The following is a 115,343-nucleotide window of genomic DNA, read 5'->3' as shown; positions in this document are numbered from 1 at the left end:
CGCTGTTTGTGGTTACAGATCCCCCGGTTAAGGCGCTTAGGAAGTTGATTCCGCCGGTTCAGCTCGGGGGTGTGGGGCTGGATGTCTCCGTGCTTGTTTTGTTTTTCGGTCTGCAGTTGCTGACCATGCTTCTTGGGGCATTTGTTCGCTAACACAGCGAAAGTGCAGCGACAGTACGGCGAAGATAGGGCGAAAAGTTCTTTGGAGGATTCTTCGTCCAAGAACCCGCTAGTAGTTCACTAGCGAGGCCGATATCAGTGCATCCTTAAAGTTATAAAACTAAGGGGGTGGATGCCGGGGGGAGAAGAATGAAACGGATATTCAGCAAGCTGTTGTGAATATCCGTTCGTGGGGCTAGGATTGGAGACATCTTCGCGGTAAGTGAGTGAGGCTGCGGAGATGTCGTGTGTAGTGACGGAAGCCGCTGCCGGTCGGGAATGTGGGTCTTGGCCGGTGGCGGTTTCCTTATTTCCTTCACCTGTTACATCGTCGGCGCGTTTCTAGCGTTACGTGTTCACACCGAATAGGTGAAGAAACTTTTGTATGGGGGTGAAACTAGGGGGTGATGTCCTGTCTGTGGTGTTAATGAGGTTGCAGTAAATTAATGTTGAGGCTGAGCTATACGGTGTTATGCCGCGCTACGCAGTTAATCTCGATCTAAAGTTGAGACTGAACCAGCTTATGCTGGTATGCTTTGTAACTGTTTCATAAACCATCAATAGTTCATTACTGTTGTGAACGCCTTCTAGCACTTTGAGGCAATCCGAAAGGGAAAGGGACAACCTATGCCACTCACTCCGGCTGATGTGCACAACGTAGCTTTTAGCAAGCCGCCGATCGGCAAGCGTGGTTACAACGAGGACGAGGTCGACCAGTTCCTGGATCTCGTGGAGGACACTCTTGCGGAACTGCAGGACGAAAACTCCGACCTCAAGCTGAAGGTCGAGCAGCTGGAGTCCGGTTCCGCTAATGGCGCTGGCGCCGGTGTAGCAGGCGCTGCTGGTGCTTCCCAGGTTGACGAGGCTGCACTGCGTCGCAAGATTGAGTCCGACCTGCGTGGCCAGTTCGAGTCCGAGTACTCCGCGAAGCTGGAGCAGGCTCGCAAGGACGCTCGCGCCGAGGTTCAGGCAGAGCAGGGCAAGGCTCAGCCGCAGGCCGCTTCCCAGGCAAACATCGCCGAGATCGAGAAGAAGATCAAGGCTGACTACGAGGCCAAGCTGAAGGCCGCTGAGGATCGCGCCGCTAAGGCAGAGAAGGCTGCTGAGGATGCCAAGAAGCAGGCTCCGGCTGCTTCCGGCGACGGCAAGTCCGGCGTCGCGACCGCCGAGACCCACATGCAGGCAGCCCGCGTGCTGTCCCTGGCACAGGAGACGGCAGACCGCCTGACCGGTGACGCGAAGGCAGAGTCCAACGCCATGCTGGAAGAGGCTCGCGCCACCGCGAAGAAGACCATCGACGACGCCGACAGCAGCTCCAAGAACACCCTGGCGGACGCACAGAAGCGCTCCGAGGCTCAGCTGGCGGATGCGAAGACCCGCTCCGAGAAGATGCTGGCAGACGCGGAGGAGAAGTCCAACGCACTGCTGGCAGACGCAAAGCAGAAGTCCGAGGTCATGATCTCCGACGCTACTGCTCAGTCCCAGGCACAGATCCGCTCCGCACAGGAGAAGGCAAACGCCCTGCAGGAGGACGCAGAGCGCAAGCACACCGAGATCATGAACACGGTCAAGAAGCAGCAGACCACCCTCGAGGCACGCATCGAGGAGCTGCGCACCTACGAGCGCGAGTACCGTACCCGCCTGAAGACCTTCCTGGAGTCTCAGCTGGAAGATCTGAACAGCCGCGGCACCGCCGCTCCGGCGGGCTCCATCGAGATCGAGGGCGAAGACAACTAATAGCACCAGCGCCTTAGTAACGGCCCACTACCGACCGCCAGGAGGAAACAGTAACGATGCTCGCTGCAGCAATCCTCCTGGCGGTTCTCGGCTTTGCGGCCCTAGTCGTTAGTCTCGCGGTCGGATCCACCATCTGGGCCTGGATCTGCGTGACCGTAGCCCTGATCGGCGTGGCATTGTTTGTCTACGATCTGATCCGCCATCGCAAGCGCTAAAGGTTCGCTAAGGGCTAAGGCTCTGATCCCGCACACGGCAGTGTAAGGTGGGAGCCGTAACTGAATATCCTTCAAAAGTACGCATTGATCCGGCCATCATCGGGGAGCGTTCCTGGAAGAACGGTGTCCGCACTCCACACGCGAAGGCTAGGGCGGGCACTTATTAGACCCAGGCGGAGTCGCGGCACGTTATCGCCGTAAGAGACGAAGAGGGCGTATCACGAATTACGCCAATCAGGGTGGTACCGCGCAAGGCGTTTCTAGCCGATGCGTCCCTGTTTTTTAGCGAGAACACCGCCGACAGCGAAACTGTGGGCGTCACTAAAAAGAGCGAAGAAACAGGTACCACACCATGAGCGAAGCAACCCCAGCAGGCGGCGCCTACCCGCGCGTCGATATGTCCAATGGCGGTTCGACCGCCTTCCCCGCACTCGAAGAGAACGTGCTGAAGTACTGGGAGAAGGACGGCACCTTCAACGAATCCGTTAACTCCCGCGAGGGCAACGAGGAATATGTCTTCTACGACGGTCCGCCCTTCGCCAACGGCCTGCCGCACTACGGCCACCTGCTGACGGGCTACGTCAAGGACATCGTCCCGCGCTACCAGACCATGCAGGGCAAGAAGGTTGCCCGCGTTTTCGGCTGGGACTGCCACGGCCTGCCCGCCGAGCTGGAGGCGGAGAAGCAGCTGGGCATCAAGGATCGCGCCGGCATCGAAGAGATGGGCATGCGCTCCTTCAACGAGTACTGCGCGACCTCGGTGCTGCGCTACACGGACGAGTGGAAGGAATACGTCACCCGCCAGGCGCGCTGGGTGGACTTCGACAACGGCTACAAGACGATGGACCCGGGCTTCATGGAGTCCGTCATGTGGGCCTTCAAGGCCCTCTACGACAAGAGCCTGATCTACCAGGGCTTCCGCGTTCTGCCGTACTCCTGGGCGGAGCACACGCCGCTGTCCAACCAGGAAACCCGCCTGGATGATTCCTACAAGATGCGCCAGGATCCGACCATCACGGTGACCTTCCCGATCACCGGCGCGACCGAGGACACTGCCTCTGTGAAGACCCTGGCTGAGCACCCGGAGCTCGCCGATGCCGCGTTTATCGGCTGGACGACCACCCCGTGGACCACGCCGGCGAACCTCGCCCTGGCGGTCCACCCCGAGGTGACCTACGCCGCGGTGCGGATTGGTGATGACGCCATCGGTGCCGACGGCGCAGAGGGCATGCATGGAAAGACCGTGGTGCTGGCCGACGACCTGCGCGGTGCATACGCCAAGGAGCTGGGGGAGAAGGCCGAGGTTCTGGGCACCTTCACGGGTGCTGAGCTGGAGGGCATGACCTACGAGCCGCTGTTCAAGTACTTCGCCGAGCGTGCGGGCGAGAAAACCGGCGCCGGCGAGGGTACCGAGGGCGGAGAGGGCAGGCAGTTCAAGGCGGGTGCTTTCCGCGTGCTGTGCGCCGACTACGTCAGCACCGCCGACGGTACGGGCGTGGTCCACCAGGCTCCGGCTTTCGGTGAGGACGATATGTTCACCTGTGAGGCAGCGGGCATTGACCTGGAGATCCCGGTGGACATGGACGGCAAGTTCACCTCCTTGGCGCCCGACTACCAGGGCCAGCTGGTCTTCGACGCGAACAAGGCAATCATTAAGGACCTGAAGGCCGCGGGCCGCGTGCTGCGACACCAGACGATCGAGCACTCTTACCCGCACTCCTGGCGCTCCGGCGAGCCGCTGATCTACATGGCCCTGCCGTCTTGGTTCGTGGCCGTGACCAAGTTCCGCGACCGCATGGTGGAGCTGAACCACGAGCAGATCGAGTGGATGCCCTCCCACATCCGCGACGGGCAGTTCGGCAAGTGGCTGGAAGGCGCCCGCGATTGGAACATCTCGCGCAACCGTTACTGGGGCGCGCCGATCCCGGTGTGGGTCTCTGACTCCGAGGATTACCCGCGCATGGATGTCTACGGCTCCCTGGAGGAGCTGGAGCGCGATTTCGGCCGCAAGCCGGCCTCTCTGCACCGCCCGGACATTGATGAGCTGACCCGCCCGAACCCGGATGATCCGACGGGCAAGTCCACCATGCGCCGCGTGCCGGAGGTGCTGGACTGCTGGTTCGAGTCGGGCTCCATGCCGTTTGCGCAGAAGCACTACCCGTTCGAGAACAAGGAGTGGTTCGATACCCACTCCCCGGCGGACTTCATCGTGGAGTACTCTGGCCAGACCCGTGGCTGGTTCTACACCATGCACGTTCTGTCCACCGCCCTGTTCGACCGCCCGGCCTTCAAAAAGGTCGTGGCCCACGGCATCGTGCTGGGCGATGACGGGCTGAAGATGAGTAAGTCCAAGGGCAATTACCCGAACGTCAACGAAGTCTTCGACCGCGACGGCTCCGACGCCATGCGGTGGTTCCTGATGAGCTCGCCGATCCTGCGCGGCGGCAACCTGATCGTCACCGAGCAGGGCATCCGCGAGGGCGTGCGCCAGGCGATGCTGCCCATGTGGAACGCCTACTCCTTCCTGCGCCTCTACGCCTCCCTGCCGGCGCAGTACGATACGTCCTCCACCAACGTGCTGGACCGCTACATCCTGGCGAAGTTGCGCGACACTGTGCAGGGGGTGACCGATGCGCTGAACAACACGGACATCGCCACTGCCTGCGACGAGATCCGCTGGTTCTGCGACGCGCTGACTAACTGGTACGTCCGCCGTTCCCGCGACCGCTTCTGGGCGGGCGACGCCGTCCACCCCGAGGCCTTCAACACCCTGTACACCGTGCTGGAGACCCTGTGCCGTGCGGCAGCTCCACTGCTGCCGATGACCACCGAGGTGATCTGGCGCGGCCTGACCGGTGAGCGCTCCGTGCACCTGGCGGACTTCCCGAAGGCCGAGGATCTACCCGCCGACGCGGAGCTGGTGGAGGCCATGGATGCCGTGCGCGCGGTCAGCTCCGCGACGAGCTCCCTGCGCAAGGCACACAAGCTGCGCAACCGCCTGCCGCTGCCGAAGCTGACCGTCGCGCTGCCGAACGCCAGCGCGCTGGAGGACTTCACGAAGATCATCGCCGACGAGGTGAACGTCAAGCAGGTCGAGCTGACCGAGGACGTCGCCCAGGTCGGCGGCTTCGAGGTCGTGGTGAATGCCCGCGCGGCCGGGCCACGTCTGGGCAAGGACGTCCAGCGCGTCATCAAGGCCGTGAAGTCCGGCAACTACACCGTCGACGACGCGGGCGTGGTCACCGCCGACGGCATCGACCTGCAGGATGGCGAGTTCACCCGCAAGCTCGTGGCCGCTGAGCCGGAGCACACGGCAGAGGTATCCGGCCAGGACGGCCTGGTGGTGCTGGACACCCAGACCACCCCGGAGCTGGAGGCCGAGGGCTGGGCCGCCGACCGCGTGCGCGGCCTGCAGGAGGCCCGCAAGGCCGCCGACCTGCAGATCACCGACCGGATCCACCTGACCCTTTCCGTGCCCGCGGACAAGGAAGAGTGGGCGCGCACCCACGCGGATGCCATCGCCAAGGAAGTGCTGGCCACAGATGTGAAGGTTGTCGTCGACGAGCAGCTCAGCCACGACGTCGCCGATGGCTGCTCGGCTGACATCGCGGTGGCGTCGGTGGCGTCCTAAAGAAAGACCCGCAGGGTACGCGCATGCGCTGGGTGGCTCACATCGATATGGATGCGTTCTTCGCCTCCGTCGAGCAGCTCACCCGACCGACCCTGCGCGATAGGCCGGTGCTGGTCGGTGGCTTGGGAGGCCGTGGGGTAGTAGCCGGTGCCTCCTACGAGGCTCGGGCTTTCGGGGCCCGCTCGGCGATGCCGATGGGGCAGGCCGTGCGCCTGTGCAACAACCGCGCCGTGGTGGTTAAACCACGCAAGGAGGTGTACGCGGCCGCCTCCCGCCGCATCTTCCAGGTCATCCGCTCCCACGCTGGCGTGGTGGAACAGCTATCCGTGGACGAGGGCTTCGCCGAGCCGCAGGGGTTGGATAGCGCCGCGGAAGCCCGCGACTGGGCCGAGAACCTGCAGGCTAGAGTCGAAGAGGAGACCGGCCTGCCCGCTTCCGTCGGCATGGCCGCGACCAAGCTGGACGCGAAGATGGCCAGCGACCTGGCTAAGCCCCACGGGGTGTTCGTAGTACCGCCCGAGGCGCGCATGGAGGTCTTCGCCGACCGGCCCGTTGGCGACGTGTGGGGGATCGGCAAGGTTGCACAAGGCAAGTTGCACACCATGGGGATCGACACGATCGGACAGTTCGTTGCCGCCGACACCACGGATGTGCGCGGCGCCCTGGGCTCGGTTGGGGTCGAGGTGCAGCGCATGGCCGCCGGCGACGACCCGCGGCCCGTCGCTCCCCGCGCGCCCGCCAAGCAAGTCAGCGCGGAAAGGACTTTGCAGGTGGACGCGCGCACCACCGCAGAGGCCATGCGCGTGCTGCACGAGACCGCGCTGGCCATGCACCGCCGCCTGTTGAAGGACGGCCGCGCCGCCCGCACTGTGACCGTCAAGACGCGCACCACCGACTTTCAGCTGCACACGAAGTCCGCCGGGTTGCCCGCGCCGACGGAGGACTTCGACAAGATCTTTGCCCTCGCCCAGCGCCTGATGCCACGCCCCGAGCAGGCCGGTGCCTTTCGCCTGGTCGGGGTGAGCGTGTCCGGGCTGGTGGCCGACCGCCAGGAGCTGCTGTTCCCCGAACTCGACGGCCCGCCGGTGCCCATCGTCGCCCCTGAAACCGATGCGGGGTTTAGTTCTTTGGTTGATGACGCCACCACGGCCCGCCCCGTGTGGCATGCCACCCAGGATGTATCGCACGTGGAGTTCGGGCACGGGTGGGTGCAGGGATCCGGCAACGGGGTGGTCAGCGTGCGTTTCGAGACCGCCGCGACCGGCCCGGGGAAGACCCGCACCTTCCGCATTGACGATGAAGACCTAAGCCCCGCCGACCCGCTGGACAGCCTGGCCTGGGACCTCGACGGGCTGGCGGAGGACTAGAAACTGAGAGGGGACTAGCGAGCGCGGGCGAGTTTGTAGAGCAATTCGATGCGCGCCTGGCTGGGACGCAGCGCCCCGCCGCTACGGAAGCCGGCGCGGGCCAGCTGGGCGCCGCCGCCCGTACCTCCGTAGACGAAGGAAATCCCGCCGGTTGGTACCCGGCTGCAGACCACCACCGGCAGCTCGGCGGTACGCTCCGCGCGCCAGGCCTCCAGCTCCTCGGCGACAGCTGTGGGAATGTTGCCGGAGCCCATGGCGGCCAGCACCAGGCCGTCCACGGCACCTACCTTGGCGCCAACCTTTGTGCCCTGCTCCCGCTTGTCCTGCTCTCGCAGCGCCCGAATAAGTTGCCCATCATCGCCCGCAAAGGTGCTGACGATGGGCACGTATAGCCCCGCTACCTGTAGCGGAGGTAGGGCAGTGCCATCCGTGATGGGGGACGCGCCATCGTGTTTCCCAGAGTCAATCAGTGCATTGCGGAAGGCCGTTTCGGCAGTGGTGTGAGCCTTGTAAGCCCCGCGGGCGGGCAGGATGGCATCCCCGAAAACGATGTGAACCCCCGCAGAAAGCTCCCCCGATGCAAGTGCGGCGAACGCGCGGGAAAGGTTGGCCGGGCCGTCCGGTGCGGCGTCATCACCCGGGCGCTGGGCGCCCGTAAACACAACAGGGCAGGGAAGATCCAAAGCGCATGCGGCGGCGAGTGCGGATTCCTCCATCGTGTCGGTTCCGTGCAGCACCACGACGCCGGCCGGGGCGGGGGAACAGAAGCGTGCGATGTGGGCGACGAGCTCGTCGATCTGGGGCAGGGTGATGGAGCTGGAGTCGATGCTCATGATGTCGTGCGGCAGGGCTTGGAAGCCCTGGGGAATACGAGCCTGGTTGACAATGTCTGCACAGGTCAGAGTGGGTACAAGGTCGCCTTCGGGGGAGTGGGTGCAACTGATGGTACCGCCGGTGCCGAGGACGGGGATCTGCAGGTAGTTCTGCGAGGGGCTGGAAGTCATGTGACCAATTTACGTGACGCCTAGGCGCGTTAATCGAAGGCGTTGATCGAGTCTCGGCGAATGGGATGAAGTTGTGCAGTAATTCTTGCATGATTATCATGCAAGTATTGTTGCACGATTGAAGGAGGTTGTATGTCCCCTCGCAAGTATCACCACCCAGAAACTGATGAAATCACCTTGGCCAGGGTGTTGGCCGCCCTGAGCGATCCCACGCGTCTCGAGATGATTCGACGTCTGGCTGACGGGCTCGAGCACGACAGTCTCGAGCTCGCGGACGACTTGCCTCGATCGACGCTTACGTACCACACCCGTATGTTGCGGGAGTCGGGCGTGACTTGGACCCGGAGCGAGGGGCGTGCATGTCTGATCCGGTTGCGGAGTGAAGACCTCGATCGCTTGTTCCCTGGAGTGCTTTCCGCTGTGGTGGCCAATACTGTCTCTACAGAGGTACAGGAATGATGGGACGGCTCTGGCCCTTCGTGGTGGGGAGTGTCGCGCTCGGGCTGGACGCATATGTTGTTGCTGGTCTCCTTCCCACTATCGCCTCATCGCTAGACGCACGCGAAGCTACTGTCGGCCTGGGCGTAGCAGCCTTCACCGGCTCATATGCGATAGCAGGGCCCTTGTTGGCTGGACGCGCAGGAAGGCGGTCACGGTGGAGCCTCATCGTGTCCTTGCTTATCTTCACTGTGGCAAACCTAGCCACGGCGTTTTCGCCGACTGTAGGGTTCTTCTTAGTCTCCCGAGTGGTGGCTGGCGCAGCAGCGGGTGTGTACTCGCCCTTGTCATCCGCGGTCGCGGCAGAGATTGCAGGGGAAGCACATCGTGGGCGTGCATTGGCACTGGTTCTTGCGGGTTTGGCAATCGGCACCGTATTTGGCGTCCCGACAGGTCTGGCGTTAGCACACCAATGGGGATGGCGAGCCGCCATGCTGCTGATCGCAGCTATCGGAGGCGCCGCGCTAGCGGGAATTGTCCTGCGCGGAGGCGAGCTGCCAGAGATCCCTGCTTCTGGTGCCCGGGAACGATTGCTCTCGATCGCGCGACCTAAAAATCTAGTTACGGTGACCGTAACTCTGCTGACTGGTGTTGCTTCTCTTGGGCTTTACACCTACATGACCGTGATTTTGTCCGCAGGAAGCTTGGCGTCTCACCAGACGCTTGCGATTTGGGTCTGGGGCATTGGGGGCGCGGTGGGAGCACTAGGTGTAGGCAGACTGTTAGACCGGCGTGCCCCGTTGCAACTGAGCATGGTCATACTCGGGGGTCTCACTCTTGCGCTGCTCGGCATGACACAAGACCAAACCGCGTGGATCATGGTTGCTAGCTTGTTCGTATGGGGAATGTGCGGGTGGGCCTCGCTCGCACCTCAGCAACACATCCTGCTTCAAGCGAACCCGGCCGACGGGGCTACAGCCGTGGCTGCGAATGCTTCCGCCAATTACTTGGGCTCCGCACTAGGGGCAATCTTCGGGGCTTTACTGGTTTCGGTAAATGCGACGCCAACTCTTCTCTGTATTTCCGCGGCCGGGATAGCAGTGCTGGCGTTGCTCAGTCAGTTTGCCCGGCAGCGTATGAGCTCCACGGAATAGTCGTGTATGCCAACGCATAGGTGAGGCTGCTTCTGTAATGTCCATCCCTGGTCGGCGGCTCGTGCCTTTTGGTGCAAATCACACGAATAACATCTGCAACAGTATGGCTTGTATAGTCGGAAACTGGTTCCCCAAATTTTTTTTTGGAACGTGTACTCCATGTGCACAGCTGTCTCCGGCAGTGTGCCACCGAGCACTATTTTCCTACTCGGTTATTTGCACACGATCATTAGCATTACACCGTCCAATCTTCGAAGGAGCATTCTCGTGCGTTCTACCCAGCGCCACTCTCGTAGCACCAAGATCCTTACTCGCGCAACGGCGGTATCCGCCGTGTTGGCTGCCGGGCTGACCCTTTCCGCCTGCGGCAACGACGACGATTCCTCCGACAGCACCTCCTCTTCCTCTGCCACCACCTCCGCTGAATCCTCTGAAGCGGCTGAGAACGAAACCCCGACTGCGGAGGAGCTGTCGGGCGTGCTGAACCGCGCCGTAGACCCGGAAGTTCCGACCGAGGAGAAGGTGGACACGGTCGTGAACGGCGACCAGGCCCCGGAGCTTTTTGACGCCCTGACGAAGTCCCGCACCGAGTCCGGCGCGACCCTCGAAGTCGTCGACCCCGTACTGCCCAGCCTGACCCCCGGCAACGTCAACGCAACCGTGAACCTGACCGTGCCCGACCAGGAACCGCACGTGGTCAGCGACGTGGAATTCGTCAGCGAGGACGGCAAGTGGAAGCTGGACCAGGGCTGGGCCTGCACCCTGGTGGAAAACGTCTTGCCGGATCAGGTACCGCCGATGTGCAAGGACCTCTAGGCCGCCTGCCTTTTCAGGGGGGGAGTTAGTTTTCAGGGCTCCACTTCGACTTCGAGGTGGAGGTTTGCACCACGCGGACCGGGGAATCATCCTGCCCGTAGGTGACCTTCGTCTCCACGTTGATGTGGCCCCGGGTGGGCAGAACCTTGTTTAGATCCAGCGCGATCTGCCCGCTGGACTCGGTTTCGACGTCCAGCACCTTCAGATCGGTCTGTGCCAACGTGGCCACTGCAGGACTACGGGAAACCTCCACCTTGAGCGAGACGGTCTGCCCCTCGCGTTCCAGCAGGGAATAAGTGACCTTCTGGGTCATCGAAATGTCGCCGTCCACGCGGTTGGAAACCGTCCACTTCGCGCCCACTCCCACGGGCTCGGTGGGGAAGATCAAAGGGAAGTCGTTCATCTGGTTCAGCGCGGATTCCACGCTGGCGCGGGCGGTCGCGCTGGCTTCATCGGGGGCGGTGTAGCTGCGGGAGGTCGCGCGCCCGTCGATTTCCTGTTCAGTGGTCATCTTGAAGCCCTTGGCCGTGGCGATGTCCTCGTTCCGCTCGTCGTTGGTGCCGGTTGGCTCGCCCACGGTCACATTGGTCTGGCGCCCCTTACCGTCAGTCGTGACCTCGGCGGACAAGGGCAGGTTCATGGTGACCTCGTCGTAGTCCAGCTCGTCAACATCCGGCTGCTCGTCTTCCTTCGCCGTCTCTGAGGCGTCGGTGGCCGACGCGGTGGCGTCATCATCCTTAGCGGCACCAACAGTGTGCTGAGCGAACCCTTGGGTGGCGTGGTACGTGACCTCCTGGCTGCCCTCCTGCGAGAACCAGGCGATCGGCTCCTGGGGAGAAGCCCCGCGGCTTACAAGCTCCACCTTGACGCCCGGCACGGCCACATCTGCCGGCTTAGCTTGCGGCTGCTCAGAGTCAGAGCATGCGACGGTCGTGAAGGCCATACCAATGGCGCTGCAAACAGCCAGCGCGGACTTACTAGAAATACCCACAAGTTCACAGCGTAACAGGCGGACATTAGACTGAATAAGCGTGACTTCAAAACGTGCATCTCTCGCCGCCTTGACCCTGATGTTCGGGATCATCGTCGTCGACCAGATCACTAAATGGGCGGTCGTCGAAAATCTAGAGGAGCAACGGGCCTACCCCGTCATCGGCGAGTTCTTCCGGCTTTATCTGGTGCGCAACCCCGGCGCGGCTTTTTCCATGGGGACGAACGTCACCATCATCTTCTCCGTATTCCAGCTAATCGCGTTCCTGGCCTGCATTGTTCTGGCTCTGCGCACGCGCTACATGGCCGGGGCGCTACCGATCGGCCTGATCGGCGGCGGTGCGGCGGGCAACCTGCTGGATCGCATGTTTCGCGAGCCCGGGGGCATGCACGGGCACGTTGTGGACTTTCTTTCTTTCGGTAGCTTCGCGATCTTTAATGTTGCGGACGCCGCCATCACCGTCGGTGTTGTCTGCTACCTGATCTACGCGTTCTTCATCGAGCCAGCGAATCACGTGCGTGAAGAACGGGAGGAGCGGGAAGAACAGGGGGACGCCGGTGAGGAACAGGAGGATGCCAGCGAGGAGGTGAGCCGATGACTCGCGAGAACCGAGTGATGCCCGTGCCGGACGGTCTGGCCGGCATGCGCGTGGATTCCGGCTTATCCAAGCTGCTGGGGCTCAGCCGTACCGCAGTGGCGGAGCTGGCTGCCGACGGCGACATCCTGCAAGACCAGGCGCCGGTGGGGAAGTCCGACCGCTTGGTGGCAGGCGCGTGGCTGGACGTGACGCTGCCCGCCCCGCCGCGGGATCTGGCTGCAGAACCCGCCCGGCACGTGGAGGGAATGGACATCCTCTACTCCGACGAGGATGTGATCGTGGTGGATAAGCCCGTCGGTGTGGCCGCGCACCCCACCGTCGGCTGGGAGGGCCCCACCGTGACCTCCGGCCTGGCTGCCGCGGGCTTCCGCATCTCCACTTCCGGCCCGCCGGAGCGCAAGGGCATCGTGCAGCGCCTGGACGTCGGCACCTCCGGGGTGATGATTGTCGCCGCCAGCGAGCGCGCCTACACCGTGCTGAAGAATGCCTTCCGCGACCGGGAGGTTTCCAAGACCTACCATGCGTTGGTTCAAGGCCACCCGGACCCGACCTCCGGAACGATTGACGCGCCGATCGGCCGCCACCCGTCCGCGGGCTGGCGCTTTAGCGTGCGCGAAGACGGCAAACATGCCATCACCCATTACGACACGCTGGAGGCGCACCGCCAAGCCAGTCTGCTGGAGGTGAAGCTGGAAACAGGCCGCACCCACCAGATCCGCGTGCACTTCTCTGCGCTGCATCACCCGCTGTGCGGCGACCCGATGTACGGCAGCGATCCGAAGCTCGCGGAGAAGCTGGGGCTCATCCGCCAGTGGCTGCACGCCGTGGAGCTGGGCTTTCCGCACCCTGATGGCTCCTGGAAGACCGTCCGCTCGCCGTACCCGGAGGATCTGCAGCTGGCCCTCGACAGGCTGCGGGATGCCAACGGTATAGCCACGCCGGGTTCCGGTGAAGGGACACACCCGTGAGCCAAGAACGGCAGTATCGGGGACGCAGCCCCCAGCAGTTGAAGGCGAACAAGAAGCGGCAGCGCCAGCTGGACTGGGAGGATACGCGCCGGCCCGCCTGGGTAGCCTGGCTTTCCGGACTGTGCCTCATTGCGATGGGACTGGGCGTCATAGCCATGAGCACCTCGGACCTGACCTCGAAACCGCCGAACATCAACGGCGACCAGCTCGGCCCCTTCGACGGCACCCCGGCGCAGTACCGGGAGCATGCACGCGAGCAGCTAGACCAGATGACCGGGGACGAACCTCGCTGGGCACTAGTTTCCCCCGACCCGGAACACCCGTGGGACTCTAAGGCGGTGATCGACCTGGTGCAGGGCCTGGATGCGCGCGTGAGTACCCTATACTTCGGAGCGACCGCGCAGGCTGTGCTGCCCGAGCCGGCGGTGGGCCGCACCCGCGCCGATGTCATCAATCAGGCAGTAGGACGGATGGCCCGCAGTGCGCAGACCGAGCCGGAGAAGCTCCGGATCGACGGGGTGCTGGTTCACGCCACGCCCGAGCAGCTCCGCGAACTCGCGCAGCGGGCATACGCCGTGGAGCCCGCGGACCCCGAGGCGGTCTATGGGCGTATTGGAATTCGACCGATGGGAGCTAGATAAGTGATCTGGGGCCTGCTGTCCTACCTGATGTGGGGGCTTTTCCCCGCATTCTTCCCCCTCCTGCAGCCGGCGACGCCAATGGAGATCCTGGCGCACCGCTTCGTGTGGACGCTGGTGTTCATGCTGTTGCTGCTCGCTGCAGTGCGCGGGTACAAGCAGCTGCGGGCGATCACGGCGCGCCAGTGGTGGATCGTCTCTGCCGCCGCGGTGCTGATCAGCGTGAACTGGGGGCTGTACATCTACGCGGTGAACAACAACCACGTCGCGGACGCTGCCCTCGGATACTTTGTAAACCCACTGGTCAGCGTGCTGCTGGGAGTGATCGTACTGGGGGAGAAGCTGCGCCGCCTGCAGCTGGTTTCCGTCGGCATTGCCACCATCGCCGTGGTCGTTCTGACAGTCGCACTCGGCTCGCCGCCGATCATCTCTTTGGGTCTGGCCTTTAGTTTCGGGTTCTACGGGCTAGTGAAAAAGCAGGTTCGTTTGACGCCCATTCAGTCCCTCACCGCCGAAACTCTTGTACTGGCGCCGGTAGGGCTGATTTACCTGGGGTTCCTGCAATCCCAGGGCACCAATACTTTTGTGCAGCTGGGTGCCGGCCACGCAGCACTGCTGATGCTGGCGGGCGTGGTGACCGCATTGCCGCTGCTGTGCTTCGCACGCGCCGCGCAGGAAATGTCGCTGACCAGTCTGGGAATGGTGCAGTACATCACGCCAGTGATTCAGATGCTGTGGGCGGTGTTCGTGAACAACGAGCACATCGAGCCCGCCCGCTGGGTTGGCTTCGTGCTGATCTGGATCGCGGTGATCGTCTTCATCGTCGACCTTGTGCGCAACCGCCCGCCGCGGGTGCGGCGGGTGAAAAAGCTGAGTTAGGCCAGCCCGAAAACGCGATCGATCATCGCGTTGCGCATCATGCCCTGCGGATCCACCTTCGCGCGGATCCCACATGCCCGCGCCAGATCCTCGTGCCGCTCCAGCAGATCCTCGTGGGTGAGGGTGTGCAGCTTGCCCCAGTGCGGGCGGCCACCGGAAGCGGCCTTGAAGATCGGCTCGATGTGACGGAACAGCGCCTGGTGGCTGTCCTTGTTGTAGCGGTGGATGGCGATGTAGCAGGACTCGCGGCCCTTAGCCGTGGATAGCGGCACGTCGTCCGCCGCCGTGGCACGGACCTCGATGGGGAAGAGCACCTGCTCGCCGCAAGTGTTCATGGTGTGCTGGACGTCCCGCAGGATCTCGCGGGCATCGGCCAGCGGCACCGAGTATTCCATCTCGTTGAAACGCACTCGACGGGCGCTGACGAACACGTCGTGAGCGACGTTGGAGTACTCCCGCTGCGCCAGCGTCTTCGCGCTCAGCTTGGCGAAAGGCCGGCATAAGGAGGGGAAGTGGTGCGCCAGATCGTTCATCACCCGGTATGCACCGTTGTTCAGCAGCTCGTCGTCCAGCACCTCCTTCCACCGCGGGATCGGGTTGGTGGGAGTGTTGCCCGCCAGGCGGGTGTTCGTCTTCACGTGGGCCACGTCGGTGCCGGGGAACCAGTAGAACTCCAGGTGATCCTTGCCGCGTACCCGCTCGGCGAAGTTCTCCACCACCTCGTCGTTCGGCTCTGCGCGCTCGACCGCGTGGAGGACGAAGGTATCCACCACGTCCATCTCCACCTCGGTGATGATGCCGTAGGCGCCCAGGGAAACGCGCGCGATGTCGTATAGCTCGCCGGCGATGCCGTCTGCGCCCGGATAGCACTCGTGCGCTTGGCCGTCCGGGGTGATGATGCGGAAGGCGCGCAGCATTCCGGCGAAGCCGGTGAAGCCCAGCCCTGTTCCGTGGGTGCTGGTGCCGATCGCGCCTGCCAGCGACTGCGGATCCACGTCGCCCTGGTTGGCCAGCGCCACGCCCAGGGGAGCCAGGATGCCCGGCACGTCCCGCAGCCGGGTGCCCGCGCGCAGGCGGGCGGTCATCTTATCCGGGTCGAAGCGGATGAGTCCGGCCAGGTTGTCCAGGCTCACTTGGATGCCCTCCGTGGCGGCCACGGAGGTGAAGGAGTGGCCAGCACCGATGGGCTTGACCCTCTCGCCGGAGGCAGCTGCCCGCTGAATGATCTGGATCAGCTCGGCCTCATCACGCGGTGCGACCTGTTTGCGCGGCTGGGCGGCGGAGACACCGGACCAGTTGACCCAGCGAGAGTTATAAGCGGGCTTGCGGGTTGTGGTGGTGCTCATCAGACAAAACTCTTTCCTTCGCCGCGGTAGGTGGGCCACTCCGCGATGATTTCGCCGGCCGAGACGACCAGCACGGTATCGATGTATTCAGTTGCTTCGCCGGCCTTCGCATGGCGCATCCAAACGTGGTCGCCGAGGCGGAGGTTGCGGGCGGCGGGGCCGGTCAGGGGAGTCTGTACCTCACCCGGGCCTTCCAGGGGTGCCATCTTCAGGTCGCGGGGCCAGTCGACGACCGGCAGTCGGTCTTTGCCAGCCGGGCCGGAGGCGACGCGGCCGCCGCCGGCCACCGTCACCGTGTCCTCCGCAGGGCGGCGCACGACTGGCACCACGAACCACTCCGCCGGAGTGGGCTGGAACTGCCGATAGTGGTCGAACAGGGCCGGGCCGATGATGCCGGAGCCCGCGCCGATCTCGGTGACCGCGGCCTCCGCGCTGGTGGTTTCGATGGAGCCGGTGCCGCCGCCGTTGACGAACTCCAAAGGGGGCAGGCCCGCTACCCGCAGTTCTTCTGCGACGGCGGCGACGATCTTCGCGCGGCGGCCGGCCAGCTCGCGGACGGACAGCGCCTTCATCGCCGCGATCGCCGGGGAAGTGTCGGTGGTGCCCGCCACCTGGCCCTCATAAGCCATCAAACCGACCAGGCGGAAGCCTTCGCGCTGGCGAACCTGCCGGGCGATCTCACGCACCTCGTCAGCCGTGTGCAGGGGAGAGCGTAGAGCTCCGATGTGAACGGGACCGGCGCGCAATGCGGCGTCAATATCAATACAGACCCGTACCTCACCGCGCTCACGGGGTGGTACCACAGCATCAATAAAGTCCAGGTGAGCAATCGAATCCACCATGAGGGTCACGCATTCCATTGCGCGCGCATCGTGGATCAGGCGGTGCAGCCCCTCGCGGTGGGTGGAGGGGTAGGCGACGAGGATGTCATCGCTGACCTGCTCCTGGCACAGCCACAGGGCTTCATTGAGGTTATAGGCCAGAATGCCGCGATAGCCGGGGAGGGTGAGGACCTCCGAGATCAGCGAACGGATGCGGAGCGATTTACTGGCCACCCGAATCGGGGTACCGCGGGAACGGTGCGCCATGTCCAAGGCGTTGGCTCTGGCGGCATCCAGATCCAACACCGCGAAGGGTGCGTCCAGGTGCGCCACTGCGAGGCGAATATCTTTTTTCATGAAAAATAACTGTATAGCGATAAGGAATCGCATGTGCCGAAAAATGCGATTTTTGCGACGCGCTATGATGGCCAATCATGAGCGGTTCCTCCTTTGTCCACCTGCATAACCACACCGAGTACTCCATGCTCGACGGCATGGCCAAGGTCGATCTCTTGGCCAAAGAGGTGGTGCGGCAGGGGATGCCCGCCGTCGGAATGACTGATCACGGAAACATGTATGGCGCGGACGCCTTCTACCGTGCGATGACCGACGCTGGCGTGAAGCCCATCATCGGCATCGAGGCCTACATCGCCCCGGAATCCCGCTTTAACCAGCAGCGTGTGCGCTGGGGCAAGCCGGAGCAGAAGTCCGACGATGTGTCGGCCTCCGGTGCCTACCTGCACCAGACGATGATCGCGGAGAACGCGACCGGCCTGCGCAACCTGTTCTACCTGTCCTCCATGGCCAGCTACGAAGGTCAGCTGGGCAAATGGCCCCGCATGGATGCCGAGCTGATCGCCCAGCATTCCGAGGGCATCATCGCCACCACCGGCTGCCCGTCCGGCGACGTGCAGACCCGCCTGCGCCTGGGGCAGTTCGACAAGGCCCTGGAGGCCGCTGGAATGTGGCAGGACATCTACGGCAAGGACAACTTCTTCCTGGAGCTGATGGACCACGGCCTGGAGATCGAAAAGCGGGTGCGCGACGACCTACTGGAGATCGGCCGCAGGCTCGAGCTGCCGCCGCTGGTGACCAATGACTGCCACTACGTGCTGGAGCAGCAGGCCCCGGCACACGAGGTGATGCTGTGCGTGCAGACCGGTTCCACGCTGGACGAGCCGACTCTGGACCAGGGCGGTAAGCGCTTCGCGTTCTCCGGCACCGGCTACTACGTGCGCAGCGCGGAGGACATCCGCGCGCAGTGGGACAAGGAAGTGCCGAAGGGCTGCGACAACACCCTGTGGGTGGCCGAGCGCGTGCAGGACTACTCCGAGATCTGGGAGGAGCACCCGCACGACCGCATGCCCATCGCCGACGTGCCGGAAGGTCACACGCCGACAACCTGGCTGACCCACGAGGTGATGAAGGGCCTGGAGGAGCGCTTCCCGGGCAAGGAAGTGCCCGCCGAGTACATCGACCGCGCGAAGTACGAGATCAGCGTGATCGACATGAAGGGCTACCCGTCCTACTTCCTGATCGTCGCCGAGCTGATTAAGTACGCCCGTTCCGTGGGCATCCGTGTCGGCCCCGGCCGTGGTTCGGCTGCCGGCGCGCTGGTCGCCTATGCCCTGACGATCACGAACATCGACCCGATGGAACACGGCCTGCTGTTCGAGCGCTTCCTGAACCCCGAGCGCCCATCCGCCCCCGATATCGATATCGACTTCGACGATCGCCGCCGTGGCGAAATGATCCGCTACGCCGCCGACCGGTGGGGAGAGGACAAGATCGCCCAGGTGATCACCTTCGGCACGGTGAAGACGAAGCAGGCCATCAAGGACTCCGCGCGCGCCCACTACGGCCAGGCGGGCTTCCAGATGGCCGACCGGATCACCAAGGCCCTACCGCCGGCGATCATGGCCAAGGACATTCCACTCCACGGCATCACCGACCCCGAGCACGAGCGTTACCCCGAGGCCGCCGAGGTTCGCCAGCTGATCGAAACCGATCCGGACGTGGCGAAGATCTACAAGGACGCACTCGGCTTGGAAGGCGTGATCCGCCAAGCCGGTGTGCACGCCTGTGCCGTGATTATGTCCAGCGTGCCGCTGTTGGACTGCATCCCCATGTGGAAGCGCAAGCAGGACGGCGCGCTGATCACCGGCTGGCCGTACCCCGCCTGTGAGGCCATCGGGTTGCTGAAGATGGACTTCCTGGGGCTGCGAAACCTTACGGTTATTGGTGACGCCCTAGAAAACATCAAGACCAACCGCGGCTTCGATCTGGACCTGGAAAACCTCGACACGGTGGATGACCCCACCTACGAGCTGCTGGCGCGCGGCGAGACGCTGGGCGTGTTCCAGCTGGATTCCGCGGGCATGCAGAAGCTGCTGAAGCGTATGAAGCCCACGGGCTTCAATGACATCGTGGCCGCGCTGGCGCTGTACCGACCGGGTCCGATGGGTGTGGACGCGCACTGGGAGTACGCCGACCGTAAGAACGGCCGCAAGCCGATCGTGCCGATCCACCCGGAGCTGGAAGAAGCGCTGCACGAGATCCTCGAGGAGACCTACGGCCTGATCGTGTACCAGGAGCAGATCATGAAGATCTCCCAGAAGGTCGCGAACTACACCGCCGGCCAGGCCGATGGCTTCCGTAAGGCAATGGGTAAGAAGAAGCCGGAGGTGCTGGAAAAGGAGTTCGTCACCTTCGAATCCGGTATGAAGGCCAACGGCTACTCCGCCGATACCATCAAGACGCTGTGGGATACGATCCTGCCGTTCGCCGGCTACGCATTTAACAAGTCCCACGCCGCGGGTTACGGCCTGGTTTCCTTCTGGACCGCATACCTGAAGGCCAACTACGCGCCGGAGTACATGGCCGCGTTGCTGACCTCCGTGGCGGATAAGAAGGACAAGTCCGCGATCTACCTGGCAGACTGCCGCCACCTGGGCATTCGGGTGCTGTCGCCGGATGTCAACGATTCACGCTACACCTTCCAGTCCGTCGGCGAGGACATCCGCTTCGGCCTGGGCGCGGTGCGCAACGTGGGCGAGGATGTGGTGAATTCCATCATCGCCTCCCGCGAGGAAAAGGGTGCGTTCACCGACTTCTCCGACTACCTGGACAAGATCGACCTGGTAGCGGCGAATAAGCGCGTCACCGAGTCTCTGATTAAGGCCGGAGCATTCGACTCGCTGGGCCATCCGCGCAAGGGCATGGTGCTGGTCCACGAGGACGCGGTGGATGCCGTCACCGCCACCAAGAAGGCCGCCGCGAAGGGCCAGTTCGACCTCTTTGCAGGCCTGGGCGGCGACGATGGTGCGGGCGATGTCTTCCGCGTTGAGGTGCCCGACCAGGAGTGGGAGCGAAAGCACCAGCTGGCCCTCGAGCGCGACATGCTGGGCCTGTACGTTTCCGGTCACCCGTTGGACGGCTTCGAGGACGCGCTGGATGCGCAGGTCGACACGCCCCTGACTACCGTGCTGTCCGGCGAACTGCCGAACAACAAGGACCTGAAGATCGGCGGCATCATCTCGGCCGTCGAGCGCCGCATCGACCGCAACGGCAACCCCTGGGCAATCGCCACGCTGGAGGACCAGCACGGCGCGCAGGTGGAGCTACTGGTGTTCCCGAAGACTTACCAGATTGTGGCCCCGCAGATCGTCGAGGACGCCATCGTTCTGGCTAAGGCGAAGATCAACTACCGCGAAGACGATATGCGCCTGTTCTGCCAAGACATCAAGTCGGCAGAGCTCACCGTCGGCGCGGGCTCCGGCGTGCCGCTGCGCCTGAACATCCGCGTAGACCAGGCAACTCCCGACAACATGGCCAATCTGCGCCGCGTGCTCAGCCAGAACAAGGGCGATTCGGATGTCTACCTCACCCTCATCGACGGCGACGAGGAGGTGCAGTTCCTCCTGGCCCCGGAGATGCGCGTGAACAAGTCTCCGTCCTTGATGGGGGCGCTGAAGGCTTCCACGTGGGAGGACATTTTCTCTTAGAGCTGCTGCCGAGCTATTGCCGAGCTATAGCCCCGCATCATCTTTGCCGAGCGCAACCCCGGCCAACCTGACACGATAGAAGGGACACAACGCTCGCGCAGCCGCGCACTTCCCAAGGAGACGTCCCTTCACCATGCAGGTCAACAAGCAAGCCGTTCTAGAAGCGATCGAGGAACTCCTCGACGAACTCGATAGCCAAACCCTGCACTGGTACCCGGAGATCAGCGCCACCGCGCCGACCCACTTCGTCGGCGCCCGCAACCTGGTGCACTACACCACGTTGCGCACCAGCGGCCGCCGCGGCCTGCAGGGGAATCTGGAGAGCCTGGGCGCCACGCGCCTGTCCACTGCGGAGCCGGCGGTTAAGGCGCGCTTGCAAGCCGCGCACAACGTGGTCTCTGCTCTGGATGGTCGCTCGCCGCAGTTCGCTGAGGAGGATGTTTCTGACGCCATCGTGGGGGCCGATGAGCTGCTTGAACAGCACACGGAGGCTCTCTTCGGGGTAGAAGCTTTGCCAGGGGACTCCTCGTACATCATGGTCACCCTGCCGATCGAGGCCGCCTACGACCAGGAGCTGGTAGCCCGGCTGGTGGATTCCGGCATGGAGCTGGCGCGCATCAACTGCGCCCATGACGGGCCGGAGGTATGGAAGCGGATGATCGACAACGTCCGCGCGGCCGGTAAGGCCGCGGGGCGTTACATCCCCGTCAGCATGGACCTGGCCGGGCCGAAGATCCGCACCGGCCGCATCGCGCCGGGCCCGGCGGTGGTGCGCGTGCGTGTGCAGCGGGACGACGCGGGCACGGTCATCCAGCCTTGCCGCCTGTGGATGATCCCGGAGGATCGTGAGCTGGCTGAGGCCCCCATGGCGGAGAACACGCTGGGCCGCCCCATCGTGAGCGTGCACGTCTCCCGGGAGTTCTTTGATGCCCTGGAGGTTGGAGAGACGATCCGTGTGGAGGACGCACGCGGCAAGAAGCGGAAGCTGGGCGTCATTAAGAAAGACAGCGAGGGCGCCCTGGCGAAGGGGCAACAGAACATCTACCTGCAGCTCGGCGCGGAGCTGAAAACGGAGAACGCAAAGACGGCGGTGGGAGCGGTGCCACAGGTGCTGCAGAAGCTGCGGCCGCAGACCGGCGATAGGATTGTTTTGACCAGCGCCGACGTGGTGTGCGACCCGCAGGACGGTGACATCCCGAAGATCAGCTGTACGCTGCCGGAGGCAGTGCGAGCACTAGAGGTAGGCCAGCAGGTGCTGTTCGACGATGGCGCAATTGCGGCTAAGGTGGTGGGGAAGCGGGGAACCCTGGACACAGAGAGCACAGGGGGCACAGTAGGCACAGTAGGCCCAGAGGAGACGGTCGAGGCGGAGCTGCTGGTCACCCGCGGCGGGGCGAAGCTGGCGGAGTACAAGGGCATCAACCTGCCCGACACGGAGTTGCCGCTGCCGAGCCTGACCGAGGAGGATGAGGCCGCGCTGGCGTTCGTGGCCGAGCACGCGGACATGGCTGCAGTGAGCTTCATCCGCTCCCGCGAGGACGTGGCCTATGTGCTGGAGAAGTTCCATGAGCTGGGCGCCGACGACCTGGGCCTGGTGCTGAAGATCGAGACGATTCCGGCGTTCGAGAACCTGACCACCATCCTGCTGGAGGGCATGCGGCACGCGAAGTTCGGCGTGATGCTTGCGCGCGGCGACTTGGCAGTGGAGATGGGCTTTGCCCGCATGGCGGAGGTGCCCGGCCAGGTGATGGCGATGGTGGAGGCCGCGCACGTGCCGCTGATCATCGCCACCCAGGTGCTGGAATCGATGGCGAAGTCCGGGTTGCCTACCCGCGCGGAGATCACCGACGTGGCGTGGGCGCTGCGCGCCGAGTGCATCATGCTGAACAAGGGGCCGCACATTCCGGAGGCCATCGCGATCCTGCGGGAGATCGGCGTGAAGATGGACCGCTCGCAGCGCAAGAACCGCATGCTGCTGCACCACGTGCGCAGCTGGCAATAACCGGCCAACTAACCGGCCAGCTGCGGCTAGCTACTCGGCTCTGTAGCGCGCCTCCCACGGGTCGAGCCCCAGCCCATCGTGCGGCGCGTCGGCCAGGTTCACGGTCACCTTTACCAGCGATTCCGGGGCCTGGTAGGTCAGCTCGATCCAGCGGCCGTGCGCCAGCTCGTCGCCTGCGTCGACCGGCGCCACCGTCGGGTTCACTCCCGCCAGGGCCTCGCTAACCGGCTCTTCGCCGTCGGCCCACCAGCGGACGTCTAGCAGCTCCGCCTCGGCCAGGCGGTGGGTGCGGCGGAACTCCAGCAGATCCGTGTACCCGCGCAGCACCTCCGCGTGCGGGTGCTCCGTGCGCTCCGTCCACCGCAGCACACTGTTCCGGAAGGTTTCCTCCGCTGCCGGGTTCGGCACTTCCTTCGGATCCCACCCGGCGCGCGCGAACTCGCGCATGCGGCCCTCGCGGGTGGCCTGGTTGAGCTCCTCGTTCTCGTGGTCGACGAAGAAGGCAAACGGGGTAGAGGCTCCCCACTCTTCGCCCATGAACAGCATCGGGGTAAACGGGCTGGTCAGCACCAGCGTGGCCTTCGCCAGCTGCTGGTTCACCGACAGGTTCATGCTCGGCCGGTCGCCCGCCGCGCGGTTGCCGGTCTGGTCGTGGGTGGTCGTGTACGTCACGAAGCGCCACAGCTCCGGGTCCGTCACCGGCCTGCCGTGCGTGCGCCCGCGGAAGGAGCTATATCGCCCGTCGTGCCAGAACACTCGCTGGAACGCCGTGGCCAGCACCTCCACCGTGCCGAAGTCGGAGTAGTAGGCGTGATCCTCGCCGGAGACCACGGTGTGGATGGCGTGGTGGATGTCGTCGTTCCACTGCGCGACCTTGTAGCCCTCGGTGTACACGGGATCGTTCTGGTCGGATTCGGCCATGATCCAGGCGGGCTCGGCCGCGTCGCGGATCTGCTCGATTAGGCTCACCGCGCCCGTGTCGTCCAGCGCGTGCACCGCGTCCAGGCGCAGGCCGTCCACCCCGAACTCCTGGGTCCACTGGCGCACTGCCTCCAAGATGTAGGTGCGCACCTCGTCGGAATCCCGGCCCTGCAGGTTCACCACGTCACCCCAGCCGGTCGAACCACCAGCGGTGTAGGGGCCGAACACCCCGGTGTAGTTACCGTCGGGGCCGAAGTGGTTGTACACCACGTCCAACACCACGGCCAGGTCGCGGTCGTGGGCGGCGTCAATAAGTCTCAACAATCCGTCCGGACCACCGTAAACGTCCGTGACCGCGTGCCACATCACGCCGTCGTAGCCCCAGTTACGCTCGCCGCCGAAGGGTTGCACGGGCATGAGCTCGATGGCGGTGACGCCCACAGCTTTGAGCTCGTCGAGCTTGTCAATCGCGGCGTCGAAGGTACCCTCCGGGGTGAAAGTGCCGATGTGCAGCTCGTAGAGGACCTCGCCGCGCAGCGGGCGACCCAGCTGCTTGCGTGGCTTGTCGATTTGCCACACCTCGGACAGGCCGTGGATGCCGTCGGGCTGGCGCTTGGAGCGCGGGTCGGGGAAGACGGGGGAGCCGTCGACGGAGAAGCCATAGCGGTCGCCAGGGGTGGCGGGAACGTCGGCGAGGAACCAGTTATCCGCCTCGCGAGTCATGGGGATGCACTGTTCGGTGCCTGTGCTTGCGCCGGAATCGGTATCGGTGCTTGTTTGCGCAGGTTGCAGGACTAGTTCTACGTTTTCGGCCAGGGGAGCCCACACGGAATACATGTGTCCAACCCTAGCTGCGATAATGGGAGAATGCCTGACGATACAGCGCCGCAGAGCGCCTCCCACCCCGAACCCTCGTACGTCCGCCCGCAGCCGGGCAGGTACTCCTCGGAGGTGGAGATCAAACGCTCCCGCTTTATCGGCCTGGCCGCGCGCTGCGCCACCGAGGACGAGGCGCGCGACTTCATAGGCGCCATCCGCCGCGAGTACCCGGACGCGCGCCACCACTGCAGCGCGTTCGTGGTGCAGGTGGATGCCGCACAGCCCATCGAACGCTCCAGTGACGACGGCGAGCCTGCCGGCACCGCGGGCCAGCCCATGCTGGAAGTACTGAAGGGCTGGCACGACCCGGAGCCGCTGCAAGACGTGGCGGTCGTGGTGGTGCGCTACTTCGGCGGGGTGAAGCTCGGCACCGGCGGGCTGGTGCGCGCTTACCAGGAGGCCACCCGCGAGGTACTGCAGCAGGTGCCGTTAGAACTGCGCCGCCAGTTGGACCTGTACACCTGCGAGGTGCCGCACGCAGACGCTGGGCGCGTGGAAGCCGAGGTCCGCGCCGCCGGATACACCGTGGTGGGAGTGGAATACATGGCGGCGGCGGAGCTGGCGATTGCCTGCGAACCCGGCGCGCCGCTGCCGGATTTCCTGGCCAGTATCACCAGCGGGGCGGTGGAGGCCCACCTGGAGGGGCAGCGCTGGATCGAGGACGCGCTGTAGTTTGCTGTAGGTTATCGATCAGCCGCTGGACGATTAACTACACTGTCTAGACATGAGCAACTATGGCAACCTGCCCGCCAACCGCCCGGGCAACGATCCCATCTCCCAGCGCAAGGCGGAGGTCCGCAAGCACACCCGGAACATCCAGATCGCCGGTGGCATCGGCGCGGTCAGCCTGATCGGTGGCCTGACGATCCTGCCCACCACCTTTTTCGCCATCATCGTGCCGATCCTGGCGGTGGCGTTCATCGCCTACAGCGGCTTTCAGATCAAGGGCATTGTCGAGCACAAAGATCAGTGGTGACGCACCCCGTTGGCCAGCCCCGCAACCTCTAGCAAGGTCCGCATCGATGCCTGGGTGTGGGCCGTTCGCCTGTGCAAGACCCGTGCCCAGGCCGCCGCTGCCTGCCGCGCCGGGCACGTGAAGATCAACGACGTTTCGGTGAAGCCCGCCCAGCCGGTCGTGGTGGGCGACACGGTGCGCGTGTGGATCCACCACCGCGAGCACATCGTGGAGGTCACGCAGCTGCTCTCCAAGCGCGTGGGCGCGGAGCTCGCCCGCAAGGCCTATATTGACCATTCGCCACCCCCGCCGGTGATCCCCGCCATGCCTCGCCGGGACCGGGGAGCGGGCCGCCCGACGAAGCGGGAGCGCCGTCAGCTGGAGCGCTTCAAGCGCGGCGAGCTCTAGCTGGCTCTTTCTCGGGGCTAGCCAGTTTTCTGCCCCAGCTGCTGCCACCTGTTGCCTAGCCTGCCGGGGCGGGATTGCGCATTGTCGCCGATGTGTACCGTCTTGCGGATGTGCTCGCGCCCGTAGGCGAATAGCAGCATATCGTCCACCAGGCGCACCTGGCCGGGGTAGTACGGGTAGTTCATCGCCTTGCGCAGCGCCTTCAGCCGCTTCGGCGCCAGCAGCTCGCGGAGTTGCGCGACCGTCGTGATGTCGTGGGCGGCCAGCATCTCGATGGCGTAGTGGTAGTAGTCCACGCGCGAGGTTGGGTACTTCGACCCCACAATGCGGCTCAGCACGCGCGGCAGCGACTCCTCGTCGAGCGCCCCCTCGACCTCCTCGCCGGAGGTGCCGATGATGCCCGCGATCTTGTCGAACTGCTCATCCGCCAGCTCGATCAGCCCCGCGGCCAGGGTGAATGCGCGCTGCACCTCGGGGGAGCTGGTCTCTGGATGCTGCTGGTTCTTGTAGCGCACGTCGTGCTCGAACTCGGCCCATGCGTGCTGCAGCACGGTGCGTAGTTGTATCTCTATGTACTTTGGTGACGCCCCGTCCTCAGCCGCCCACGGCTCATCCTTAGCGGAGACAATCAGGTGTTGGCTGGCGTACCCGAAGCGCCCCTCGCGGGCGGTTTCGGCGGCCTTGTCGATCACTCGCACCACTGTGAACAGGCCGGATAGTGCGTCCTTGAGCTGCGGGATCTCCGAGGAGTGGAAGGTGATCACGCGCACGCCGATCACGTCGTGGGCGTCCGTAAACGAGTCGTAGTCCGGGTATGCCTCGTTGGCGAGTTTGCGGGCGAAGCTCGTCCGGTCCTTGATGCGGACGCTCACGCGGTCAAACGTGAGGCCGGCGTCATCAAGAACATCAATAATGTGGGCCTCCAGGTCGGCGGCGACGGTGGGGTGCGCCTGAATCCAGGTGTCGTAGTCCTGCAGTGCCCGGCGGGCTTTCTTGGCCAAGGCTTAAACCCCCATGCGCGTGAGGATCGCCTGGCCGCGCTCGCTAAACAGGCTGTCCAGCGGAACCTCGCCCTCCCACATGCTGCCGGAGAGGCGATCCTCCCACACACCCTCGGGCAGGGCTACAGTCGTGTCCGCCCAGCCGTCGCGGAGGATGTCCAGCGGGCGGCGGGTGACGAGCGTGATGACGTCCTCGCCGCGCAGGGTGCCCAGCACGTGACGCTCCATGGTGCCGGTAGCCATGACGGGCAGGTAGCTGACCTCGTCCAGCTCGAACTGGTTGCGGATCTGCAGGGCAGTGGTGATGACGTACAGGCGCTCGTCGTCGATGCTGCGCACGTCGCCGCGGGAAACGCGATCCAGGGCCTCCATCCGCTCGGCGAAGTCCACCTTGCGGCGGTTATCCGGGTCCACCAGCGAGTCGGTGAAGAACTCCGTGCCCTGGTAGATGTCCGGAATGCCCGGCCCCATGATCTGCAGCAGCTTCTTGGAGATGGAGACCACCTCCGCCGCCGGGGCGATCTCCGCGACGAACGCGGTGATGTCTTCGCCCTGATCGTCGATGGTGGAATCGATCCACTGGTGGATGGAGGTCTCGAACTCCTCGTTCACGTCGAACCAGGTGGTGTGCACACCCGCCTCGCGCATGGCCTTTTCCGCGTAGGCGTGGAGGCGCTCCCGCAGTTCGTCGGTGACGTTGCCGTCCACCGGCCATACACCGATCATGTTCTGCAGCAGGAAGTGGCAGGTGCCGCCGTCGACGTATTCGATGCCGTCGCACAGCTCAGCGAAGCGCTCGGCGGATTCGGTGATGCAGCTGATGCGGCTGCGCACGTCCTCCCCGCGCTTCGTGTCGTGGGTCGTGAGCGCGGTCATCGCCTTTGGCCACAGGCGGGCGCGCTCGGCCTGCAGTAGGTGGAACTCGGCGGGGGAAACGCCGAAGCGGCCCGGCGCACCGCCGACCTCCTGCAGGCTCACCAGGCGGGAGCCGCGGTAGAAGGCGGTATCCTCCACGCCTTTGGCCATCACCGCACCGCAGACCTGGGCGAAGCGCACGTTCGCCTCACCGCGGGAGATCAGGGCGGTGGCGATCAGGTCCAGCGCGTCGGCGCGCTCCGGGTAGCGGATGATCATTTGGGCGATCGCGGTGCTGGTCACGCGGGATAGGGATTCGTAGTCCGCGCGGTAGACCGGCATGGAGGCGATCAGTTCGATCAGGGTTTCGCGCAGCTCCTCGTCGGACACGGCCTCGCCGGAGGTGGACCAGTTGTCGCTGCGCACGGCGCGGGCCAGGCGGCGCACCTCGGCCGCGAGCTCCTGCCCGGCGACCTCGGACTTCAGCTCGTATTCGGCCTTCTCGAAGGCCTCTGCGTCCCACTCCGAGCCGGTCACGTCCAGCGCCAGGTTGGCCATGGTGCCCACGGCCGGGCGGTGAACGAACACGCCGTCCAGCTCGCGTAGCGCGTCGTAGCCGGTGGTGCCGTCGACCGTCAGGCGGGGATCCAGCGGCTCGGTGACCCCGAGGATCTTCTCCACCAGCAGCCAGCGCTCGTCGCCGATCAGCTTGCGCAGCTGCTTTAAGTAATTGAAGGGATCCGCCAGGCCATCCGGGTGGTCCACGCGCACACCGTCGATGATGTCCGCCGCGATCAGTTGGTTCAGGATGCGGTGGGAGTGCTCGAACACCACCGGGTCTTCCTGCCTCAAGCCCGCCAGCCCATTGATGCTGAAGAAGCGGCGGTAGTTGATCACCCCGTCGCGCCAGTACATCAGGCGGTAGTGCTGGCGGTCGTGCACCTCCTGCGGGGTGCCGCCGAGCGTGCCCTCGGCGATGGGGAAGCGGTTGTCGTAGTAGCACAGCACCGGTTCTGTGCCCTTTGTGCCCTCTTCGATCCGCAGTTTTGCGACATCGTCCTCGCTGCCCAGCACCGGCAGGCCCAGTCGCCCGCCCGCACCGTTGTCCTCGGACCAGTCCACGTCGAAGTATTCCGCGTACTCGGACTCCTTGCCGTTTTTCAGCAGGTCCCACCACCAGGGGTTCAGCTGCGGATCGTCCACGCCGACGTGGTTCGGCACGATGTCTAACAGCAGCTTGATACCTGCTTCGTGGGCCTTTTCGGCCAGGGATCGCAGACCGTCGATGCCCCCGAGCTCAGGGTTAATGACAGACGGGTCGGTGACGTCGTAGCCGTGGGTGGATTCCTTCGGCGCTTGCATCACCGGGGAGAGGTAGAGGTGCGAAACGCCGAGGCGGGAAAAGTATGGCAGGTGCTCTTCGGCATCTGCGAAGGTGAAGGCTTGGGTGGGGTCGGATCCAGGTCCGCGGAGCTGAAGGCGATAGGTCGCTGACATGCCCTCTAGGCTACTTGCCTACTTGATTAGCTGCAGGAACTCCTGGAAGCCGATGATCTGCAGCTCCTGGCCCTTATCCTGCAGCTCGCGGGCGCGCTTTTCCTTCGAGGTCATGGAGTGCCATTCGCCGACGATCAGCATCGTCGTCTTCTTCGTCACGTTCTTGGCCACCACACCGCCGCGGGAGGCGATCATGTCCCACACCTCGCCCTTGTCGTAGGGCTCCACGTCGCCGGTCACGCACACCGTCTGCCCGTAGATGGGGCCGTCGATGTCCGCCTCCTCGTTCGTCTCGGGGACTTCGTCCGGGGTGGCTACCTTCGCCCACGGCGCCGGCGAGCGCTGCTGTGTCTTCTTTGAGGTCTTCTTTGGTGACGCCCCCTCGTCCCCACCGCCGGCGGATTCAGCGGAGCTGACCCAGTCCGCGGCGGAGATCTCTGTGTTCTCAGTGCCCTCAGAGCCTGCAGAGCCAGCAGCGCCTGCCCCAGCAGATCCCGCCCCGGCATCTAGGGGGTAGCCGGCCTGCAGGTTGGTGAGCTGAAGATCCAGCGCGGCGAACTCCTCGGTCTGCGAGGGAGAGAAGTTCACGCGGGGACGTTCGGCGTCAAAAAGCAATTGGATGTACCCCGGCGAACAGCCTTCGGGCGCCTGCTTGTACCAGCCGATGAGCTCGTCGGCGGGGCGAGCGACATCCGGGTACAGCGAGGAAGCCAGCGGCGAGCGGGTCACCCGGATCTCCTCGGTGGAGAGGGTGACTTCCGCGCCGCGGGCGGGGAAGGTTGCGGGGGAGGGGGACGAAGCGGCGGCCATGCCTAGAGCTTGACCTCCGTGGTGATCGGGCGCTGCAGAACCACGGTGCTGCGCGCGTCGACCTCCAGAGTGTCGCCACCGGCGAACCGGCGAGTTTCCTCCGGCACGCCAGTCGGCTCCGCGGTATCCACGACGACGGTCCAGCTTTCCTCTTCGCTCGGCTCCACGTGCATCACCTTGTGGCGGCGCGGCAGCGTGAACGTGATCGGCTCGTGGTGGGCGTTGAAGCAGAAGATGAAGGAATCGTCCTCCACCGGGCGGCCCTGCGGATCCGGCTCCTCGATGGCCATGCCGTTGAGGTGAACCATCAGGGACTTACCGAAGTCCGCGTTCCAATCGGAATCGGACATCAGATCGCCATCCGGGGTGAGCCACGCAATGTCGCGCTTGGCCACGTCCTGGCCCAACGGGCCGCCCGCCAGGAAGCGACGGCGGCGGAACACCGGGTGCGCCTGGCGCAGGTGAATCAGATAGCGCGTGAAGGCGTGCAGATCCTTATCCATGTTTTCCCAGTCCATCCAGGCGATCTCGTTGTCCTGGCAGTAGACGTTGTTGTTTCCGCCCTGGGTGCGGCCAATCTCGTCGCCGTGGGAGAGCATCGGTGTGCCCTGGGAGAGCATGAGGGTGGTCAGGAAGTTGCGGCGCTGCTTGTCGCGCAGCTGCAAAACCTCTTCGTCATCCGTGGGGCCTTCCACGCCACAGTTCCAGGAGCGGTTGTGGCTTTCGCCATCGCGGTTGTCCTCGCCATTGGCCTCGTTCTGCTTCTCGTTGTAGCTGACCAGGTCGTTGAGGGTGAAGCCGTCGTGGGCGGTAATGAAGTTGATGGAGGCCGTGGGGCGCCGGCCGGTGTAAAGGTCTGAAGAGCCGGTGAGGCGGGAGGCGAACTCGCCCAGGGTGGAGGGCTCACCGCGCCAGAAGTCGCGCACCGTGTCGCGGTACTTACCGTTCCACTCGTTCCACAGGGCCGGGAAGTTACCCACCTGGTAGCCGCCTTCGCCGACATCCCACGGCTCGGCGATGAGCTTGACCTGGCTGACCACCGGATCCTGCTGCACTAGGTCGAAGAATGCGGAGAGGCGGTCCACGTCGTGGAACTCGCGGGCCAGGGTGGAGGCCAAGTCGAAGCGGAAGCCGTCGATGTGCATCTCCGTCACCCAGTAGCGCAGGGAATCCATGATTAGCTGCAGGGTGTGCGGGTGGCGGACGTTCAGGGAGTTACCCGTGCCCGTGTAGTCCATGTAGTGCGCCTCGTCGCCGTCGACCAGGCGGTAGTAGGCGGCGTTGTCGATGCCGCGGAAGTTCTGGGTGGGGCCCATGTGGTTGCCCTCGCTGGTGTGGTTGTAGACCACGTCCAGGATCACCTCGATGCCCGCCTCGTGGTAGCTGCGGACCATCTGCTTGAACTCCGCGATTGCGCCCTCGGCGCTGGGGGATGCGGCGTAGTCCCGGTGCGGAGCGAAGAAGCCCAGGGTGTTGTAACCCCAGTAGTTGCGCAGACCCATCTCGCGCAGGCGGTCGTCGTGGACGAACTGGTGCACTGGCATCAGCTCCACGGCCGTGACACCCAGGTCCTTGAAGTACTCCACGATCGAGTGGTGGCCCAGGCCGGCGTAGGTGCCGCGCAGGTGCTCCGGAACGTCCGGGTGGGTCATCGTCAGACCCTTGACGTGGGTCTCGTAGATGACGGTTTTGTGCATCTCAATGTTCGGACGACGATCGTGGTGCCAGTCGAAGTAGGGGTTGATCACGACCGAGCGCATCGCGTGCGGGGCGGAATCCTCCTCATTGCGCTTCTCCGGGTTATCCGGGTCGTTGATGTCGTAGCTAAACAGGGAGGCATCGCCGTCGAAGGCGCCGTCGAAGGACTTGCCGTAGGGATCCATCAGCAGTTTGGAGGGGTCGCAGCGCAGGCCACGCGCGGGGTCCCACGGGCCGTCGACTCGGTAGCCATAGCGCTGGCCGGGAACGATGCCGGGGAGGTAGCAGTGCCAAATGTCTGCGTCGACCTCCTCCATTTTCACCCGGGTCTCCGCGCCCTGGCTGTCAAAGAGGCAGAGTTCGACGGATTCCGCGACCTCTGTGAATAGGGCAAAGTTGGTCCCGTTGCCATCGAAAGTGGCGCCGAGGGGGTAGGGCTTTCCGGGCCACCCGATCAAAGGTTCGCCGGGCGCACGCAATCCACTTTTATCTGACAGTCCGAAAGTCATGGGCACCATTCTAACGGCTAAAACCGCTCAGTATTGTTTCTACTCCCAGCACTACTTCCTGGCGTGCGCGAGCCTCGGAGGGCGCGCCTGGTGCCTGTTCTTGTTCCTGCCCTTGCTTGCCTGCTGGTGCCCCCAAATTCATGGCGACGCTTTGGCGTGCCTGGAGTTCCAGCACAGAACCGAAAACAAAGCGCAGGAGGAGTTTCGCGCCGTCCAACGCGCTGCAGGCACCCTTGTGGTTAAGCTCTGCGTTCAGCTCTGCACTGAGCTCTTCGGCTAAGTCCCGGTCAAGCGTCTCACTGGCCACCGCTGCCAGCGTGATATCGGCACCGTCGCGCAGGGAGGTGAGGGCGTCAAAAAGAAAAGAACAATAATCCGCCGCACTTCCGGGGCGGGCAGGCACCGCAGTGAGGATCGACTCGGCAATACCTCCCAAAAGCGCCTGCTTGTTGGGGAAATGCCAGTACAGGGCGCCAGGGGCAACGTCGAGGGAGCGGGCGAGCCGCCGCATCGTGAGGTCGGCAAGGCCGTACTGCTGCAGGATGTCGACTGCGGTGCTCACGATTTTCTTGCGGTTTAACTGCACGGTGTCCAAGGGTAGTGGACTACATTGCCGTAGGGTGAGCGACATGAAGATTCGGAAGACATGCCTAGCCGCCCTGTGCGCCCTGCCCCTCGCATTGACGGCGTGCGGATCCGACGACGGGGATAACAGCGGCGAGTCGAGTCAAGCGAACGAAGCAAATCAAGCTGACCAGCCTGAAGGAGCGATGTCCGAGGGGCCGGTCTACACAACCCCGGCCAGCGACGGAGACAAGCAGCAGATCATCGACCTACTGCACGGGCTGAGCAACGGCGCCCGTCCCATGGACGAATACCTGCACTGGACCATTGACAACACCTGCCAAGCTGACATCGAACAGCAAGGCGGCGAGGAGGCCGCGCGCGAACAGGCAGACGCTTCCGCGGGACAGGGCAACTTCGACGAACAGCCGGGCCGCACCCCGAACATCACCGATATTCAGGAAGTGATGACCGAGGGCGACAAGGCACACGCCACGGTCACCATCTCCGAGGCCGAGCGGGAGGACTCCAACCGCATGTACTTCAAGCGTGAGGATGAGAAGTGGAAATTCTGCCACGCCGTGGGCGCACCGGACATTGCGGAAACCCAGGACGGCGAGTAGGTCCGGCGCGGTGAACAGAACTTTTAAGATCCCCCGCCCGATCGGGGAAGCGGCGCAGGTCCTCTTTATCACCCTGGTGAGCTTCCTGCTGCTGGGAGTGCTGTGGGGCGTGATCCACCCAACCTCCGAACTTGTGGTGGCTGCCGACGGCGGGGCAGACATCACGCCGGGAACCGAGGATGCCTCGTTCCGTGGATTTGCCTACTACCTGGGGCTGACGTCAGTGGCAGGCATCGCGGTGGCGCTGTGGGCGTTTCGCACGCGCATGCGGGGGCTGCTGATGATGCTGTGGACAGCCCTAGCCGTACTGTGGGGCGCCGTGGCGGCCTGGACGGTAGGCGTAAGCGTGGCCGATAAACTGCACACCGACCCAATCCCGGAGGATCCACAAGCGGGCGATGTCTTCCACATCTTGGAGGCCGTGAACCCTTCGGTGGGGCTGGTCGTGGCCCCGGCGCTGGCGCTGATTGCCTACTGGATGGCGGCGACCTTCGCAGATCCGGAGGACTTTGGGGACTAGCCGGGGGCAAGCGCAGCGAATAGGTAGAAATGCGCTGATATGGACTTGTTAGGGACTAAGGTGGGGGAATGCTTAACAAGACCATAGAGAGTATCACTCGCGTGGATGGCCTCTGGACCATGCCGGATAGCATCTCCACCGACGAGTGGGCCGCGGAAGTCCGCCGGCTGAAGGAAGAGAAGAATGCGCTGATCCTGGCGCACAACTATCAGCTGCCGGAGATCCAGGACATCGCCGACCACACTGGCGATTCCCTCGCGCTGTCGCGCATCGCAGCGGAGACAGACGCCGACGTGATTGTCTTCTGCGGCGTGCACTTTATGGCCGAGACCGCGAAGATCCTGTCGCCGGAAAAGACTGTTCTTATTCCTGACGCCAACGCGGGGTGCTCCCTGGCCGATTCCCTTAGCGCCGACGAGCTGCGTGAGTGGAAGGCCGAGCACCCGGGGGCGGTGGTGGTCAGCTATGTGAACACCACCGCCGACGTGAAGGCGCTGACGGATATCTGCTGCACAAGCTCCAACGCGGTGGATGTGGTGGCCAGCCTGCCGGAGGATCAGGAGGTGCTGTTCGGCCCCGACCAGTTCCTCGGAGCACACGTGCGCCGCGAGACCGGACGGGACAACATCCACGTCTGGGCGGGCGAATGCCACGTGCACGCCGGCATCTCCGGCCAGGAGCTGAGCCAGCAGGCGCACGACAACCCGACGGCGGACCTGTTTATCCACCCGGAGTGCGGCTGTGCCAACTCCGCCATCTACTTGGCGGGCGAGGGAATCGTGGAGCCGGAGCGGGTGAAGATGCTCTCTACCGGCGACATGATCTCCCAGGCCAAGTCCACCAACCAGCCCACCGTGCTGGTGGCCACCGAAGTCGGCATGCTGCACCAGCTGCGCCAGGCCAACCCCGAGGTGGACTTCCGCGCCGTGAACGACCGCGCGGCCTGCACGTACATGAAGATGATCACCCCGGCGGCCCTGCTGCGCTGCCTGGCGCTGGGCGAGGACGAGGTGACGGTGGATGAGGAGACCGCCGCCGCGGCCCGCCGATCCGTGGAGCGCATGATCGCCATCGGCAATCCGGGAAGCGGGGAGTAGAAGTGGAGCAGCAAGTAGTGGAGCTTCCCTATCCCGCACAGCTCACTGACCCCACCCGCATCCGCGCCGCGTATTTGCGCATGGCGAAGGTCGCGCTGGAAGAAGATTTCGGCGATGGTGCGGACGTCAGCACCCTGGCGACCGTGCCTGCCGAAGCCACCGGCGCGAAGGTCATGCGCGCCCGGCAGGCGGGCGTGATCAGCGGGCTGGATGCGCTGGCCATCGTCGCGGAAGTCGCCGACGAGCGGCACGTGGAGCTCGTCCCGCTGGTCGCCGACGGTGACCGCGTGGAGGCCGGGGCCGAGGTTGCCCGGGTGGAGGGCAAGATCCAGCACATCCTTATGCTTGAGCGCACTCTGCTGAACATCTTGAGCCACGCCTCCGGCATCGCCACCCAGACTCGCGCGTGGGTCGATGCGGTCGAGGCCGCGGCCATCAGCCCGCACGGCTGCAAGGTCCGTGATTCCCGCAAGACCCTGCCCGGCATGCGCATGCTGGAAAAGCGTGCGATCGTCCACGGCGGCGGCTACCCGCACCGCTACAACCTGGGCGACCAGGTGATGGTCAAGGACAATCACGTGGAGCTCTCGAGCGCCGCTGAGGCGTACGCGCGGGTGCGGGATTTCTTGGGGGAGGACGCCACCACGTGGGTAGAGGTCGAGGTGGATACCCTGGACCAGCTCTCCGACCTGCTGGCGGAGGGCAAGGCTCAGCCGCCGCAGGTGCTGCTGGATAACTTCACGGTGGAGGACACGCGCAAGGCCGTGGAGCTGCGCGACCAGTTGGCCCCGCAGGTGCTGCTGGAATCCTCCGGCGGGCTCACCCTGGACGTCGCCGGGGACTACGCTGCCGCGGGCGTGGAGTCCGTGGCCGTGGGCGGACTGACCCACAGCGTGCAGGCGCTGGACATCGGCCTGGACTAGGGTTCCTGGCCTTCCTGGCCTTTTAGGATTCCCAGCGCTCCAGCGCCGCGCGTCGGCGCTGGTCCAGCTCTGCGGCTATCTCCGCGTAGCCCAGCTCTGTGGCGGCGACTAACGCCATTGAGTAGCCGCCGATGGTGCGCTCGTCGTCGGCGCTGAACTCCGACCACTCCGCCACCAGGCGCGCATTCGCCAGAGCCTCCTCAAAAAGCCCGCAGTTTAACGCCGCCTCCGCCAGGGTGTAGCGCAGGTTCAGGATGGCGGGGGATAGGGGACAGCCCTCCGTAGCGGCCAGTACCGCGCTGGCGAGCTCCCAGGCCTCGCCCTCGCGCCCCTCGCCGAGTAGCGCCATCGCCGCCAGCCCCGCGCACTGCAGGGCGATCACCTCCGCATTCAGCTTCCCGGCCAGGCGCACGCACTCCTTCCAATGATCCGCCACGGCGGCCAGGGAGGAATCCTCGCCGGTGCTTTCGGTTGCTCGGAACATCTCGAAGTGCGCCAGCATGTCGTGTGCCTCATAGAGGGAAACTATCTGCGCGTCTGTGCTGCCGCCCAGCAGGGAGTTTTCCTCCAGGCGGTCGATCAGCGCCGTCACCCGGTCGTAGGCCTCCTCGCGCCGCCCGCGGAACCATGCCTCCTGGGCGAACCACAGCTGCCGGTCGGCCGTGCTCGGGGGTTTCGAGCCGAACCTCCGCACCAGTTGGGCGAAGGTGTCGGCGAAGTCGAAGGCTGTGGCGTCATCAGAAGAACCAGAAAGATTCGTGGCCACCGCAAAGCCCGTCGTGGCGGCCGAGGTCAACCGCGCGGCGATCGACCTGGGCAGGTCGCGGTGGGTGATGTGTGGCGCCTCGGCGAGGGTGGAGGAATCCGGATCCGGGCGAAAGTCCGCGAAGCCCTGCGCCAACTGTGCCAACATCTCGCGCGGCGAGTGCAGCTCGGCCAAGGTGGCGGGGCGCTCCTGAAGAGTCAGCGACTGGTGTGCCAGCAGCGCTAAGGCTTCCAGCGCCAGCGCGTGATCGTCGTTACTGCGCGCCCACGCTCGCAGGTCCCGCAAGACGGCGATGGCCTCGTCGGCGAAACCCAGGTGATCCGCGGCGCTGGCCCGCATGCTGTAGAACTCGCCCACCAGCTCGTCCGGCACCTCGTCGGGAGTGGCCAGCCAGTACTGCCGTGCGAAGTCGCTGGCCAGGCGCCAACTCGTCGCCGCCGAAGCACCCGATTGCGCGGCGGTGCGGCTGTCCCGGAGCAGTGAATGGAGTGTCTGGGCCATGGCGTAAACTTTAGCCGAGTACATAACCGCACATAATTATTCAGTATTAATCAGTAAGGAAGCTGCGTACACGATGACTAGCGCCCAGCTGGACTTTAGCCGGATCGATCTGCGGGGACAGGCCCCGACTACCGCCGAGCTGCGCCATCGGCTGCCGCGCGGGGGAACGGACGTGGACTCGGTGATCCCCACCGTCGCACCGATCGTCGACCAGGTGCGCGAAGGCGGGGCACGCGCAGCGCTGGAGATCGGGCAGCGCTTCGACGGCGTGACCCCGGATTCGGTGCGGGTTCCTGCTGAGGTTATTGACGCCGCCGTGGGGACTTTGGCCGACGATGTCATCGCTGCACTCGAAGAGGCCATCAAGCGGGTGCGTGCATTCCACTCCGCCATCCGGCCTGAAGACAAGCAGGTGGAGGTCGCGCCGGGCGGCATTGTGACCGAGCGGTTCATCCCCGTCCAGCGCGTGGGTCTGTACGCGCCGGGTGGCAACGCGGTGTACCCGTCGAGTGTGATCATGAACGTCGTGCCGGCTCAGGAGGCCGGGGTGGAGTCCCTCGTTGTGGCCTCCCCGCCGCAGGAGGGCAGCTGGCCGCACCCGACCGTGTTGGCGGCCTGCAAGCTGCTGGGCGTGGAGGAGGTCTGGGCCGTCGGCGGGGCGCAGGCAGTGGCGCTGCTCGCGCACGGCTCCACGGCAGAAGGCGGCGAGGAGCTGGAGCCGGTGGATATGGTGACCGGCCCGGGCAACATCTTCGTCACCGCCGCCAAGCGGCTGTGCCGCTCTGTGGTGGGCATCGACTCCGAGGCGGGCCCGACCGAGATCGCTGTGCTGGCCGACGAGAGTGCCAATGCGGTGGAAATCGCCTACGACCTGATTAGTCAGGCGGAGCACGACACGATGGCGGCCTCCGTGCTGATCACGGACAGCGAGAAGCTGGCCGACGAGGTGGTGGCCGAGATGAACGAGCGCTATCACATCACCGAAAACTCCGAGCGCGTCGCCGAGGCCTTGGGCGGGCAGCAGTCCGGCGTGGTGCTGGTGGACGACATCGCCGCGGGTATCCGCGCGGCGAACGCCTATGGCGCCGAGCACCTGGAGATCCACACCGAGGATTCCCACGAGGTCGCAGCGCAGATCACCAACGCCGGCGCGATCTTCATCGGCCGCTTCAGCCCGGTGCCGCTGGGCGACTACGCCGCTGGCTCCAACCACGTGCTGCCGACCTCCGGCACGGCGCGGCACTCCTCGGGGCTGTCCACCCTGATTTTCCTAAAGTCCGTGCACGTCATCGACTACAACGAGGAAGGCCTGCGGGGCGTGGCCGACACGGTGATCACCCTGTCTAAGTCCGAGGGGCTGCCCGCCCACGGCGAAGCCATCAGTGCACGTACAAACACAGCACGCACCAACACCGCAAACACCAACGGAACGGAGGGCTAGACCATGGCCGAGCAGAATAACCAGATCTCCCTGGCCGACCTGCCACTGCGCGAGGAGCTGCGCGGCAAGTCCGCCTACGGAGCCCCGCAGCTTTCCGTCGCCAACCAGCTGAACACCAACGAAAACCCCTATCCGCCGTCGCCGGAGATTGTTGAGGGCATCGCCCGCCGCGTGGCGGAACTGGGCAAGCAGCTGAACCGCTATCCAGACCGCGACGCAGTGGGGCTGCGTGAGGCCCTAGCGGCGTACGTGAGCCAGCAGACGGGTGTGGGCGTCACTAAAGAACAGGTATGGGCAGCCAACGGTTCCAACGAGGTATTGCAGCAGCTCTTGCAGGCTTTCGGCGGGCCTGGACGCAGCGCCATGGGCTTTGTGCCGAGCTACTCCATGCACCCGATCCTGGCCGCAGGCACGCAGACGGAGTTCGTTACGGTCGAGCGCCGCGCCGAGAACCGCTTCGACATCGACGTGGACGAGGCACTCGCCGCCATCGACGAGCGCCAGCCGAACGTCATCTTTATTACGACGCCCAACAACCCCACGGGCAACAGCACACCGTTGGCCGACATCGAGCGGATCCTGCAGGCAGCTCCCGGCATCGTGATCGTGGACGAGGCCTATGCGGAGTTCTCCGACGAACCGAGTGCGGTGGGGCTGCTGGAGCAGTACCCGACGAAGCTGGTGGTTTCCCGCACAATGTCCAAGGCCTTCGACTTCGCCGGCGGGCGGTTGGGCTACTTCGTGGCCCACCCGGCGTTCATCGAGGCCGTGATGCTGGTGCGCCTGCCGTATCACCTGGCGACCCTGTCGCAGGCGGCGGCGGAGGTGGCTCTGGAGCACTCCGCAGCCACGCTGCAGACGGTGGAGAAGCTGCGCCAGGAGCGCGACCGAGTGGTTGCCCGCCTGCGCGAGCTGGGCTACGACGTGATCGACTCGCACTCGAACTTCGTGTTCTTCGGCGGCTTCGCCCACGTCGGCGATTCGGCCACGGTGTGGCAGCGCTTCCTAAACCAAGAGGTGCTGATCCGTGACGTCGGCGTGGCCGGCTGGCTGCGCGCAACCATCGGGCTGCCGGAGGAAAACGATGCGTTTCTTGCCGCCGCCGCCAAGATGATGGACGATTAGACACATTAGTACAGACGTTTCAAGAGCTTTTAGAGAACGAGACTAGAGAGGTAGGTGCAAAGCCACCGTGGCCACGAACCCCACCCCGCGCATCGGGAAGGCCCAGCGCGCCACCAAAGAATCAGACATCCAGGTCGAGTGGAACCTGGACGGCACCGGCAAGACCGACATCGATACGGGGGTGCCGTTCTTCGACCACATGTTGACTGCCCTCGGCGCGCACGGTTCCTTTGACCTGAAGGTTCACGCCCGCGGCGACGTAGAGATCGACGCACACCACACCGTCGAGGACACTGCGATTGTGATGGGCCAGGCCCTGGCGCAGGCGCTGGGCGACAAGGCGGGCATCCGCCGCTTCGGCGATGCTTTCATCCCGATGGATGAAACGCTGGTGCACGCCGCCGTGGACGTATCGGGGCGCCCGTACTACGTGGGCGTGGGGGAGCCGGAGCAGATGCTCAGCGCGGTGATCGGCGGCCACTACGCCACCGTCATCAACCAGCACTTCTTTGAGACCCTGGCGCTGAACTCGCGCATTGCCCTGCACGTGCGCTGCCTGTACGGCCGCGACTCGCACCACATCACCGAGGCGGAGTTTAAGGCCGTGGCCCGCGCGCTGCGCGCCGCCGTGGAGGACGACCCGCGCGTGGGCGGGGTTCCGTCGACCAAGGGAACACTGTAATGGCGCGCCCGAAGGCGCTGACCATTGAAGAACTAGAAAAGATCGATTCCGTGTGGAAGGCCCCCGGCCTGATCGCCACACTGGTGTCGGTCTTCTGTGCGTTCGGTGGCTGGGCGCTACTCCTGCCGGTCATCCCCCTGGCCGTGATCGATGGGGGCGGAACCGATAGCGTGGCGGGCCTGTCCACGGGCGTGTTCATGGCCGCCACTGTGCTGACGCAGGCCTTCACCCCGCGCCTGCTGCGCGCCGTGGGCTATGCGCCCGTGATGCTGGGGGCCGCGCTGCTGTTGGGCTTCCCGGCGCTGGTGTACGTGGCCGACATGTCCGCGGTGACGGTGCTGGCCATCGCCGCCGTGCGTGGCGTGGGCTTCGGTGCGGTGACGGTGACGGAGGCCGCGCTGATCGCGGAGCTGGTGCCGCCGCGCCTGGTCGGTCGATCCTCCGGCGTGTTCGGCGCGACGGTGGGCGTGACACAGCTGATTAGCTTCCCGCTGGGTATGTGGCTCTACGGCAGCTTCGGCCTGGTCGGAGTGTGCTCGGCCGCGGCGTTGTACTCGGCCGTGGGAGCCCTGGCTGCGCTGCAGCTGCCGAAGGTCGAACGCGAGAACTCGCCCGGTGTGGCCGCCGATATTCCCGACAATGCAACCTCGCAGACGGACTACACTCCGGAGGCGCCCCGCGTGGCTATCTGGAAGCTGGCCACCGTGCCAGGGCTTTCCATCGGCGCGGCCGCCGTGGGCTTCGCCGGGTTCAGCACGTTCCTGGCGCCCGCCGCCGGCGAGATCGACGTGGCAGTGGCCGCCACCATCTCTGGCCTGGCGCTGAGCGTGGTGGGCTTGATGCAGATCGGCTCCCGCCTGTTCAGCGGTTGGTACGCCGACCGCGTGGGCGAGCCGGGACGCCTGAACGCGCTGGGTCTGGTTCTGTGCATGGTGGGCCTGGCCTCTGCGGCCATCATGCTGGCCGTACACCCCACGGGCGGGTTGTTGCTGCTCTGGTCGCTGCTGTCGGCTGCGTTCTTCGGCGCGGGCTTCGGCATCAACCAGACCGAGGCGCTGCTGATGCTCTTCGACCGACTGCCCAGGGTCGAGTCCGCCAAGGCGTCGGCGCTGTGGAACATGACCTTCGACGGGGGCACCGGTGTGGGCGCGATCTTGCTGGGTTTTGTGGCCGGTGCGCTGACCTACCAGGGGGCCTTCATCACCGCCGGGGTGGTCGCCGCGTTCGGCTTTGTGGTGGCTATCCTCGACCGGATTGTGGGGCGTCACCGCGTCGCCGAGTACGGCAATGTGCGCGAAACATTGCGTCGAGTGCGACGACGTGAACTGCGCCCGGGTAAGTCCGGCTAGGATTACCAGTTATGAATTCTTCTCTTTCTTCTCGACGCCCACATGTCGCCCTCCTGGACTACGGCAGCGGAAACGTACGCTCCGCCCAGCGAGCGGTTGAAAAGGCAGGGGCCGAGGTTGAGGTGACCCGCGACCCGGAGACGGTACAGCGGGCCGACGGGCTGCTGGTGCCGGGCGTGGGCGCCTACAGTGCGTGCATGCAGCAGCTGCACAGTGTGTACGGGGACCGTCTGATCGGCCAGCGACTGGCGGGCGGGCGCCCGGTGCTGAGCATCTGCGTGGGCATGCAGATCCTCTTCGACCGGGGAGTGGAGTTCGTGGAAGGCACGGAAGAGGCTCGCGCAGAAGATAACAGCGCAGGAAACGTTAACTTCATGGAGGGCATGGGTGAGTGGCCCGGCACCGTGGAGAAGCTGGATGCCGACGTGCTGCCGCACATGGGCTGGAACACCGTGGAGGTCGGCGATGGCTCCTCGGCCAGCGCGCTAGGCAAGCCCGCAGCCGAGCCGACGAAGATGTTCGCCGGTATCAAGGAGTCCGAGCGCTTCTACTTCGTCCACTCCTATGGCGTGCAGGAGTGGGAGCTACTGACCGATGGGCGCACCGAGCCGCCGCTGGTGCACTGGGCGAGCCACGGCCGCAGCCGCTTCGTCGCCGCCGTGGAAAATGGTCCGCTGTGGGCTACGCAGTTCCACCCGGAGAAGTCTGGTGACGCAGGGCTAAAGCTGCTGCAGAACTGGGTGGACACGCTCTAGCTCTAGAAATAGCACTAGTTTTCATTGATTTAATCGTCGCCGACCTCGATACACGTTAGGATTCTCCCTATGGCTTCTACTGATAATTCCCGTGCCCTGACCCTGCTTCCCGCCGTCGACGTAGCCGACGGCCAGGCCGTCCGCCTAGTACAGGGCGCGGCGGGCACGGAAACCAGCTACGGAGCACCGATCGAGGCCGCCCTTGCCTGGCAGAACGCGGGCGCGGAGTGGATCCACCTGGTGGACCTCGACGCAGCCTTCGGCCGGGGCAGCAACTTCGAGCTGCTCAAGGAGGTCACCGGCCAGCTGGACGTGAATGTGGAGCTATCCGGCGGTATCCGCGACGATGAGTCGCTGGAGCGCGCCCTGTCCACCGGCTGCCACCGCGTGAACATCGGCACCGCAGCGCTGGAGGATCCGGACTGGTGCGAGTCCGTCATCTCCCGCTACGGCGACAAGGTGGCCATCGGCCTGGACACCCGCGAGATCGACGGCGAGTGGCGCCTGCGCGGCCGCGGCTGGACTTCCGACGGCGGCGAGCTGTGGGAGGTTCTGGAGCGCCTGGATTCCCAGGGCGTTTCCCGCCTGGTGGTTACCGACGTCAGCCGCGACGGCATGCTGAACGGCCCGAACATCGACCTGCTGCGTGAGGTCGCGGCTGCCACCGACGCACCGGTTGTGGCCTCCGGCGGCATCTCCAGCCTGGACGACATCCGCGCGCTGGCTGCCGTGGTACACGAGGGTGTGGACTCCGCGATCGTGGGCAAGGCCCTGTACGCGGGCAAGTTCACCTTGGAGGAGGCCCTGGAAGCGGCCCGGGAAACGACAAGGGGGAGCGACAGCTAATGACAGCCTTCCACGGACTGTCCCCGGAGGAACTGGATACCCGCTCGCTGCTGGCCATCGCCGAGGCGGCGGTGGACGAGGCCGAGACGACGTTTACCGCCGCCGTCGGCGCGGAGCCGGAGGTAATCAAGTCCCCCGGCGACTTCGCCACCGAGGCGGACCTGAGTGTCGAACGCCAGCTGCGCACGCTGCTGACGCAATACACCGGCTTGCCCGTGCACGGCGAGGAGTTCGGCACGGTGCGTCCCGGCGAGATCCCGGGGGAGAACATCACCGAGCCGAACCCCAGCGACGCGATGGCGGACGGGCTGGACGGCCCGCGCCGCAAGTCTCTCGAAGCCGGGGACCAAGAACTGCCAGAGACTTTCTGGGTGGTGGACCCCATCGACGGCACCGCCAACTACGCGGTGGGAAATCCTTTTGCCTGCATCCTGGTTTCCCTGGTGCACCAGGGGCAGACCATGGTCTCCGTCACCGAGATGCCGCTGCTGGGCAAGCGCATCACCGCCCGCCGAGGCGAGGGGCTGCTGGTGGACGGCCACCCGGCCCGCGCCATGCCGTCGTCGGATCCGGGGGTGACGCAGATTAGTTTCGGCTCCATCCTGTCGCAGCGCCGCGGCAACCTGCCGATTTCCTACCGCCAGGACATGCTCAATGAGATCGGCAAGTCCTACCCGCGCATGCGCGTCACCGGCTCGGTGGGCATCGACCTGGCATTCACCGCCGCCGGCGTGTTCGGCGGCACTGTCACCTTCAGCCCCAACCTGTGGGACAACGCTGCCGGCATCCTCGCCGTGGAGGAAAACGGTGGCATCGCCACCGACTTCGCTGGCAACCCGTGGCGCCCGGGCGTTTCCGGCCTGGTCGCAGGCGAGCCGGAGGTGCACGCCACCATCCTGCAGCACATTCAGGCCGTGCCGATTGGCACCGCCGCCCGCAACGCCCAGGAGATCCGCGACCGAGGAGGCATCCGATGAGTGTTACCGTGCGCGTTATCCCGTGCCTGGACGTGGATAACGGCCGCGTCGTCAAGGGCGTGAACTTCGAGGGCCTGCGCGACGCTGGTGACCCCGTGGAGCTGGCCAAGCGCTACGACGCGCTGGGCGCCGACGAGCTGACTTTCCTGGACGTCTCCGCCTCCAAGGACGGCCGCGGCACCATGCTGGACGTCGTGCGCCACACCGCCGACCAGGTGTTCATCCCGCTGACCGTCGGCGGGGGAGTGCGCAGCGAGGAGGACGTGGACGCCCTGCTGCGCGCCGGCGCCGACAAGGTCAGCGTCAATTCCTCGGCAGTCGCCCGACCCGAGCTGTTGCGCGAGCTTTCCCAGCGCTTCGGCGCACAGTGCATCGTCCTGTCCGTGGACGCTCGCCGTGTGAAGGACCGCGCGGAGGTGGACAAGTACCCATCCGGTTTTGAGGTCACCACCCACGGCGGCACCAAGTCCGCCGGGCTGGATGCCATCGAGTGGGTCCGCAAGGGCGAGGAGCTGGGCGTGGGGGAGATCCTGCTGAACTCCATGGACGGCGACGGCACCAAGGCCGGCTTCGACATCGAGATGCTGCAGGCCGTGCGCAAGGCGGTTTCCATCCCCGTCATCGCCTCCGGCGGCGCGGGCGCCCCGGAACACTTTCCGCCCGCCGTGGAGGCAGGCGCGGACGCCGTGCTGGCGGCCTCCATCTTCCACTTCGGTGAGGTGGAGATCCGCGAGGTCAAGCAGGCCCTGGCCGATGCGGGCTACGAGGTACGACTGTGAGCGCCACTGACCCGGCAAGCTACGAGCTAGACCGCGCCATCGCCGAGCGCGTCCGCTTTAACGCAGACGGCCTGGTGCCCGCCATCGTCCAGGACATCACGAATGGCGACGTGCTGATGATGGCGTGGATGAACGACCACGCCCTGGCTCACACCCTGGCCACGAAGAAGGGCACCTACTGGTCCCGGTCACGCCAGTCCTACTGGATCAAGGGCGAGACCAGCGGCCACACCCAGCGCGTCGAAGAGGTGCGCCTGGACTGCGACGGCGATACGGTGCTGCTGAAGATCGAGCAGACCGGCGCGGCCTGCCACACCGGCGACCGCACTTGTTTTGACGCCGACCGCTTGGCCTAACATGTCAGACATGGGTGACAACACTTCCAGCAAGTCCGTCGGCGACCTGACAAGCCTTGAGACCTTCCGCGAGCTCGCGGCAAACCACCGCGTGGTGCCCGTAGTTCGCAAGGTCCTCGCCGACGGAGAGACCGCCCTGTCCGCCTACCGGAAGCTCGCCGACGGCCGCCCCGGCACGTTCCTGCTGGAATCGGCGGCGCACGGCCAGTCGTGGGATCGCTACTCCTTCATCGGCACCGGCGCTCGCTGCGCCCTGACGGCCAAAGACAGCGTGGACGGCGGGGCGGCGCGCTGGATCGGCCGGCCGCCGGTGGACATCCCAGAGGGCACCGACCCACTGGATGCGATCCGCAATACGCTGGCACACCTGGAGACCGCCCCGATGCCGGGACTACCACCGCTGACCAGCGGCTTGGTGGGCTACATGGGCTACGACATGATCCGCTACATCGAATCCGTGCCGGACACCTGCACCGACGACCTGAACATTCCCGACATGGTGCAGCTGCTGGTGGAGGACATGGCCGTCGTCGACCACTACGAAGGCACCATCTGGCTGATCGCCAGCGTGATCAACTGGGATAACTCCGACGAGCGGGTGGACGAGGCATACGCCGAGGCCGTGGACCGGCTAGACACCATGGTGGAACGGCTGGCCACGGGCACGGCAGGGGGCGTCACTACCTTTGCAACCCCCACGCCTAAGTACCGCAGGCAGCGCACCTACGACGACCACCGCGAGCGCATCGGCAAGGTCAAGGAGCACATCAAGGCCGGCGATGCTTTCCAGGTGGTGCTCTCGCAGCGCTTCGAAATGGAGACCGACGTCGACCCGATCGACATCTATCGCATGCTGCGAGTATCGAATCCTTCGCCCTACATGTTCCTGGTTAACGTGCCTACCGAGGGTTTTGACGCCACCGCGTTCCACATCATCGGCTCCTCCCCGGAATCGCTGGTGCAGGTCCGTGACGGCAATGTCACGACGTTCCCCATCGCGGGATCCAGGCCGCGCGGCGAGACGGTGGAACAGGACTTCGCCTTCGAACGCGAGCTGGTCAACGACGAGAAGGAAAACTCCGAACACTTGATGCTGGTGGACCTGGGGCGCAACGACCTCGGAAGGGTCAGCGAACCCGGCACGGTGGAAGTGCACGACTTCCGCCACGTGGAGCGCTACTCGGCGGTGATGCACCTGGTATCCGGTGTCAGCGGCAAGCTGGCCGCGGGGAAGACGGCGGTGGATGCATTCAATGCGACGTTCCCGGCCGGGACCCTGTCGGGCGCGCCGAAGCCCTCGGCGCTGAAGATCATCGACACGCTGGAGGACACGCGCCGCGGAGTGTACGGCGGCACAGTCGGCTACTTCGACTTTTCCGGCAACACCGACCAATCCATAGCCATCCGCACTGGGCTGTACAAGGACGGCACTGTGTACGTCCAAGCTGGCGGCGGAATCGTAGCGGACTCCGACCCGGAGGCGGAGGACCTGGAGACCCGCAACAAGGCCGCGGCGGTGCTGCGGGCGGTGGCTGCGGCGGAGACCATGAAGAACGCAGGGGAGAAGCAGTGAGCAAGAGCACGGCAGAGGACATAAAAGGGGACGTAACCCAGAAGGCCAAGCGCATCCGGCAGATCGCGCTGCTGTGCGTGGTTCTGAGCGCGGCGGGCCTGTGGGGCGCGAGCCGCCTGAAGTTCGTAACTGTGGCCGTCGACGATGACAAGGCCGGAGCCTCCACCAAGGAGCTAGTGGGATCCGTTTGGGATCCCGCGCTGGTGCCGCTGGCACTGGCTATGGTGGCCGCGCTGATCCTGTCAATGGCCGTCCAACCCATGGTCCGCAGGGTACTGGGCGTGGTTATCGGTGCCCTGGCGGCCACGGCCAGCTTCCGCGCGGTGCAGTTGCTGAGCAGCGACGTGGACCTGGCCCGCGCGCAGAGCCTACTGCGAAGTGGCGCGGCCACGCAGAAGGAATCCGACCCAGTGCAGATTTCCGAGTGGGCGCGAGTTGTCAGCGGTGAGGTGCACTCGTTGGGCATCGTGTTGGTTCTTTTAGCGGCGGCAATCGGTGTGGTCGGCGGCGCGATCCTGATTCTGCGCCCCGGCCAGCAGTCCAAGGGACACAGCCGCTACGAGACCCCGGAGGTGCGCCGCGCGGACGCGGAAGAGGACCTCGCGGAGAATCCAGATTCAACCCGCGTGCTGTGGGATGCCCTGGATGCGGGGGTGGACCCGACCGAAGAATCCGATTTCTCCCGCACCAAGCAGGGGCGATAAGGTCAAGGGTGTGACACACATGACAGTTCTCGACCAGATCATCGCCGGGGTGCTTGAAGACCAGGCCGAGCGGGAAGCTAGGATCCCATACAAGGAGATCAAGGCCATGTCCCTGGACGCACCTCCGGCGCTCGACGCCCACGCCGCGCTGGCCGCCCCCGGCGTCAGCCTCATCGCCGAGGTGAAGCGCGCCAGCCCCTCCAAGGGAGACCTCGCTGAGATCGCCGAGCCGGAAGTGCTGGCGAAGGCCTACGAGGACAACGGGGCCACCGCTATCAGTTGCCTCACCGAGCAGCGCCGCTTCAAGGGCTCCCTGGAAGACTTCGACGCGGTGCGCCGCGCGGTGAACATTCCGCTGCTGCGCAAGGACTTCACGGTGAACCCGTACCAGATCCACGAGGCCCGAGCGCACGGCGCGGACATTGTGCTGCTCATCGTCGCAGCCCTCGAGCAGCAGCGCCTGGAATCCCTGCTGGACCGCACCGAGTCCCTGGGCATGACCGCCCTGGTGGAAGTGCACACCGCCGAGGAGGCCGAGCGTGCTGTCGCCGCAGGCGCCAAGGTCATTGGCGTCAACGCCCGAAACCTCAAGACGCTGGACGTCGACCCGCAGGTGTTCAGCAAGATCGCCCCAACACTTCCGGACGACGTGGTGAAGATCGCAGAGTCGGGCGTCAAGAATAAAAGCGACCTCAACGCCTATGCCGCAGCGGGCGCGGACGCAGTGCTTGTCGGCGAAGGCCTGGTCACCGCAGGTAACCCCGCACAGGCGTGCCGGGACCTCGCCGCGGCGGGGAAGCACCCCGCCTGCCCCCAAAAAAATTCCTAAGCGATAGCATATAAAACTGTGACTACCGAGAAGACCTTCAAGAACGCCGACGCGCAGGGCAAGGCCCTGCCGACGGTAGGCGAGATCCTGGCGACCGCCACCCACCACGAGCCCGACGAGCGCGGACACTGGGGTGACTTCGGCGGCCGCTACGTCCCCGAGGCCCTCATGGCAGTGATCGAAGAGATCACCGACGCCTGGGCGAAGGCCCGCTCGGACCAGGGTTACCTGGACCAGCTTGACGAGCTGCACCGCACCTACACCGGCCGCCCGTCGCCGCTGTACTACGCGGCCCGCTTCTCCGAGGCCGTGGGTGCCGAAGTGTGGCTGAAGCGCGAGGACCTGAACCACACTGGCTCCCACAAGATCAACAACGTGCTGGGGCAGGTGCTGCTGGCCAAGCGCATGGGCAAGACCCGCGTGATCGCGGAGACCGGCGCGGGCCAGCACGGTGTGGCCACGGCGACGGCCTGTGCGCTGCTCGGCCTGGAATGCCGGATCTACATGGGGGCTGTGGACGCCGAACGTCAGGCCCTCAACATTGCCCGCATGCGCCTGCTCGGCGCCCACGTGGAGGTAGTGGAGATCGGCTCCCGCACCCTGAAGGACGCGATCAACGAGGCCATGCGCTTCTGGGTTTCCAACGCCGACGACACCTACTACTGCTTCGGCACCGCCGCCGGCCCGCACCCGTTCCCGCAGATGGTGCGCGACCTGCAGTGCGTGATCGGCGTGGAGGCACGCCAGCAGCTGCTGGCCGAAACCGGCAAGCTGCCCGACGCCGTGGTGGCCTGCGTGGGCGGCGGCTCCAACGCGATCGGACTGTTCCACCCGTTCATCGAGGACGAAGGCGTGGACATTGTCGGCGCTGAGGCCGCGGGCGACGGTGTGGAGACCGGGCGCCACGCCGCGCCGATCAACCTGGGGCTGCAGGGCGTGTTCCAGGGTTCCTTCGCCGACCTGATGCAGGACGAGGACGGGCAGATCATCGAATCTCACTCCATCTCCGCCGGGTTGGACTACCCGGGTGTGGGACCGGAGCACTCTAAGCTGCACGCGGAGGGGCGCGCCCGCTACCTGCCGATCACCGACTCCGAGGCCATGGACGCCTTCAAGCAGCTGACCCGCCTGGAGGGCATTATTCCCGCCATCGAGTCTTCCCACGCCGTCGCCGCCGCCATCAAGGTGGCTGCGGAGAAGCCGGGCGCCACGCTGATTGTGAACATTTCCGGCCGCGGCGACAAGGACGTCAACACGGCCGCGAAGTGGTTCGACATGCTGGACCAGAAGAGCGAGAAGGACGGCTGACCCATGACCTCCCGACTTTCTAAGGTTTTCACCGACGCGCGCGCCGAGGGAAGGGCCGCACTCGTGGCCTACTTCCCGGCCGGCTACCCCACGGTGGCTAAGTCCAAGGAGCTCGTCGCCGAGCTAGCCCAGCACGCCGACCTGATCGAGGTGGGTATTCCGTTCACTGACCCGATGATGGACGGCCCGACCATCCAGGCCGCCGCCAACGAAGCTTTGGACAACGGTTTCCGTGTGAAGGACACTCTCGAGGTCGTCCGCGCTGTCACCGAGGCGGGTGGCCAGGCCGTCATCATGTCCTATTGGAACCCCGTGCTGCAGTACGGCCCGGAGAAGTTCGCCGCCGACTTGGCCGCCGCCGGGGGACTGGGCTCCATCATCCCGGACCTGCTGCCGGAGGAAGCCGGCCGTTGGGCGGAGGCCTGCAAGGCCAATGACCTATCGCCGGTCTATCTCGTCGCGCCCTCCACCACGCCCGAGCGCATGGCCCTTACTGTTGACGCCGGCGACGGCTTCATCTACGCAGCATCCCACATGGGGGTGACGGGCGCGCAGGACGAGGTCTCCAGTTCCGCTGAGGAGCTGGTCGCCCGCGTCCGCGAGGCCACGGACCTGCCGGTGGCAGTGGGACTGGGCGTGAAGACCGGCGAGCACGCGGCGAACATCGCCTCTTACGCCGACGGCGTGATAGTCGGCTCCGCGCTGATCCAGGCCGCAGCCGACGGCAACCTGGGCGAACTGGCCGCAGAGCTGGCCCGAGGCGTTCGCGCATGATCGCGGCGGCTATTCCCTCGCCACCGCAGGGTGTCTGGGATCTAGGCCCCATTCCCATCCGCGCCTACGCACTGTGCATCCTTACCGGCGTGATCGTGGCCTACTTCTGGACACGCCGTCGCTACGCGAAGCTGGGCGGGGACCCGGAGGTCACCGTCGACGCGCTGCTCGTCGCCGTGCCCGCGGGCATCATCGGCGCCCGGATTTACCACGTGATTACCGATCACGATAAGTATTTCGGTGAGGGCAAAGACCCCACCCAGGTGTTCAACATCACCAATGGCGGTTTGGGGATCTGGGGCGGAGTCGTCCTGGGCTCCCTGGCCGTGTGGCTGCTGTTCAAGGCCAAGGGCCTGCCGCTGGGCACCTTCGCCGCGGCCGTGGCGCCGACGGTCCCGCTGGCGCAGGCCATCGGCCGACTCGGAAACTGGTTCAACCAGGAGCTCTACGGCGGACCCAGCGACGCTCCCTGGGCGCTGGAGATCTACCGCCGCGTAGATGAAAACGGCTACTCCGCGCCCATCACCGGGCATTCCACCGGGGAAGTGCTGGCCACCGTCCAGCCGACGTTCCTCTACGAGCTGATCTGGAACCTACTCGTGGTCGTACTGCTGCTCGTCGCGGAACGCTACTGGCGCGTTGGCGGGGGCAGACTGTTCACCCTCTACGTCATGGGCTACACCTTCGGTCGCTTCTTCATCGAAAACATGCGCACAGACGCCGCCACCACCGTGTTCGGCGACGTGCGCATCAACGTTGTCGTTTCCGCAGTGGTGTTCCTCGCCGCGACAGCACTGTTCATCTGGTGGACGGTGCAGCAACGCAAGGCTGAGGGCGTCACAAAAGAAGAAGCGAAGTAGCGGGGACAACGCTGCGGGGCTATCCTCGAGTCCGTGAATAGAAGAACCAAGATTGTTTGCACCCTGGGCCCCGCGGTCGCTTCGAAGGAGCAGATTCGCGGGCTCGTAGACGCAGGGATGAACGTTGCGCGCCTCAACTTTTCCCACGGCGAGCACGCAGACCACGAGCAAAACTACAACTGGGTTCGACAGGCCACCGATGAATCCGGCAAGGCCGTCGGTATCCTCGCCGACCTGCAAGGCCCGAAGATCCGCCTGGGACGCTTCGCAGAGGGCGCAACCGTCTGGGCGACCGGCGAGACCGTACGCATCACCGTCGACGACGTGCAGGGCACGCACGACCGCGTATCCACCACCTACAAGGGCCTGGCTCGCGACGCCCGCCCCGGCGACCGCCTACTGGTCGACGACGGCAAGATCGCGCTGGTGTGCAAGGAAGTCGACGGCAACGACGTCGTGTGTGAAGTCACCGAAGGCGGCCCGGTTTCCAACAACAAGGGAGTCTCCCTGCCGGGCATGAACATCTCCGTGCCGGCGCTGAGCGAGAAGGACACCGAAGACCTGCGCTTCGCCCTGCAGCTGGGCGTGGACTTCATCGCCCTGTCCTTCGTGCGCAGCCCCTCCGACGTGGAGCTGGTGCGCGACATCATGGACGAAGTTGGCCGCCGCGTGCCGGTGATCGCCAAGCTGGAGAAACCGGAGGCAGTCGACGCGCTGGAGCCGGTTATTCTGGCCTTCGACGCAATCATGGTCGCCCGCGGTGACCTGGGCGTGGAGGTGCCGCTGGAAGACGTACCGCTGGTGCAGAAGCGCGCCATCCAGATTGCCCGCGAAAACGCCAAGCCGGTGATCGTGGCAACGCAGATGCTGGACTCCATGATCGAGAACTCCCGCCCGACGCGCGCCGAAGCCTCCGACGTGGCCAACGCCGTGCTCGACGGTGCGGATGCCGTGATGCTCTCCGGCGAGACCTCCATCGGCAAGCACCCGATCACCACCGTGGAGACGATGGCCCGCATCGTGCGCGCAGCGGAGATCGACGGGGAAGTGCCGCCGCTGACACACCGCCCGCGCACCCGCCGCGGCGTGATTTCCTACGCAGCCAAGGACATCGGCGAGCGCCTGAACGCGAAGGCACTCGTGGCCTTCACCTCCTCCGGCGATACCGCCAAGCGCGTGGCGCGCCTACGCTCCCACCTGCCGCTGCTGGTGTTCACGCCGTCGCAGGCGGTGCGCTCTCAGTTGGCGCTGACGTGGGCCGTGGAGACGTTCCTCATCGAAGACGTGAAGTCCACCGACGAGATGATGGACACCGTTGACCACCACCTGCTGGCCATGCCGGAATACAAGTACGACGACATGATGGTCGTCGTCGCCGGCTCCCCGCCCGGAATCTCCGGCAACACCAACATGATCCAGGTACACCTGCTGGGTCAGGAGCGGAAGAGGTAACTTAGCGTCGCGGCCAACGCCGCGTCCGTGGAGGTGCCCAGCGCCTCAATGCGCGGGGCGAAAGCACCGTGGTGGTTACCCGGCACCGGATCCCCGGAAGCCCACAGCTCCGGATCCGTGGTGCCGATAGTCCAGAAAAGGTAGGGCACGTCGAAGTGGCGGGGGATCTCCGAGAAGTCCTCGGAGGCTGTCCAGGGTTCGGCGTCAATAGAATCTTCCCCAAAGACCGCATCAAACACCGGGCGTACGTGCTCGAACGTGCTGGGGGTATTGTCGGTGAGCTCGCCGTGGGCGGAGTACTCGAACTCGGGCGGAATCTCGCAGCCGGAGGCATCGCACTCGGCGCGGACGACCCGCTCGATGGCGGCGTAGGCCTTGTCGCGCACGTCCGTGTCGTAGAAGCGGCAGTTCAGCACCAGCGTGGCATCCTCCGGGATGGTGTTGTTAGTGTGCCCGGAAGAAAGTGTGCCGACAGTAATGACGGCGAAGTCCGACGGGGCAACCTCGCGGCCGACGATACCCTGTAGGCGAACGACGATCATCGCAGCCAGGAACGTCGGGTCGATTGATTCCTGCGGGCGCGAACCGTGGGAGGACTTGCCGTAGAGCTTGATGGTGATCGTGTCGCAGGCCGCCAGCACCGGGCCGGGCGCGGACATCACGGTGCCGAGGCGGCCGGGTAGGACGTGCTGGCCCAGGCACACATCGGGGGTGGGGATCTTCTCCGCCAGGCCGTCGTTGATCATGTTGCTGGCGCCGGCGGTGACCTCCTCCGCAGGCTGGAACAGCGCAATGAAGGTGCCGTGCCAGGCATCGCGACGTTCGTCGAGAACCGCGCACAGGCCCATGAGTGCCGCGGCGTGCATGTCGTGGCCGCACGCATGCATCACCCCGTCGTTTTTGGAGGCATAGGGCAGACCTGTCGCTTCCTGCACCGGGAGGGCATCAAAATCTGCGCGCATGAGGACGGTTGGCTCGTCTGCGCTGGTTGCCTCGTTGCTCGGGTTACGGAACACGGCGGTGACGCCATAACCCCCGATCCCCGTGGTCACCTCGCAGTCCATTTGCGCCAGCCGCGCGGTAATGTGCTTGGCGGTTTGCTCCTCCTGCAGCGACAACTCGGGGTTCTCGTGCATCCACTGGTAGAAGCTATCCTGCCAGCTCAGATCCACACCGTGGTTTGCGATGAACTCTGCAATATTCGCGTTGCGCATTGCGAGACTTGTCCTTTCTAGTGGATTAGCGGATTAGCGGATTAGCGGATGGCCGGGTTGTACTTCAGCATGTTGGGGCGGGTGGCGCAGTCGTCGCCGAGGCGGATGCCCGGGGCCAGCTGGCCTTCCTCCTGAGCCTTAACCAGGGCATTGAGCACGCGCTCCCGGAGGTCCGCCGGGGAAATGGTGTTGATGAAAATCTTCGTGCCACCTTCGAAACCGGCCATGGTGGACACGCGCCACTTGATGACGATGCGCCAGGGCATCGGGACGTCAACGTCGAGGGGACGGTGCAGCCACTCTTCATTGCAGGAGATGTGCGGCCCGGCGGCGACGTGGCAGGCGTGAACCAAATCCGAGACGGCATCGCGTTCGGCGTCAGACATCAGCCAAGGTTCGGTCGTGGCGGACTTGGAGAAAACCTCGAGGGTCGGCCAGCGGTGCCCAAAACCAGCAAACGCAATGGCGTGGTCGTTCTCGGCGATGACGAGGTTGTGGCGGGCGGCGTAGTCGACGGCCCACTCGTTGTACATGTTCGGGTTCGCGCGGACCTGGGCGATCTCGAGTTCGTTCTGCAGGCCGTGCTCGTCGATGGCAACGAGCTGCTTGTGGAGGTGTTCGAAGCTTGCTCCAGCCGGGGCGAGCCAGTTCTGGAACGCGGCGACGTAGCGGACGTAGCGGTTCGCGCGGTAGAGGCGATCCATGCCGTCTACGGTGAAGGCGATGAAGTGGCGGTGGTTCTCCCAGCCGAGGGTGCCGCTAGAGGCCAACTGGTCGGTGGTGTCTGCGCCGGGGACGTAGTGGTCGCGGGCGATGATCACGTCGTGACCGCCGGCGAAGAGCCCGGCGCTCTTCTCGTAGAGGGTTTGCATGCGACTTTCGGGGGAGAAGAGCTCGTCGAGTTCCTCTTGCGTGGTGCCACCGGCGGACCACTTGTCGCGCAGGATCTGCTCGACGTGATCCTGGCCGGCTTCCTCGGCCAGGTAGTCGGTCATGTGCTTAGCGGCTGCTGGGTTCATTCGGTAGCCGTAGTTCAAGAGCCAGTAGTCGTAGGTCAGGATCTCGAAGAGGTTCGCCACGCGGCGGAACAGCGGTTCGGTTTCCTCCAGCTTGCTAACCGGCAGTCCGCGCAGGATGTGTGCCTGCCCGTCCTCGTCGAGTACCAGGCGGGACTTCTCCGGCGGGGTGTCCAGCTTGCGGTTCAGGCCGAATGCGGTGGCAGAATCGCGGTCGCCGACGGTGCGCACCTCTGGACGGTGTTCGGCGATGGGGCGGTTGCCGCGGCCGGGTACGGTCCACACCTCGGTGCCGGAAAACGGGTTGACCTGTTTGATCGTTCCGTCCGGCAGGGTGGTCAGGGGTGGTACGGGCGCGGGGTGCGAAGCATGGGAACCAATCACGGCACACATTCTAGTAGGTTTCCTGGTCTATCGATCACACCGCCGTGCACTCCGCCGGCCTGCTGGCACACCGCCGTGCTTGCTGTTCGCTGCTGCGTGCTGCCACACTAGGGGAATGCCAAAGATTATTTTCAGGCTGCTGGCTAACCAGGAGCAGCTGGCCGCCATCGAGCAGGATTTCCGCTCCATGATCTCTGCCCTCGGCGAAGCGTTCGAGGGCACGCTAAATCTCCAGTCCGGGCAAGCTGCAGACCCCGAACTGGTCACTACCTGGGTGGAGCTTTTCGGCGAGAGCCCCGACGAGGGCAACGACCCCGCCACCGGCGCCGAGCTAACCGTCGACGTTGTCCGCTACGAAATCGGCTCCGTCTCCGGCCTAGCCATGCACTTCGCCGAGCTCCTCACCGTTCGCGAGGAGGAACCCGCCGAGCCGATTCTGCGCCAGGTCCAGGACGACCCTGGCACACCCCGCGTGCCTTGGCACGTCACTGTGGCTTCGGTATAACTCCTCTCGCGTGGGTGGTGAACTGCTCCCCGTGGTGGTTCACCCACTTGATTGTCCACCCGCCGTCGCTAGTGCTTGCCCGCCACTGTCCGTTGGTTTTCAGGTTGTGGTGGGCGCGACATAAACACTGCATATTTCGCACATCCGTCGCTCCGCCCGCCGCCGGGTCCGTGTGGTTGTACGGCACGATGTGGTCTTTGTCGCACATCGGCGCGGGGTGTTCGCATCCGGGGAAGCGGCAGGTGCCGTCCCGGCCCACGAGGAATTCTTTCATTTCTCTGCTTGGCGCGTACTGTTCCACGGCTGGCGGCACCGTCACGCTGTCTACTCGCTTGGCGAAGCTTTCGTACACGTCGGCCTGTTCGGTGCTGATCGCCCCGACTCCCGGGATGAACCCAGGGCCGCCTTCCCATCGAAAGACGTGCACGTGCACTACCGTGTTGGTTTCTTCGCCGCTGATCAGCCCCGCGATCACGTCCATCCGTGCTTGTGCGAGGTCGCAGTCGAGCTCGCCGGCCAGCGCCTTTGCCTTCTTTGTCACCGCTTCCCACATGCGCTGCGATTGGTCTTTCGGCATGTTCAGCGTCCACCGGGAAAGCTCGGCGGTCCCGCCCAGCGTCGTCACAGATCCCTTGGTCGCGGACCGTTCCTCCGCCGCCGCCTTTTCACCTTCCGCGAATGGGGTGGGGAAGTCCCGCGCGATCATTTCGCACAGGTACTCGCCCAGTTCCTTCGCCGTCGGCCCTTCCTCGCGTGCGCTGATGCAGTCTACCGCGTGTTTTTCCAGGTAGCGGTTGAACTGTTCCATGTCCATGATCGCCTGCCCCGCCTCGTCGGGCTCCGTCAGCTGTGCTGCGTAGGCGTTGCGCACGCGCCACACTTGCTCGAGGTGCCGCACGCCGATCACCCCGGCTTTCAGCGCCGCCAGCCCGAGCATGTTCATCACGGCGAGTATCTGCGCCGCGTGCGAGAACACTATCGCATCCGCCGTCCCCGCCTTCCGCAGCGCTTGTATCCGCGCCACGGTCGGGTCGTCGATCACGCTGTATGCATACGCCGCGTCGACTCTGTTGCACATCCGCCGCATCTCGTCGGCATCCATTTTTGCCCCCTTCTTGTCCGAGCGCCGCTTACCTTACACACGGCCCCGGACAACCCCTCGCCCTTCTTAGTGACGCCCCCTCATTTTCACCCCTAGAGCAGGCTCGATAGGAACTCTTGGGTGCGTTCGTGCTGCGGATTTCCAATGACTTCCGCGGACGGGCCGTGCTCCACGATCACGCCGCCGTCCATGAAGGCAACTTCGTCGGCGACTTCGCGGGCGAATCCCATCTCGTGGGTGACTACCAGCATCGTCATGCCGTCGTCGGCCAGGTGGCGCATCACGTTCAGCACTTCGCCGACCAGCTCGGGGTCCAGCGCGGAGGTCGGCTCGTCGAAGAGCATCAGCTTCGGCCGCATTGCCAGTGCGCGGGCGATGGCCACGCGCTGCTGCTGTCCGCCGGAGAGCTGAACCGGGTAGGCGTCGGCCTTGTGGGCGAGCCCCACCTGGTCCAGTAGCTTGCGTGCGTGCTCGATTGCCTCGTCCTTGTTTTCGCCGCGCACCTGCACGGGCGCTTCGATGATGTTCTCCAGCACGGTGCGGTGGGTGAACAGGTTGAAGTGCTGGAACACCATGCCGATGTCCACGCGCTGCGCCGCTGCCTGCTTCGGCGTCAGTTCGTAGAGGCTGCCGTTCTTTTCGCGGTAGCCGATCAGCTCGCCGTCTACTTCAATCCGCCCGGAGGTGACCTTCTCCAGGTGGTTCACGCAGCGCAGCAGGGTGGACTTGCCGGAGCCCGAGGGGCCGATCAGGCAGGTCACGCCGCCGCGGGGGACTTCCAGGTCGATGCCTTTCAGAACGTCGAGCCGGCCGTAGCGCTTCCAGACGTCCTGGATAGAGATCATCGGTGCGTTGGTTTCAGACATGGTGGTTACTAGTCCTTCTTTTCGTTCGGCCCGACGGTGATATTGCGCGGGGGCACGCCTTCGGCGTCAGCAAGAGCGGCGAGTTGGCGCTGCGTGAGCTGGCGCGACGATCCGCGAGAGAAGTAGCGCTCAACGTAGAACTGCCCGACCATCAGAATGCTGGTGATCACCAGGTACCACGTGGCGGCAACAAGCAGCAGCGGAACGGGCTGGAACAGTGAGTTAGAGATGTCGGTGGCGCGGCCGTAAAGCTCAGCGGTATAGGGAACGGCGATGACCAGCGAGGTGGTCTTCAGCAGCGAGATGAACTCGTTGCCCGTCGGCGGGATGATGATGCGCATGGCCTGCGGCATCACGGTGCGGCGCATGTTTTGCCCCCAGGTCATGCCCAGTGCCTTCGAGGCTTCGGACTGTCCCTCGGGCACGGCCTGGATGCCGGCGCGGACGATTTCGGCCATGTAGGCGGCTTCGTTCAGGCCGAGGCCTAGCACGGCCAGGATGAAAGCGTTCTGCAGTACCTGCTCGAGGTCGATTTCGGCGAAGCCCACGCTCACGGACTGGTAGAGCGAGCTCAGCAGGCCCCAGAACACCAGCTGCACATACACGGGCGTGCCGCGGAAGACCCACAGGAACAGCCACGCCACACCCTGTAGCACGGGGTTCGGCGACATGCGCAGAACCGCGACGATCGCACCGATGACCACACCGATGATCATTGCCAGAATCGTCAGCGCGATGGTGTGCATCGCCGCCTTTACGATGCGGGTATCCAGCAGGTACTGGAAGTAAGTGTCCCAGTGATAGGCCTCGTTTTGGGCGGCGGATATGATGAACCACACCACGAGTGCCGCGAGGATGACCGCCGCGATCCAGCGGCCGGGGTGGCGTAGCGGAATCGCTTTGTTCTCGGTGGGGCGCCTACGCTGCGTTGCGGAGGAGGCGTTTGGGTTGCTCACTTGGTGCCTTCTTTCGGTTCGAGCGTGTGGGGCAGTTGGTAGGGCTTGAGGTTGAACATCACTGCGTCTAACCTGCCGTCTTCGAGTTCCCATTGTTTGAGGATGGCCGCGTATGTGCCGTCGTTCATCATGGTCTGCATCGTTGCGGCCAGCGCTTTTCCAAGCGGGTTGTTCTTTTTGACGCCCATACCGAACGGGGCGGTATCGAAAGGTTCGCCAACCCGCACCAATTTGCCGTCGGAGCGGGCGATGGCGAAGTCGATCACTGGCGAGTCGGAGCTGTAGGCGTTCGCCTTTTTCAGAATGGTGGCGGTGGCGGCGGCGTCGGCCTTTTCGTAGACCAGCTTTTCAATCGGCTCTTTGCCCTGGGCTTCGCATTCGTCGGAACGTCCCTGCACTTCGTCCGTGTCGGAGTAGGTGCCCTTCTGCACGGCGACCTTCAGGCCGCAGGCGTTGTCGGGGTCGATGTTGTCCTCGTTGCCGGGCTGGGTGGCCCAGGAGATGCCGGCGCTGTAGAAGTCGACGAAGTCGTAGTTTTTCTGCCGCTCTTCGGTGTCGGTGAAGGCGCTGGCTCCGACGTCGACAGATCCGGCGCTGATGGCCGGCAGGATCAGGTTGAAGTCCATTTGGCTGACTTCGACGTCGAGACCCATCATGGCGCCGGCGGCGCGGATGAGGTCCATCTCGAAGCCGATGATGTTTCCGTCGGAGTCTTTAAACTCGTTGGGCGCGTAGGGCGGGTTGGTGCCGACGGTGATTTTTCCCTTGGCCTGGACGTCCGGGGGCACGAGGGCGGCGAGCTGCGGGTTCTTCGCTGGGAGGATTTCCTCCCAGCCTTCCGGGTTGCCGAGTTCTTCGTTGGTCACACACCCCGCCAGCGATGCTGAGAGCAGGATCGCGAGGGTGCCCTTGGCCACGGTACGGGCCAGAGAGCGCGGGTGGCTATGTTTCATACCGTGGATTATATCGGAGTATGTGAATATTCTTTAATGGCTTTCGGCAGTCACGGGAACCTTCTTTTCGCCGCCTAATCCGGTGTCTTGCGTGCCCTCAGCCGCCGCGTTGGGCCTGCCGGTCTTTTTTCCGCCCAGGAAGTCGAGTGCCAGGGAGATGCCGAACAGGATCGCGCCACTAACAGCGAACAGGGGAGCGATCATGCTGTATCCGCCGAGCAGGATCCCCAGCGCTACCCAGTGTTTCCAGCTGAGTTCTCGAAGGACCACGCGGGCGCCGTTGGTCTTGCCGCCGCGCCTGCGCCACCACATGATGTACCCGTACACCACGAGCGCGCCGATGCCCAGTGCGAGCAGTGCCAGTGCGATCTGGCTGACCAGTCCGAACAGGGTTCCCATGTGTAGCTGGATGATCCAGCTGGTCAGCTGGGCTGCGATGGGCCAGGAGCTAAACGGCAGGCGGTCGATAACTTCGCCGTTTTCACCGTTTACGGTGATCGCATCGTTGTGCATCTTGTACGCCTGGCGTGGTTCGCTGACGGTCCAGGCCTGGCCGGGCGCGCTCGGGGGAGCCAGCTGCAAGGTGCCGGTGAGTCCCTCGTTGCGGCCAACCTGGAGGGCTGTATCGGCCTGTGCCATGTCGATCTCTGCAGTACTGCCGTGGCCCGTGTGGCCTGCGTGCCCTGCGTGCTCGCCTTGGCCCTCGTGACCAGAGCCGCTGTCTTGCGCAGACTGTTCGCCGCTGATGCTCGTGTTCGGTTCGGGTGCCATCCAGTTCAGTTCCTCGCGGACAGCTGCGATGTTGTCGCCTGCGAAGTGGGACCAAGTTAGTCCGGAGATGCACAGGAAGATCAGCCCTGGTGCGGCCACTAGTCCGATGAGGGTGTGGCGCTGCATGGCCTGTCGGCGGGACTTTTTCTTGGGCTTGCGCTGGTTTTTCTGTTTGCGCATAAACCACCACATGGCCACGCCGGTGACGGCCATGGGGCCAAGCCACGTGGCGGCGGTTTCGGAGTAGATGCGGCCGGGCTCATCGAGCCACAGGTTGCGGTGGCCTTCGGATAGCCAGGCGCGGAACGGTAGGGAAGAAGTGCTCCCGTACTGGGTTAGCTCTCCGGTGATGTGCAGGTCGCCCGGATCCACGAACACGGCGCGGTTGTAGCTTTCCGAGGGCAGAGTTGGATCGGCGAAGAGCACTCGGGTGGTCTTGCCTGCCTCGTCGGGGATCTGAACCTTAGCGACGTCGAGGTCGGGGTGGATGCGCTTTGCGGCCTCGATCTGCTTGGCAACCGGCTGTGCCGGGCTGCTTGAGGTGGCAGTCAGCTCAGATTTGTAAACCCACGTTTCGATGGTGGGGGCGAGTGCATAGAAGAAGCCGGAGAAGGCGGCTACGAGGATGAGGGGTGCGATGAAGAGTCCAGCGAGGGTGTGGACTCTGCGAATAATTCTGCGAGACATGCTCCATTAGTCGCATGCCTGGTGGAATCGGTTCCCAATAGCGACAAGCGGGGTAGCGCTCGGGGGTGGCTAGTAGGAGGGACGGTCCGTCTCCAGTGCTTGGAACACGAAGTCCAACTTTTGGTCGAGGATCCGCAGCGCTATTTCCTCGTCGTCCTCCCGGTCAGCAGGCAGTGAATCTGTCATCGCGAAGAGCTCAAAGGAGTGCCTGAAAGGCCCGGAGCTGAACACGAAGTTCGTGATCACGTCGATGGCGAATAAGGCCTGTCCGCGGCTGAAGCCGGCGTCATTAAGCCTTCCCAAAAGGTTCGTGACGCTTTCCCGGAAGGCGAAAAGGCTGTTTGGGTAACTCAGTAGGGCTTGTGCGAGCCCCGGGTAGGTAGCGCACATCCGCGCTAGATAATAGGCGTAGTCCCGGAGTAGTTTCTTCCAATCGCCCTCAGTGGTAAGCGCTGTGGCTTCGGTGATGTGCTCGATGCAGGCGGTCAGAAGGGTATCGCGGCTGTAGATTCGGTACAGCGCGGACGTGGCCACCCCCAGGCCTTTGGCCACCTCTGACATGGTGAATTTATCTAGACCGATTGCGAGAGCCTGGTTGATGACATCTTCGCGGTCAAAGGTTGGCTTCGGGCCGGTCTTGCGGTGAGGGCGTTTTCCCTCTGCGGGAAGCGGGGTGGACATGCAGTGAACATTAGTTCATTTTTTATCTATGTTGCTAACAGGTACCCCCGTGAAGATAGCAACTGCCCCTGCTCTTTAAATAATAAAGAACAGGGGCGACTGTGGTGTCGTTTTAGCTGTTTAGACTACTGCGGGTTCTGGGGGTTCTGCGGGTTCTGGGGAGCGTTGCCCTGCCAGCCCTGGTTCGGCTGCTGGCCGTAGTTGTTCTGACCGTAGTTGTTCTGGTCAAAGTTGTTCTGCGGCTGCTGGCCGTAGCCCTGCTGACCAAAGTTCTGCTGGCCGTAGCCCTGCTGGGCGAAGGCCTGCTTCGGAGCTTGCGGGTTGATCTTGCGGTCGTTCAGCAGTGCGAGCACGCCGAAGGCGATGATGGCGATGGAAGCCAGCAGGATGAAAATCAGGCCTGCACCGACGCTCACCTTTACAACGTCCTCGTCGAAATCGCCGGCCTTTGAGCCGATGCTAGCCCAGTCGATGATGGAGATCAGCAGCAGGATGGCGCCGATGGCGATCACCGGAATGGCGCGCCACCACTTCTGGGCCAGCTGCTCTACGAACAGGTAGGCTGCGATTCCGCCGATGATGATCAGGGACAGGAACATGGTGAGAATGCCGTCACCGTCGGTGCCGGAGACCTTGACGGTGCCGATGATGGGAGCTGTAACCTTGCCCCACGTCATGAAGCTGCCGATGAAGCTGATCAGAGCAGCACCTGCGGCGCAGAGCAGCCAGATTACGGACTTGTTGGAGAAGTCCAGGTACTTCTTGATGTCGAACTGTGCGCCCTGGCCGTTCTGTGGGTTCTGGAAGTTGTTCTGGCCGTAGCCGTTCTGTGCACCCTGCTGCGGAGCGCCATATGCGTTCTGGCCTTGCTGCTGCGGTGCCGGGTTCTGCTGGCCGTAGGGGTTCTGGTTCCAGTCCTGGCCCTGCGGCTGCTGCGGTGCACCGTTGTTGCCGTTGGCGGCCGGGTTGTTGGAACGGAAGTTCTCGTCCGTCATGGTTCTCCTCGCGTCACGAAATTGTCTTAGCAGTCCTTAATAAAGGGCTGCGTGATTTCTTCGCGACTTATATTAACGGACAACCTTCGAGCCCGACGGGTTTGGCGATGGTCGCGGCATGTCGGGGGTGATGCTTTTTCTTATTGACGCCTACATTTCAACGAGTTGCGTGACGATCTGACCTAGCAGGACGCAGAGCGTTACTAATATCCGGCTGCCGCGCACTTTTGGGGATCGGTATTGGACGCGCCACATGTGCCCGTTGTTTTGTGGCGTACTTCTTGATCGAAGTCATGCTAGATTGTTCCTTGTCGGTATTTGCGCTGCTGACACCGTGCCCTAGCCTCCCGGTTGTAGTGACTCACGTTTTGGGAAGCTGGGGCGCTTTTCGTACCTTCACGTGCGCTTGGTCGAAATGCGGACCAGTGCCCGGGGATACTTGTATCTACTGCCCATAGCGGGAGCGGAGGTATTCCTCCCAGTGCTCAGTGCCATACAATGCAGCCTCCCGAGAGAGCCTATTCCGGGCGGAAATTAGTTTCGATAGCACTTTCTGTGGGTCGCCGAGCGCGACCGCAGCAGACCATGAACCAGAATCACGGTAGACGACGATTCGAGTGGCGATTTTCAGCCCCTTAGTACCGTGCGGGATAGCCTTGATCTCCTCGCAGAGATCAAACACGTCACGCCACGCGCTCTGCATTTCTTCTTGGATGTACCCGCAGTTGCACCACCCGTCGTAATCGGCGTACAGCTTGCCTCTATCGTTGGTAGTGAGTGTGATGTGAGGGCGCACTTGGGCGATAGGTAGGTTGCCTTGCGCGTCCCGTACTTGGGCGTAGCCTTCCATTGAGTGGGTGAGATCTGCCTGCGTTTTCGTGTTCTGGGTGAGCTGGTGGTTGAAGCTCCATTGGGTGGAGAAGCTTACGGTTGCGCGTACCCAGTTGAGGTATTGGTCGCGGGTGCGTGGTGTGGGTCGTGTCATGCTGCTAGTTCCTTCAGGATGTGGGGTCGTTCCTTGAGGTAGATCTCAAGGATGCGTGGGGTCACTTCGAGGTCGATGGCGAGGCTGTGGAAGGCGTGGCCGTGCCATGGGGCGAGGTGTTTCAGTTCGTCGTCGTTGATGAGGAGTTTCGCGGCGAATCTGTCTGCCCGTGCTTCTTGGCGTTGGTCGAAGTCCTTGTTGCCGGTTCTCTGGTCGTTGTATACGGCGTGGCCGAGCTCGCGGGCGAGGGTGGTTTTGTAGTCCCATACGGCCATGTCGCGCATGGTGGAGATCACGCGGAGGCTGGGGGAGTACCAGCCTTTGGGCAGGCCGTTGTGGTGGCGTAGTTTCACGCCCAGGAGGTTGGCAACGTCATGCAGGTCATGGATCGAGGTCACGGTTCACCACGATTCTTCGCCTTATTGAGTTCCCGTACCTCACTTTCGAGCTGGCGCATGTCGATCTCGTTTATTTCGCTGTCTAAGCGCCGCTGGTAGGCGTCCCATTCGTTAAATGCTTTGCTTTTAGCTTGCGACATCTGCCGTGTTCCGAAGCCTTGGAGGACTTGCCGTTCGTTGAACACAAGCCAAGCGTCTGTCTTCTTCACCCAATCTTTGAGGAGCAGAGTTTCCTCATTTCGGCCTGGTCTTCTGCATAGTCCAAGAACATGGAGGTGAGCCGGTTCATGCGTTTGGCTTCGTCTTCGTATAGGTAGTTTTTGGCGATGGTCATGTCTTTCTTGTGGGGCTTCTCGCCATTCCAAGTTGTGAGCCCCGCATTTGGTTGGGTGTTATCCGCTCGTTCCCAAATGAGTTCGGCAGCGGTTTTGCCGTGTGTTGCGTAATGCAGCCGGTTTTGAATGCCAGCGAAGAAGTTCTTGACCTCTTGAAAGTCTTTCACTTCGTGGTAGTCGGCGCTGGTTTCGGCTATGACGTCGAGAACCTTGCGGAACATCTGGCGTTCAGATGCGCGGATTTCGCGGATGCGTTCAAGTAGTTCGTCGAAGTGAGTGTCGACGCCGTCGTTTTTGAGTCGCTGGTCGTCCATGGCGAATCCTTTGAGGAGGTATTCGCGTAGAACTTCGGTTGCCCATTTGCGGAATTGAATTCCTCGCTGTCCGCGTACTCGGTACCCGACTGCGAGGATCATTTCTAGGTTGTAGTGATTTACTGAACGTTCTTGACCAGGCACTTTCAAAAGTTGTTTGAAACTACCGGCGACTTCTTTTTCCCTGATGATGTTTTGAATGTGGTGCGAGATGGATGCGCTTGTGACGTCGAAGAGTTCGCCCATTTGTTTTTGGGTCAGCCATGCGGTGCCTTGGGTCAGTTGTAGGCGTACTTGTGCGGCTCCATCTTCGGTTGTGTAGATGGCGATTTGGTCGCCTTTATCGTTCGTAGTCATCTGGAGTGCCTCCTACTTCTGGGCTACTGTCAGCCACCGCATCATCAGGGATGCCGTTATCTTCCCAACCAGATCAGACAACGGGGGTGGATTTCGAGTGTTTCACAAGGTGGAGTGGGGGCTTCGAGTCGTCTACTCCATTGTGAGCAAAGACCTCCTCGAAGGTTCCGTCCCAGTGGGCAGGTTGGCTATTAATGCGTCGCGCTAGTTCGGCCACCAGTACTCGGTCTTCGAGAAGACGGAAGTCTGGTGCGTCAGGAAGGATTGCATCGTCGGGATCGATGTACCGGTGTCCACGAGCGCCTGAATCACGTTCACTCCATATGCTCTCGCAATGGCTATGACCGTTGTGGCCGACAACTGGCCAGCGCGGTATTGGTGAGCAATCGTGCTGTTGGCTATGTCGGTTTTAGCGGACACTTCCGCCTTGGTCGCTCCTTCGGTGGTGGTATCGAACCAGTCTTTGTGGTTGTTCATGGTTCCAATTATTGGAGAGCGCGGCGCGATGGCGCAACACGTTTTGAACTTTTTATCCCCTTGTGACCTGCGGAAAGTCCTGTAATTGCAAACAACTATTGGAGCGAATTACAAAAATGGCTTGACAGATTTTGCGATACCAGGGTGGGTTTAACGTCGGTTCCAAGAATTGTAACTAAAGTCTAAAAGTTAGAAGACGGAGGTGAATCGTTGAAAACAAAGTACAAGATTCGTCCAGAAGTCATCGACAAGGCAAGGGAGCGCGGAGGATTCGCCTCTGATGAGCAACTTGCCGCGTCCTTGGGCGTGACGACGAACACTGTCCTGCGATTCCGCCCTGGATGACGTTTGAGCAGTGGCAGGCGTCGCGTCGGGGCGATAGTTAAAGGCGGTTGAGGTGGGGATTGTTTTGAACGTCTAGGCACGTTTTCGCCACGACAATCCCACGACATAAGGGACTAAAACAGGCTTAAAGAGGCCTAACGAGCGGGGTAGACGGGAAGCGAAACCCCCGCCTGACCAGCATTTACGCTGGTCGGGAGCGGAGGGGGTGGAATTGTGCCCCAGGTGAGACTCGAACTCACACTGGACGGGTTTTGAATCCGTTGCCTCTGCCAATTGGGCTACTGGGGCGAAAAGTGCTTACCGGAGCATAATACGCCACGGCCTTTCAGCCAACCAAAACCCCACTCCGTTAAAGTTGAGCGCATGGCTAAACTCCTTCTCCTCGATGGGCACTCGTTGGCGTTCCGCGCCTTCTATGCCCTGCCCGCAGCCAATTTCTCCACCGTTGGTGGCCAGCACACCAACGCGGTATATGGCTTCCTAGGCATGTTCCTCACCCTCATGGATAAGGAACAGCCCACCCATGTGGCCGCCGCGTTTGACCTTTCCGGCCCCACATTCCGCGAGGAATCCTTCCCGGAGTACAAGGCGCAGCGCCCGAGCACGCCCGAGGAGTTCAAGGGTCAGATCGAGCTGATTCGTCGCACGCTCGAAGTGTTGGGCGTCACGACCCTAGACAAAGAGTCCTACGAGGCCGACGACATCATCGCGACCCTAGCCACCGAGGGTGCCAAGGACGGCATGGACGTGCTGATCTGCACCGGCGACCGCGATTCGTTGCAGCTGGTCACTGAGGATGTGACGGTGCTGTACACGCTTAAGGGTGTCTCTGAGCTGCATCGCTTCACCCCGCAGGCCGTTGAAGAGAAGTACGGCGTGACCCCCACCCAGTACCCGGACCTCGCGGCGCTGCGCGGCGATACCTCCGACAACATGCCCGGCGTGCCCGGCGTGGGGCCGAAGACCGCGCAGAAGTGGATCGCGAAGTACGGCAGTCTGCAGGGCGTGATCGACAACATGGACGACATCGGCGGGAAGGTCGGCGCCAACCTGCGCGAAAACATCGACAATGTGGTGCTCGCGCGCGACATTACGGAAATGGTGCGGGACCTTAAGCTCGTTGATGATTTGGACGCCCTCAGCCCCCGCGAAATCGATCCCAACGAGGCACTCGGCATGTTCGAGGAGCTGCAGTTTGGCACGGGGCTGCGCAATAGAGCATTCAAGATCATGGGCGTGGAGTTCGCCGACAGTGCCGCTATCCCCGTCACGGTAGAGGAGCCGCAGCCGGGGAAGCTGGGGGCGTGGCTGAAGAAGCGCACCCGCGGCACGGTGGTGGACGTGGATGGCGAGCAGCTGACCCTGCTGGACCGCGACAACGTTGCCATCGTTCAGGACCTCGCCGATGTGGACCCGAAGGACGAGAAGGCGCTGGCGGAGTGGCTGGCCAACCCACAGGCCACGAAGTGGCTGCATGACTCCAAGCAGACGTATCACGCACTACAGAATCAAGGACTAAAGCTTGACGGAGTGGAACATGACACGTCCCTGGCGGCGTATCTGCTGCGGCCTGACGTGCGCACCCTCGGCCTGGCGGACGTGGTGCAGCGCCACGTGGGCCACGAGCTTTCGGATAATGCCACCGGTCCAGAGCGCGCCCAGGCCGTCGCCGAACTGGTGAAGGCCCTCACCCCAGAGATCGAGGCCGCAGGCCAGGCCGAACTGTACTTCGACCTGGAAGTCCCTCTCGCCCTGATCCTCGCGGCCATGGAACACGCAGGCATCGCTGTGGATGATGCGGCGCTGCAGGAGCTCTCCGATGACTACGGCGCGCGCCTGGACGAGGAGATTGCCGCCGCCCGCGAGCTGGCGGGGGAGCCGGAGCTCAATCTTTCCTCCCCGAAGCAGCTGCAGAAGGTCCTCTTCGAGACCTTCGATCTGCCGAAGACGAAGAAGACCAAGACCGGCTATTCCACCGCCGCCGCGGAGCTGGAGAAGTTGGCCGCCCAGTCCAACCACCCGTTCCTGGGGCACCTCATGGCCCACCGCGAGTACCAAAAGATGAAGTCCACCATCGACGGACTGATCGAGGCCGTGGGTGACGACGGACGCATCCACACCACCTTCAACCAGAAGGGCGCGGCGACGGGCCGCCTGTCTTCCTCCGACCCGAACCTGCAGAACATTCCCGTGCGCACCGACGCCGGCCGCAAGATCCGCGCCGCGTTCACGGTCGGGGAGGGTTACGAGACTTTGCTGACCGCCGACTACTCCCAGATCGAGATGCGCGTGATGGCGCACCTGTCGGAGGACGCGGGCCTGATCGAGGCCTACGCCAGCGGCGAGGACCTGCACAACTACGTCGGCTCGCGCGTGTTCGACGTCCCGGTCGATGAGGTCACCCCGGAACTGCGCCGGCGGGTGAAGGCGCTGAGCTATGGCCTGGTCTACGGCCTGTCCGCCTTTGGCCTATCCCAGCAGCTGAAGATCAGCGCGGGGGAGGCGAAGAGGATCATGGATAACTACTTCGAGCGCTTCGGTGGCGTGAAGCGCTACCTCGACCACGTGGTGGAGGTAGCCAAGGAGACCGGCTACACGGAGACTCTCTATGGCCGCCGCCGCTACCTGCCGGAGCTGAACTCCTCTAACCGCGTGGCCAGGGAGAATGCCGAACGCGCCGCCCTGAATGCCCCGATCCAGGGCACGGCCGCGGACATCATCAAGTTGGCCATGTTGCGCGTGGATCGGGAGATCACCCGCCAGCAGCTGACTTCCCGCGTGCTGCTGCAGGTCCACGATGAGCTCGTGGTAGAGGTCGCGCCCGGCGAGCTGGAACAGATCACCGAGCTAGTCGAGCGGGAAATGGATGCCGCCGCCCAGCTGCGCGTACCGCTGGATGTCTCCGCCGGCACGGGCGATAACTGGGACCTGGCAGCGCACTAGTCGCGCGCGCCAGCCGGGTTAGTTGGCGTCTGCCGGCGTGGCCTTCGCGTTCGAAGCCTTTTCGGCCGCCAGCATTGCCACGACGATCACCGCGCCCAGCAGGAACAGGCCGATCGCGGCGCCCAGGTGCTCGCCCGGCGCCTGCAGGTTCGCATCCCCGTCCTGCCACGGCCACAGCGCACGCAGGGAGCCCAGCATCAGGCCCGTCATCACGAACAGCGTGATGGTGCGGTGGTTGTTAAGCAGGTACTCCAGCAGGCGCACAAAGCACACAATGCCGGTGATCGCACCCAGGAAGAACACGCCCAGGTAGACCAGGTTCCTATCGTCCACCGCCGCCATCGTCGCGGAGTACAGGCCCACGGCCAGCAGGAAGAAGGAACCCGAAACACCCGGCAGCACCAGCGCACACACTGCAATCGCAGCAGCCACAAAGACCCACAGCAGGTTCGGGTCGGATTGTGGGGCACTGGTAACGCCCGTCAGGAAGAACGTGGCCACTGCCGCCACAACCAAGCCGAGGATCGCCATCGGCAGCCGCCGGCGCGCGTCCTCCTTATCCGTCATGCCAATCGGCACGGCCAGGGAGAGCAGCACCATGCCGAAGAACAGCGCGCGCGAGTGCACCGGCTTGTCCGTCACGAAGCTCTCCATCACACCCGCCAGCGAGAGCACCACGGCCGCCATGCCCACCAACATGGGGAGCAGTAGCATCCAGTCCAGTGTCTTGTACTGGGCAAACGCAGCCTTGCGATCCTTCGGCAGCTTCTTCGTGGCATCCAGGAAAAGGTTCGCCTGGTGCAGGACGCGCTCGTACACGCCGGTAACCAACGCGATTGTGCCGCCGGAAACGCCCGGGACGAGCTCGGCCATGCCAATCAACCCGCCACGGACCATATTCACTAGTATTTGCAGTATCTTCATCGCGCCCAATCGTACTGCACGTCTTGGACAACCCCGCTTCAACTCGCGGCCGAAAGTCCATGTTTGCGCTGTTCACTGTGGTCGTGTAGCGTTATGCGCGTTGTGCGCCCCCTTTTTGATTCTTTGGGACGCCCCCACGTGGAGCTCCTAGAGGCTACCCGCCAGGTTATTGACGCTGGTGGTGGCGTCAAAAAGCAGGGTTTGCAGAACTAGAGTAACTGTCCATCTTCTATTTCTATTCGTTCCGAAAGACATTCAACATATGCCCACCAACAACGTCCCTCAGGTAGCCATTAACGACATTGGCTCTGCTGAGGATTTCCTCGCTGCCGTCGACTCCACCATCAAGTACTTCAACGATGGTGACATTGTCGAGGGCACCGTCGTCAAGGTCGATCACGACGAGGTCCTGCTGGACATCGGATACAAGACGGAGGGTGTCATCCCTTCCCGCGAGCTGTCGATCAAGCACGACGTTGACCCGGGTGAGGTTGTTGAGGTCGGCGACGAGATCGACGCTCTGGTTCTCACCAAGGAAGACAAGGAAGGCCGCCTGATCCTGTCCAAGAAGCGTGCACAGTACGAGCGCGCTTGGGGCACGATCGAGGAGCTCAAGAAGAACGAGGAGCCGGTCACCGGTACCGTCATCGAGGTCGTCAAGGGCGGCCTGATCCTGGACATCGGCCTGCGTGGCTTCCTGCCCGCCTCCCTGGTGGAGATGCGTCGCGTCCGCGACCTGCAGCCCTACATCGGCCAGGAGATCGAGGCCAAGATCATCGAGCTGGACAAGCACCGCAACAACGTTGTGCTGTCCCGCCGCGCATGGCTCGAGCAGACCCAGTCCGAGGTTCGCTCCGAGTTCCTGCACCAGCTGCAGAAGGGTCAGGTCCGCAAGGGCGTTGTCTCCTCCATCGTCAACTTCGGCGCATTCGTCGATCTCGGCGGTGTCGACGGCCTGGTTCACGTCTCCCAGCTGTCCTGGAAGCACATCGACCACCCGTCCGAGGTTGTCGCAGTCGGCGACGAGGTCACCGTCGAGGTTCTGGATGTGGATCTGGACCGCGAGCGCGTGTCCCTGTCCCTGAAGGCAACCCAGGAGGACCCGTGGCGCGTATTCGCACGCACCCACGCCATCGGCCAGATCGTGCCGGGCAAGGTCACCAAGCTGGTTCCGTTCGGCGCATTCGTCCGCGTCGAGGAGGGCATCGAGGGCCTGGTTCACATCTCCGAGCTGGCCGAGCGCCACGTCGAGGTTCCGGATCAGGTTGTTGGCGTTGGCCAGGACGCAATGGTCAAGGTCATCGACATCGACCTGGAGCGTCGTCGCATCTCCCTGTCCCTGAAGCAGGCTGATGAGGACTACACCGAGGAGTTCGACCCGTCCAAGTACGGCATGGCTGACTCCTACGACGAGCAGGGCAATTACATCTTCCCGGAGGGCTTCGACCCGGAGACCAACGAGTGGCTCGAGGGCTACGACGAGCAGCGTCAGGCATGGGAGGAACGCTACGCAGAGTCCGAACGTCGCCACCGCCTGCACACCGCTCAGATCGAGCGCAACCGCGCCGCAGCTGCCGAGGCCGCTGCAAACGGCGAGGGCGGCTACTCCTCCGAGACTCAGACCGAGTCCGCACCGGCTTCCTCCGAGGCACCGGCTCAGGACGCCGGCACCCTGGCTTCCGACGAGCAGCTGGCCGCGCTGCGCGAGAAGCTGGCCGGCGGCGAGTAGATCACTCGACACTGCTAGCGGGGACCACTGCTTAACCAGCTAGGTCCGCGCGCTAGGAATTTTTAAAGGCACCCACTTCGGTGGGTGCCTTTTGGTTTTCGTAGGTGCAGCTTTGGCTACAGCATCTGAATGACGGTGGCGGCGCCGATCGTAACCACAAGCATGATGGCTGCGATAATTGCCGAGCCCATGAGGATTTTGACGGTTCGCGGTGTCACACTCGGTTGAATTTCGCCATGCCGGATAGCTTTGCCCGCTATATCCATGCGCAGCTTGTGCGCCTGCACGGCAGCGCGATGGTCCTTCTTTGCTGTTGAAGCGGCCGACGGGGGAGACGACGTAGGAGAACCCGCAGGGGCGCTCTGAGCTGCGTCGTGCTGTTGGATAGACATGTGGGGGGGCTCCTTCTAGCTGGTCGCGTGCCTTAAAGGTATGGCCTCAGCTCTGGTGGGAGTTGGATACGGATTTCTGGTGAATCATTCGCAGGCGGCCTGGGTGCTGGAGCCTTGGGAGGCTTGGGTGCCGGTTTTGCAGGAGGCTTAGGCGGGGGTGGGGCAGTTTCTGTTACTGTCTCTGGCTCCGGGGCTGGGGCCGGCGGGGGTGCGGGCTTAGGAGTTTCAGACTTGGTGCTCGGTGCCGTCACCTCTTCAGGCAGCTCAGGCACTTTGCCCAGTGGTGGAACTTCATCATTCACGGTCTGCTCTTTGGCATGACCTGGCGATTCGCATGCAGCTAGCGTGCCTGTAAGCGAAATCAAGAGCAGTGCGCTTGCAGTGTGAGTTTTCCTCATTAGCGTGAATACTCCTTGGCCTTTTTGTGCACAGCTTTCAAGAACACTGGGCTGGGGTTGAATTCCGAGACTGCTGTGGTCCACCCTTCTGGGCTGTTGAGGTCGCCCGCGCTACAAGTGATTTTCGCGGTGGTTAGGGCGGCGTCGTCAATGTTGTCTGGATTTGGCGTGTTGCCAGGCTCGGCGGCAGTGCCATATTGCTCCCAGCGCGACGGCATGAGTTGCATTGGTCCCACCGGGATGTCCTTCGTGGAATCGCCGTCGATGTCTCCTCCGTCGGTATCGGGCACGGACTTCTTGCCGCCGGCGGCAGGCGCAACGGCGCGTATAGGTTTCGAGGTCACGCCATCTTCGTCGATGGTGGTGGAGTTTACTTGCCCATGTTGGGTCAGCACATCACCCAATGCAGCGAGTGTTTGCCAGCCGACGGCGCAGCCTTGTTCCTGTTCCACGGCGTAGGCGGCGTATGCGTATGCCTGTAGCGCGCGTTCGGGGATGTGGTAGGGCTCGGCACGTTCGGTAGCCCACTGCTTCATGTTATCCACTTGGGCGTGTTGCTCTGGCACAGGTGGTTCTAGGCGATCGGCGCAGCTGGCAAGGGTTGTAAAAGCAAGGAACCCGACGCCCAGCGCGGCCACCCCTCGGGCTACAAAGCTGCGTGACGGTGCCACGAATCAAAATCCTCCGCAACAATTGCTGCTAGTTCCATGTAAGCCTGCTTGGTTTCCTTGCTGATGCGCTCAAGATCAACCGTTGCGCCCTCGGAGAGGTGGCGGTCGAATGGAATGACGTGCACGGCGCGGGTGCGGCTACGGAAGTGTGCAATCAACTGGTCCATATCAATCGTCGCATTTTCAGGGTGTGCCGCAGAGACAACTACCACGGAGTTTGCGGCGAGTTGTTCGTAGCCGTGCAGGTTGAGCCAGTCCAAAGTGGCGGAGGCTGATTGAGCGCCGTCAAGGGCAGGAGAGGTGACGAGCACCAAGGAATTGGCCAGCTCCAACACACCGGACATTGCGGAGTGCATCAGTCCTGTTCCGCAGTCAGTGAGCATCACGTTGTAGTGGTGCTGCAGGATGTCGACCGCGTGGCGGTAGTCCTCATCACTGAAGGATTCGGACACGGCGGGGTCGCGCTCCGAGCCGATAACCTCCAAGCGAGACTTGGCCTGGGTAGTGAACTGGCGTATAGAGGCGTACTTTGATGTGTCTTCTGCGTTGAGGAGGTCGCGGATCGTTGCCGGACCGGGGGCAGCCACACGCTGTGCCAGGGTGCCGAGGTCCGGGTTGGCATCGATGGCGATGACGCGGTCGTGTCGGATGGAAGAGAAAACGCCACCCAATGCCACGGTGGTGGTGGTTTTGCCCACGCCCCCCTTGAGGGACATCACTGCGATGCGGTAGTCGCCGCGCAGTGGACGGCGGATTTTCTCCAGAAGCTGATCGTGTTCAAGATCTTGCTGGGAGTCACCAACGTTCCAGTGCCCACCGGTGACGTTGTAAAGCATTTTGCGCCATCCACTGCGCGGTGCTTTCTTGACGGCATTGACAAGGTTTGTCTGGTCCAATGCCGGCGGTGGCTTTAGGTCATATTCGGACGGGACATGGTGCTTACCGTGATTTAACGGGGCCTGCTGGGGTTGGGGCTGCTGGGGTTGTGCCTGAGCTTGCTGCGGGTGGGCCTGAGTTTGTTGTGGTTGGGCTTGCTGTGGCTGAGTCGGCTGAGGAGCTTCAGATGAAGCGGGAGAACCTTGCGGGGCAGTGCCTTGATGGGCTGTTCCTTGAGAAGGCTGAGGATTCTCTGCGGAATCACTTTCCTCTTGGTTGGCTTGGTGACCTTGCTGAGGCTTGGATTCGTGAGCTTGCTGAAGTGCCGCAGGGACTTGCTGCTGACCTTCATTGGAAGAAGGGGAGGAAGTATGAGACTCTGCAGCGGGCGGCTCTTGGGGCTGAGAAGGTTGTTGTGGTGGGGTGGCTGGTTGTGCTGGCGCACCATCACCAGTGAACTGGAGCCAAGAGGGCAGTCCTTCGTGGGATGGCTGGTTGGTTGACACTACGCACTCCTCGTGTACTTCACTCTTTGTTACCGACAACTTCTCTACGTATAGCCCGTCCTATACTAATGTGTGTTGTGCAATTTGTGCTGTGTGTCCCCCACAGATGTGTTTGATTTGCTCTAGGCAGAATGGATGAGATCGCTAGATGAATTCCCCAAAGGTAGCTAACGCTGCACGAAGTGGAGGTTCGGGCTCGCTGGTCTCGGGGCGTAGCGTTTTCGGCAGGGCTGTGTGGGCTTCGCGTGTTGCACAGGCACGGAGGTTTTCTTCAGTCGACACATCTAGGCCGATGGTCATCGCAGTGGCTTCCATTGACAACCGAATGCTGACTTCGCCTGTGACCGCTTTGGTTTCCATGATTGCCGAAGAGGTTTCTGAACTACCGATGGTGGTTCTGGACGCAGATGTGCAAGCTCAGCCAATGCGGGGACCGTTGGGCGCGTGGGCAGCGGGAGACGTTCTTGGGCTGGCGGCGACGGAACCGCTGGATCTAACCCGAAAGAAGATGGAAAACTTTGCGGATAGCTCCGGGGCAGTCCCGCTGTTAACTGCTTCGCAAGGTACTCAGGGGCAGATGGCTGCTGATGTACTGGATACTGTGGTTAGTCGTGCCCAGCACAGGTGGCCAATTGTTGTGGTGAACTTGCCTTATACGTGTGCCGGGGAGACCATTGCCGCGGGCACGGCTATGGCGGATCATGTGCTGTTGGTGGCTGACAGACACCATAAACAGCATGGGTGGCTGTACCAGCCGGGGCACCACCTGACGGAGCTGGCGCAGTCCAAGAAAGTGACTGTTGTCAAGGTGGGGGCAGCTGCGGTGGATTTGCCGCAAGATACGGTGGTTCTGCCAAGCGTAGATGCTCATTCGACGAGCAGGTCGCGGATTGTTCCATCGACGAACCCAGAGGACGTGTCGATGTATCACCGTTTGCTGTCGAGAGTTTTCGGTAGTTGACGAACCCTACACGCCGCTTGTGGTTGCGAGATTTCCTAGCCGGTGTGGAGACCAGGGAGTAGAACGTGGCGCCGACCTGTTATTGGATCCGGTTGGCTGCTGTGGGTGGGGGAGCGGCAATGCTAAGCAGCACCATTCCGTCCAGCTGATTGGTTTCCAGTGCGTCAGGACACAAGCTTCTGTGTTAGTCGTCGAGGTCTGTGCCTGCGGCTTTAGCTTTGTTAATAGTCTGTTGCAGATTGTTGGCGTTGTTGAAGAGGTTTGTGAGTTGGGTGTGGAGTGGTTGGAGGGTTTCGGTGGGGGCCGGGCCCGGTTGATGACTTTTCGCCAGTCGGTGGTGTCCAGCATGTGTTGTGCTTTGTCCCATTCCTTGAAGTACAGGAGGATAAGCATCTCTGAGAAGCGGAAATTACTTACTTGCCAGTACTGTCCTGTTTCTATGTTGTGGCGGAAGTCAGGCTCGTCAGTGAGTTCAGCTTCAATTTTGGGCAGGGCTGCGCCGAATTGCTTAAAGAATGCCTCCCAATTGGGGCCGGATCCGGATGGTTCGAAAGGCTCATAACCATGGCTATACGCGTCAGTGAATCGTGAAGGTTTTAGTGCGCTTCCCTTCCTCTTTCCAACGGGTTTGCCCATTTTTGAGTTGGGTAGATGAAGGGATGAATGTAGCTTTGCGAGTTGGGGAAAGCGTGCTGTGTAGATGAACCCGGTGTTGTAGAGGCCTGAGGATAGTTTTATGGGGTCGCCGCTAATATTGATTTCCAAGTGGGGTTTGAGTCGTTTGCTCCATGTTGGTTCCTTGGATTTTTCCCTGGTGTAGCCTCTGTCGGCGAACCATGCGTCGGCGTCAGTAAAGAGTTTCGGTGCTGCCATATTTAGTGTTCCTTTTCTATGCGATCCTGTCGAGAAGATTACCCAGCTTAGCCACATCGCTAGGGTTGTCCATATAGAAGGTATGGAATTGGCCCTGCAACAAGTTTCCAGGGTCTTCTCCGAGACCGTCTACCTTTCGTTGAGCTGCTGAGCGCGAGAGTGTCCGATTCTTTGTGTGCGGGGGCTTGGTTTACAAGTAATCCGCGAATCGGTTGGGGTAAGACACGGCTAGTTGGTTGATGGCCTGTTTCCACCCAGTGGCTTTCGCTCCTTCAATATAGCCGTTGCATTCAATATCGCGTTTTGCTTTCTTTGCTCGCTGGGCAGCGCGCTTGTCTTCGATGTTGCAGATCATCAGCCACAGCGTCTTTAGTGCGGCAGTATCGTTTGGAAATTGACCCCGGTTACGGGTAGCTTTACGCAGTTCGGCGTTGAGCGATTCGATGGAGTTGGTGGTGTAGAGCACTCGCCGCGCCGCTGGCGGGAACTGCAGAAACGGCACGAACCGCTCCCATGCATCACGCCAGACTTTGACCGACTGGGGGTATTTCCGGCCAAGTTCACTGGCCTCGAAAGCATCCAGGCTGGCACGTGCGGTGTCCTCGTTAGCGGCTGTGTAGACCTCACGCAGTGCGCGGGAGACCGCTTTGCGGTCCTGGTAGGACACCCACCGGTTCGCAGCCCGAATCAGGTGCACAATACAGGTCTGCACCATAGAATTCGGCCAGGTCGCCTCCACAGCTTCCGGCAGGCCTTTGAGCCCGTCGCAGCACACGATGAACACGTCTTGGACACCACGGTTGGCCAGATCCGCACACACCGATGCCCAGAATGCGGCGCCTTCATTATCAGCGATCCACAATCCCAGGATGTGCTTGATGCCGTCCATGTCGACACCAACCGCCATGTAGCAAGCCTTGTTGACCACGCGGTGGCCGTCACGGATCTTGACGCGTAGCGCGTCGAGGAAGAGCACCGGGTAAAACTCGTCGAGCTGGCGGTTTTGCCAGATCATGACTTCGTCCAAGACCGCATCGGTAATGGTGCTGATCGTATCCGGGCTCATATCCACACCAAGAGTGGTTGCGAGATGGTGCTGAATATCGCGCACGGTCATCCCACCGGCGTACAGCGAGATAATCATGTCGTCGAGCTCTGTGAGCCGACGTGCACCCTTGGGCACCATCCGGGGAGCAAACGTGCCGGCACGATCCCTGGGAACGGTCACTTCAACCGCGCCGTAGCCAGAATTGACGGTCTTGGTGTAGGACCCGTTACGGTGATTGCCGCTCTGTGTGGCTTCCGCCTGGGTTTTGGCCTTGCGGTCGGAATGGCTATAGCCCAAATGCGCATCCATCTCCGCCTTAAGACCAGCGTTGATCGATGCCTGCAGTAGGCCTTTGACCAGCTCGCTTGCATCATCAGCGGAAGTCGACAGCTCGCTGATCAAGCTAGCGATCTCAGGATTTTCCATCAGCTTCTCGCTGATCTCGTTGACCCTCGCCGGGTCATGGCTTTTCTTCGGTGACACCGTAGTCATTATCGGTGAAACTCCTTCTAGATCAGAGCCTCACACACAAAATTCCTGACACCCTCCTGAGCGCATTTCGACGGCTCCTCCGTCCTTGGCTAGTTCGTTTTGGACCAGCTGTTGACCCTCTGTGAGCTTAGCATTGCCACTCTTGATTTCAACGAAGTGGAATTGTTCATCATTGCCCTTGATAATGAACTCAGCGCGGCTATTCTTCCACGCTCCTTCTCCAAGATTTACGCGAGTGGTGACCTGCTTTGCCCAATTATCGGGTCCCATTTGTTGACGAATGATTGATTCCGCGTTTGTCTCGAATTTTTCTCCGGCGGCCTTGTTCGCGGAAATATGCGACATTAAGCCGAAAATGTCGATCCAGCATGCTGCGTGGTCGACGTGAAGTGTCCCAGGTTTTGTTCCGTTTGAGTAGATGGGAAAATCTGGAATATGCCAAGGAAATTTGACCAGGATGCCAAGGACCGTGTGGTCCGTCTCGTGGAAGACCGCATCTTGGCGGAAAATATGTCGATGCAAGCCGCGTGCCAGGCAGTAGCCCCAAAGCTGGGCGTCTCGTGGCACACGGCGAGGCAATGGACGCAGGCCGCTCGTCGCGAAGGACGTGTTGTGGAATCAATGCCCGAGGACCTTGCTGCAGAAAACGCACGGTTGCGTCGAGAGAATCAAGAGCTGCGGGACACCAATGAGTTGTTGAAAGCCGCCTCAGCTTTTTTCGCATCCGAACTCGACCCAAAACGTCGGAAATGATCCGATTCATCGATGAGCATCGGAATCGTTTCTCAGTCGAGTTCATCTGCCAGACGTTAAACAAGCATCGCGAAGGCGGTTTTCTTAGCTCGCGTGGATACCGCCAATCCAAGGCCCGGGGCTTAAGCTCCCGCGCTTTTCGCGACGCTGCCCTAGTAGAGCGCATTACCGAAGTTCATAAACAAAACTACGGTGTCTACGGGATTCGCAAAATGTGGCGCGTGCTGCGCCGCCAGGGCATTGACATTGGACGCGAGCAAACAGCCCGGCTGATGCGCAGTGCTGGACTGTCCGGCAAGGGCAAAGGTGGGGCACCAATCACAACCCGCAAACCCAAGGGCCCGGATCATCGCCCTGACTTGGTAAAACGTGAGTTTAAGGCCCCTGGCCCTAATCGGCTGTGGGTGGCGGACATTACCTACGTGCGCACCCGAAAAGGCTTTGTGTACACCGCGTTCGTGACCGATGTATTCTCCCGGAGGATCGTCGGATGGGCGCTGTCCGATTCGATGCGCACCGAAGCCTTGCCGCTGCAGGCGTTGAACCAGGCAATCGTGTGCGCTAAGGAAACAACGGGCTTGATTCACCATTCAGACCACGGCTCACAATATGTGAGCATCGTCTACAACGAGCGCTTGGCTGAGCACGGTATCGCAGCGTCCACTGGGACGGTGGGCGACTCCTATGACAATGCTTTGGCTGAGAACGTCAACGGCTCCTACAAGAATGAGCTGATTCATAGGCGAACGTGGGCCGATGTCGTCGACGTGGAAATCGCGACGTTCGAGTGGGTGAATTGGTGGAACGAGTCAAGGCTCCACCAGAGCCTGGGCTACCGCACGCCGGCTGAAGTCGAAACCGAATTTTGGGAACACCACCCCAGTCGAGAAATAATGGAAATCAAGGCACAAGCCTAGGAACAAAACCCGGGACACTTCAACGTACCCCTGGGCTGAGGCCAACCTGGGGGCGAGTCCTAGTGGGTCTTGGGCGTTGTAGGCACCCAGGGTGGGGTTGTAGTAGCGGAAGCGGTTGTACGCCCACCCGGATTCCGCATCCTCGTACTGGCCTGCAAACAACAGCGGGCTGGTACACCGCCCGGACCACGTGCGTGTGCCGTACAACGTTTGGGTGGTGTGTCCCTCGACGACACCGGTGGTGGTGTTGATCAGTTCCTGTGGTGCTCCGGCTAGGTCGCACACCAGGGCGTAGAACGTCGCATCAACCCGAGCCTGGGACCAGCCAGCGACGGGGTTGGCCGGAGTCTGGTTGGTGTCGTTGGCGTCACCGGTGTCACTGGTGTTACGGGTGGTTAGTGTGATCTGGCCGTGTGTCTCACCAGTGGCAGGGTCAGTGGTCCACACGTAGCCTTCACCCACATGTGCTGGATCGGTGTCGATGGTGGTGGTGACGGCGGCTAGTTGGTTACCGGTGTGGGTGAACACGTCACGGTGGGTAACTTCACCGGTGGTGGTGTCGATCGTGTCTTTGGCTACGCGTCGGCCGAGACCATCGTAGGTGTAGCGATAGCCAACACCGGGAGCATCACTTGAGCTAAAGCCGATGGGTTGTTCACCGGTGGCGTAGTAGAAGTGATGAACGAGGAGCGCTCACTAGCTTCTTTATGTTCAACGCCTAGCCTGCCCAAAGTGTTCGCTTTATGCACGGGCGGCTACTGATTAGAGGTACTGACGCTCATCTGCCCTTGTAGAAATTGAACCAACTTGAAGGAGGTTGAGCGAGTGAGTTATTCAAGACCAAAGGCAGAATGTGCAAGTGGTCAAACCTAACTGACATGGGAATTTATGTGTAGATCATTGAAACGAAAAACATTAGGATTATTAAAACTGAACAGACGCATTTGATTCGCGATGGCGTTACCAATTGATGGTTAATACTCGAACTCTATTCCGAAGTGTCCCTTCATTTGCTTTGTGATCATATTGAGGATTTCATCTTTGATGTCTTGGTTGTGCTGAAAAGCGTAGTTGGCTCCGCCGTGGGCGGTGACCCGTGCATCAATGAATCCAGCGCCACTAAAATTCTTTCTGGCGATGACGGGCTTAGCATAAGACACTGCTCGTGGATACTTAAGCTGGTATCGCCAGTCAATCTCGGGGTCGATGGAATGTAGATAGGAGCGGACCGCGCAAGCGAAGTCATAGCAAAGGCTCAGTGTTGCAGCTGAAGATGCGTCACCGTCGGTCTGGCGAGATGCGGCAATTAACGTTGCTACCGTTACTACTTTTTCCTCCGATGTGTTAAACGGTAATTGTCCGCACAGCGATGAACTGATTATTGAAAAGCGCTCAGCTTCAAGATCGATAAATGTTTTTGTAAATGATGCTAGCTCCTCCTTGGTGAGATCTTCAAGCTTTTTGCTACTAAAATTGGTGGGAAAGAGCTTGTAGCTCTGCAGGAAAGTATCAATATTTACGTTCATAGAACATCTCCATTTCTATCTTCGAAGAATGAACGCGTTGTCAGTGTCGGACCATTTGAAATTATTTTGAGTGAGATAGCCCTGCATGGGTTTGGTGAATTGCTTATCCCGCAAGCTATCTCCGGTGAAACCTAATTGTTCAAATTTTGGATCTCCGTGCCATTGAACTTCTCTGAGGTCTCCGCGTTTGAAGAGTGCAACGTCTTTGTCTACCTGGTGGCGAATGAACCGTGATGCTCCAACCTTTCCGGTCTTTTGTTCATGTCCGATCATCATATCGGGTTCGAAAACATCGACGAACCTCTTTCCCGTTTCTCCTCTTGAACCTGTGATTCCAGCGTCAAAGTACTTCTCAGTTTTCGCGCCAGGAAGTAGTTTCGCCAAATCATCTCTCGCCTGATTGCCAATCTTCATGTTGTTCCTAACAACATGAGACATCAGCCCGAGCACGTCGACCCAGTGTGCTGCGTGGTCGACATACCCCTGGGCTGAGGCGAGTCGTGGGGCCTGGCCGAGTGGGTCTTGGGCGTTGTAGGCACCCAGGGTGGGGTTGTAGTAGCGGAAGCGGTTGTACGCCCACCCGGATTCCGCATCCTCGTACTGGCCTGCAAACAACAGCGGGCTGGTACACCGCCCGGACCACGTGCGTGTGCCGTACAACGTTTGGGTGGTGTGTCCCTCGACGACACCGGTGGTGGTGTTGATCAGTTCCTGTGGTGCTCCGGCTAGGTCGCACACCAGGGCGTAGAACGTCGCATCAACCCGAGCCTGGGACCAGCCAGCGACGGGGTTGGCCGGAGTCTGGTTGGTGTCGTTGGCGCCACTGGTGCCATTGGTTAGTGCGATCTGGCCGTGTGTCTCACCAGTAGCAGGATCAGTAGTCCACACGTATCCTTCACCCACACGTGCCGGATCGTTATCCACGGTGGTGGTGACGGCTGCCAGTTGGTTACCGGTGTGGGTGAACACGTCACGGTGGGTAACTTCACCGGTGGTGGTGTTGATGGTGTCTTTGGCTACGCGTCGGCCGAGGCCATCGTAGGTGTAGCGATAGCCAACACCGGGAGCATCACTTGAGGTAAAGCCGATGGGTTGTTCACCGGTGGCGTAGAAGAAATGATGAACCAACGGTTTCTTACCTAGACGTTTGGTCACGGTGCGGGTGATACGGCCTGCAGCGTCGTAGGTGTAGGTAGTCCGGCCGACCTTGACTGGCAGGGTGTTGTGGTAGTCGATGTCCCCGTCGGTGGTGGAGGCCAGCACACCTGCTGGGGTGAAGGAATAGTTCTCCTGGACGGAAACCCCAGTGGTAGCAGCATTGCCTGATTGTGCTGGAGTGCCTGCTCGTGCAGGGGTGTGTGTCGTGGTGTGCGGTGGGGTGGTGCCCTGGTCACTGGGGTTGGTGGTGGTTGGTTGGGGTGTGCGGGTCGCACTGGTAGCGCGGCCTGTAGCGTCGACGGTGAAGCTGGTGGTGCCGCGTAGGTGGTCGGTGATGGCGGTGAGGGTGGAGTCAGCTCGCCAGGTGAAGTCACGGCCAGCAACAGGGGCAAGCCCGCCGGTGGTGGTGCTGTCAAGCAGGCTGGTGTGATCACCGGTGATGCGCCCCCGAATATCGGTGTGTTGGGTGCGTACCAGGTTGTCGATGGCGGTGGTGGCGCGGTGGCCGCGGGTGTTGGTGGTGTAGGTCAGCTCGGCAAGCAGGCGACCAGTGTGATCCAGGCCTGCCGGGTCGGTTGTACCGGTGTGGCGGTCATGAGTGACCGCTGGGGTGGTGTGTTGGGTGATGGTGCTGGTGGTGATCTCACCAGCGGCATTGCGTCCGTAGCCGGTGGTGATGGTGCCGGCCGCAGGTAGGGTGAGGTGTTCGCCGGTGACCATGCCCGTGGCGGAAAGCTCGAGAGTGTGGCGGGTTTCTTCGCCACTGGCCAGGCGTGTGGTTTCAGCGGTGGCTCGGCCGTAGGGATCGCGGGTGTAGGTGATGGTGGCAGCCGGGTTGGTGATGCTGGTCAGGCGACCGAGAGGGTCGTAGTCAAACAGTGTGGTGCCGGAGGCATCCTCAATGCTGGTGGCAAGGCCTAGCTGGTTGTAGGTGGTGGTGGTTGTGCCTGCTGGGGTGGTGACATTGGTGATGAGTCCGTCGGGGCTGGTGGTGTTGGTGGTGACGATGCCGTTGTAGTCGGTTTGTTGGGTGATGTTTCCGTCGAGGTTGTAGGTGTAGGTCCAGGTGTGGCCGTCGGCGTTGGTGATGGCCACGGGTTGCATTTGGGTGTTGTAGGTGATGTGGGTGGTCGCCCCGGTGGCGTCGGTGGTGGTGGCGGGTTTGTCGAAGACGGTGTAGGTGGTTGTGGTGGTTGCTCCGGTTTCGTTGGTGGTGGTCAGTTGGTTGCCTTCGCCGTCGTAGGTGGCGGTGAGGGTGGTGCCATCGGGGTGGGTGAGTGTGGTGGGCCAGCCTTCGGGGGTGTAGTCGATACGGGTGGTGTTGCCGTCGGGGTCGATGGTGTCGGTGATAAGGCCTTGGATGTTGAGGGTGTGGCTGGTGCGGCGGCCGGCGGGGGCGGTGATGGCGATGGTGCGGCCGGCGTTATCGCAGTCGATGTGGGTGGTGGCCCCATCGGGGTTGGTGATGCTGGCAGGGGTGATGCCGGAGACACGGTAGTCGTAGGTGTAGGTGGTGGTGGCTCCGTCGGCGGTGGTGACCGCGGTGGTCATGCCGAAAGCATCAACCTGGTAGTCGGTGGTGTGTCCGTCGCGGCCGGTGATGCGTACGGGCATGCCCCAGGTGCCGGGTTCGATGGTTGTGGTGGTGCCATCAGGGTAGGTGGTGTCGACGATGAGGTCGTTGTCGTCGTAGGTGTAGCAGGTGGTAGCACCGGCCGCGTTGGTAACGGTGGCTGGGAGGTGGTGGTTGGTGTAGGTGGTGTCTTGGATTGCGCCTTCGGGGGTGATGATGCGCCAGACGTCGCCGGCGGAGGTGGCGCGGTAGACGGTGGGGCGGATGTCGCCGAGGAGGTCGTCGGTCAGCCAGCCGGTGGGGATGGTCCAGTTGGTGGTGGTGTCGCGGTTGGTGGTGCGGCCGCGGCCGGTCAGGCCTGCTTGTTCTAGTCCACCGTTGAGGAGGGCTTGGTAGAGGGGGAGGTTGTGGAGGCGGTCGAGGTAGGTGTCAACGACACTATCGCCGGTGTTTAGGGGGTCGCCGGTGAAGTCGCCGGCGGTTTCGATGAGTACGCAGACGGTGCCGCCGATGGGTGCGTCGTCGCCGGTGTCGTCGCCCCAGTAGAGGATGTTGGGGAACATGCCACCGGTACCGACTTGGGCGGTGACACGGCCGTGGTCATCGTAGCGGTAGTGATACGCAGCACCATTCCGGTCACGCCAACCAGCAGTACGGCCTTGCTCATCGTAGAAGTAGCTCAATACACCAGCATGGGAGTTCACCACGCGAATGAGCTGACCTGCGGCGTCGTATTCATAAGAGATCAGCCGCTGAGGTGCTTCGTCAGGGTGAGTCTGCTGGTTATCAACCCAAATGGAAGCCACACGATTCGTAGCGTGATCCCAGACCAAAGACAAGTGAGTTCCATCGCTGCGCGTGATATCTCGCATCTGGCCAGTGGCCTGATCCCACGAGTACGTGATGGCCGCGCCCGTGTGATGAACCAACGCCGTGACACCAACGGTGAAGCCCAGACCAAGATCAGCGGCGAAAGAACCGGTGCGCAACCCCGCGCCAGCCGAGTGTCCACCAGCTGCAGGGGAGCGGTCCTCCACACCCGATGTAGTGACGTAGCTCCCGTCACCAGAAACAGAAAATACGTAGGTGATTCCCTCCGCTACATTGCGCACACGGTAGGCACCATCTGCAAAGGAAAGCAGCCACGCGCGGCCGTCCGCGCGGACCTCGGATCCGTCCAATGGGGCTGGCGGGAACGTCAGCAACGCACCATCGGGAGAGACCATAAGGATTTCGTCATCCAAGATCTCAATATGCACATCCATGCGCGAGACCCACCTGGAGCCCAAAGCTCGTCCCAACTCGTGCGCAGAATTAGCGTTTCGGTCGATGATCAGCGGCAAGATGCCAGGGATGTTGATGTCTTGAGTGAAATCGACCATGTTGCCCGTCGCCATATCGACAGGCTCAGCAGCGAAGCAAATCTGGCCGCCGCGGGTGATCTTTGAATAGGCAGACTTGGCAAACTTTTCGCCAGCTTCGCCTGCGACACGGCTGGCTCCATTCGCCATCTTCAGTGCAGCCGAGTTGGCACCGGACTTCGCCGCCGCCTTAACAGCGGACGCAGCCTTGCCCATGCCGTGCGTTGCCTTGGCAACGGTATTGCCAAGCTTCCCGGCCTTCGCAAGTTTGGCTATACCGGCAAAAGGCAAGGAAGTCGCCACGTCGAAAAGCACCTCGCCCCACGACGCGTTGCCCGTTGCTGCAAGCAAAGCCTTCAGCCCAATGCCTGCAATCAACAGGCCAGCGCCGATTGCCTGAAGCCCAGGAACAAGAAGCAAAACGGAACCGACAATCTGCATGATGTCAGAAATAGCGGCGAGAACGTCAGCATGATCAGACACCCAATCCTTGGTTTTCTGCCATGCACGCTCCAGCATGTTCGGATTGTCATCAAAGTCTGCTTTAGCCTGAGCCGCGATCATACCTACGGCGGAATCAACCTCTTCGCCCAAGGTTGTCTTAATGGCATCAGAGGTCGAAATATGCCCCAGCCAAACAGTCTTAACTTCCTCAAAGTGGAGGCGCGCTGCTTCCATGGCAGTCTGAGCCGTCTGCGCATCAGCTTCTGCAGAAACGGCTGCGGAGGCAGTCGCGGCACCCACACCTGGAATCATCGATGTGCTTACGGCGGTGGCGGTCGCTGCCGTCGCTGTGACTCGCGCGCGAGCCGCGTTGACCTCAGCCGAGTTTAAGGCGGTAACAGCGGCCTGATAGTCAGCATGGGTAGCCCGAGCTGGCACTTCAAGAGCTCCCATTTCCGTTTGAGCAGTTTTCAGCGCAAGCTCGTAAAGGTGGACGGCGCGACCAACACCTGAGTGAGACTCGCCAGTGATATCTAGATGGCTAGGGAAGTCAGCGTTCAGGAGTTCCTTGTATCGGTCGCCCTCGGAGCCCTCGAACCCGCCGTCGTTGATAGACCGCATTGCGGACGCCGCGGTCGTTGCTTGATTGCCGAAAGTAGAATAGCGACGCGCCGTTTCCCCAACGGCTCCAACGTTTCCACCAATGTGGAAGTTCTTACCTTTGTAGACGAAGAACGGGGCAAGCAATAGTTCTGGCATGGCGGGCTAAGATCCTCTGGTCTTTGGTCAGATGAAGAAACGAAGGGGAAATCGAAGGGGAGGGGAAAGGAGAGGGCTAGAGAACCTAGCCCTCTTAGGAACCAGCGATAGCTTGGGAAGCGCGGCCACGAGTCTCAGCGACGGACTGGGTGTTTTCATCCAGCGCGCCACGAATCTGGCCCAGAATTTCCTTCAGGTTATGCGCAGCGGAAGACCACTTACCGTGAACCTGGGAGTATTCCTCCTGCTCGGAGCCTTCCCAGCTGGAAGCCAGCTTGCGGATATCAGAATCCATCTCCGACAGGGTGGACTCGATCTGGTTCATTACGCCATTGAGATCGCCAGAAGTGGACTCAGCATCGGAATTGTTGTACGCGTACACAGCCATGGTGGACGTTAACCTTTCTACGAATGAAAATGTGGTGACGGTGATTGGTTAGAGAATGTTGCCCTGCTGGAAATTCATACCGGCAAACTTTTGCTGCAGCGCGCTGGTCTGCTCTTCCTCACCCGACTGGTAGGACTTACCAGCTTCATCAACGCGACCAGTCAGCTCCTCCAGAGCCTGCTTAACCTGATCCATGTTGTCCGACCATGCCTGAGTCATATTGTCCCAAGCTCCAACAGAGGAACCCTTCCAGGATCCCTTCAACGGCTCCAAAGCTTCCAAGAACTTAGAAGACTGGTCCATCAGGTTCTGGTGGTTGGTCTGCAGAGAAGATACGTGACCAGAAACGGCACTGTGTTCAACGGAAAGGTGTTCGCTACCCATGATTACTCCTTGTGCGAGTCCGACAACACGGGCTCGTCAATAGTGGTGAAAAACTTGTACAGGTTGGCGCGCAGTTAGATCGGTGCTGGAAAGAACAAACGCGAGAGAAGATTTCCGACCTTCACCCGCATGCACCCCGCGCGTGACATTAGCTAACTGAGCTAACTGGTTTCATCGAGCACTTTGGCAATTCCTTCGCGAAGCTGTGTATTGCCATCTTTCATGTTTTGTAAGGCATCTTGGACATCCGCGAGGACGTCCTTCAGATTGGTGGCGCCTTCTTTCCACTTGGTGATGATCTCGTAGTACGCATCAGCCTCAGTGGCCTCCCAGCCTCCACGAAGATCTTCAATTGAGCTGTCAATATCCTCCAAAGTATTCGCGATATCGCCCATTACTGTGTTGATATCGCCCTTTGTGGAATCTGCCGCCGAATCGCGGAACGCATAATACGTAGCGCCAGACATGTGCTATTCCTTTCCCCTGAGCTTGGCGGCAAACTGGTTGAAACCTTTTGCGGATTCGTCATCGTATTGCTGAGTGACGTCAGCGATCTTGCCCGACACATCTCCCAGCTTCCCGACGTTTTCCAGAAGGCGGTTGCGTGGGCCATCCCACTCGCCGAAGTATTCGGCTACCGCCTGCTGGATTTTGTGGCCGTGGATGGAATCCACACCGGAAAGAAGGTCGGCGCCTGTCTTATCGCCTTCCAGATCGGCCTTCATGCCGGCGAGATTGTTTGCAATATCACGCAGAGATTGCAGAGGTACTTGAATGTAATCGGACATGCCTTACTCCTGTTTCTGCAAAGCTTCCTGGCTGCCAGCGAAGAAGTTCGAATCGAGTAGATCCAAACCTTCAAACGTTTCACCCAACGTCTCTGGATGCGCCTGAACACTGTTGGCCACACGCTTCACAATGTTGCCCAGCAACTCACCAGTCTCCTCATCTGGAGCCGATCCAGAAATGACCAACGTCCAGGTGGTGGAGGGAATGGGGAGAAACGCCTGGTGGTGGAATGTCGTGCGCCGCTGAGATATTGGACCGGACTGGGTGGTGTTGGATGAGTGCACATAGGCCATTCCCTTGGGGGATGTGCACTGCTGTGTGGTCGCGTCCTTCGTAGAAAAAGCCTGCTCCACGGTGCGCAGGCTAGCAAACTCAGGGGAGCTGTCGTACCAGCGCAACAACAGCGTGGCTGACGTTGCCTGTCCATCTTCCGAGAGGCCGGGGAGGATCAGGGTTAGAAGAATGTTTCCATCGCGGGCGGCTTTAACCAGCTGCTCGAGCTGCTGAAGCACTATCTTTTGTTCGGCTCGCTTTAAGCGGTGGCCAGGAATGTAATTCTCCGCGATCTGGGACAAACGGTGTGGCGAAGACTCTGGATGAGTGTCAATACGAACCCAGTTGGTGGGTAGGGAGGCTTGCCATAGGAACCGTGGACGTGGGGCATCCGGGTGGAACCGCACAGGCGAGGTGACCGAATTGGCCATAAAGCCTTTCTCCTTATTAACTCACTCGATCGCACCGTCAATCTTGAATACCTTTTCGAGGATACCAGTTGAGCCTCGAGATCGCATTGCAAATTTCGATTAAAGGGAAGGTCGGGGACCTAGATTAGAGAATCCTGAGCGATGGGAAATCTGCAGGCATGACAGCACGGTTTGGGTATTTATCGATAAGTTTCTGGGCTAGCTGGGGATCGGACACTTATGTAAAAATGAGGCGCGTGTAAGGTGTAGTTCGCCTTAGGTTTACCTATAGTGCCCTTTAATTGGGGGAGCGGAAACCAAGCTGAACCAACTCCACACGGCCCGGGCCACGCACCCACTGTGCACGGCCAGTCGGTAGCTGCTGCAGGTACACCTTCGGCCACACAGCGCCCTCTTGCTTCTCTCCGCTGAGCAGCAAACCATTTGCCCCGTTGTCCCGGATGCCTTGCGCAAACGTGTCATACGTGGCTCTCGACACACCAGCCGCGCGGCGTGCAATCCACACGTGAAGACCAATATCTGCGCCATGGGAAAGGAAGGGAACCAGTGGCCGGAGCGGATTGTTGGTTCCCTCGAACTGCTCAAAATCGTCCACCACAATGTAGATTTCGGGGCCTTGCCACCACGATCGATTGCGCAATTGCTCCTGCGTTACATCCGCAGGGGGCAACCGCCTCTCCAACTCCTTGGCGATACCTTTCGCCAATAGCTCCGCGGCGGACTTTGTGCCAGCGTACTCACCCAGGAACTCCTCAGGACACTCGCCAAGCAAGGTACGACGGGCGTCGAAAATACCAAACATCACCTGGCCCGGCTGCTTGCCACGAATTGCCTCCGACATCAATGCACGAAGCGCCGTCGTCTTTCCTGACGCATGCTCACCCACAATGAACAAATGACGCTGAGCACCATCCAAATCGAAGCGCGCAGGTTGCAACGTTGATTCCGCCAATGCCACCACAGCAGGCTGACCGCCGCTGGCCTCAATCAACTCCTGCAGCATGACCTTCTCCGGCAACATGCGTACCGCAGGCGCATTCTTAAATGGGCTTGCTTGAGCAATCGCGGAAATCAGTGCCTGCGTGGACTGCTCCCGAACCACATCTGGCTGTTCCAGCACAGGGCTTGCCACATGGGAAAACAGCTTGTCCGCCGACAGAATGCGACCCGTCGGCTGGCCCGCCAACTGCTCTTGCGGCTTCTTCCCGATCGAGGAATCCAGAGGGTCATTTAGGCGATGTTCCAGCTTTGTGCCAATTACAGCCTGCAGCTGCAGCCGGAAATCTGCCCAGCGTCCCGTTGCAAACACCACATGTATGCCATAACCCAGGCCGCGGGCAGCCAAGTTCTGAGCCTGCTCTGCCAGATCCTCAAAGTCATGCCGAAGAGTTGCCCAGCCATCGATAATGAGAAAGACGTCGGCGCTGGGCAGCTCCGGAAGACGGCCCGCCGCATGAGCGCGGCGCATATCTTCCACGCTGGACAAACGATGCTCGGCAAAGATGCGCTCACGGTCCGCAAGGAACTGTAGCATCTCAGAAAACATGCGGCGCAACTTATCCTCATCAAAACGCGTTGCCACATCACCAACATGGGGAAGCTCCGCAAACCCGGTGAAGGCCGAACCGTTCAAGTCCGCGATGTACATGGACACTTCCGCAGGCGTGTGCGTCAGAGCCGTGGCCAGAACCAGGGACTTCACCGTTGTCGTCTTGCCCGATTGCGGAGCACCCATGATCGCAACATTGCCCTGCGAGCCCGCCAAATCGACAACAAGTGGGCCCTGCCACTGCTCCAAAGGCTTATCCTTCAGCCCCAGTGGAATCTGCAATTGACCGGTGCGCTGAGCACGCATGCCACGGTCAGATGTGAGCTCTACCTGGCCCAACGCCGAGCCAAGATCGATCCTGTCGGGAACCGGAGGAAGCCAAATCTGACGGGTAGGTTCCGCAGCGGGGATCAAGCGGGACACAACCAGCTCCAACGTCGTAGTTGGCTCTACCACCGGTTGGATATTCGCCGACTTCTTGGCATTCGTAGCCAGCGAAAGCTGGTGTGCCTCAACACGCTGCTGCAGCCAGCTTTCCGTCGTATTCTCTAGCTCCAGAGGCATCGGAACAGGTGGAAGCTCGCGCTCCTCCTGGGATGCGGAGGACGTGTACGGTCCCGACACATAAGCGGCCTTAAAGCGGTCAAAGATATCCGGATCCACCTTCAAATAGCCCGAACCAGGAATAGGGGGGAGCTCGTGGGCTGCCGTGGAACCAATGGCCGTGCGGGATTCGGATGCGGAAAACGTACGCAGGCCAATGCGGTAAGACAAGTAAGATTCCAAGCCGCGCAGGCGGCCTTCCTCCAAACGCTGAGAAGCCAAGAGAAGGTGCACGCCAATGGAACGGCCGATGCGCCCGATCTGCACAAACAATTCGATAAACTCCGGCTTGGCTGCCAGAAGCTCACCAAACTCATCAATCACCACAAACAGGACAGGCAGAGGATCCATGGAGGTCGAGCCATCCTGGTCGATCTGTTTTTGTCGAATGGCGTTGTACTCTGCAACATTGGCCAAGTTGCCAGCCTTTTGCAGAACATGCTGGCGGCGCTGAATCTCGCCCAAAATCGAATCATGCAGGCGATCCACCAAGCCCGCTTCGTCCGCCAAGTTATCCACCACCGCAGCCGTGTGGGGAAGTGGCTCCAAGCCGGCAAACGTCGCGCCACCCTTAAAGTCCACCAAAACCAGCGATAGCTGATCGGGATGATGGTTGATCACCTGAGCCAAGACGATGGTGCGCAGCACCTCAGACTTACCCGAACCGGTTGCGCCCACACATAGGCCGTGTGGACCCATTCCGGATTTCGCGGATTCCTTGATATCTAGGTAGATCGGCTGCGCCTCGGCGTCAATTCCAAAAGGCACCTTCAGGAACTCATCCGCGCCACCCGGACTCCATTGGTGGGCAATGTCGTAGGTAGCGAAGTCATCAATGCCCAGCATCGCATCCAGGCCAATGGTCTGTTCAAGCGGAGCGTCCGGCGTGGCATCCTCCACCAAGCGCAGAGGTGAAAGCGAACGCGCCACGGACTCCGCTAAAGCAGGGGAGACCTCATCCAATCGGCCACGGAAACCTCCATACAGCATGCGCTCTACAAAGCCATCCTCGCCAGGTTTGGGTTCGCGCACCTCACCACGGTCAATCAGCTGAACCTGGAATTCGCGGGAATCCTCAATGGATACACGAACGTCCACGTGGCTCGGCTCGTCCTGTTGACGCAGAGACGTGGCCAGCACAGCAATACGGGCCTTCTCCAGGCTCAACACCTGAGACAATTGGCCCTCCAGCCAGCGCCCATGCTCGGAATCCATGTCCAGCACCACCACAATGAAAGGCTCCTCCAGAGACTTCATTTGGTACCGGGCGCGCTCCTTCAACTCGTCATTGCGGCGCTCCACCTCCTGAAGCAACGACTGGGCGGAAGTTTCATCGTGGCTCACCTGGCGCTTGCCCAGAGGCCCATCAAACTCGTCCTCACTCAAGACATGAGGAAGCCACAGCGCCCAATCTGCCGTATCCGCATGATCAGCCAATGGCAATGCAAAGTGGAAACGCACGTCATCAGGAGCATGGAACACCGCCGCTTGGGTGACAATCGTGCGCAGCGCCTCCGTTGTCAGCTGGGGAGAACCCACCAAACTGACCACACCACGGGCTGGAATGGCGATGGGAGTATTCTCCACGGTTTGAGTGCGCTTCAGCATGCGCTCTGCGTGCGCTTGGGAGATCGGCTCCGGAATGGCCAACGGGTCCGTGGCCTCCTTCACCTTGATACCGCACGCCAGCTGGCACGTCCCTGATCCGATGCGGGTGACCAACACATCTTCGTCGCTACGGCGCCGCTCCCACAGACGGAAGGGATTTCGAATGGCATCCTGCAGCGCGCCTGGCTCGGGGCTGCGCATTGCTGCGACCTTTTGTTGCTCAGTTGCCTTGTCTTTTGCCTTCGCCTCCATTTCCTTCAGGTGCTCCAAGAAACGAATTCGGGCTGTTTCGGCCTCCTTGCGCTTGCCCGTGCGCGAACGCGCGAACATCACCAGCGCGCTGACGATCACCATCACGAACATCACCGAGCCGATGGCCATGCGGATAGGGTTGCCGGACGACATCATCATGAGCACCATGCCCATGCCACCAATAACTGGAAGCAGGAACGTCACCGCATTCGCCGCCGCCCCATTGGAACGGATCGTTGGAATCTGGGCCAACTCCAACGGCCCTTGTGGCACTATCGCTCGATTCGCGCGAGCCGGACGGTGAATAATCTTGGTGGACATTACTTCAGCAAAAACTCTCTACGCACGTATCGGGGATCAACAGGACAATCGGCCGCTAGGCGCATACAAGGGCACCCAGTCACGTGCCACACGACAATCCATGTAATCATTACTACTATGTCTGCGATGTTTGTGAGATTAAGTGTGTTTTGGCAAGACCATCAATTGGATGTCAGCCTCCCAGCACACAGGCCCGTCATCGACTACCTCGATGACGTGGTGGAACTGTTCCGTGGACGAGTAGCAGATTCCGAATTTACCGCAGACGTGGAAGCTACCGCGCACCTGTGGGTGCTGTCCTCCCCAGAAACGGGGATTATCAACGCTGAGCGCACTCTCGAAGACTATGAGGTGCTGGACGGGCACAAGCTCTACCTGTCGCAGCGAGCTGAAGCCGCCCACGCACCATTTGTCGATGACATCATGGCCGAAATGCGCAGCACCATTGGTGCCTCCCAGTTTGCGTGGTCTGGAACCACTCGCACAGATGGTCTGCTGGCAACTATGTTGGCCACTATTACGTTGGTTGGCCTCGTTGCACTCAAGGGTGTGTGGGGTAGCAGCCTCGCGGGGCTTGGTTTTGGGCATGGCTCCTCTGCCAGCGGACACGTTGTGGAGGCGTGGAATTCAGGTCGAATCACAAGCGTCGTGACCGCTACCGTCCTGACCCTCCTGGCAATCGGGATTGCTCTGTGGAAGCCCCGTCCGTGGGCTCAGAAGTTGGCGTGGTCCCTGCCTATCTTTGGGTTCATTGTCTCTGCAGCCGTGTTGCGGCCTGTGGACAGTGCGCTAGGGCTAGCCTGGACAATTAGCATCACTGCGCTCTGTGCGGCCATCGCAGCGTGGATCGCGCTGAGGAAGCAGGCGACAGCTACAGCGGTTGCAGCCGGGATCGTCGCCGTTGCTGCGGCGGTCTTCGGGCTGGCAACCTTCCTTGGTGCAAGTCCTTTTGCGCTGGCCGCGTGGACAGCATGGCTGCCCATCGCGATGCTGCTGACCACGTCGACGCTTGCCATCAGTAGCACCGGGCTTGCTGCGATGCTTCGTCGCAGTGACGCAGGGGAGTCCATTAGCCGCGAATCCATCCGCGCTGCCGCCCTACGCACTGAAGCAATTAGTCGCGGTATTAGCTGGGCCGCAACAATCATGGGCGCCCTTATTGTGCTTGTTCTCAACACAAGCAGCTACTGGCAACAGGGGCTCATTGCAGCCCTGCTGGCGGTCATCCTGATCCTGCGCACGAATGGCTTCTCGGATGCTCGGATCATTAGCCCTCTGCTCATCGCCGGAATCACTGGCCTCGCCACGAGCACCGGCAGCTTCGTGCATTGGTTCTCAGGCGACGGATCGCAAACTGGTAAGGACTCCGCTGATCAGTTTGGTGTGAATGCGTGGATCTTCAACAGTGCTACTGAGAGTTGGCAGCCATGGGCTGCAGCCGCCCTGGTCATCGTCATCTCGCTGATTGTTCTAGCCTTTATCGCAAGCCGTCAGCCGGACGAACTGGCCGAGGCTCGCATGGCCAAAGTCATCACATTCATTGACGTGGTGGCGTCCCTTGCATTCATCCCCATTGTCCTCATCGGGCAAGGTGTGCTGACCTACTACTGGGCGGTCAGTTAGGCGTCGTTCTACTAGGACCCTGGCGATAGATATAAGAAAGCTCGTGGCGCGAGGAACGCACCACGAGCTTTTTTACCGGCAGGTGATCAGCCGGTTCTGCCCGCCAAACCGACGTTGGCTAGATGTTGGCTAGATTCTTTCGACCTTGCCCACAGCGTGCAGGGTCTTTAGCTTAGACGCCTTGCGCAGCTGCAGATCCCACTCGCTGGGGCGCGGGTAGGCCTTGTCGCCCGCAGCCTCGGCGAAGAATGCCACGGTGGTCGGCAGCGTAACGGGCTTGGCGAACTCCACGCTGAAACGTGCAGCGGAAGGCAGCAAGCCCTCCAGGCCGCGCAGCATCGTGGCAGCGGACCACATGCCGTGCGCAATGACGGCCGGGAAGCCGAATGCCTTCGCGCCAACGCTGGAGACGTGGATCGGGTTCTTATCACCCGAAGCCTGCGCGTACTCCTGGATGTCCGCCGGGGTGACGCGGAACTTTGCGGATGGGGTCGCGTCGTACTCATCGAACTCAACCGGCTCCAGAATGCGGCCGTCGGTCGGCTGCTTGTCCTTGTAAGGCGAGGAGCTGGAAAGCTTCGCACCCTTAGACAGGAAGCCACTGGTCTGCTTCCACACGTCCTCGCCGTCGACGGAGACGACGGTAACGACATCCAGCAGCACACCCTTGGTGTGCGGACGCAGGTTCTCCGCGTGCACGCGGATGTCCAGCACATCGTCCACGGTCAGGTCGCGGGTCTGCTCGATGCGGTTGGTCAGGTGCACCAGGCCCACGGCATTAACAGGGGAGTCCGATGCAGTCAGGATCTTCATGACAATCGGGAAGCTCAGCACGTACGGGTACGTGATCGGCAACTCGTTGCGCAGGCGCAGGCCCGTTGCCGCGTTGTAGGCAGCCAGCTCCGGCACCTTGATCTTGACGCCCTCAACCTTGAACGCAGTCTTTGGATTGTCCTTGGCGCTGCGGGGGCTACCCACGCCCGGAACAACATCCTTGACGGCGTTGCGGTACTCGTCCATCAGCACTGGGATGGAATCCAGCTTCTTGTAGTCAACCACTGGTCGTGGCTCCTTTCTCTACAGTTCGCTTGACGGGGTTCGTCTTAGGCGCCCAGCATTGCCTGGCCACACACGCGGACAACGTTGCCGGTGACAGCCTGGGAAGCCGGAGCGGCGAAGTAGGCGATGGTCTCGGCGACGTCCACGGTCTCGCCACCCTGCTGCAGGGAGGACAGCAGACGGCCACCGACGCGGGTGCCGAACGGGATGGCGGCGGTCATCTGGGTCTCGATGAAGCCCGGAGCCACAGCGTTGACGGTGATGCCACGGTCAGCCAGCTTCTCGGAGAAGGAATCCACGAAGCCGATCACGCCGGCCTTGGTGGCGCCGTAGTTGGTCTGGCCACGGTTACCGGCGATACCGGCGATGGAAGCCACGCCGATGACACGGCCGTTGTCGGCCAGGCCACCGTTATCCAGCAGCTTCTCGGTGATGCGCACCGGTGCAGCCAGGTTGACGGCGATGACGGAATCCCAACGGCCCTCGTCCATGTTGGCCAGCAGCTTATCGCGGGTGATGCCGGCGTTGTGGACGATGATGTCGATCGGGCCGCCGTGGCGAGCCTCCGCGTGCTCCTTCAGCTTCTCAGCAGCGTCGGCAGCGGTGACGTCCAGCGGCAGGGCAGTGCCGCCAACCTTGTTGGCGGTCTCTGCCAGGCCCTCGCCAGCCTGCGGAACGTCCACGCAGATGACCTTCGCGCCGTCGCGAGCCAGCACCTCTGCGATGGTGGCGCCGATGCCGCGGGCAGCGCCGGTGACTACGGCGATCTTGCCCTCGGAAGGCTTATCCCAGTTGGCCGGGGCGGTCGCGGACTGGGCGTCAACACGAATAACCTGAGCGTCCACGAAGGCCGACTTGGCGGACAGGACGAAGCGCAGGGTGGACTCCAGGCCAGCGAGGTCGGCGGAAGCGTCCGGGGCGGTGTACACCAGCTGGACCGTGGCGCCGCGCAGCAGTTCCTTACCGACGGAGCGGGTGAAGCCCTCCAGGGCACGCTGAGCGATGCGCTCGTCAGCGTTGTCAATCAGCTCCGGGGTGGTGCCGATGACCAGCAGGCGGGCGCAGGGCTGTAGCTGGCGCATGACCGGGTGGAAGAAGTCGTACAGCTGGCGGAGGTCTTCCGGCTTGGTGATGCCGGTGGCGTCAAAAACCAGACCGGCGTACTTGTTATCGCCAGCGGAGGTAGAGACCTTGTAGTCGTCGGCGAGCAGCTCCTCGATGCGGCCGACCAGGCGACCGGAACCGCCCAGCAGAACACGGCCGTCCAGCGCGGGCTCGCCCTCCTTGTAACGACGCAGCTTCGTCGGTACCGGCAGGCCAGCCTGCTTGGAGATCTTCTTGCCGAGGTCCGAGTTGATGAACTTCAGGTATGCATCCTGGTTTTCAGGCACTAGCTTTAACTCCTCATGTCTATATTTTCGCCACAGTGGGTGGCAATTCGGCGCGAAATATACAAGTCTTGTTGGCGATACGCACACGCGCGTTGCCGAGACAATGTATGTTCTCATGTATAACCATACGGTGTGATCGAGCACACCGTGTAGGAAAACGTTCTTTCAATTCACATTCTTCGATGGAGTGACACAAAAATATGACTAACGGAGCACCCCGCAAGGTCGCCATCCTGGGCGGCAACCGCATCCCGTTCGCCCGTTCCAACAAGGAGTACGCGAACGCGTCTAACCAAGACATGCTGACCGCCGCCATCGATGGCCTGGTCGCACGCTACGGCCTGCAGGGCGAGGAGCTGGGCCAGGTCGTCGCCGGCGCCGTGCTGAAGCACTCCCGCGACTTCAACCTGACCCGCGAGACCGTCCTCGGCTCCGCACTGTCCTCCACCACTCCGGCCTTCGATCTGCAGATGGCCTGCGGCACTGGCCTGGCTGCCCTGGTACAGGTTGCGGACGCAATCGCCCTGGGCCGCATCGAGTCCGGCATCGGCGGCGGCGTGGACACCACCTCCGACGCACCGCTGGCTGTTAACGATCAGCTGCGCAAGACCCTGATCAAGCTGAACAACGCGAAGACCACCACCGACCGCCTGAAGCTAGTCGGCCAGATCCGCCCCTCCCAGCTAGCCCCGGAACAGCCGAACAACGGCGAGCCCCGCACCGGACTGTCCATGGGTGAACACGCGGCCATCACCGCCCGCGAGTTCGAGCTGACCCGCGAGGAGCAGGACCAGCTGGCGGCCGAGTCCCACCAGAAGCTGGCCAAGGCATACGACGAGGGCTTCTTCGAGGACCTCATCACCCCGTACCTGGGCGTGCAGCGCGATACCAACCTGCGCCCGGACTCCAACGTGGAGAAGCTGGCCAAGCTGAAGCCGGTCTTCGGCAAGAAGGATGCCGAGCAGCACGGCACCAAGGCCACCATGACCGCCGGTAACTCCACCCCGCTGACCGACGGTGCTTCCGCAGTCCTGATCTCCTCCGAAGAGTGGGCCGCGGAGCACAACATCCCGGTCAAGGCATACCTGGTGGATTCCGAGGTTGCCTCCGTGGACTTCATCAACGGCCGCGATGGCATGACCCCGGACGGACTGCTGATGTCCCCGACCTACGCGGTTGCTCGCCTGCTGAAGCGCAACAACCTTACCCTGCAGGACTTCGACTTCTACGAGATCCACGAGGCCTTCGCTTCCCAGACCTGCGCCACCCTCAAGGCTTGGGAGTCCGACGAGTACTGCCGCGAGCGCCTGGGCCTGGATGGTGCTCTGGGTGCCATCGACCGCGCGAAGCTGAACGTCAAGGGCTCCTCCCTGGCAGCCGGCCACCCGTTCGCCGCTACCGGCGGCCGCATCATCGCTACCGCTGCGAAGGTGCTGGAGGAAAACGGCGGCGGCCGTACCCTGGTTTCCATCTGCGCTGCAGGTGGTCAGGGCATCGTCGCCATCGTCGAGCGCTAAAGCGCCGCTAGCCGCTAGAACACCTTCGCCAGATCAGTCTTGTACACCACCGCGTTGTAGCTGTGCCACGAGGTGGCCACCCAGTACAAGTTCCCATCGGTCTGGTGTGGGTACATATACCCGCCGTAGATATCCGGCACCTGGGCCCTTGAGATCAGCGTTTTCGCACTGCTCCAGGGCCCTTCTGGTCTATCGGCCTGGCGTAGCACCATTCCTTGAGTGGATTCGTAGAGTGCCAGCCACTTGCCGAGGTGCTCGTTGTACTGCACGGATAGTTCGGAGACTCGCCCGTCGAGCACTGGCTTTGCAGCGTCCATGCGGGAGCTCCAGCCACTGCCGTCCCAGTAGTCCGCGGAGCTGAAGTCGGGGAATTCCGCCTCGTTGATGCGTGCCAAGCGCGCCTGGCCGGAGCGCCCCGACGGGGTGCCGTAGACGTACACGTAGCCGTCGTCGCCCGCAGCTGCGCCCTCCGGTGCCTTGGCGAAGGCGGTCATCTGGAAGTAGTCGTTGCTACGGCTGTGTGCTGGGAGGTCAGGCAGGCGGCTGTCCTTAGAAGCCACCGAGCTGGTGCGGTAGGAGCTCGGCACCACGGAGAAAGTCTTCCCGCCATCTGTGGATTTCGCCGTCGCGGCGTAGTTCGTGCGCCACTGTCCCGGGCGCCCCCAGTCGCGCACGGACATGAAGTCCACGTACTGCGCACCATTTACCTCGATGCCTGCGGTCGGGATGATTGTCTTCTCCACACCGTCGATCTTTAGAGATTCAGGTAGGAATTCTGCGGAGTTCGCCCCCGTGGCAGGGCCACCCATGTGGATGCCGTTGGAGGGATCCATATCGTCGGTCTCGTACAGAGCATTGGAGTGCCAGCCGTTGTTTCCGGCACCGCAGCGGAAGGAATCACCGAACGCTGCCAGCACGCGCCCATCGCCGGAATCCCACATGATGCCCAGGTCGGTGGAGCTCAAACCCGTCTTGTCGGTGCGGTCGGGGCCGAACCGGCCGGTAAGCACGTGCATCGCCTCGGTATTTCCGGTGACCTTCGGCATGCCCTCGGGCTTACCGGTCAGCCACTGTGGCTGCCCGAGACTACCGGCAAGTGAGCCGCTGCTGCTGGCGACCAGCCCATCGCTGGTGGTGGGCTTGTAAGTCCAGCATGGATCCGCCGCGGCGTGACCCGTAGACAGGGCGGTCACGGCGGTGGCAGTAGCCAGGATTGAGCCGGCAGTCAAGGTTGCGGCGAGGGTGCGGCGAGAGGCAGAAATCTTATGCATGCAAGTTATATTTGCATACGTCCTTCTGCGTTGCCCGCCGAACTCCGCTATATTCTCGGCTATGGCTAATTCCTCTCGCATTGCTTCCATCGCCGTCGCTGCTGTTCTTACTCTGTCCAGCGCTGCGGGTATCGCTGGCGCCGCGGACGCTGATTCCGCCTCTGAAACCCTCCAGCCGCTGCCGACCGTCGAGACCCCCAAGGCTCCTGCGTCGAGCGGCTTGGGTAGCTCCTCGCGCGTGCCGAAGGCCTGCCAGAAGCTGGACCAGCAAATCGAAGAGGTCCGTAAGCAGTGGGACGAAGCAGTCGCCGAACAGGATATCTACAAGGCCAATGGCCTGCGCATGGAGTTCGGCAACCTTGCCGCCAGCTACTACCAGTGCCGCCTGGCTGGAAACACTCTGGTCGGCTCCCTGTAGGCGCTAGCATGGCCTCATGATCACAATTGGGCTGACTGGTGGAATCGGATCCGGCAAGTCAACCGTCTCTTCGCGGTTGGCGGAGCACGGTGCTTTTATTGTTGACGCCGACCTGGTGGCGCGCGAGATCGTCGAACCAGGTCAGCCAGCTTTGGCCGAGCTGGCGGATGCCTTTGACGGGGTGCTGAACCCCGACGGCACGTTAAACCGGGCGGAGCTAGCCCGGCAGGCCTTTGCTACGCCGGAGGCGACGGAGAAGCTGAACGCGATCACCCACCCGCGCATTCGTGCCCGCACCGAAGAGCTGTTTAAGCAGGGGAGGGAGTCCGGCGCGCAGGTGCTCGTCTACGACATGCCGCTGCTTATCGAAAACGGTGAGGTCGACAAGGTCGATCACGTGTTGGTGGTGGACGCTCCTGACGAGCTGCGCATCGACCGCCTAGTGCAGCACCGTGGCTTAGATGAGGACGACGCCCGCCGCCGCATTGCCGCCCAGATCGACCGCGCGACCCGCCTGAATGCGGCGGACACGGTTCTGGATAACTCCGGATCCCTGGAAAGCTTCCTCGAGCAGGTCGACGGCTTCTGGGACGGGATCTAGAACCTACTACCAGAAGCGCGGAATGCCGGCGCGCGTAATCGCGGGCAACCTCCAGGCGGCGCTGCAGGTTGGGGTGTACGGAACCGTCCGGGTTCAGTCCATTGCCCAGTACCACCACAGTGGCTCGCGGATTGGTGCCCTTGCCAGGAGCCTTCACAGGAGCCTCCAGCACCTTGAGAATGTGGCTCACCTCGGCGCGTCGGGCGGGGGAGAGCCGATCCAGTGCGGGACGGGGATCCTGGTTCAGATACTGGGCGGCGATGGCGGCCGCGGAGTAGGCGTCATCAACAGTGCGAGCAGTACGCGCACCGCTGGGACCAACCGGTAACAGCTCGCCAGGAATATCGACGGTGTTGGGTCCGATCGGCGCAGAACCAGCAACGATCGGCGGGACGGCGGGTGGTGTCCGGGGTGGCAAGTAGACTAGCGGGCATGGCCTTTGCAGCAGAACGTCCCGAATTGTCGTACTCCGAGTTCCGCCCCGTGGGGGAAGTCGAACGCACGGACGCGAAGTTCGAAGTAATTAGCGACTACGAACCCGCCGGCGACCAGCCGAATGCGATCGAGGAGCTGCACCAGCGCCTTAACCGCGGCGAACGCGACGTGGTGCTGATGGGTGCCACCGGTACGGGTAAGTCTGCGACGGCCGCCTGGCTGATCGAGAAGGAACAGCGCCCCACCCTCGTGATGGCGCCGAATAAGACGCTGGCCGCCCAGCTGGCCAACGAACTGCGCAGCCTGCTGCCGAACAACGCGGTGGAGTACTTCGTCTCCTACTACGACTACTACCAACCGGAGGCGTATATCGCGCAGACGGATACGTACATCGAGAAGGACTCGTCGATCAACGAAGACGTGGAGCGCCTGCGCCACTCCGCGACCTCCGCGCTGCTGTCGCGCCGGGACGTGGTGGTTGTGTCCTCGGTCTCCTGCATCTACGGCCTCGGCACTCCGCAGTCCTACCTGGACCGTTCTGTGGTCTTGAAGGTCGACGAGGAGGTCGAGCGCGATCGGTTCCTGCGTCTGCTGGTGGATATCCAATACTCCCGCAACGACGTCGCCTTTACCCGCGGCACTTTCCGCGTGAAGGGCGACACGGTGGACATCATCCCGGCCTACGAGGAGCTGGCGGTGCGCGTGGAGTTCTTCGGCGATGACATCGATGCGCTGTACTACATCCATCCGCTGACTGGCGACGTGATTCGCCAGGTCGACGAACTGCGCATCTTCCCGGCGACACACTACGTCGCCGGCCCGGAGCGCATGGAAAAGGCCATGCAGGCCATCAAGGAAGAGCTGGCGCAGCGTCTGGAGGAGCTGGAGAACCGCGGCAAGCTGCTGGAAGCCCAGCGCCTGCGCATGCGCACTGAATATGACCTGGAGATGATCCAGCAGGTGGGCTTCACCAGCGGTATCGAGAACTACTCCCGCCACATCGACGGCCGCGCTGCCGGTTCCGCGCCCGCCACCCTGATCGATTACTTTCCCGAGGATTTCCTCACCATCATCGACGAGTCCCACGTGACTGTCCCGCAGATCGGCGGCATGTTCGAAGGCGACATGTCCCGCAAGCGCAACCTGGTGGAGCACGGCTTCCGCCTGCCCAGCGCGCTGGATAACCGCCCGCTGACGTGGGAGGAGTTCGACGACCGCAAGGGCCAGTGCGTCTACATGTCCGCCACTCCCGGCGACTACGAGATCGCCGCCGCCCAGGGCGAATACGTCGAGCAGGTCATTCGACCCACCGGCCTGGTGGACCCGAAGGTGGAGGTGCGCCCGACCGAAGGCCAGATCGACGACCTGATCGAGCAGATCCGCCAGCGCACCGAGAAGAACGAACGCGTGCTGGTCACCACCCTGACCAAGCGCATGGCCGAGGACCTCACCGACTATCTGCTGGAGCACGGCGTGAAAGTCCGCTACATGCACTCCGACATCGATACCCTCAAGCGCGTGGAGCTGCTCCGCCAGCTGCGCCTGGGCGAATTCGACGTGCTCGTGGGCATCAACCTGCTGCGTGAGGGCTTGGACCTCCCGGAGGTCTCGCTGGTCGCCATTCTGGATGCCGACAAGGAGGGCTTCCTGCGCTCCGAACGCTCGCTGATCCAGACCATCGGCCGTGCAGCCCGTAACGTCTCCGGCGAGGTCATCATGTACGCCGACAAAGTCACCGACTCGATGCAATACGCCATCGACGAGACCGAGCGCCGCCGCGCCAAGCAGATCGTCTACAACGAAGAGCACGGCATTGACCCGCAGCCTTTGCGCAAAAAGATCGCCGATATCTTGGACCAGGTCGCGGAGCTCGAGGCGGAATCTGGTGTGGACGCCGCAGGCGGCGCCGGTGCCGATTCCAGTGCCGGCGGGCGGGGTGAATCGCCCGAGGCCGACTGGGCGCTGGTGCGCGGTTCCAGCGACGAACCCATGGCACGCCCGCAGCTGGAGAAGCTGATCCAGGAGATGACAGAGCAGATGAAGTCCGCGGCGAAGGAGCTGAAGTTCGAGCTTGCCGGCCGCCTCCGCGATGAAATTGCGGACCTAAAAAAGGAACTGCGGGGCATGATCGAAGCTGGGTTGTAATATTAGAGTTATGTACAACACAGTCGTGGTCGGAACCGATGGGTCAGAATCTTCTTTTCTAGCAGTGCGACGCGCCGCGGGCGTAGCCGCCGCCATGGACGCGGAGCTCGTCCTGGCCAGCGCGTATGTGGGGGAGCACGCGGATACCGCGACTAAGCAGACCACTGCGGTGGACGGGGAGATGTCTGCGGCTGAGGTGTTGGCGTCCGCACGAAAAGAGGCCGAAGGCGAGGGCGCGAAGAAGGTCCGCGCGGTGCTGAAGGAAGGCGACCCGGTGGAGGCGCTGATGAGCATCGTCAAGAGCGAGGAGGCGGACCTGCTGGTCGTCGGCAACCGTGGCATTAACTCGCTGACCGGGCGCCTGCTGGGCAGTGTGCCAGCCGATGCGGCACGCCAGGCGGAGTGCGACGTGATGATCGTCCACACCGTCGGCACCAGGGACTAACCCTTTCTGATCCACGCTAGACCCGCCTAATCCCAGGGCAGCGGGCGGGCATGCACGACCGTCAGTCCCTGGGTGGCGCGAGTCATTGCCACGTAGAGGTCGTTGAGCCCCTGGGGGGAGCTCTCTACAATGTCCGCCGGCTCAACCAAGATCACCTCGTCGAACTCCAGCCCCTTCGCGGCGGCGGTATCCACCAGCACAACCTCCGCGCCCGCTCTTTCTGTCTCGGACTGCTCCGTTACCTGCTCCGTCACGATGCCCTTGAGGTGCTCAGGGGCGGCGGTAATCACGCCGATCAGGCCAGCTTCACCCGGGAGTGCCCGCGCGTGCTCAACTGCGGCCTGAACCTGTGAACCCAGATCGGTGCGCTTCGTCGGCATATACCGCACCCCGGTACCCGATTCGCGCAGGGCCAGGGGAGAAGGCTGCGAGGGGTCAATCTCGCGCAGTAGTGGCGCTGCGAGGTCCGCAATGTCCTTCGGAGTGCGGTAGTTCACCGTCAGCTGGTGCAGCTGCCAGCGGTCGGCCACGAAGGGGGAGAGCGCCTCCTTCCAGCTATCCACCCCGCCAGGATTGCCGGTCTGCGCCGGGTCGCCCACCAAAGTCATCCACTTATTCGGCGAGCGGCGGAACACCATCCGCCAGGCCATTTCGCTGAGCTCTTGGGCCTCGTCCACAATCACGTGCCCGAACGCCCATCGGCTGTCGGCTGCCGCGCGCTCAGCGGTGGTGCGGTGGTCGCGGACTTGCTGGCGGGCGGCCAGCGTTTCGGCGTCGATAACGTCGTAGGCCATCAGCACCTCGGGAGCGAACCCATCGTCCAGGTCCTGGCTGGCCGATCCGGTCAGGATGTCCAGCGCTTCCTGCGCCTCGGTGATCTTCTCCAGCCACTGCTCGCGCTCCTCGGCGGCGGTTTCCTCGTCGGAGACGTAGCCCAGCATGTCGATCAGTTCGTCGATGAGTGGCGCGTCGGCGTCGGTCCATTCGCCGCTGGGGTGGGCGGCCAGGCCGCGCCACGTGTCTTCGTCGTAGTCGACCGCGATGCTCGCCGGGTCCGCGTATAGCCGCTCCAGCACCTGGGTGGGGCGCAGCTCGGGCCAGAACTGCCCGAGTGCGTCCACGATCGTCGGATCCGCACCGAGTTCCTCGCGCAGGGTGGCGATGTCGCCCTTACCCAGCAGGTTTTCGCCTCCCAGAGGGTCGGCGCCGATGTTCTCGCCCAGGGCCTCCGCGAGCGAATTCAGCCCGTGGTCCAGGAAGGCCGCCCGCGCATGATTGTGCGGCTTGCGGGAGCGCCGCGCACGAGTCCTGGCAGCACGCACCATCTTCGGCGTGAGCTGCACGTTGAGCCCGTCGATGCTGATGTCGATGCTGTCTTCCGGCACGGTCTGGTACGTCTTGATCGCATCAGCCAGGATCGTCAGCATCTCCGCCGAACCCTTGACCTCGCGCGCCAGCAGGTTCGTCTCCGGCACGGTGTGCAGGTTCGGCAGCAGGGTGCCGGGGGTTGCCAGCACCACGCCAGTTTCGCCCAGCGAGGGCAGCACCTGCGAAATGTAGGAAAGGAAGCGGTCGTTAGGGCCGATGATCAGCACGCCCGTGTTATCGAGCTGCTCGCGCCACGTGTACAGCAGGTACGCCGCCCGGTGCAGCGCCACGGCAGTCTTGCCGGTTCCAGGCGCTCCCTGGACCACGGTCACGCCACGGTGTGCGGCGCGGATGATCGCGTCCTGTTCCGCCGCGATCGTCTCTACGATGTCTTGCATATACGCGGTGCGCGCCCTGTTGACGGCATCGAGTAGCGCTTCTTCTTTGGCGACGCCCCCTCGCGGCCCAGTACCTACCGCATCGGTCGGTCCTGCCGTGGTGGATAGCTGTTCGTCTGCCACGCTGCGCACCGTCCGACCACGGGTGGTGATGTGCCGCCGCGTGTGTACCCCGTCGGGGCGCAGGGTGGTGGCCAGGTAGAAGGGGCGGGCCAGGGGAGCGCGCCAGTCCATCAGCAGGGTGCGCATCTGCTCGTCGTCATCGTGTAGGCCGATGCGCCCGATGTATCGGCGATCCAGGTGTTCGTTTCCGGGGACGGGGTTCTCCGCCTCCGCATCCTCCACGTCGATGCGCCCGAACATCAAACCAACCTCTGCCGCAGAGTAGGAATCCAGGCGTTGAGCAATGTCGCGTGCCTCGCGGTCGCGCACCATCAGACCCTGCGGGTCGTCGATATCGGCCTCCAGGCGGACAGCCTTGAGCCGCTGTTCCAGCTTCTCGCGGGCCTGGTCTACCCGTTCTAGGAGGTCATCGAGGTAGTGCTGCTCGGCAGCGATGTCGTCGGTGAGCGACAAGGTGGGTGGGAGTTCCCTTCTGTGTCTGGGCTTTTAAGGATAGAGCACGCCAGTTTACTCCCTCTGCGATGCTTTCGATAGCAAAGAACCCCTGGTAGCTGAACTAACCAGGGGCTCTAAGTGTATTTAGCTCTTACTTGAAGCGCTTTTGCGCCTTCTTCTGAGCTTTCTTTGCTCGCTTCTGCGCCTGCTTCTGTGCCTTCTGGGCGCGCTTGCGGGACTTCTTGGTGGCCTTCTGAACGTCCTTCTTCAGATCCTCGGCGTCAAAGTCCTCCCATGCATCCTGTGCCTTGGCAGCAGCGGACTGTGCGTAGTCGGAAGCCTGATCGCCGAACTCAGCTGCGCGCTCGCGCAGATTCTCGGCCGTTTCCTTCCACTCGTCCTGGTGCTCGTCCACGTAGTCGGCAACCTTATCCTGTACCTGGCCGGCAACCTCCTTCGTCTTGGCGAAGAAGCCCTGGGCCTGGTCGGAAGCGCTGGCAGCGAAGGCCTTGGACTGGGTCTGAGCGTTCTCCAGCATCTTCTGCTGCTCAGTCTTGCCCGGCATTGCCTGCTGCGCACGCCACTTCAGCCCCGGCTTGCCGGCGGTATCTGCAGAGGTGATAACCAGGCCACCCAGCAGCGCCAGGTCGGTCACTAGGCCGCGGATCTCCTCCTTACGCTCCGCACCATTGGAAGCATTCCAGAATGCGTGGCGGGACAGCGCGGTCGGGATCTGCACGGCGGCCAGGGTAGCGGCGGCCAGGCGCGGAGCCTTGCCGGTGGCCAGCAGGGCAGAGGCGACGACCTTGGTGGTGCCAACCACACGCACGGTGGTCTCAGCATCGTCAGGAATCAGGCCGGCCTTATCCTGCGGCAGCACGGAACGCAGGGTGCCGTTGATAGCCTTTGCGTCTTCTGCATACTCGTTGCTGTTCAGCAGCATCTGGGAGCCGTCAACGGCGAAAGCGGAAGCCAGCAGCGGGCGGGCAAGGGTACGGAACATTGGGGTCTACACACTCCTCATCAGTTGGTGGCACGACCCTTGACTGCGTTTAGTCGTGCTCGAACAATCTCCCAGGTTACCTGAATCAATCTCACCGGGAGTGGGGTCCGGGGCTACCTACCAGCCTCGCGCGGCCCATTCATCGACCTTGCCCTTTTCCTCCCCAACGGAAGTGGAATCACCGTGACCAGGGTGGATTCGGGTTTCTCCGGGGAGGGTGAAGATCCTGTCGCGCACGTCGCCCAGGAGCTGCTGGAACTGCTCGGGGCTATTTGTTTTTCCGACGCCACCGGGGAAAACACTGTCACCCACCCACCCTCGTGGCACGCGCCCGTCGGCCAGATCCAGCACCGCCAGGCCGCCCGGGGTGTGGCCCCGCAGTTCGACAACCTGCAGCCCCAGCCCCGGCAGCTGTGTACCGGCCAGGTCCAGTGGTTCCCGCGAACCTTCGTCGTTTCCGTACACCCGGTCCGGCGCCACGGGCAGCGCCTCGGCATCCAGGCGTGGCCCGTGGTGGCGGGCGCTTGTCGCCTTTAGGACGTCTGCCAGCGCGCGGGTGTGGTCTGCATGCTGGTGGGTCGTGAGCACGTCGGTGATATGTACACCCAGCTGTTCGGCCAGGCCCAGCAGGTGTTCTGCATCGTCGGCGGCATCCACCAGCAGCGCCTCGCCGCCCCGGCACAGCAACCAACAGTTGTTGTCCATAGAACCCACGGTCGTCACTGCGTACGTATGGGCGTCAGTACTTAAAACCTGCACGTCGCGCGGTGCGGAAAGATGGCTAAATTCGGTAACTTGCTGCATGGCACCACATTAGCGATGTCTCGGCGATGACGTAGACTAGCAGGGTTGATGGATCAACAAATAAGGAGTGAATAGTGGCCGATCAGCTGATTGTCCGTGGAGCCAGCGAACACAACCTCAAGGGCGTGGATATCGACCTACCGCGCGACAAGATGATCGTGTTTACGGGGCTGTCTGGCTCGGGTAAATCCTCCCTGGCCTTTGACACGATCTTCGCAGAAGGCCAGCGCCGATACGTTGAGTCTTTGAGCTCCTATGCGCGCATGTTCCTCGGACGCATGGATAAGCCGGACGTGGAGCTGATCGAGGGGCTGTCCCCGGCGGTGTCCATCGACCAGAAGTCCACGAACCGCAACCCGCGCTCGACCGTCGGAACGGTGACGGAAATCTTCGACTACTTGCGCCTGCTGTACGCCCGCACCGGTATTCCGCATTGCCCGGAGTGTGGCGGCGTGATCCAGCGCCAGACCCCGCAGGAGATCGTGGACCAGATTCTGGCGATGGAGCAGGGGCTGAAGTTCCAGGTGCTCGCGCCGGTAGTGCGCACCCGAAAGGGCGAGTTCGTGGACCTCTTCGAGGACCTGGCCGCGCAGGGCTACTCCCGCGTGCAGGTTGACGGTGCCGTTCATCAGCTGTCCAACCCGCCGACACTGGAAAAGCAGGTCAAGCACGACATTGACGTGGTGGTGGACCGCCTGCAGGTAAAGGAATCCCAGAAGCAGCGCCTGACAGACTCGATCGAGACCGCCCTGCAGCTGGCCGACGGGATCGTGGTTCTGGACTTCGTGGGCCTACCGGACGACGACCCGCACCGCACGCGCCGCTTCTCCGAGAAGATGGCCTGCCCGAATGGTCACGCGATCCAGTTGGATGAGCTGGAGCCGCGCACGTTCTCCTTCAACTCGCCCTACGGAGCCTGCCCTGCCTGTGACGGCCTGGGCACGCGCCTGGAGGTAGACGAGAAGCTGGTGATCCCGGACGAGGACGCAGCCGTGGTCGACGCGATCGCGCCGTGGTCGTCTAGCCCGAACAGCAAGTACTTCACCAAGCTGGTGAACGCACTGGGCGAGGCGATGGGCTTCGACCCGAAGTCCCCGTGGAAGGACCTGAAGGCAACCCACCGCAAGGCCATCCTGAACGGCCACAAGACGCAGATCAAGGTCAGCTACCGCAACCGCTACGGCCGTTCGCGCACCTACAACGCGCCCTTCGAGGGCGTGATGCCCTTCCTGAAGCGCAAGCTCGACCAAACCGATTCCGACTGGTCCAAGGAGCGCTACCGCAGCTACATGCGTGAGGTCGCCTGCCCGACGTGCGACGGCACGCGCCTAAAGCCGGAGGTTCTGGCCGTAACTATTGCCTCGGGCGAGCAGGAACTGTCCATCGCCGAGGTCTCTGATCTTTCTATTGCGGACGCCAGCAGCTTCCTCGAAAACCTATCTCTAAGCAAGCGCGAGGAGATGATTGCCGGGGCGGTTCTGCGGGAGATCCAGGCGCGCCTGAAGTTCCTGCTAGATGTTGGCCTGAAATACCTGTCGATGTCCCGCTCCGCGGGCACGCTTTCCGGTGGTGAGGCCCAGCGCATCCGCCTGGCCACGCAGATCGGCTCCGGCCTGGCGGGCGTGCTGTATGTGCTGGATGAACCTTCTATTGGCCTGCACCAGCGCGATAACGAGCGGCTGATCCGCACCCTGCAGCACCTGCGCGACCTGGGTAACACTCTGATCGTGGTGGAGCACGACGAGGACACGATCCGCACGGCCGACTGGCTGGTGGATATTGGCCCGCGTGCTGGCGAGTACGGCGGCGAGATTGTCTACCAGGGCGAGCCCAAGGGGATCCTCGAGGCGAAGGATTCCCTGACCGGCCAGTACCTGTCCGGTGAAAGGGTGCTGGCTGTCCCGGAGAAGCGCCGCCCGATCGATAAGGACCGGGTGCTGACGGTACACGGCGCCCAGGAAAATAACCTGAAGAACGTGGACGTCACTCTGCCGCTGGGCGTGCTGACGCTGATCACTGGTGTGTCGGGCTCCGGTAAGTCTTCCCTGATCAACGGCATCGTGGCGAAGTCTCTGAGCAACACCCTGAACAAGGCGCGCCAGGTGCCGGGACACCACAAGAAAATCACGGGCACGGAGCACTTGGACAAGCTGGTGCAGGTGGATCAGAGCCCGATTGGCCGCACTCCGCGATCCAACCCGGCTACGTACACGGGCGTGTTCGACAAGATCCGCAAGCTATTCGCCGAGACGACTGAGGCGAAGGTGCGTGGCTACACCGCGGGCCGGTTCTCGTTCAACGTCAAGGGCGGGCGCTGCGAGGCCTGCCACGGCGATGGCACGCTGAAGATCGAGATGAACTTCCTGCCAGACGTGTACGTGCCCTGCGAAGTCTGCGAGGGCGCTCGCTACAACCGCGAGACGCTGGAGGTTCACTACAAGGGCAAGTCCATCGCCGAGGTGCTGGACATGCCGATTTCCGAGGCAGCGGAGTTCTTCGAGCCCGTCACCTCGATTTCCCGCTACCTGAACACCCTGGTGGATGTGGGCCTGGGGTACGTCCGCCTGGGTCAGGCGGCCACCACCTTGTCCGGTGGTGAGGCACAGCGCGTGAAGCTGGCCGCCGAGCTGCAGAAGCGTTCCAACGGCCGGACGGTGTACATCCTCGACGAGCCGACCACCGGCCTGCACTTCGAGGACATCCGCAAGCTGATGCTGGTGATCCAGGGGCTCGTGGACAAGGGCAATAGCGTGTTCATCATCGAGCACAACCTGGACGTCATCAAGGCTGCCGACTGGATTGTGGACATGGGGCCGGAGGGCGGCTCCGGCGGTGGCACCGTTGTTGCCGAGGGCACCCCGGAGCAGGTTGTGGAGGTGGAGGCCTCCCACACCGGCCGCTACCTGCGATCCATGCTCTGATCCTGCATCCGGGACTGCTGGGGTTGCTGAGGCTGTTGCTGCATCGGCTGCTGCGGTTGTGGCATCGTCGGTTGCGGCTGCTGCAGGGGCTGCTGCGGAGGCGTCTTGTTTGGCTTCTCGCGGGTAATGGCGGCAACCAGTAGCACCATGCCGCAGATGAGGAACGCCAGAGCCTGCACAAGGCCACCGAGGACGGACAGGTCGTAGAAGACAAGCTTGGCGGTGGCGATAATTGCCAGCATCAGGCCGGGCTTCGAGTTGTTGCGGTACAGCAGGTACACGGCGCCCAACATCCAGCTGACGGAGATCAGCACATGTGCCACCATGAATGACAGCTTCGTGGTGGAGATAGCCATAGCGACGGCGGGGATTGCGGAGGAAGCAAGCACAAGCGTGATTACGCCGATGACCAACATCGTCACTTCCGAGTTGGACTGCTTACCCGGAATCTCGCGTCCAGCGATTCCGCGCAGGTCGGTCTCGAGGAGGTATTGGTGGCGATACAGAAGCGCCACCGCTAGCGCGAGGCTGACTACCAAGACGATCGCCGAGTCCGGAACACGCATGCTATCTGCCCCGACCCAGCTGCGCGGTGCGTAGGTGAACACCGCCAGGAAAGAGCACATCAGAGAGATCCATGCGACATTCTTAGGCATGCGCGGCAGTCCCCATACAACGGCTGCGGTGTATAGCAGCAGCCCCACAGCGACGATGATGCTCCCGTAGCCAAACGCCGAGGCTTCAGCGGGGGTCTGCCGTAGCTCAGAATCCAACGCGTACCACTGGAAGAAGCGGATGATGAAGACAATGGGGAGAGTGCCGGCGGAGATTATGAAAGCGAACGCGTTGGCCAGCTGTGGTGGAAGCGGTTCTGTTCCTGGAATCTGGAAGTCCGCTTGGAAGATGCCGCCGTTGATGCGAGCGATGATGTATGCGCACGCAGTTACTAGGGAGATAAAGACAACAGCCGCCCAGGAATTGTTGGACAACAGGCACACCGACGGAATGATCACTACGGCAACTACGCCGCTGAGGTGAAGCTGGCGGGATGCAAACGGTGGGACGAAACTGATGATCGTCACGAGCGCGAAGCCCACCACGCCGAGTAGGAACGTCGAAAGTATGAAGGGTGCACTCAGCAGCATCGCGCAGATGTAAGTAATGGTCGCGGTGGTCTGAAGCTTGAACCACGGGCGCCCCCAGCGGGCTGCGAAGCCGCAGATAGCGGCGGCGATTAGGCTGCCGGCGAAGTAACCATTGTGGATTTCGCGTTGCACTTCCTGGTCGGCGGGGAACATGGAGAGGAAGTTCGCTGCCGCCGGCAGGATGAATAGGGGCGCAAAGGCGGTGACGACCACCGCGAGGACTTCCTTCTTCCAGGCATATGCCAGAGCCAATGCGCCGGCACATATGACTACCGTCAGCACGCTACCGAGCGCCTCACCGAACCATCCCAGGTTAAACACCGCGACCCAGAGGTCCGCCAAACCGCCCAGTGTGGCAACTATCAATAGCGCTGACGAGCTCACTCCGTCTGGTTGCTTCTTGTGCACGATCGTCGACGTCACGGCCAAACCGCCACAGATCACCGCAGCGAGAATGACCGCTCCCTCCGGAGTAAGGATTCCGGAAGCATAGGCCAATAGAGCCAGGAAGGTGAGGCCGACAACCGTGATGGAGCCGCCGATGATCGCCAGCAGGCGAGTGACCAGGTCCTCCTTTTCCCACCACTGTTGCAGCTTGTTCGGCTCCTTTGGCTCCTGCTGCTTCGCTGCTGGCTGGGGCTGTGGCTGAGGGGCAGCTGGTTGCGGAGCCTGAGGGCGCGGAGCCTGAGGTCGCGATGCCTGCGGGCGGGGTGCCTGAGGTCGCGACGCCTGCGGACGTACCGGCGTTTGCTGCTTTGGCGGTGCGGGCTCCTGGCGCGGCGGTTGCGCGGGGCGCGCCGGGTGGTGCTGCGCCTGTTGTGGCTGCTGTTGACGCTGAGCCGGCTTGGACTGAGGTTGTGCGGGCTGAGGTTGTGTGGGCTGAGGCTTGGGAGCTTGAGTTCGCTCCATCTTGCGTTCAGCCGACCGTTCAGCCGGCACAGGGGAGTGTTTCTGTGGAGCCTGAGCCGGCGGGGCCTGTAAGTCCGGTTTGGAGCGCGGGGGAGGTGAGGCTGGGGGCGTCACTAAGGAAGAAGAAGGAGCAGCGGCTCGTTGTGCCTGCGAGAGCCTTTGTTGATTTAGGGCGACCTCCCGCAGAATGGCGATCATCTGCGTTTGCGCCTGCACCTGCGAGCGGGCAAGATCATCGATGCGTTTGATGAGGTCGTTGGTGGGCTGTGCGGATCCGTTAGAAGAGTTGTTCATGGCTCAAAAGCTTATTCTTATTCGGCGCGCCAGGGCGCAGTATTGGTTTTGGTAAATGCTCGGACGATTGTTATACTTCCAAGCACTACCGTCTCGTTCCGGCGGTTTGAGTCGCTCTATCTCAAATTCGTCTCAAACAAACGGAAACGGGCTGCAAGTGGAGATTCCTTCTCCCACCTAGAGACCGCCTTTAGAGGTTGGGCTCGGGTCGTAGCCACAGGCACGGATGGGTTCAGGAGAATCCAGAAGTGTAATGCGTGATGCAGGGCAGTTGTTCCCGCCGGCGCAAAATGGCTGTGATTGTGGGGGAACACAGGGGATCTTCAGTACTGCAGGGGTCGGTAAGACATTAACCAAAACTGCTACTGAGGAGTTCACATTAGCGCAGAAGCTCGCATCAACGACCGTATTCGAGTCCCTGAGGTCCGACTCGTCGGTCCAGGCGGCGAACAGGTCGGTATCGTCAAGACAGACGATGCGCGAAAGCTGGCCTATGAAGCTGACCTCGACCTTGTAGAGGTTGCACCGAACGCCAAGCCGCCCGTGGCAAAGATCATGGACTACGGCAAGTTCAAGTACGAGCAGGCCCAGAAGGCCCGCGAAGCTCGTAAGAACCAGCAGCAGACCGTGGTGAAGGAACAGAAGTTCCGTCCGAAGATCGACGACCACGACTACGAGACCAAGAAGGGCAACGTCATTCGTTTCCTGGAGAAGGGCTCCAAGGTCAAGGTCACGATCATGTTCCGCGGGCGTGAGCAGTCTCGCCCGGAGCTCGGGTTCCGGTTGCTTGAGCGACTGGCAAACGACGTCGAGGAATACGGCGTAGTTGAGACCCGTGCCAAGCAAGACGGTCGCAACATGACCATGGTGCTGGGCCCGGTCCGCAAGGGCAAGAAGTAGTAACAGAACTAGTTGTTAGAGGTTTTTCACCAATGAAGCAGAAGACTCACAAGGGTGCCGCAAAGCGCATCAAGATCTCCGGTTCCGGCAAGCTGCGTCGCGAGCAGGCTAACCGCCGCCACCTGCTGGAGGGCAAGCCTTCCAAGCGCACCCGTCGCCTGAAGGGCACCGAGGACGTCGCTCCGGCCGATGTCAAGCGCATGAAGCGTCTGCTGGGCAAGGCATAACTTAAAGCCCGCTTTCCCACCCCTATTCACCCAACCGCGTCATCGAGTAGATACAGCGCTTGCGAAAGTGCTGGTTAGAGGCGCGCACTCTTAAAGAAAAGGAAGTATCACCGTGGCACGTGTCAAGCGCTCAGTGAACGCCAAGAAGAAGCGTCGCGAAGTACTGAAGTCCGCCAAGGGCTACCGTGGTCAGCGCTCCCGCCTGTACCGCAAGGCAAAGGAGCAGATGCTCCACTCCAAGACTTACGAGTTCCGCGATCGCAAGGCTCGTAAGAACGAGTTCCGCAAGCTGTGGATCCAGCGCATCAACGCTGGTGCTCGCCAGAACGGCATGACCTACAACCGTCTGATCCAGGGCCTGCGCCTGGCCGAGATCGAGGTCGACCGCAAGAACCTGGCCGAGCTGGCCGTCAACGACTTCGACGCATTCACCGCTCTGTGCGAGGCTGCCAAGGCTGCTCTGCCGGAGGACGTTAACGCACCGGCTGCTTCCTAGAGTCAGCTTTAACCGCGTAACGCGCACCCCATCCTGGACACCCAGGGTGGGGTTTTGTCGTATAGAGC

100 protein-coding genes and 1 tRNA gene (1 of these 101 running past the window's edge) are annotated in these 115,343 nt (G+C 62.5%); 52 read left to right on the top strand and 49 right to left on the bottom strand.

The window, feature by feature from the left end:
• The 5 genes from QKE30_RS03625 to QKE30_RS03605 all read left to right on the top strand — a co-directional run.
• Positions 1–152 carry the 3' portion of a YggT family protein gene (locus QKE30_RS03625; protein ID WP_034986534.1) on the top strand. 139 nt of this gene lie to the left of the window's left edge, so 152 of the gene's 291 nt are visible here — the last part of the coding sequence; its start codon lies off the left edge, out of view; its stop codon occupies positions 150–152.
• 633 nt (positions 153–785) lie between these two features.
• Positions 786–1,895: a DivIVA domain-containing protein gene (locus QKE30_RS03620; RefSeq protein WP_239201412.1), complete on the top strand. Its 1,110-nt coding sequence runs from the start codon at positions 786–788 to the stop codon at positions 1,893–1,895.
• A 56-nt stretch (positions 1,896–1,951) separates the two neighbouring features.
• Complete coding sequence (locus tag QKE30_RS03615) at positions 1,952–2,110, top strand: hypothetical protein (RefSeq protein WP_239201414.1); 159 nt, start codon at positions 1,952–1,954, stop codon at positions 2,108–2,110.
• A gap of 352 nt (positions 2,111–2,462) precedes the next feature.
• Positions 2,463–5,741, top strand: coding sequence for an isoleucine--tRNA ligase (gene ileS, locus QKE30_RS03610; protein WP_347934133.1), 3,279 nt, complete (start codon positions 2,463–2,465; stop codon positions 5,739–5,741).
• 23 nt (positions 5,742–5,764) lie between these two features.
• The gene (locus QKE30_RS03605) at positions 5,765–7,108 is read left to right on the top strand and encodes a DNA polymerase IV (protein WP_239201430.1); all 1,344 of its coding nucleotides are present in this window, start codon (positions 5,765–5,767) and stop codon (positions 7,106–7,108) included.
• Positions 7,109–7,122: 14 nt separating this feature from the next.
• Here QKE30_RS03605 and QKE30_RS03600 read toward each other — a convergent pair whose 3' ends face one another.
• On the bottom strand, positions 7,123–8,112 hold the full coding sequence (locus QKE30_RS03600) for an asparaginase (protein ID WP_239201432.1): 990 nt from the start codon (positions 8,110–8,112) through the stop codon (positions 7,123–7,125).
• 455 nt (positions 8,113–8,567) lie between these two features.
• Between QKE30_RS03600 and QKE30_RS03595 the strand changes: the two genes are divergently transcribed.
• Together QKE30_RS03595 and QKE30_RS03590 are read left to right on the top strand one after the other, a co-directional pair.
• A complete protein-coding gene (locus QKE30_RS03595) occupies positions 8,568–9,704 on the top strand; it encodes an MFS transporter (RefSeq protein ID WP_347934132.1) in 1,137 nt (378 codons plus the stop codon).
• Between the two features lie 267 nt (positions 9,705–9,971).
• Entirely contained in the window at positions 9,972–10,520 is a 549-nt protein-coding gene (locus QKE30_RS03590) for a hypothetical protein (RefSeq protein ID WP_239201434.1), read from the top strand.
• Positions 10,521–10,545: 25 nt separating this feature from the next.
• Here QKE30_RS03590 and QKE30_RS03585 read toward each other — a convergent pair whose 3' ends face one another.
• Complete coding sequence (locus QKE30_RS03585; protein ID WP_239201438.1) at positions 10,546–11,511, bottom strand: DUF6263 family protein; 966 nt, start codon at positions 11,509–11,511, stop codon at positions 10,546–10,548.
• A 40-nt stretch (positions 11,512–11,551) separates the two neighbouring features.
• Here QKE30_RS03585 and lspA point away from each other — a divergent pair, with 40 nt between their 5' ends.
• Genes lspA through rarD form a run of 4 tightly spaced genes read left to right on the top strand, consistent with a single transcriptional unit; the run spans position 11,552 to position 14,594 of the window.
• Complete coding sequence (lspA, locus tag QKE30_RS03580) at positions 11,552–12,109, top strand: signal peptidase II (protein ID WP_239201441.1); 558 nt, start codon at positions 11,552–11,554, stop codon at positions 12,107–12,109.
• The gene (locus QKE30_RS03575; RefSeq protein ID WP_347934131.1) at positions 12,106–13,077 is read left to right on the top strand and encodes an RluA family pseudouridine synthase; all 972 of its coding nucleotides are present in this window, start codon (positions 12,106–12,108) and stop codon (positions 13,075–13,077) included. Before lspA ends, QKE30_RS03575 begins: the two co-directional genes overlap by 4 nt.
• Complete coding sequence (locus QKE30_RS03570; protein ID WP_239201447.1) at positions 13,074–13,718, top strand: hypothetical protein; 645 nt, start codon at positions 13,074–13,076, stop codon at positions 13,716–13,718. The genes QKE30_RS03575 and QKE30_RS03570 overlap by 4 nt, the downstream gene beginning before the upstream one ends.
• Entirely contained in the window at positions 13,719–14,594 is an 876-nt protein-coding gene (rarD, locus tag QKE30_RS03565) for an EamA family transporter RarD (RefSeq protein WP_239201450.1), read from the top strand.
• Here the strand turns inward: rarD and QKE30_RS03560 are convergent.
• Both QKE30_RS03560 and QKE30_RS03555 read right to left on the bottom strand, forming a co-directional pair.
• Positions 14,591–15,940, bottom strand: coding sequence for a D-arabinono-1,4-lactone oxidase (locus QKE30_RS03560; protein WP_239201459.1), 1,350 nt, complete (start codon positions 15,938–15,940; stop codon positions 14,591–14,593). The genes rarD and QKE30_RS03560 overlap by 4 nt on opposite strands.
• Positions 15,940–17,118: an amino acid deaminase/aldolase gene (locus QKE30_RS03555; protein ID WP_239201462.1), complete on the bottom strand. Its 1,179-nt coding sequence runs from the start codon at positions 17,116–17,118 to the stop codon at positions 15,940–15,942. Before QKE30_RS03555 ends, QKE30_RS03560 begins: the two co-directional genes overlap by 1 nt.
• Before the next feature lie 74 nt (positions 17,119–17,192).
• Between QKE30_RS03555 and dnaE the strand changes: the two genes are divergently transcribed.
• Both dnaE and QKE30_RS03545 read left to right on the top strand, forming a co-directional pair.
• Positions 17,193–20,765: a DNA polymerase III subunit alpha gene (gene dnaE / locus QKE30_RS03550; protein ID WP_347934188.1), complete on the top strand. Its 3,573-nt coding sequence runs from the start codon at positions 17,193–17,195 to the stop codon at positions 20,763–20,765.
• Between the two features lie 133 nt (positions 20,766–20,898).
• Positions 20,899–22,767, top strand: coding sequence for a pyruvate kinase (locus QKE30_RS03545; protein WP_347934130.1), 1,869 nt, complete (start codon positions 20,899–20,901; stop codon positions 22,765–22,767).
• Positions 22,768–22,797: 30 nt separating this feature from the next.
• Here QKE30_RS03545 and treZ read toward each other — a convergent pair whose 3' ends face one another.
• Positions 22,798–24,525, bottom strand: coding sequence for a malto-oligosyltrehalose trehalohydrolase (treZ, locus tag QKE30_RS03540; RefSeq protein WP_239201472.1), 1,728 nt, complete (start codon positions 24,523–24,525; stop codon positions 22,798–22,800).
• Positions 24,526–24,555: 30 nt separating this feature from the next.
• On the opposite strand from treZ, the gene QKE30_RS03535 reads away from it, so the two are divergent.
• The 3 genes from QKE30_RS03535 to QKE30_RS03525 are packed head-to-tail and all read left to right on the top strand — an operon-like array spanning position 24,556 to position 25,930.
• On the top strand, positions 24,556–25,239 hold the full coding sequence (locus tag QKE30_RS03535) for a YigZ family protein (protein WP_239201477.1): 684 nt from the start codon (positions 24,556–24,558) through the stop codon (positions 25,237–25,239).
• 52 nt (positions 25,240–25,291) lie between these two features.
• Positions 25,292–25,543 carry a hypothetical protein gene (locus QKE30_RS03530; RefSeq protein ID WP_347934129.1) on the top strand — a complete coding sequence of 84 codons (252 nt, stop codon included), beginning with the start codon at positions 25,292–25,294 and terminating at the stop codon, positions 25,541–25,543.
• A 9-nt stretch (positions 25,544–25,552) separates the two neighbouring features.
• On the top strand, positions 25,553–25,930 hold the full coding sequence (locus tag QKE30_RS03525) for a S4 domain-containing protein (protein WP_347934128.1): 378 nt from the start codon (positions 25,553–25,555) through the stop codon (positions 25,928–25,930).
• A 17-nt stretch (positions 25,931–25,947) separates the two neighbouring features.
• On the opposite strand, the gene QKE30_RS03520 is transcribed toward QKE30_RS03525, so the two are convergent.
• Genes QKE30_RS03520 through QKE30_RS03500 form a run of 5 tightly spaced genes read right to left on the bottom strand, consistent with a single transcriptional unit; the run spans position 25,948 to position 32,862 of the window.
• Positions 25,948–26,931, bottom strand: a complete 984-nt coding sequence (locus tag QKE30_RS03520; protein WP_239201487.1) for a hypothetical protein — start codon at positions 26,929–26,931, stop codon at positions 25,948–25,950.
• Between the two features lie 3 nt (positions 26,932–26,934).
• The gene (treY, locus tag QKE30_RS03515; protein WP_347934127.1) at positions 26,935–29,283 is read right to left on the bottom strand and encodes a malto-oligosyltrehalose synthase; all 2,349 of its coding nucleotides are present in this window, start codon (positions 29,281–29,283) and stop codon (positions 26,935–26,937) included.
• Between the two features lie 18 nt (positions 29,284–29,301).
• Positions 29,302–30,093, bottom strand: coding sequence for a BRCT domain-containing protein (locus tag QKE30_RS03510; RefSeq protein WP_347934126.1), 792 nt, complete (start codon positions 30,091–30,093; stop codon positions 29,302–29,304).
• Between the two features lie 2 nt (positions 30,094–30,095).
• The gene (glgX, locus tag QKE30_RS03505; RefSeq protein ID WP_347934125.1) at positions 30,096–32,300 is read right to left on the bottom strand and encodes a glycogen debranching protein GlgX; all 2,205 of its coding nucleotides are present in this window, start codon (positions 32,298–32,300) and stop codon (positions 30,096–30,098) included.
• A 10-nt stretch (positions 32,301–32,310) separates the two neighbouring features.
• On the bottom strand, positions 32,311–32,862 hold the full coding sequence (locus tag QKE30_RS03500) for a TetR family transcriptional regulator (RefSeq protein ID WP_347934124.1): 552 nt from the start codon (positions 32,860–32,862) through the stop codon (positions 32,311–32,313).
• 67 nt (positions 32,863–32,929) lie between these two features.
• On the opposite strand from QKE30_RS03500, the gene QKE30_RS03495 reads away from it, so the two are divergent.
• From QKE30_RS03495 to nadC, 4 genes are all read left to right on the top strand, one after another.
• Positions 32,930–33,487, top strand: a complete 558-nt coding sequence (locus tag QKE30_RS03495; protein ID WP_347934123.1) for a hypothetical protein — start codon at positions 32,930–32,932, stop codon at positions 33,485–33,487.
• Positions 33,488–33,497: 10 nt separating this feature from the next.
• Positions 33,498–34,007: a hypothetical protein gene (locus QKE30_RS03490; RefSeq protein WP_347934122.1), complete on the top strand. Its 510-nt coding sequence runs from the start codon at positions 33,498–33,500 to the stop codon at positions 34,005–34,007.
• Between the two features lie 68 nt (positions 34,008–34,075).
• Positions 34,076–35,104 carry a quinolinate synthase NadA gene (gene nadA, locus QKE30_RS03485; RefSeq protein WP_347934121.1) on the top strand — a complete coding sequence of 343 codons (1,029 nt, stop codon included), beginning with the start codon at positions 34,076–34,078 and terminating at the stop codon, positions 35,102–35,104.
• Positions 35,105–35,106: 2 nt separating this feature from the next.
• Positions 35,107–36,027, top strand: a complete 921-nt coding sequence (gene nadC, locus QKE30_RS03480) for a carboxylating nicotinate-nucleotide diphosphorylase (RefSeq protein WP_347934120.1) — start codon at positions 35,107–35,109, stop codon at positions 36,025–36,027.
• Positions 36,028–36,049: 22 nt separating this feature from the next.
• On the opposite strand, the gene QKE30_RS03475 is transcribed toward nadC, so the two are convergent.
• Positions 36,050–37,294, bottom strand: a complete 1,245-nt coding sequence (locus QKE30_RS03475; protein ID WP_347934119.1) for a hypothetical protein — start codon at positions 37,292–37,294, stop codon at positions 36,050–36,052.
• 73 nt (positions 37,295–37,367) lie between these two features.
• On the opposite strand from QKE30_RS03475, the gene hisD reads away from it, so the two are divergent.
• The 16 genes from hisD to pyk all read left to right on the top strand — a co-directional run bounded on the left by hisD (position 37,368) and on the right by pyk (position 53,104).
• Positions 37,368–38,735, top strand: coding sequence for a histidinol dehydrogenase (gene hisD, locus QKE30_RS03470; RefSeq protein WP_347934118.1), 1,368 nt, complete (start codon positions 37,368–37,370; stop codon positions 38,733–38,735).
• 3 nt (positions 38,736–38,738) lie between these two features.
• On the top strand, positions 38,739–39,860 hold the full coding sequence (locus tag QKE30_RS03465) for a histidinol-phosphate transaminase (protein WP_297668183.1): 1,122 nt from the start codon (positions 38,739–38,741) through the stop codon (positions 39,858–39,860).
• Positions 39,861–39,927: 67 nt separating this feature from the next.
• Positions 39,928–40,542 (top strand): imidazoleglycerol-phosphate dehydratase HisB, encoded by a 615-nt coding sequence (hisB, locus tag QKE30_RS03460; protein ID WP_297668185.1) that lies wholly within the window; start codon positions 39,928–39,930, stop codon positions 40,540–40,542.
• The gene (locus QKE30_RS03455) at positions 40,542–41,891 is read left to right on the top strand and encodes an MFS transporter (RefSeq protein WP_297668187.1); all 1,350 of its coding nucleotides are present in this window, start codon (positions 40,542–40,544) and stop codon (positions 41,889–41,891) included. The genes hisB and QKE30_RS03455 overlap by 1 nt, the downstream gene beginning before the upstream one ends.
• An 11-nt stretch (positions 41,892–41,902) precedes the next feature.
• Positions 41,903–42,646, top strand: coding sequence for an imidazole glycerol phosphate synthase subunit HisH (hisH, locus tag QKE30_RS03450; protein ID WP_297668189.1), 744 nt, complete (start codon positions 41,903–41,905; stop codon positions 42,644–42,646).
• A 69-nt stretch (positions 42,647–42,715) separates the two neighbouring features.
• Positions 42,716–43,492 (top strand): bifunctional 1-(5-phosphoribosyl)-5-((5-phosphoribosylamino)methylideneamino)imidazole-4-carboxamide isomerase/phosphoribosylanthranilate isomerase PriA, encoded by a 777-nt coding sequence (priA, locus tag QKE30_RS03445; protein WP_297668191.1) that lies wholly within the window; start codon positions 42,716–42,718, stop codon positions 43,490–43,492.
• Positions 43,492–44,469, top strand: a complete 978-nt coding sequence (locus QKE30_RS03440; protein ID WP_347934117.1) for an inositol monophosphatase — start codon at positions 43,492–43,494, stop codon at positions 44,467–44,469. Before priA ends, QKE30_RS03440 begins: the two co-directional genes overlap by 1 nt.
• Positions 44,466–45,248 (top strand): imidazole glycerol phosphate synthase subunit HisF, encoded by a 783-nt coding sequence (hisF, locus tag QKE30_RS03435; protein ID WP_297668194.1) that lies wholly within the window; start codon positions 44,466–44,468, stop codon positions 45,246–45,248. Before QKE30_RS03440 ends, hisF begins: the two co-directional genes overlap by 4 nt.
• Positions 45,245–45,604, top strand: a complete 360-nt coding sequence (hisI, locus tag QKE30_RS03430; protein ID WP_297668196.1) for a phosphoribosyl-AMP cyclohydrolase — start codon at positions 45,245–45,247, stop codon at positions 45,602–45,604. The genes hisF and hisI overlap by 4 nt, the downstream gene beginning before the upstream one ends.
• Before the next feature lies 1 nt (position 45,605).
• Complete coding sequence (locus tag QKE30_RS03425; RefSeq protein WP_347934116.1) at positions 45,606–47,177, top strand: anthranilate synthase component I; 1,572 nt, start codon at positions 45,606–45,608, stop codon at positions 47,175–47,177.
• Positions 47,174–47,881, top strand: coding sequence for a TIGR02234 family membrane protein (locus tag QKE30_RS03420; protein WP_347934115.1), 708 nt, complete (start codon positions 47,174–47,176; stop codon positions 47,879–47,881). Before QKE30_RS03425 ends, QKE30_RS03420 begins: the two co-directional genes overlap by 4 nt.
• A gap of 19 nt (positions 47,882–47,900) precedes the next feature.
• Entirely contained in the window at positions 47,901–48,710 is an 810-nt protein-coding gene (gene trpC / locus QKE30_RS03415; protein ID WP_347934114.1) for an indole-3-glycerol phosphate synthase TrpC, read from the top strand.
• A gap of 18 nt (positions 48,711–48,728) precedes the next feature.
• Positions 48,729–50,018 (top strand): tryptophan synthase subunit beta, encoded by a 1,290-nt coding sequence (trpB, locus tag QKE30_RS03410; protein WP_347934113.1) that lies wholly within the window; start codon positions 48,729–48,731, stop codon positions 50,016–50,018.
• A 3-nt stretch (positions 50,019–50,021) separates the two neighbouring features.
• Positions 50,022–50,792 carry a tryptophan synthase subunit alpha gene (gene trpA, locus QKE30_RS03405; protein WP_347934112.1) on the top strand — a complete coding sequence of 257 codons (771 nt, stop codon included), beginning with the start codon at positions 50,022–50,024 and terminating at the stop codon, positions 50,790–50,792.
• Complete coding sequence (lgt, locus tag QKE30_RS03400) at positions 50,789–51,652, top strand: prolipoprotein diacylglyceryl transferase (RefSeq protein WP_347934111.1); 864 nt, start codon at positions 50,789–50,791, stop codon at positions 51,650–51,652. The genes trpA and lgt overlap by 4 nt, the downstream gene beginning before the upstream one ends.
• A gap of 33 nt (positions 51,653–51,685) precedes the next feature.
• Entirely contained in the window at positions 51,686–53,104 is a 1,419-nt protein-coding gene (pyk, locus tag QKE30_RS03395; protein ID WP_347934110.1) for a pyruvate kinase, read from the top strand.
• Here the strand turns inward: pyk and QKE30_RS03390 are convergent.
• Together QKE30_RS03390 and QKE30_RS03385 are read right to left on the bottom strand one after the other, a co-directional pair.
• Positions 53,086–54,318, bottom strand: coding sequence for an amidohydrolase (locus QKE30_RS03390; RefSeq protein ID WP_347934109.1), 1,233 nt, complete (start codon positions 54,316–54,318; stop codon positions 53,086–53,088). The two genes, pyk and QKE30_RS03390, sit on opposite strands and share 19 nt — an antisense overlap.
• A 41-nt stretch (positions 54,319–54,359) precedes the next feature.
• On the bottom strand, positions 54,360–55,727 hold the full coding sequence (locus QKE30_RS03385) for a DUF4921 family protein (RefSeq protein WP_347934108.1): 1,368 nt from the start codon (positions 55,725–55,727) through the stop codon (positions 54,360–54,362).
• Positions 55,728–55,833: 106 nt separating this feature from the next.
• Between QKE30_RS03385 and QKE30_RS03380 the strand changes: the two genes are divergently transcribed.
• On the top strand, positions 55,834–56,223 hold the full coding sequence (locus QKE30_RS03380; protein WP_347934107.1) for a hypothetical protein: 390 nt from the start codon (positions 55,834–55,836) through the stop codon (positions 56,221–56,223).
• Here the strand turns inward: QKE30_RS03380 and QKE30_RS03375 are convergent.
• From QKE30_RS03375 to QKE30_RS03315, 13 genes are all read right to left on the bottom strand, one after another.
• Positions 56,204–57,325, bottom strand: coding sequence for an HNH endonuclease signature motif containing protein (locus QKE30_RS03375; RefSeq protein WP_347934106.1), 1,122 nt, complete (start codon positions 57,323–57,325; stop codon positions 56,204–56,206). The two genes, QKE30_RS03380 and QKE30_RS03375, sit on opposite strands and share 20 nt — an antisense overlap.
• Before the next feature lie 92 nt (positions 57,326–57,417).
• Positions 57,418–58,191: an amino acid ABC transporter ATP-binding protein gene (locus tag QKE30_RS03370; RefSeq protein ID WP_347934105.1), complete on the bottom strand. Its 774-nt coding sequence runs from the start codon at positions 58,189–58,191 to the stop codon at positions 57,418–57,420.
• Positions 58,192–58,199: 8 nt separating this feature from the next.
• A complete protein-coding gene (locus QKE30_RS03365; protein ID WP_035005408.1) occupies positions 58,200–59,147 on the bottom strand; it encodes an amino acid ABC transporter permease in 948 nt (315 codons plus the stop codon).
• Positions 59,144–60,100 (bottom strand): ABC transporter substrate-binding protein, encoded by a 957-nt coding sequence (locus QKE30_RS03360; protein WP_347934104.1) that lies wholly within the window; start codon positions 60,098–60,100, stop codon positions 59,144–59,146. Before QKE30_RS03360 ends, QKE30_RS03365 begins: the two co-directional genes overlap by 4 nt.
• Before the next feature lie 33 nt (positions 60,101–60,133).
• The gene (locus QKE30_RS03355) at positions 60,134–61,558 is read right to left on the bottom strand and encodes a PepSY domain-containing protein (protein ID WP_347934103.1); all 1,425 of its coding nucleotides are present in this window, start codon (positions 61,556–61,558) and stop codon (positions 60,134–60,136) included.
• A gap of 69 nt (positions 61,559–61,627) precedes the next feature.
• Positions 61,628–62,239 carry a TetR/AcrR family transcriptional regulator C-terminal domain-containing protein gene (locus tag QKE30_RS03350; protein WP_347934102.1) on the bottom strand — a complete coding sequence of 204 codons (612 nt, stop codon included), beginning with the start codon at positions 62,237–62,239 and terminating at the stop codon, positions 61,628–61,630.
• Positions 62,240–62,364: 125 nt separating this feature from the next.
• On the bottom strand, positions 62,365–63,234 hold the full coding sequence (locus tag QKE30_RS03345) for an ECF transporter S component (protein ID WP_347934101.1): 870 nt from the start codon (positions 63,232–63,234) through the stop codon (positions 62,365–62,367).
• Between the two features lie 445 nt (positions 63,235–63,679).
• Positions 63,680–64,219 (bottom strand): hypothetical protein, encoded by a 540-nt coding sequence (locus QKE30_RS03340; RefSeq protein ID WP_239201574.1) that lies wholly within the window; start codon positions 64,217–64,219, stop codon positions 63,680–63,682.
• Complete coding sequence (locus tag QKE30_RS03335) at positions 64,216–64,617, bottom strand: ImmA/IrrE family metallo-endopeptidase (RefSeq protein ID WP_239201577.1); 402 nt, start codon at positions 64,615–64,617, stop codon at positions 64,216–64,218. Before QKE30_RS03335 ends, QKE30_RS03340 begins: the two co-directional genes overlap by 4 nt.
• Positions 64,614–64,826: a DNA-binding protein gene (locus tag QKE30_RS03330; protein ID WP_239201580.1), complete on the bottom strand. Its 213-nt coding sequence runs from the start codon at positions 64,824–64,826 to the stop codon at positions 64,614–64,616. Before QKE30_RS03330 ends, QKE30_RS03335 begins: the two co-directional genes overlap by 4 nt.
• Positions 64,823–65,623 (bottom strand): RhuM family protein, encoded by an 801-nt coding sequence (gene rhuM / locus QKE30_RS03325; RefSeq protein ID WP_239201583.1) that lies wholly within the window; start codon positions 65,621–65,623, stop codon positions 64,823–64,825. Before rhuM ends, QKE30_RS03330 begins: the two co-directional genes overlap by 4 nt.
• A gap of 204 nt (positions 65,624–65,827) precedes the next feature.
• Positions 65,828–66,100 carry a helix-turn-helix transcriptional regulator gene (locus tag QKE30_RS03320; protein WP_239201586.1) on the bottom strand — a complete coding sequence of 91 codons (273 nt, stop codon included), beginning with the start codon at positions 66,098–66,100 and terminating at the stop codon, positions 65,828–65,830.
• A gap of 559 nt (positions 66,101–66,659) precedes the next feature.
• Positions 66,660–66,733, bottom strand: a tRNA-Leu gene (locus tag QKE30_RS03315).
• 75 nt (positions 66,734–66,808) lie between these two features.
• Between QKE30_RS03315 and polA the strand changes: the two genes are divergently transcribed.
• The gene (gene polA / locus QKE30_RS03310) at positions 66,809–69,388 is read left to right on the top strand and encodes a DNA polymerase I (protein ID WP_239201589.1); all 2,580 of its coding nucleotides are present in this window, start codon (positions 66,809–66,811) and stop codon (positions 69,386–69,388) included.
• An 18-nt stretch (positions 69,389–69,406) separates the two neighbouring features.
• On the opposite strand, the gene QKE30_RS03305 is transcribed toward polA, so the two are convergent.
• Positions 69,407–70,312, bottom strand: a complete 906-nt coding sequence (locus tag QKE30_RS03305; protein WP_239201593.1) for a DUF368 domain-containing protein — start codon at positions 70,310–70,312, stop codon at positions 69,407–69,409.
• 262 nt (positions 70,313–70,574) lie between these two features.
• Between QKE30_RS03305 and rpsA the strand changes: the two genes are divergently transcribed.
• Positions 70,575–72,041 carry a 30S ribosomal protein S1 gene (gene rpsA, locus QKE30_RS03300; protein WP_005295768.1) on the top strand — a complete coding sequence of 489 codons (1,467 nt, stop codon included), beginning with the start codon at positions 70,575–70,577 and terminating at the stop codon, positions 72,039–72,041.
• A gap of 116 nt (positions 72,042–72,157) precedes the next feature.
• Here the strand turns inward: rpsA and QKE30_RS03295 are convergent, their stop codons facing one another.
• The 3 genes from QKE30_RS03295 to QKE30_RS03285 all read right to left on the bottom strand — a co-directional run bounded on the left by QKE30_RS03295 (position 72,158) and on the right by QKE30_RS03285 (position 74,338).
• On the bottom strand, positions 72,158–72,433 hold the full coding sequence (locus QKE30_RS03295) for a hypothetical protein (RefSeq protein ID WP_239201596.1): 276 nt from the start codon (positions 72,431–72,433) through the stop codon (positions 72,158–72,160).
• Positions 72,434–72,830: 397 nt separating this feature from the next.
• Positions 72,831–73,367 carry a hypothetical protein gene (locus QKE30_RS03290; protein WP_239201598.1) on the bottom strand — a complete coding sequence of 179 codons (537 nt, stop codon included), beginning with the start codon at positions 73,365–73,367 and terminating at the stop codon, positions 72,831–72,833.
• Positions 73,368–73,477: 110 nt separating this feature from the next.
• Positions 73,478–74,338 carry a MinD/ParA family protein gene (locus QKE30_RS03285; RefSeq protein ID WP_347934100.1) on the bottom strand — a complete coding sequence of 287 codons (861 nt, stop codon included), beginning with the start codon at positions 74,336–74,338 and terminating at the stop codon, positions 73,478–73,480.
• 149 nt (positions 74,339–74,487) lie between these two features.
• Between QKE30_RS03285 and QKE30_RS03280 the strand changes: the two genes are divergently transcribed.
• Both QKE30_RS03280 and QKE30_RS03275 read left to right on the top strand, forming a co-directional pair.
• The gene (locus tag QKE30_RS03280) at positions 74,488–74,835 is read left to right on the top strand and encodes a hypothetical protein (protein WP_239201602.1); all 348 of its coding nucleotides are present in this window, start codon (positions 74,488–74,490) and stop codon (positions 74,833–74,835) included.
• 374 nt (positions 74,836–75,209) lie between these two features.
• Positions 75,210–75,845, top strand: coding sequence for a hypothetical protein (locus QKE30_RS03275; protein ID WP_239201608.1), 636 nt, complete (start codon positions 75,210–75,212; stop codon positions 75,843–75,845).
• Positions 75,846–75,851: 6 nt separating this feature from the next.
• On the opposite strand, the gene QKE30_RS03270 is transcribed toward QKE30_RS03275, so the two are convergent.
• The 3 genes from QKE30_RS03270 to QKE30_RS03260 form a co-directional block, all read right to left on the bottom strand.
• The gene (locus QKE30_RS03270; protein ID WP_347934099.1) at positions 75,852–76,718 is read right to left on the bottom strand and encodes a hypothetical protein; all 867 of its coding nucleotides are present in this window, start codon (positions 76,716–76,718) and stop codon (positions 75,852–75,854) included.
• 190 nt (positions 76,719–76,908) lie between these two features.
• A complete protein-coding gene (locus QKE30_RS03265) occupies positions 76,909–78,258 on the bottom strand; it encodes an IS256 family transposase (protein WP_347934098.1) in 1,350 nt (449 codons plus the stop codon).
• A 30-nt stretch (positions 78,259–78,288) separates the two neighbouring features.
• Complete coding sequence (locus tag QKE30_RS03260) at positions 78,289–78,825, bottom strand: hypothetical protein (RefSeq protein WP_347934192.1); 537 nt, start codon at positions 78,823–78,825, stop codon at positions 78,289–78,291.
• Here QKE30_RS03260 and QKE30_RS03255 point away from each other — a divergent pair.
• Positions 78,730–79,928, top strand: a protein-coding gene (locus tag QKE30_RS03255; protein WP_347934187.1) for an IS3 family transposase whose coding sequence is annotated in 2 segments (ribosomal slippage) — positions 78,730–78,985 and positions 78,985–79,928 — 1,200 coding nt in all. Because the reading frame shifts where the segments join, the coding sequence is not laid out codon by codon here. The genes QKE30_RS03260 and QKE30_RS03255 overlap by 96 nt on opposite strands.
• On the opposite strand, the gene QKE30_RS03250 is transcribed toward QKE30_RS03255, so the two are convergent.
• The 9 genes from QKE30_RS03250 to eccCa form a co-directional block, all read right to left on the bottom strand.
• Positions 79,821–80,456 carry an RHS repeat-associated core domain-containing protein gene (locus tag QKE30_RS03250; protein WP_347934097.1) on the bottom strand — a complete coding sequence of 212 codons (636 nt, stop codon included), beginning with the start codon at positions 80,454–80,456 and terminating at the stop codon, positions 79,821–79,823. The two genes, QKE30_RS03255 and QKE30_RS03250, sit on opposite strands and share 108 nt — an antisense overlap.
• A 446-nt stretch (positions 80,457–80,902) precedes the next feature.
• Complete coding sequence (locus tag QKE30_RS03245) at positions 80,903–81,454, bottom strand: hypothetical protein (RefSeq protein ID WP_347934096.1); 552 nt, start codon at positions 81,452–81,454, stop codon at positions 80,903–80,905.
• Positions 81,455–81,469: 15 nt separating this feature from the next.
• Entirely contained in the window at positions 81,470–86,428 is a 4,959-nt protein-coding gene (locus QKE30_RS03240; RefSeq protein WP_347934095.1) for a DUF6531 domain-containing protein, read from the bottom strand.
• A gap of 415 nt (positions 86,429–86,843) precedes the next feature.
• Complete coding sequence (locus QKE30_RS03235) at positions 86,844–87,137, bottom strand: WXG100 family type VII secretion target (protein WP_034966005.1); 294 nt, start codon at positions 87,135–87,137, stop codon at positions 86,844–86,846.
• 48 nt (positions 87,138–87,185) lie between these two features.
• Positions 87,186–87,521 carry a WXG100 family type VII secretion target gene (locus tag QKE30_RS03230; RefSeq protein ID WP_237744674.1) on the bottom strand — a complete coding sequence of 112 codons (336 nt, stop codon included), beginning with the start codon at positions 87,519–87,521 and terminating at the stop codon, positions 87,186–87,188.
• Positions 87,522–87,682: 161 nt separating this feature from the next.
• Complete coding sequence (locus QKE30_RS03225) at positions 87,683–87,988, bottom strand: WXG100 family type VII secretion target (RefSeq protein ID WP_347934094.1); 306 nt, start codon at positions 87,986–87,988, stop codon at positions 87,683–87,685.
• A 3-nt stretch (positions 87,989–87,991) separates the two neighbouring features.
• The gene (locus tag QKE30_RS03220; RefSeq protein ID WP_034985065.1) at positions 87,992–88,309 is read right to left on the bottom strand and encodes a hypothetical protein; all 318 of its coding nucleotides are present in this window, start codon (positions 88,307–88,309) and stop codon (positions 87,992–87,994) included.
• A gap of 3 nt (positions 88,310–88,312) precedes the next feature.
• The gene (locus QKE30_RS03215; RefSeq protein WP_347934093.1) at positions 88,313–88,885 is read right to left on the bottom strand and encodes a hypothetical protein; all 573 of its coding nucleotides are present in this window, start codon (positions 88,883–88,885) and stop codon (positions 88,313–88,315) included.
• A gap of 406 nt (positions 88,886–89,291) precedes the next feature.
• Positions 89,292–93,347 (bottom strand): type VII secretion protein EccCa, encoded by a 4,056-nt coding sequence (gene eccCa, locus QKE30_RS03210; protein ID WP_347934092.1) that lies wholly within the window; start codon positions 93,345–93,347, stop codon positions 89,292–89,294.
• 117 nt (positions 93,348–93,464) lie between these two features.
• On the opposite strand from eccCa, the gene QKE30_RS03205 reads away from it, so the two are divergent.
• On the top strand, positions 93,465–94,970 hold the full coding sequence (locus tag QKE30_RS03205; RefSeq protein WP_347934091.1) for an EsaB/YukD family protein: 1,506 nt from the start codon (positions 93,465–93,467) through the stop codon (positions 94,968–94,970).
• A 129-nt stretch (positions 94,971–95,099) separates the two neighbouring features.
• Here the strand turns inward: QKE30_RS03205 and QKE30_RS03200 are convergent, their stop codons facing one another.
• Entirely contained in the window at positions 95,100–96,029 is a 930-nt protein-coding gene (locus QKE30_RS03200; RefSeq protein ID WP_239202271.1) for a MaoC family dehydratase, read from the bottom strand.
• 44 nt (positions 96,030–96,073) lie between these two features.
• Positions 96,074–97,420, bottom strand: coding sequence for a 3-oxoacyl-ACP reductase (locus tag QKE30_RS03195; RefSeq protein WP_005295764.1), 1,347 nt, complete (start codon positions 97,418–97,420; stop codon positions 96,074–96,076).
• Between the two features lie 200 nt (positions 97,421–97,620).
• Here QKE30_RS03195 and QKE30_RS03190 point away from each other — a divergent pair, with 200 nt between their 5' ends.
• Entirely contained in the window at positions 97,621–98,937 is a 1,317-nt protein-coding gene (locus tag QKE30_RS03190; RefSeq protein WP_347934090.1) for an acetyl-CoA C-acetyltransferase, read from the top strand.
• 14 nt (positions 98,938–98,951) lie between these two features.
• On the opposite strand, the gene QKE30_RS03185 is transcribed toward QKE30_RS03190, so the two are convergent.
• A complete protein-coding gene (locus QKE30_RS03185) occupies positions 98,952–100,208 on the bottom strand; it encodes a DUF4185 domain-containing protein (RefSeq protein WP_347934089.1) in 1,257 nt (418 codons plus the stop codon).
• Between the two features lie 61 nt (positions 100,209–100,269).
• On the opposite strand from QKE30_RS03185, the gene QKE30_RS03180 reads away from it, so the two are divergent.
• The 4 genes from QKE30_RS03180 (at position 100,270) to QKE30_RS03165 (ending at position 104,252) form a co-directional block, all read left to right on the top strand.
• Entirely contained in the window at positions 100,270–100,626 is a 357-nt protein-coding gene (locus QKE30_RS03180) for a hypothetical protein (protein WP_347934088.1), read from the top strand.
• 16 nt (positions 100,627–100,642) lie between these two features.
• Positions 100,643–101,227 carry a dephospho-CoA kinase gene (coaE, locus tag QKE30_RS03175; protein WP_347934087.1) on the top strand — a complete coding sequence of 195 codons (585 nt, stop codon included), beginning with the start codon at positions 100,643–100,645 and terminating at the stop codon, positions 101,225–101,227.
• Between the two features lie 432 nt (positions 101,228–101,659).
• Complete coding sequence (gene uvrB / locus QKE30_RS03170; protein WP_347934086.1) at positions 101,660–103,807, top strand: excinuclease ABC subunit UvrB; 2,148 nt, start codon at positions 101,660–101,662, stop codon at positions 103,805–103,807.
• A 10-nt stretch (positions 103,808–103,817) separates the two neighbouring features.
• Complete coding sequence (locus QKE30_RS03165) at positions 103,818–104,252, top strand: universal stress protein (protein WP_005295751.1); 435 nt, start codon at positions 103,818–103,820, stop codon at positions 104,250–104,252.
• A gap of 26 nt (positions 104,253–104,278) precedes the next feature.
• Here QKE30_RS03165 and QKE30_RS03160 read toward each other — a convergent pair whose 3' ends face one another.
• The 3 genes from QKE30_RS03160 to QKE30_RS03150 all read right to left on the bottom strand — a co-directional run bounded on the left by QKE30_RS03160 (position 104,279) and on the right by QKE30_RS03150 (position 108,383).
• On the bottom strand, positions 104,279–106,594 hold the full coding sequence (locus tag QKE30_RS03160) for an ATP-binding domain-containing protein (protein ID WP_347934085.1): 2,316 nt from the start codon (positions 106,592–106,594) through the stop codon (positions 104,279–104,281).
• Between the two features lie 133 nt (positions 106,595–106,727).
• Positions 106,728–107,579, bottom strand: a complete 852-nt coding sequence (locus tag QKE30_RS03155) for a DoxX family protein (RefSeq protein WP_347934084.1) — start codon at positions 107,577–107,579, stop codon at positions 106,728–106,730.
• Between the two features lie 117 nt (positions 107,580–107,696).
• Positions 107,697–108,383: an MBL fold metallo-hydrolase gene (locus tag QKE30_RS03150; RefSeq protein WP_347934083.1), complete on the bottom strand. Its 687-nt coding sequence runs from the start codon at positions 108,381–108,383 to the stop codon at positions 107,697–107,699.
• 74 nt (positions 108,384–108,457) lie between these two features.
• Here QKE30_RS03150 and uvrA point away from each other — a divergent pair, with 74 nt between their 5' ends.
• Positions 108,458–111,304 carry an excinuclease ABC subunit UvrA gene (gene uvrA, locus QKE30_RS03145; protein ID WP_347934082.1) on the top strand — a complete coding sequence of 949 codons (2,847 nt, stop codon included), beginning with the start codon at positions 108,458–108,460 and terminating at the stop codon, positions 111,302–111,304.
• On the opposite strand, the gene QKE30_RS03140 is transcribed toward uvrA, so the two are convergent.
• Positions 111,283–113,652 carry a hypothetical protein gene (locus QKE30_RS03140; protein WP_347934081.1) on the bottom strand — a complete coding sequence of 790 codons (2,370 nt, stop codon included), beginning with the start codon at positions 113,650–113,652 and terminating at the stop codon, positions 111,283–111,285. The genes uvrA and QKE30_RS03140 overlap by 22 nt on opposite strands.
• A gap of 378 nt (positions 113,653–114,030) precedes the next feature.
• Between QKE30_RS03140 and infC the strand changes: the two genes are divergently transcribed.
• From infC to rplT, 3 genes are all read left to right on the top strand, one after another.
• Complete coding sequence (gene infC / locus QKE30_RS03135) at positions 114,031–114,552, top strand: translation initiation factor IF-3 (RefSeq protein ID WP_077536299.1); 522 nt, start codon at positions 114,031–114,033, stop codon at positions 114,550–114,552.
• A 32-nt stretch (positions 114,553–114,584) separates the two neighbouring features.
• Positions 114,585–114,779, top strand: coding sequence for a 50S ribosomal protein L35 (rpmI, locus tag QKE30_RS03130; RefSeq protein ID WP_005295736.1), 195 nt, complete (start codon positions 114,585–114,587; stop codon positions 114,777–114,779).
• A gap of 112 nt (positions 114,780–114,891) precedes the next feature.
• The gene (gene rplT, locus QKE30_RS03125; RefSeq protein WP_011273437.1) at positions 114,892–115,275 is read left to right on the top strand and encodes a 50S ribosomal protein L20; all 384 of its coding nucleotides are present in this window, start codon (positions 114,892–114,894) and stop codon (positions 115,273–115,275) included.
• The last annotated feature ends 68 nt before the right edge of the window (positions 115,276–115,343 follow it).

It is taken from the genome of Corynebacterium sp. c24Ua_83, from assembly GCF_039907245.1.
Taxonomy (GTDB): Bacteria; Actinomycetota; Actinomycetes; order Mycobacteriales; family Mycobacteriaceae; genus Corynebacterium.
This window is presented reverse-complemented; position numbering and strand designations above follow the sequence as displayed.

Excerpts from the sequence above, each read along its gene's own strand:
- rhuM (WP_239201583.1), bottom strand. The coding sequence starts at position 65,623 with ATGACTACGAACGATAAAGGCGACCAAATCGCCATCTACACAACCGAA.
- rpmI (WP_005295736.1), top strand. The coding sequence starts at position 114,585 with ATGAAGCAGAAGACTCACAAGGGTGCCGCAAAGCGCATCAAGATCTCC.
- QKE30_RS03220 (WP_034985065.1), bottom strand. The coding sequence starts at position 88,309 with ATGTCCGATTACATTCAAGTACCTCTGCAATCTCTGCGTGATATTGCA.
- treY (WP_347934127.1), bottom strand. The coding sequence starts at position 29,283 with ATGTCAGCGACCTATCGCCTTCAGCTCCGCGGACCTGGATCCGACCCC.
- QKE30_RS03575 (WP_347934131.1), top strand. The coding sequence starts at position 12,106 with ATGACTCGCGAGAACCGAGTGATGCCCGTGCCGGACGGTCTGGCCGGC.
- QKE30_RS03355 (WP_347934103.1), bottom strand. The coding sequence starts at position 61,558 with ATGTCTCGCAGAATTATTCGCAGAGTCCACACCCTCGCTGGACTCTTC.
- priA (WP_297668191.1), top strand. The coding sequence starts at position 42,716 with ATGGCTTCTACTGATAATTCCCGTGCCCTGACCCTGCTTCCCGCCGTC.
- QKE30_RS03600 (WP_239201432.1), bottom strand. The coding sequence starts at position 8,112 with ATGACTTCCAGCCCCTCGCAGAACTACCTGCAGATCCCCGTCCTCGGC.
- QKE30_RS03425 (WP_347934116.1), top strand. The coding sequence starts at position 45,606 with ATGTCAGACATGGGTGACAACACTTCCAGCAAGTCCGTCGGCGACCTG.
- hisD (WP_347934118.1), top strand. The coding sequence starts at position 37,368 with ATGACTAGCGCCCAGCTGGACTTTAGCCGGATCGATCTGCGGGGACAG.
- ileS (WP_347934133.1), top strand. The coding sequence starts at position 2,463 with ATGAGCGAAGCAACCCCAGCAGGCGGCGCCTACCCGCGCGTCGATATG.
- QKE30_RS03385 (WP_347934108.1), bottom strand. The coding sequence starts at position 55,727 with ATGTGTGCCGTGATTGGTTCCCATGCTTCGCACCCCGCGCCCGTACCA.
- QKE30_RS03320 (WP_239201586.1), bottom strand. The coding sequence starts at position 66,100 with ATGAACAACCACAAAGACTGGTTCGATACCACCACCGAAGGAGCGACC.
- QKE30_RS03530 (WP_347934129.1), top strand. The coding sequence starts at position 25,292 with ATGAGCAACTATGGCAACCTGCCCGCCAACCGCCCGGGCAACGATCCC.
- QKE30_RS03345 (WP_347934101.1), bottom strand. The coding sequence starts at position 63,234 with ATGACGGACGAGAACTTCCGTTCCAACAACCCGGCCGCCAACGGCAAC.
- uvrB (WP_347934086.1), top strand. The coding sequence starts at position 101,660 with ATGGCCTTTGCAGCAGAACGTCCCGAATTGTCGTACTCCGAGTTCCGC.
- QKE30_RS03305 (WP_239201593.1), bottom strand. The coding sequence starts at position 70,312 with ATGAAGATACTGCAAATACTAGTGAATATGGTCCGTGGCGGGTTGATT.
- QKE30_RS03285 (WP_347934100.1), bottom strand. The coding sequence starts at position 74,338 with ATGCTTTACAACGTCACCGGTGGGCACTGGAACGTTGGTGACTCCCAG.
- QKE30_RS03510 (WP_347934126.1), bottom strand. The coding sequence starts at position 30,093 with ATGGCCGCCGCTTCGTCCCCCTCCCCCGCAACCTTCCCCGCCCGCGGC.
- QKE30_RS03475 (WP_347934119.1), bottom strand. The coding sequence starts at position 37,294 with ATGGCCCAGACACTCCATTCACTGCTCCGGGACAGCCGCACCGCCGCG.
- QKE30_RS03245 (WP_347934096.1), bottom strand. The coding sequence starts at position 81,454 with ATGAACGTAAATATTGATACTTTCCTGCAGAGCTACAAGCTCTTTCCC.
- QKE30_RS03230 (WP_237744674.1), bottom strand. The coding sequence starts at position 87,521 with ATGGGTAGCGAACACCTTTCCGTTGAACACAGTGCCGTTTCTGGTCAC.
- QKE30_RS03295 (WP_239201596.1), bottom strand. The coding sequence starts at position 72,433 with ATGTCTATCCAACAGCACGACGCAGCTCAGAGCGCCCCTGCGGGTTCT.
- QKE30_RS03360 (WP_347934104.1), bottom strand. The coding sequence starts at position 60,100 with ATGAAACATAGCCACCCGCGCTCTCTGGCCCGTACCGTGGCCAAGGGC.
- eccCa (WP_347934092.1), bottom strand. The coding sequence starts at position 93,347 with ATGTCCACCAAGATTATTCACCGTCCGGCTCGCGCGAATCGAGCGATA.
- QKE30_RS03155 (WP_347934084.1), bottom strand. The coding sequence starts at position 107,579 with ATGTTCCGTACCCTTGCCCGCCCGCTGCTGGCTTCCGCTTTCGCCGTT.
- QKE30_RS03180 (WP_347934088.1), top strand. The coding sequence starts at position 100,270 with ATGGCTAATTCCTCTCGCATTGCTTCCATCGCCGTCGCTGCTGTTCTT.
- QKE30_RS03190 (WP_347934090.1), top strand. The coding sequence starts at position 97,621 with ATGACTAACGGAGCACCCCGCAAGGTCGCCATCCTGGGCGGCAACCGC.
- polA (WP_239201589.1), top strand. The coding sequence starts at position 66,809 with ATGGCTAAACTCCTTCTCCTCGATGGGCACTCGTTGGCGTTCCGCGCC.
- QKE30_RS03605 (WP_239201430.1), top strand. The coding sequence starts at position 5,765 with ATGCGCTGGGTGGCTCACATCGATATGGATGCGTTCTTCGCCTCCGTC.
- QKE30_RS03390 (WP_347934109.1), bottom strand. The coding sequence starts at position 54,318 with ATGCGCAACGCGAATATTGCAGAGTTCATCGCAAACCACGGTGTGGAT.
- QKE30_RS03185 (WP_347934089.1), bottom strand. The coding sequence starts at position 100,208 with ATGCATAAGATTTCTGCCTCTCGCCGCACCCTCGCCGCAACCTTGACT.
- QKE30_RS03375 (WP_347934106.1), bottom strand. The coding sequence starts at position 57,325 with ATGGATGCCGACGAGATGCGGCGGATGTGCAACAGAGTCGACGCGGCG.
- QKE30_RS03560 (WP_239201459.1), bottom strand. The coding sequence starts at position 15,940 with ATGAGCACCACCACAACCCGCAAGCCCGCTTATAACTCTCGCTGGGTC.
- QKE30_RS03150 (WP_347934083.1), bottom strand. The coding sequence starts at position 108,383 with ATGCAGCAAGTTACCGAATTTAGCCATCTTTCCGCACCGCGCGACGTG.
- QKE30_RS03205 (WP_347934091.1), top strand. The coding sequence starts at position 93,465 with ATGTCTGCGATGTTTGTGAGATTAAGTGTGTTTTGGCAAGACCATCAA.
- coaE (WP_347934087.1), top strand. The coding sequence starts at position 100,643 with ATGATCACAATTGGGCTGACTGGTGGAATCGGATCCGGCAAGTCAACC.
- QKE30_RS03455 (WP_297668187.1), top strand. The coding sequence starts at position 40,542 with ATGGCGCGCCCGAAGGCGCTGACCATTGAAGAACTAGAAAAGATCGAT.
- lgt (WP_347934111.1), top strand. The coding sequence starts at position 50,789 with ATGATCGCGGCGGCTATTCCCTCGCCACCGCAGGGTGTCTGGGATCTA.
- QKE30_RS03350 (WP_347934102.1), bottom strand. The coding sequence starts at position 62,239 with ATGTCCACCCCGCTTCCCGCAGAGGGAAAACGCCCTCACCGCAAGACC.
- trpC (WP_347934114.1), top strand. The coding sequence starts at position 47,901 with ATGACAGTTCTCGACCAGATCATCGCCGGGGTGCTTGAAGACCAGGCC.
- QKE30_RS03555 (WP_239201462.1), bottom strand. The coding sequence starts at position 17,118 with ATGAAAAAAGATATTCGCCTCGCAGTGGCGCACCTGGACGCACCCTTC.
- QKE30_RS03235 (WP_034966005.1), bottom strand. The coding sequence starts at position 87,137 with ATGGCTGTGTACGCGTACAACAATTCCGATGCTGAGTCCACTTCTGGC.
- QKE30_RS03440 (WP_347934117.1), top strand. The coding sequence starts at position 43,492 with ATGACAGCCTTCCACGGACTGTCCCCGGAGGAACTGGATACCCGCTCG.
- QKE30_RS03370 (WP_347934105.1), bottom strand. The coding sequence starts at position 58,191 with ATGTCTGAAACCAACGCACCGATGATCTCTATCCAGGACGTCTGGAAG.
- QKE30_RS03495 (WP_347934123.1), top strand. The coding sequence starts at position 32,930 with ATGAAGATTCGGAAGACATGCCTAGCCGCCCTGTGCGCCCTGCCCCTC.
- QKE30_RS03465 (WP_297668183.1), top strand. The coding sequence starts at position 38,739 with ATGGCCGAGCAGAATAACCAGATCTCCCTGGCCGACCTGCCACTGCGC.
- QKE30_RS03265 (WP_347934098.1), bottom strand. The coding sequence starts at position 78,258 with ATGACTACGGTGTCACCGAAGAAAAGCCATGACCCGGCGAGGGTCAAC.
- QKE30_RS03595 (WP_347934132.1), top strand. The coding sequence starts at position 8,568 with ATGATGGGACGGCTCTGGCCCTTCGTGGTGGGGAGTGTCGCGCTCGGG.
- treZ (WP_239201472.1), bottom strand. The coding sequence starts at position 24,525 with ATGTATTCCGTGTGGGCTCCCCTGGCCGAAAACGTAGAACTAGTCCTG.
- QKE30_RS03545 (WP_347934130.1), top strand. The coding sequence starts at position 20,899 with ATGCAGGTCAACAAGCAAGCCGTTCTAGAAGCGATCGAGGAACTCCTC.
- hisF (WP_297668194.1), top strand. The coding sequence starts at position 44,466 with ATGAGTGTTACCGTGCGCGTTATCCCGTGCCTGGACGTGGATAACGGC.
- QKE30_RS03140 (WP_347934081.1), bottom strand. The coding sequence starts at position 113,652 with ATGAACAACTCTTCTAACGGATCCGCACAGCCCACCAACGACCTCATC.
- trpA (WP_347934112.1), top strand. The coding sequence starts at position 50,022 with ATGACCTCCCGACTTTCTAAGGTTTTCACCGACGCGCGCGCCGAGGGA.
- hisH (WP_297668189.1), top strand. The coding sequence starts at position 41,903 with ATGAATTCTTCTCTTTCTTCTCGACGCCCACATGTCGCCCTCCTGGAC.
- QKE30_RS03270 (WP_347934099.1), bottom strand. The coding sequence starts at position 76,718 with ATGGCAGCACCGAAACTCTTTACTGACGCCGACGCATGGTTCGCCGAC.
- QKE30_RS03380 (WP_347934107.1), top strand. The coding sequence starts at position 55,834 with ATGCCAAAGATTATTTTCAGGCTGCTGGCTAACCAGGAGCAGCTGGCC.
- rpsA (WP_005295768.1), top strand. The coding sequence starts at position 70,575 with ATGCCCACCAACAACGTCCCTCAGGTAGCCATTAACGACATTGGCTCT.
- glgX (WP_347934125.1), bottom strand. The coding sequence starts at position 32,300 with ATGACTTTCGGACTGTCAGATAAAAGTGGATTGCGTGCGCCCGGCGAA.
- QKE30_RS03535 (WP_239201477.1), top strand. The coding sequence starts at position 24,556 with ATGCCTGACGATACAGCGCCGCAGAGCGCCTCCCACCCCGAACCCTCG.
- QKE30_RS03340 (WP_239201574.1), bottom strand. The coding sequence starts at position 64,219 with ATGACACGACCCACACCACGCACCCGCGACCAATACCTCAACTGGGTA.
- QKE30_RS03290 (WP_239201598.1), bottom strand. The coding sequence starts at position 73,367 with ATGAAGCAGTGGGCTACCGAACGTGCCGAGCCCTACCACATCCCCGAA.
- QKE30_RS03165 (WP_005295751.1), top strand. The coding sequence starts at position 103,818 with ATGTACAACACAGTCGTGGTCGGAACCGATGGGTCAGAATCTTCTTTT.
- QKE30_RS03225 (WP_347934094.1), bottom strand. The coding sequence starts at position 87,988 with ATGTCTGGCGCTACGTATTATGCGTTCCGCGATTCGGCGGCAGATTCC.
- nadA (WP_347934121.1), top strand. The coding sequence starts at position 34,076 with ATGCTTAACAAGACCATAGAGAGTATCACTCGCGTGGATGGCCTCTGG.
- QKE30_RS03615 (WP_239201414.1), top strand. The coding sequence starts at position 1,952 with ATGCTCGCTGCAGCAATCCTCCTGGCGGTTCTCGGCTTTGCGGCCCTA.
- QKE30_RS03275 (WP_239201608.1), top strand. The coding sequence starts at position 75,210 with ATGCTGACTTCGCCTGTGACCGCTTTGGTTTCCATGATTGCCGAAGAG.
- QKE30_RS03620 (WP_239201412.1), top strand. The coding sequence starts at position 786 with ATGCCACTCACTCCGGCTGATGTGCACAACGTAGCTTTTAGCAAGCCG.